The sequence below is a fragment of the Pseudoalteromonas fenneropenaei genome (genome assembly GCF_042643375.1).
Taxonomy (GTDB): domain Bacteria; phylum Pseudomonadota; class Gammaproteobacteria; order Enterobacterales; family Alteromonadaceae; genus Pseudoalteromonas; species Pseudoalteromonas fenneropenaei.
On record NZ_JBHRSD010000001.1, the window covers coordinates 1 to 115,343 of the forward strand.

The 115,343-nt window shown below is 45.3% G+C and carries 96 protein-coding genes (1 of these 96 running past the window's edge); 56 read left to right on the plus strand and 40 right to left on the minus strand.

Translation table 11 applies throughout. From position 1 onward, the window contains the following. Nucleotides 1–267 precede the first annotated feature (267 nt). Nucleotides 268–1,899, plus strand: a complete 1,632-nt coding sequence (locus ACFOEE_RS00005) for a response regulator (RefSeq protein WP_377119572.1) — start codon at nt 268–270, stop codon at nt 1,897–1,899. Between the two features lie 3 nt (nt 1,900–1,902). Here the strand turns inward: ACFOEE_RS00005 and msrB are convergent, their stop codons facing one another. From msrB to ACFOEE_RS00035, 6 genes are all read right to left on the minus strand, one after another. Further along, nucleotides 1,903–2,352 carry a peptide-methionine (R)-S-oxide reductase MsrB gene (msrB, locus tag ACFOEE_RS00010; RefSeq protein ID WP_377119575.1) on the minus strand — a complete coding sequence of 150 codons (450 nt, stop codon included), beginning with the start codon at nt 2,350–2,352 and terminating at the stop codon, nt 1,903–1,905. A gap of 20 nt (nt 2,353–2,372) precedes the next feature. Then, entirely contained in the window at nt 2,373–2,864 is a 492-nt protein-coding gene (locus ACFOEE_RS00015; RefSeq protein ID WP_377119578.1) for a DUF2919 domain-containing protein, read from the minus strand. Nucleotides 2,865–2,952: 88 nt separating this feature from the next. Further along, nucleotides 2,953–4,971 carry an NAD-dependent DNA ligase LigA gene (gene ligA, locus ACFOEE_RS00020; RefSeq protein ID WP_377119581.1) on the minus strand — a complete coding sequence of 673 codons (2,019 nt, stop codon included), beginning with the start codon at nt 4,969–4,971 and terminating at the stop codon, nt 2,953–2,955. An 87-nt stretch (nt 4,972–5,058) separates the two neighbouring features. Then, nucleotides 5,059–5,763: a cell division protein ZipA gene (gene zipA, locus ACFOEE_RS00025; protein ID WP_377119584.1), complete on the minus strand. Its 705-nt coding sequence runs from the start codon at nt 5,761–5,763 to the stop codon at nt 5,059–5,061. A gap of 26 nt (nt 5,764–5,789) precedes the next feature. Continuing rightward, entirely contained in the window at nt 5,790–9,182 is a 3,393-nt protein-coding gene (locus tag ACFOEE_RS00030; RefSeq protein WP_377119586.1) for an AAA family ATPase, read from the minus strand. Between the two features lie 48 nt (nt 9,183–9,230). Continuing rightward, nucleotides 9,231–9,962 carry a TrmH family RNA methyltransferase gene (locus ACFOEE_RS00035; protein ID WP_377119589.1) on the minus strand — a complete coding sequence of 244 codons (732 nt, stop codon included), beginning with the start codon at nt 9,960–9,962 and terminating at the stop codon, nt 9,231–9,233. A gap of 134 nt (nt 9,963–10,096) precedes the next feature. Between ACFOEE_RS00035 and ACFOEE_RS00040 the strand changes: the two genes are divergently transcribed. From ACFOEE_RS00040 to ACFOEE_RS00050, 3 genes are all read left to right on the plus strand, one after another. Next, nucleotides 10,097–11,143: a YjgN family protein gene (locus tag ACFOEE_RS00040; protein WP_377119592.1), complete on the plus strand. Its 1,047-nt coding sequence runs from the start codon at nt 10,097–10,099 to the stop codon at nt 11,141–11,143. Nucleotides 11,144–11,148: 5 nt separating this feature from the next. After that, nucleotides 11,149–12,207 (plus strand): M48 family metallopeptidase, encoded by a 1,059-nt coding sequence (locus tag ACFOEE_RS00045; RefSeq protein WP_377119595.1) that lies wholly within the window; start codon nt 11,149–11,151, stop codon nt 12,205–12,207. A gap of 111 nt (nt 12,208–12,318) precedes the next feature. Next, nucleotides 12,319–12,618, plus strand: a complete 300-nt coding sequence (locus ACFOEE_RS00050) for a hypothetical protein (RefSeq protein WP_377119597.1) — start codon at nt 12,319–12,321, stop codon at nt 12,616–12,618. Nucleotides 12,619–12,671: 53 nt separating this feature from the next. Here ACFOEE_RS00050 and ACFOEE_RS00055 read toward each other — a convergent pair whose 3' ends face one another. From ACFOEE_RS00055 to ACFOEE_RS00065, 3 genes are all read right to left on the minus strand, one after another. Beyond that, complete coding sequence (locus tag ACFOEE_RS00055) at nt 12,672–13,094, minus strand: hypothetical protein (RefSeq protein ID WP_377119600.1); 423 nt, start codon at nt 13,092–13,094, stop codon at nt 12,672–12,674. Beyond that, the gene (locus tag ACFOEE_RS00060) at nt 13,088–16,213 is read right to left on the minus strand and encodes a tandem-95 repeat protein (RefSeq protein WP_377119603.1); all 3,126 of its coding nucleotides are present in this window, start codon (nt 16,211–16,213) and stop codon (nt 13,088–13,090) included. Before ACFOEE_RS00060 ends, ACFOEE_RS00055 begins: the two co-directional genes overlap by 7 nt. A gap of 192 nt (nt 16,214–16,405) precedes the next feature. Beyond that, a complete protein-coding gene (locus tag ACFOEE_RS00065; RefSeq protein WP_377119605.1) occupies nt 16,406–17,419 on the minus strand; it encodes a hypothetical protein in 1,014 nt (337 codons plus the stop codon). A 275-nt stretch (nt 17,420–17,694) separates the two neighbouring features. Between ACFOEE_RS00065 and ACFOEE_RS00070 the strand changes: the two genes are divergently transcribed. Further along, complete coding sequence (locus ACFOEE_RS00070) at nt 17,695–18,105, plus strand: hypothetical protein (protein ID WP_377119608.1); 411 nt, start codon at nt 17,695–17,697, stop codon at nt 18,103–18,105. A gap of 91 nt (nt 18,106–18,196) precedes the next feature. Here the strand turns inward: ACFOEE_RS00070 and ACFOEE_RS00075 are convergent, their stop codons facing one another. After that, nucleotides 18,197–19,195 carry an AraC family transcriptional regulator gene (locus ACFOEE_RS00075; RefSeq protein ID WP_377119611.1) on the minus strand — a complete coding sequence of 333 codons (999 nt, stop codon included), beginning with the start codon at nt 19,193–19,195 and terminating at the stop codon, nt 18,197–18,199. 109 nt (nt 19,196–19,304) lie between these two features. Here ACFOEE_RS00075 and ACFOEE_RS00080 point away from each other — a divergent pair, with 109 nt between their 5' ends. Then, nucleotides 19,305–19,730 (plus strand): SRPBCC family protein, encoded by a 426-nt coding sequence (locus tag ACFOEE_RS00080; RefSeq protein WP_377119613.1) that lies wholly within the window; start codon nt 19,305–19,307, stop codon nt 19,728–19,730. Continuing rightward, nucleotides 19,717–20,535, plus strand: a complete 819-nt coding sequence (locus tag ACFOEE_RS00085; protein ID WP_377119616.1) for a sterol desaturase family protein — start codon at nt 19,717–19,719, stop codon at nt 20,533–20,535. The genes ACFOEE_RS00080 and ACFOEE_RS00085 overlap by 14 nt, the downstream gene beginning before the upstream one ends. Here the strand turns inward: ACFOEE_RS00085 and ACFOEE_RS00090 are convergent. Then, nucleotides 20,516–22,300 carry a sensor domain-containing diguanylate cyclase gene (locus tag ACFOEE_RS00090; RefSeq protein WP_377119619.1) on the minus strand — a complete coding sequence of 595 codons (1,785 nt, stop codon included), beginning with the start codon at nt 22,298–22,300 and terminating at the stop codon, nt 20,516–20,518. The two genes, ACFOEE_RS00085 and ACFOEE_RS00090, sit on opposite strands and share 20 nt — an antisense overlap. 239 nt (nt 22,301–22,539) lie before the next feature. On the opposite strand from ACFOEE_RS00090, the gene ACFOEE_RS00095 reads away from it, so the two are divergent. The 3 genes from ACFOEE_RS00095 to ACFOEE_RS20495 all read left to right on the plus strand — a co-directional run bounded on the left by ACFOEE_RS00095 (nt 22,540) and on the right by ACFOEE_RS20495 (nt 27,539). Continuing rightward, a complete protein-coding gene (locus tag ACFOEE_RS00095) occupies nt 22,540–24,279 on the plus strand; it encodes a hypothetical protein (RefSeq protein WP_377119622.1) in 1,740 nt (579 codons plus the stop codon). Between the two features lie 234 nt (nt 24,280–24,513). Then, nucleotides 24,514–25,047, plus strand: a complete 534-nt coding sequence (locus ACFOEE_RS00100; protein ID WP_377119624.1) for a SixA phosphatase family protein — start codon at nt 24,514–24,516, stop codon at nt 25,045–25,047. Between the two features lie 329 nt (nt 25,048–25,376). Next, a complete protein-coding gene (locus ACFOEE_RS20495) occupies nt 25,377–27,539 on the plus strand; it encodes a S9 family peptidase (RefSeq protein WP_449301145.1) in 2,163 nt (720 codons plus the stop codon). A gap of 46 nt (nt 27,540–27,585) precedes the next feature. On the opposite strand, the gene ACFOEE_RS00120 is transcribed toward ACFOEE_RS20495, so the two are convergent. The 4 genes from ACFOEE_RS00120 to ACFOEE_RS00135 all read right to left on the minus strand — a co-directional run bounded on the left by ACFOEE_RS00120 (nt 27,586) and on the right by ACFOEE_RS00135 (nt 32,780). Beyond that, nucleotides 27,586–28,497 (minus strand): DUF2785 domain-containing protein, encoded by a 912-nt coding sequence (locus tag ACFOEE_RS00120; protein ID WP_377119627.1) that lies wholly within the window; start codon nt 28,495–28,497, stop codon nt 27,586–27,588. A 36-nt stretch (nt 28,498–28,533) separates the two neighbouring features. Continuing rightward, nucleotides 28,534–29,535, minus strand: coding sequence for a phytanoyl-CoA dioxygenase family protein (locus ACFOEE_RS00125; protein ID WP_377119630.1), 1,002 nt, complete (start codon nt 29,533–29,535; stop codon nt 28,534–28,536). Between the two features lie 91 nt (nt 29,536–29,626). Continuing rightward, nucleotides 29,627–31,678: a S9 family peptidase gene (locus ACFOEE_RS00130; protein ID WP_377119634.1), complete on the minus strand. Its 2,052-nt coding sequence runs from the start codon at nt 31,676–31,678 to the stop codon at nt 29,627–29,629. A gap of 196 nt (nt 31,679–31,874) precedes the next feature. After that, nucleotides 31,875–32,780 carry a LysR family transcriptional regulator gene (locus tag ACFOEE_RS00135; protein WP_377119637.1) on the minus strand — a complete coding sequence of 302 codons (906 nt, stop codon included), beginning with the start codon at nt 32,778–32,780 and terminating at the stop codon, nt 31,875–31,877. A 101-nt stretch (nt 32,781–32,881) separates the two neighbouring features. Here ACFOEE_RS00135 and ACFOEE_RS00140 point away from each other — a divergent pair, with 101 nt between their 5' ends. Then, complete coding sequence (locus ACFOEE_RS00140; protein WP_377119640.1) at nt 32,882–33,748, plus strand: SDR family oxidoreductase; 867 nt, start codon at nt 32,882–32,884, stop codon at nt 33,746–33,748. 185 nt (nt 33,749–33,933) lie between these two features. Next, complete coding sequence (locus ACFOEE_RS00145; RefSeq protein WP_377119643.1) at nt 33,934–34,407, plus strand: peroxiredoxin; 474 nt, start codon at nt 33,934–33,936, stop codon at nt 34,405–34,407. A 63-nt stretch (nt 34,408–34,470) separates the two neighbouring features. Here ACFOEE_RS00145 and ACFOEE_RS00150 read toward each other — a convergent pair whose 3' ends face one another. Beyond that, nucleotides 34,471–35,523 (minus strand): M28 family peptidase, encoded by a 1,053-nt coding sequence (locus ACFOEE_RS00150; protein WP_377119645.1) that lies wholly within the window; start codon nt 35,521–35,523, stop codon nt 34,471–34,473. 279 nt (nt 35,524–35,802) lie between these two features. Here ACFOEE_RS00150 and ACFOEE_RS00155 point away from each other — a divergent pair, with 279 nt between their 5' ends. The 3 genes from ACFOEE_RS00155 to zapE all read left to right on the plus strand — a co-directional run bounded on the left by ACFOEE_RS00155 (nt 35,803) and on the right by zapE (nt 39,023). Continuing rightward, nucleotides 35,803–37,110 (plus strand): NAD(P)/FAD-dependent oxidoreductase, encoded by a 1,308-nt coding sequence (locus ACFOEE_RS00155; protein ID WP_377119648.1) that lies wholly within the window; start codon nt 35,803–35,805, stop codon nt 37,108–37,110. 202 nt (nt 37,111–37,312) lie between these two features. After that, the gene (locus ACFOEE_RS00160; RefSeq protein WP_377119651.1) at nt 37,313–37,801 is read left to right on the plus strand and encodes a hypothetical protein; all 489 of its coding nucleotides are present in this window, start codon (nt 37,313–37,315) and stop codon (nt 37,799–37,801) included. Nucleotides 37,802–37,928: 127 nt separating this feature from the next. After that, nucleotides 37,929–39,023: a cell division protein ZapE gene (gene zapE / locus ACFOEE_RS00165; protein ID WP_377119654.1), complete on the plus strand. Its 1,095-nt coding sequence runs from the start codon at nt 37,929–37,931 to the stop codon at nt 39,021–39,023. Nucleotides 39,024–39,050: 27 nt separating this feature from the next. Here the strand turns inward: zapE and ACFOEE_RS00170 are convergent, their stop codons facing one another. From ACFOEE_RS00170 to ACFOEE_RS00185, 4 genes are all read right to left on the minus strand, one after another. Beyond that, nucleotides 39,051–39,521 carry a hypothetical protein gene (locus ACFOEE_RS00170; protein WP_377119657.1) on the minus strand — a complete coding sequence of 157 codons (471 nt, stop codon included), beginning with the start codon at nt 39,519–39,521 and terminating at the stop codon, nt 39,051–39,053. A 136-nt stretch (nt 39,522–39,657) separates the two neighbouring features. Further along, nucleotides 39,658–40,641: a hypothetical protein gene (locus tag ACFOEE_RS00175; RefSeq protein ID WP_377119660.1), complete on the minus strand. Its 984-nt coding sequence runs from the start codon at nt 40,639–40,641 to the stop codon at nt 39,658–39,660. 131 nt (nt 40,642–40,772) lie between these two features. Further along, a complete protein-coding gene (locus tag ACFOEE_RS00180; protein ID WP_377119663.1) occupies nt 40,773–43,919 on the minus strand; it encodes a M1 family aminopeptidase in 3,147 nt (1,048 codons plus the stop codon). Continuing rightward, on the minus strand, nt 43,906–44,769 hold the full coding sequence (locus ACFOEE_RS00185; RefSeq protein ID WP_377119666.1) for an ABC transporter ATP-binding protein: 864 nt from the start codon (nt 44,767–44,769) through the stop codon (nt 43,906–43,908). Before ACFOEE_RS00185 ends, ACFOEE_RS00180 begins: the two co-directional genes overlap by 14 nt. 224 nt (nt 44,770–44,993) lie before the next feature. Between ACFOEE_RS00185 and ACFOEE_RS00190 the strand changes: the two genes are divergently transcribed. Further along, nucleotides 44,994–46,499 (plus strand): sensor histidine kinase, encoded by a 1,506-nt coding sequence (locus ACFOEE_RS00190; RefSeq protein ID WP_377119669.1) that lies wholly within the window; start codon nt 44,994–44,996, stop codon nt 46,497–46,499. After that, nucleotides 46,499–47,197, plus strand: coding sequence for a LytR/AlgR family response regulator transcription factor (locus tag ACFOEE_RS00195; RefSeq protein WP_377119672.1), 699 nt, complete (start codon nt 46,499–46,501; stop codon nt 47,195–47,197). Before ACFOEE_RS00190 ends, ACFOEE_RS00195 begins: the two co-directional genes overlap by 1 nt. Nucleotides 47,198–47,225: 28 nt before the next feature. Here ACFOEE_RS00195 and ACFOEE_RS00200 read toward each other — a convergent pair whose 3' ends face one another. Then, a complete protein-coding gene (locus ACFOEE_RS00200) occupies nt 47,226–47,612 on the minus strand; it encodes an MmcQ/YjbR family DNA-binding protein (protein ID WP_377119675.1) in 387 nt (128 codons plus the stop codon). A gap of 122 nt (nt 47,613–47,734) precedes the next feature. Between ACFOEE_RS00200 and ACFOEE_RS00205 the strand changes: the two genes are divergently transcribed. The 3 genes from ACFOEE_RS00205 (at nt 47,735) to ACFOEE_RS00215 (ending at nt 51,305) form a co-directional block, all read left to right on the plus strand. Next, nucleotides 47,735–48,580, plus strand: coding sequence for a phytanoyl-CoA dioxygenase family protein (locus ACFOEE_RS00205; RefSeq protein ID WP_377119677.1), 846 nt, complete (start codon nt 47,735–47,737; stop codon nt 48,578–48,580). Nucleotides 48,581–48,739: 159 nt separating this feature from the next. Then, nucleotides 48,740–48,931, plus strand: a complete 192-nt coding sequence (locus ACFOEE_RS00210) for a hypothetical protein (RefSeq protein WP_377119680.1) — start codon at nt 48,740–48,742, stop codon at nt 48,929–48,931. A gap of 127 nt (nt 48,932–49,058) precedes the next feature. Then, complete coding sequence (locus ACFOEE_RS00215) at nt 49,059–51,305, plus strand: tetratricopeptide repeat protein (RefSeq protein WP_377119683.1); 2,247 nt, start codon at nt 49,059–49,061, stop codon at nt 51,303–51,305. 24 nt (nt 51,306–51,329) lie between these two features. On the opposite strand, the gene ACFOEE_RS00220 is transcribed toward ACFOEE_RS00215, so the two are convergent. Next, a complete protein-coding gene (locus ACFOEE_RS00220; protein ID WP_377119685.1) occupies nt 51,330–52,118 on the minus strand; it encodes a polysaccharide deacetylase family protein in 789 nt (262 codons plus the stop codon). Between the two features lie 170 nt (nt 52,119–52,288). Here ACFOEE_RS00220 and ACFOEE_RS00225 point away from each other — a divergent pair, with 170 nt between their 5' ends. The 10 genes from ACFOEE_RS00225 (at nt 52,289) to ACFOEE_RS00270 (ending at nt 60,375) form a co-directional block, all read left to right on the plus strand. Beyond that, nucleotides 52,289–52,651 (plus strand): nuclear transport factor 2 family protein, encoded by a 363-nt coding sequence (locus tag ACFOEE_RS00225; RefSeq protein WP_377119688.1) that lies wholly within the window; start codon nt 52,289–52,291, stop codon nt 52,649–52,651. 81 nt (nt 52,652–52,732) lie between these two features. Continuing rightward, nucleotides 52,733–53,788, plus strand: coding sequence for an NAD(P)H-dependent flavin oxidoreductase (locus tag ACFOEE_RS00230; protein WP_377120118.1), 1,056 nt, complete (start codon nt 52,733–52,735; stop codon nt 53,786–53,788). 238 nt (nt 53,789–54,026) lie between these two features. Further along, nucleotides 54,027–56,537, plus strand: a complete 2,511-nt coding sequence (locus ACFOEE_RS00235) for an intermembrane phospholipid transport protein YdbH family protein (RefSeq protein WP_377119691.1) — start codon at nt 54,027–54,029, stop codon at nt 56,535–56,537. Further along, nucleotides 56,534–56,716 carry a YnbE family lipoprotein gene (locus ACFOEE_RS00240; RefSeq protein ID WP_377119694.1) on the plus strand — a complete coding sequence of 61 codons (183 nt, stop codon included), beginning with the start codon at nt 56,534–56,536 and terminating at the stop codon, nt 56,714–56,716. Before ACFOEE_RS00235 ends, ACFOEE_RS00240 begins: the two co-directional genes overlap by 4 nt. 13 nt (nt 56,717–56,729) lie before the next feature. After that, nucleotides 56,730–57,068 (plus strand): YdbL family protein, encoded by a 339-nt coding sequence (locus ACFOEE_RS00245; protein ID WP_377119697.1) that lies wholly within the window; start codon nt 56,730–56,732, stop codon nt 57,066–57,068. A 529-nt stretch (nt 57,069–57,597) separates the two neighbouring features. Further along, entirely contained in the window at nt 57,598–57,939 is a 342-nt protein-coding gene (locus ACFOEE_RS00250; RefSeq protein ID WP_377119699.1) for a PadR family transcriptional regulator, read from the plus strand. A gap of 3 nt (nt 57,940–57,942) precedes the next feature. Next, complete coding sequence (locus ACFOEE_RS00255; protein ID WP_377119702.1) at nt 57,943–58,881, plus strand: HAAS signaling domain-containing protein; 939 nt, start codon at nt 57,943–57,945, stop codon at nt 58,879–58,881. 384 nt (nt 58,882–59,265) lie between these two features. Further along, the gene (locus tag ACFOEE_RS00260) at nt 59,266–59,826 is read left to right on the plus strand and encodes a hypothetical protein (RefSeq protein WP_377119704.1); all 561 of its coding nucleotides are present in this window, start codon (nt 59,266–59,268) and stop codon (nt 59,824–59,826) included. A gap of 9 nt (nt 59,827–59,835) precedes the next feature. Then, entirely contained in the window at nt 59,836–59,958 is a 123-nt protein-coding gene (locus ACFOEE_RS00265) for a hypothetical protein (RefSeq protein WP_377119707.1), read from the plus strand. A gap of 48 nt (nt 59,959–60,006) precedes the next feature. Beyond that, nucleotides 60,007–60,375, plus strand: a complete 369-nt coding sequence (locus tag ACFOEE_RS00270) for a DUF4440 domain-containing protein (RefSeq protein WP_377119710.1) — start codon at nt 60,007–60,009, stop codon at nt 60,373–60,375. Between the two features lie 92 nt (nt 60,376–60,467). On the opposite strand, the gene ACFOEE_RS00275 is transcribed toward ACFOEE_RS00270, so the two are convergent. The 3 genes from ACFOEE_RS00275 to ACFOEE_RS00285 form a co-directional block, all read right to left on the minus strand. Then, entirely contained in the window at nt 60,468–60,851 is a 384-nt protein-coding gene (locus ACFOEE_RS00275; RefSeq protein WP_377119713.1) for a DUF1842 domain-containing protein, read from the minus strand. Nucleotides 60,852–61,022: 171 nt separating this feature from the next. Then, nucleotides 61,023–62,300: a serine hydrolase domain-containing protein gene (locus tag ACFOEE_RS00280; RefSeq protein ID WP_377119716.1), complete on the minus strand. Its 1,278-nt coding sequence runs from the start codon at nt 62,298–62,300 to the stop codon at nt 61,023–61,025. Nucleotides 62,301–62,387: 87 nt separating this feature from the next. Further along, the gene (locus tag ACFOEE_RS00285) at nt 62,388–63,428 is read right to left on the minus strand and encodes a helix-turn-helix transcriptional regulator (RefSeq protein ID WP_377119719.1); all 1,041 of its coding nucleotides are present in this window, start codon (nt 63,426–63,428) and stop codon (nt 62,388–62,390) included. Nucleotides 63,429–63,615: 187 nt separating this feature from the next. Here ACFOEE_RS00285 and ACFOEE_RS00290 point away from each other — a divergent pair, with 187 nt between their 5' ends. Both ACFOEE_RS00290 and ACFOEE_RS00295 read left to right on the plus strand, forming a co-directional pair. Next, nucleotides 63,616–65,439 (plus strand): flavin monoamine oxidase family protein, encoded by a 1,824-nt coding sequence (locus ACFOEE_RS00290; protein WP_377119722.1) that lies wholly within the window; start codon nt 63,616–63,618, stop codon nt 65,437–65,439. Beyond that, nucleotides 65,426–67,159, plus strand: coding sequence for an alpha-keto acid decarboxylase family protein (locus ACFOEE_RS00295; protein WP_377119725.1), 1,734 nt, complete (start codon nt 65,426–65,428; stop codon nt 67,157–67,159). Before ACFOEE_RS00290 ends, ACFOEE_RS00295 begins: the two co-directional genes overlap by 14 nt. A gap of 72 nt (nt 67,160–67,231) precedes the next feature. On the opposite strand, the gene astB is transcribed toward ACFOEE_RS00295, so the two are convergent. Further along, nucleotides 67,232–68,569, minus strand: coding sequence for an N-succinylarginine dihydrolase (astB, locus tag ACFOEE_RS00300; protein ID WP_377119728.1), 1,338 nt, complete (start codon nt 68,567–68,569; stop codon nt 67,232–67,234). Nucleotides 68,570–68,841: 272 nt separating this feature from the next. Between astB and dbpA the strand changes: the two genes are divergently transcribed. Both dbpA and ACFOEE_RS00310 read left to right on the plus strand, forming a co-directional pair. Beyond that, on the plus strand, nt 68,842–70,230 hold the full coding sequence (gene dbpA / locus ACFOEE_RS00305; RefSeq protein ID WP_377119731.1) for an ATP-dependent RNA helicase DbpA: 1,389 nt from the start codon (nt 68,842–68,844) through the stop codon (nt 70,228–70,230). Nucleotides 70,231–70,351: 121 nt separating this feature from the next. Next, nucleotides 70,352–71,620: an oligosaccharide flippase family protein gene (locus tag ACFOEE_RS00310; RefSeq protein ID WP_377119733.1), complete on the plus strand. Its 1,269-nt coding sequence runs from the start codon at nt 70,352–70,354 to the stop codon at nt 71,618–71,620. A gap of 60 nt (nt 71,621–71,680) precedes the next feature. Here the strand turns inward: ACFOEE_RS00310 and ACFOEE_RS00315 are convergent, their stop codons facing one another. Both ACFOEE_RS00315 and ACFOEE_RS00320 read right to left on the minus strand, forming a co-directional pair. Further along, on the minus strand, nt 71,681–72,052 hold the full coding sequence (locus tag ACFOEE_RS00315) for a glutathione S-transferase N-terminal domain-containing protein (protein ID WP_377119736.1): 372 nt from the start codon (nt 72,050–72,052) through the stop codon (nt 71,681–71,683). A 293-nt stretch (nt 72,053–72,345) separates the two neighbouring features. Next, on the minus strand, nt 72,346–73,668 hold the full coding sequence (locus ACFOEE_RS00320) for a trypsin-like serine protease (RefSeq protein ID WP_377119739.1): 1,323 nt from the start codon (nt 73,666–73,668) through the stop codon (nt 72,346–72,348). Between the two features lie 129 nt (nt 73,669–73,797). On the opposite strand from ACFOEE_RS00320, the gene ACFOEE_RS00325 reads away from it, so the two are divergent. Continuing rightward, complete coding sequence (locus tag ACFOEE_RS00325) at nt 73,798–74,412, plus strand: substrate binding domain-containing protein (RefSeq protein ID WP_377120120.1); 615 nt, start codon at nt 73,798–73,800, stop codon at nt 74,410–74,412. A 35-nt stretch (nt 74,413–74,447) separates the two neighbouring features. Here ACFOEE_RS00325 and ACFOEE_RS00330 read toward each other — a convergent pair whose 3' ends face one another. Further along, on the minus strand, nt 74,448–74,612 hold the full coding sequence (locus ACFOEE_RS00330; RefSeq protein ID WP_377119741.1) for a hypothetical protein: 165 nt from the start codon (nt 74,610–74,612) through the stop codon (nt 74,448–74,450). Nucleotides 74,613–74,891: 279 nt separating this feature from the next. On the opposite strand from ACFOEE_RS00330, the gene ACFOEE_RS00335 reads away from it, so the two are divergent. Then, entirely contained in the window at nt 74,892–75,068 is a 177-nt protein-coding gene (locus ACFOEE_RS00335) for a hypothetical protein (RefSeq protein WP_377119743.1), read from the plus strand. A gap of 42 nt (nt 75,069–75,110) precedes the next feature. Here ACFOEE_RS00335 and ACFOEE_RS00340 read toward each other — a convergent pair whose 3' ends face one another. Next, on the minus strand, nt 75,111–75,359 hold the full coding sequence (locus ACFOEE_RS00340; RefSeq protein WP_377119745.1) for a DUF3297 family protein: 249 nt from the start codon (nt 75,357–75,359) through the stop codon (nt 75,111–75,113). A 286-nt stretch (nt 75,360–75,645) separates the two neighbouring features. On the opposite strand from ACFOEE_RS00340, the gene ACFOEE_RS00345 reads away from it, so the two are divergent. Further along, nucleotides 75,646–75,858: a hypothetical protein gene (locus ACFOEE_RS00345; protein ID WP_377119748.1), complete on the plus strand. Its 213-nt coding sequence runs from the start codon at nt 75,646–75,648 to the stop codon at nt 75,856–75,858. 72 nt (nt 75,859–75,930) lie between these two features. Here the strand turns inward: ACFOEE_RS00345 and ACFOEE_RS00350 are convergent, their stop codons facing one another. Continuing rightward, entirely contained in the window at nt 75,931–76,311 is a 381-nt protein-coding gene (locus ACFOEE_RS00350; protein ID WP_377119751.1) for an MAPEG family protein, read from the minus strand. 205 nt (nt 76,312–76,516) lie between these two features. On the opposite strand from ACFOEE_RS00350, the gene ACFOEE_RS00355 reads away from it, so the two are divergent. Next, nucleotides 76,517–78,010, plus strand: a complete 1,494-nt coding sequence (locus ACFOEE_RS00355) for an MFS transporter (RefSeq protein WP_377119754.1) — start codon at nt 76,517–76,519, stop codon at nt 78,008–78,010. Nucleotides 78,011–78,054: 44 nt separating this feature from the next. Here ACFOEE_RS00355 and ACFOEE_RS00360 read toward each other — a convergent pair whose 3' ends face one another. Further along, on the minus strand, nt 78,055–79,089 hold the full coding sequence (locus ACFOEE_RS00360; protein ID WP_377119757.1) for a cytosolic protein: 1,035 nt from the start codon (nt 79,087–79,089) through the stop codon (nt 78,055–78,057). A gap of 349 nt (nt 79,090–79,438) precedes the next feature. Here ACFOEE_RS00360 and ACFOEE_RS00365 point away from each other — a divergent pair, with 349 nt between their 5' ends. Continuing rightward, nucleotides 79,439–80,008 (plus strand): HutD/Ves family protein, encoded by a 570-nt coding sequence (locus tag ACFOEE_RS00365; protein ID WP_377119760.1) that lies wholly within the window; start codon nt 79,439–79,441, stop codon nt 80,006–80,008. Nucleotides 80,009–80,069: 61 nt separating this feature from the next. Here ACFOEE_RS00365 and ACFOEE_RS00370 read toward each other — a convergent pair whose 3' ends face one another. Continuing rightward, nucleotides 80,070–81,926, minus strand: coding sequence for an amidohydrolase (locus ACFOEE_RS00370; protein WP_377119763.1), 1,857 nt, complete (start codon nt 81,924–81,926; stop codon nt 80,070–80,072). Between the two features lie 304 nt (nt 81,927–82,230). Here ACFOEE_RS00370 and ACFOEE_RS00375 point away from each other — a divergent pair, with 304 nt between their 5' ends. Together ACFOEE_RS00375 and ACFOEE_RS00380 are read left to right on the plus strand one after the other, a co-directional pair. Further along, complete coding sequence (locus tag ACFOEE_RS00375; protein ID WP_377119766.1) at nt 82,231–84,054, plus strand: DUF885 domain-containing protein; 1,824 nt, start codon at nt 82,231–82,233, stop codon at nt 84,052–84,054. 252 nt (nt 84,055–84,306) lie between these two features. Beyond that, nucleotides 84,307–85,689, plus strand: a complete 1,383-nt coding sequence (locus ACFOEE_RS00380; protein WP_377119768.1) for a hypothetical protein — start codon at nt 84,307–84,309, stop codon at nt 85,687–85,689. A gap of 58 nt (nt 85,690–85,747) precedes the next feature. Here ACFOEE_RS00380 and ACFOEE_RS00385 read toward each other — a convergent pair whose 3' ends face one another. Then, complete coding sequence (locus ACFOEE_RS00385; protein ID WP_377119771.1) at nt 85,748–86,455, minus strand: hypothetical protein; 708 nt, start codon at nt 86,453–86,455, stop codon at nt 85,748–85,750. Between the two features lie 334 nt (nt 86,456–86,789). Here ACFOEE_RS00385 and ACFOEE_RS00390 point away from each other — a divergent pair, with 334 nt between their 5' ends. After that, a complete protein-coding gene (locus tag ACFOEE_RS00390; protein ID WP_377119773.1) occupies nt 86,790–88,103 on the plus strand; it encodes a hypothetical protein in 1,314 nt (437 codons plus the stop codon). A 66-nt stretch (nt 88,104–88,169) separates the two neighbouring features. Here the strand turns inward: ACFOEE_RS00390 and ACFOEE_RS00395 are convergent, their stop codons facing one another. Continuing rightward, nucleotides 88,170–89,453 carry a hypothetical protein gene (locus ACFOEE_RS00395; RefSeq protein WP_377119776.1) on the minus strand — a complete coding sequence of 428 codons (1,284 nt, stop codon included), beginning with the start codon at nt 89,451–89,453 and terminating at the stop codon, nt 88,170–88,172. A gap of 553 nt (nt 89,454–90,006) precedes the next feature. Between ACFOEE_RS00395 and ACFOEE_RS00400 the strand changes: the two genes are divergently transcribed. From ACFOEE_RS00400 to ACFOEE_RS00425, 6 genes are all read left to right on the plus strand, one after another. Next, on the plus strand, nt 90,007–90,444 hold the full coding sequence (locus tag ACFOEE_RS00400) for a hypothetical protein (RefSeq protein WP_377119779.1): 438 nt from the start codon (nt 90,007–90,009) through the stop codon (nt 90,442–90,444). Nucleotides 90,445–90,649: 205 nt separating this feature from the next. Beyond that, nucleotides 90,650–91,345 carry a fimbrial biogenesis chaperone gene (locus ACFOEE_RS00405; RefSeq protein WP_377119781.1) on the plus strand — a complete coding sequence of 232 codons (696 nt, stop codon included), beginning with the start codon at nt 90,650–90,652 and terminating at the stop codon, nt 91,343–91,345. A gap of 110 nt (nt 91,346–91,455) precedes the next feature. Further along, nucleotides 91,456–93,807 carry a fimbria/pilus outer membrane usher protein gene (locus ACFOEE_RS00410; RefSeq protein WP_377119783.1) on the plus strand — a complete coding sequence of 784 codons (2,352 nt, stop codon included), beginning with the start codon at nt 91,456–91,458 and terminating at the stop codon, nt 93,805–93,807. Beyond that, a complete protein-coding gene (locus tag ACFOEE_RS00415) occupies nt 93,797–94,657 on the plus strand; it encodes a hypothetical protein (RefSeq protein WP_377119786.1) in 861 nt (286 codons plus the stop codon). Before ACFOEE_RS00410 ends, ACFOEE_RS00415 begins: the two co-directional genes overlap by 11 nt. Nucleotides 94,658–94,823: 166 nt before the next feature. Next, on the plus strand, nt 94,824–95,327 hold the full coding sequence (locus ACFOEE_RS00420; protein ID WP_377119789.1) for a hypothetical protein: 504 nt from the start codon (nt 94,824–94,826) through the stop codon (nt 95,325–95,327). A 325-nt stretch (nt 95,328–95,652) separates the two neighbouring features. Further along, a complete protein-coding gene (locus tag ACFOEE_RS00425; RefSeq protein ID WP_377119791.1) occupies nt 95,653–95,991 on the plus strand; it encodes a DMT family transporter in 339 nt (112 codons plus the stop codon). 80 nt (nt 95,992–96,071) lie between these two features. Here the strand turns inward: ACFOEE_RS00425 and ACFOEE_RS00430 are convergent, their stop codons facing one another. Next, a complete protein-coding gene (locus ACFOEE_RS00430) occupies nt 96,072–96,575 on the minus strand; it encodes a hypothetical protein (RefSeq protein ID WP_377119794.1) in 504 nt (167 codons plus the stop codon). A 509-nt stretch (nt 96,576–97,084) separates the two neighbouring features. On the opposite strand from ACFOEE_RS00430, the gene ACFOEE_RS00435 reads away from it, so the two are divergent. The 4 genes from ACFOEE_RS00435 to ACFOEE_RS00450 all read left to right on the plus strand — a co-directional run bounded on the left by ACFOEE_RS00435 (nt 97,085) and on the right by ACFOEE_RS00450 (nt 105,730). Further along, complete coding sequence (locus tag ACFOEE_RS00435) at nt 97,085–100,012, plus strand: TonB-dependent receptor domain-containing protein (RefSeq protein ID WP_377119797.1); 2,928 nt, start codon at nt 97,085–97,087, stop codon at nt 100,010–100,012. A 197-nt stretch (nt 100,013–100,209) separates the two neighbouring features. Next, on the plus strand, nt 100,210–104,352 hold the full coding sequence (locus tag ACFOEE_RS00440; RefSeq protein WP_377119800.1) for a hybrid sensor histidine kinase/response regulator: 4,143 nt from the start codon (nt 100,210–100,212) through the stop codon (nt 104,350–104,352). Nucleotides 104,353–104,564: 212 nt separating this feature from the next. Further along, a complete protein-coding gene (locus tag ACFOEE_RS00445) occupies nt 104,565–105,059 on the plus strand; it encodes a hypothetical protein (RefSeq protein WP_377119802.1) in 495 nt (164 codons plus the stop codon). A gap of 62 nt (nt 105,060–105,121) precedes the next feature. Beyond that, entirely contained in the window at nt 105,122–105,730 is a 609-nt protein-coding gene (locus tag ACFOEE_RS00450; RefSeq protein WP_377119804.1) for a superoxide dismutase, read from the plus strand. A gap of 74 nt (nt 105,731–105,804) precedes the next feature. Here the strand turns inward: ACFOEE_RS00450 and ACFOEE_RS00455 are convergent, their stop codons facing one another. Continuing rightward, nucleotides 105,805–106,536, minus strand: a complete 732-nt coding sequence (locus tag ACFOEE_RS00455) for a DUF2306 domain-containing protein (protein ID WP_377119805.1) — start codon at nt 106,534–106,536, stop codon at nt 105,805–105,807. A 171-nt stretch (nt 106,537–106,707) separates the two neighbouring features. Between ACFOEE_RS00455 and ACFOEE_RS00460 the strand changes: the two genes are divergently transcribed. Then, the gene (locus tag ACFOEE_RS00460; RefSeq protein WP_377119806.1) at nt 106,708–107,904 is read left to right on the plus strand and encodes a helix-turn-helix domain-containing protein; all 1,197 of its coding nucleotides are present in this window, start codon (nt 106,708–106,710) and stop codon (nt 107,902–107,904) included. Between the two features lie 155 nt (nt 107,905–108,059). Here ACFOEE_RS00460 and ACFOEE_RS00465 read toward each other — a convergent pair whose 3' ends face one another. Together ACFOEE_RS00465 and ACFOEE_RS00470 are read right to left on the minus strand one after the other, a co-directional pair. After that, nucleotides 108,060–108,803: a glycosyltransferase family 25 protein gene (locus ACFOEE_RS00465; protein WP_377119807.1), complete on the minus strand. Its 744-nt coding sequence runs from the start codon at nt 108,801–108,803 to the stop codon at nt 108,060–108,062. A 289-nt stretch (nt 108,804–109,092) separates the two neighbouring features. After that, a complete protein-coding gene (locus tag ACFOEE_RS00470; protein ID WP_377119809.1) occupies nt 109,093–112,326 on the minus strand; it encodes a S41 family peptidase in 3,234 nt (1,077 codons plus the stop codon). Nucleotides 112,327–112,556: 230 nt separating this feature from the next. Here ACFOEE_RS00470 and ACFOEE_RS00475 point away from each other — a divergent pair, with 230 nt between their 5' ends. The 3 genes from ACFOEE_RS00475 (at nt 112,557) to ACFOEE_RS00485 (ending at nt 114,739) form a co-directional block, all read left to right on the plus strand. Further along, a complete protein-coding gene (locus ACFOEE_RS00475; RefSeq protein ID WP_377119811.1) occupies nt 112,557–113,516 on the plus strand; it encodes a septation protein IspZ in 960 nt (319 codons plus the stop codon). A gap of 217 nt (nt 113,517–113,733) precedes the next feature. Next, nucleotides 113,734–114,078, plus strand: a complete 345-nt coding sequence (locus tag ACFOEE_RS00480) for a PadR family transcriptional regulator (RefSeq protein WP_377119813.1) — start codon at nt 113,734–113,736, stop codon at nt 114,076–114,078. Beyond that, entirely contained in the window at nt 114,071–114,739 is a 669-nt protein-coding gene (locus tag ACFOEE_RS00485; protein ID WP_377119815.1) for a hypothetical protein, read from the plus strand. The genes ACFOEE_RS00480 and ACFOEE_RS00485 overlap by 8 nt, the downstream gene beginning before the upstream one ends. Before the next feature lie 229 nt (nt 114,740–114,968). On the opposite strand, the gene ACFOEE_RS00490 is transcribed toward ACFOEE_RS00485, so the two are convergent. Further along, nucleotides 114,969–115,343, minus strand: partial view of a hypothetical protein gene (locus ACFOEE_RS00490; protein WP_377119817.1) — the end only. The gene runs 423 nt beyond the window's last position; 375 of the gene's 798 nt are visible here — the last part of the coding sequence; its start codon lies beyond the right edge, outside the window — the gene reads right to left on this strand; it ends in the stop codon at nt 114,969–114,971.

Below are 115,343 nucleotides of genomic sequence, written 5' to 3' on the forward strand. Positions count from 1 at the left end.
TGGGAGAGCATCGCCCTTACAAGGCGAGGGTCACTGGTTCAAGTCCAGTACAACCCACCATCTACTCTATTTAGCAAATCACTTCCAAACCCAAGTTCGTCATCACTTTAATCATCCAATTCAGATCTATCTTCTGCCCACACTTTAACCAACATTTATTTGCAGTTAGTGAATGACTAAACACCACATCATTAGCCGCCCTATTCCCAAATTAGCGGGAAACGACTAGACTGTTTGGTATTGTTTTTACGAAATAAAATGTGCGAGATGGCAATACCCAATCTGACCGACGCCAAGATCTTAATCGTTGAGGAACAGGCCCTCGCACTTAGCTATATGAAACAATCTCTTGAACGGTTAGATTTCAGCAATGTGCAATTTGCCGAAAGTGCACCGATAGCCAAAGAGATGTGCCAAGTTGAAGCTTTTGAACTCATTATTTGCTCATTCGATCTCAGCAAAAAGCAAGATGGCTACCAACTCTATGAAGAGCTAAAAAGTAAACGCTTGATCCGCAATGTGACTGGCTTTATTTTTATTTCCGCCGAAACCAGCGGTGCGCTCGTCCATAGCGTGCTTGAGCTACAGCCTGATGATTTTCTTGTTAAACCTTTTACTATTAATGACCTTAAATCACGCATTGAACGCGTCCTCAAACGTAAACGTGCATTAAAGAAAATTCTCACCTTTATTGATGACGGCAACGATTCAAAAGCGCTGAAGTTTATTGATGCTGAACTAGATAACAAGGATCACACTTATAGTGCCTTGTTGTTGCGCTTAAAAGGCGATGCGCTTTTGCGCCTTAAACGCCTCGAAGAAGCCAAACAGTTTTTTAAATCGGCTTTAGAATTACAAAAGTTCACTTGGGCAAAAATAGGGTTAGTTGAGGCACTTATCGCTAATAACGAACATGTGTTAGCTCACCGCATGTTGAAAACCTTGCTCGAACGTAGTGAAACGCGCTTAATCGCCCTTGATTTATTGGGTCGTCTAGAGATCCAACTCAATCAATTTGAACAAGCTCAAGATTTTTTAACTCAAGCAACACAAATGGCACCGCGTAATATTGAGCGACAAAAGTCGCTTAGTCGGGTAGCGCAAATTAATCATGATTACGAGCGCAGTTATTTGGCACAAAAAGACATTGCTAGTTATGCCAAAAACTCAATTCACGATAGCCCAGACATTTATCTCAACGCAGTTCGTGCTGGTATTGATTTCGCACTCAGTACCGATCAAACCGAGCAAATCGCGCGCATTACTCGCCAAACTCAGCAATATTTACAAGAGCTTAAGCATCAGTTTCCGCATGCCGAAAATCAGGCGCAAATCGATGTCCTCAATGCCCGATTATATTATTTGAAAGATGAAAATCAAAAAGCTCGGCGGCTGATGGAACAATTAGAAGACGAACCTCATATTCGTTCTATTGATGCTGCCCTTGATAAAGCCAAAGCGTTTCATGAGCTGGGGTTTCAACATAAAGCTCAAACTTTATTTAGCCAAATAATTAGCCATTGTGAACGCCATAAGCAACATGACGACCCAGTGATGATGCACTACTTGCAACAGCAACAAGCTGAGCGCAAAGACATCACTATGGGGCCTAGGGAGCTAAACAACCATGCGGTGAATCAATTTAACCGTGGCCAGATTGAAGTTGCGTTGGAAGCATTTACTCAGGCATTCCGTATAATGCCGAAAAACTCAGGTATAGCGCTCAATTTGCTGCAATGCTTGCTCGACAATAGCAGCAAGAAAGGTCAGACGTTTAACTCTAACCTTGCCGGACGCTGCGTAAAAACTTTACATGAAGCCCAATTAGAGCCTGAACAACTCGCGCGCTTCGAGCTGATTTTAGTGAAAATGAAAGAAATGGGTTTATCCGTCAATTAACTCTTATTCAAGCTCACGTTTATCAAGGGACAAAGCATTCACACAGTAGCGCAGACCACTGGGTTTCGGCCCATCTGGAAACACATGTCCTAAATGCGCATCACAGACATTACACACAATCTCTACTCGTTGCATGCCATAGGTATTATCCGCTTTGTAAGCGACCGCTTCAGCTGTGGCAGGCTGCGTAAATGAGGGCCAACCAGAACCACTATCAAACTTTTCACTGGCATCAAACAGTAGAGTTTCACAGCATGCGCATTGATATTGCCCCGGTGTAAACACCGTACAGCTTGATGAGCTAAACGGCCGCTCTGTGCCTTTATTACGAGTAATATGGAATACTTCGGGGCTTAATACACCACGCCATTCTTGTTCAGACTTTTCAACCCGGCGCTCTGGCGTGGGATTACCATTTTTCACAAAATTAAGAATTGAAGACCAAGTTAGCATACCGACCTCATTGACTAAAGTTATTGAGATTTTGACGAACCAGTAACTTCAGGATCTGGCCAATCGTTAAAGAAGTAACGCAGGTAGCGGCTTTTCACTAAATACAGCAGCACCCAGCTTACCAGCAGCATTTGCCCAGCAATATAACCAGAAAATTGATAATGACTTTGCTGCGCTTGCCAAATCAGCCAAGCCAAATCAACCACTGCACACAGGATCAAAGGCCAACGCATATTACGCCACAGCGGTGCCAATTTAGTTGATGCTGTTGGACGCCGAAGCGAGAACACCACAGCAGGAATTAATGCAATACTGGCAATGCCAAGGGCAATAAAAAAATGTTGCTTATGACTGTAAAACAGCGACATTAAGTCCAGCTCTGGTTGACGCGTGACCGCGGCTATCACCCACAGTATATAGGCACGTAGTAACACCACCAAAGTTAAGTTAAACCCTAACGGCGCTCGATACACCCCATATTTATCCCAGTACTCGGGTCCAAAATGTCGCATTACATCATCACTTTATAAATAACTCATGGTCAAATAAGTGCGCTAACAACTAGGCTAGTGCACTTTCATGACAGTGAGTCTGTCTGATTTACTCGTGCTCAGCGAAAAGTGCTATCAGTCCCGCTTCATCCAACACTGGCACGCCTAGTTCTGCTGCTTTGGTAAGTTTCGAACCAGCCTTCTCACCAGCAATGAGCGCATCGGTATTTTTTGATACACTGCCCGCCACTTTTGCACCAAGCGCCTGCAAGCGCGCTTTCGCATCGTCGCGGTTAAGCTGACTTAAGGTGCCGGTCAGTACATAAGTTAAACCGGCTAAAGGAGCTTCTGCCGCCGATTTTTCTGCTATAACGGGCCAGTGAATACCTTGTGCGAGCAACTCGTTCACAACCGCTTGATTGTGCGGCTCAGCGAAGAAGGCATGAATATGCTTTGCAACTACGATGCCCACATCGCTCACTTCTTGTAAGCTATCAATGGAGGCGGCGCTGATATTTTCAAGCGTGCGATAGTGATTCGCGATATTTTGCGCCGTCGCTTCGCCGACTTCACGAATACCTAACGCATATAAAAACTTGGCTAAGGTCGTGGTTTTAGCCGCTTCCAACGCTGCTACCAGATTTTGCGCTGACTTTGGCCCCATCCGCTCTAGCGATTCGAAATGACCTTGGCGCAGGCTAAATAGATCCGCCGGCGTTTTGATGAGTTCGCGGTCGACTAGTTGCTCGACAATCTTGTCACCTAAACCGTCCACATCGAGCGCTTTACGTGAGGCAAAATGCTTAATCGCCTCTTTACGTTGTGCTCGGCATACTAAACCGCCGGTACAACGCGCTACCGCCTCCCCTTCAATCTTTTCGACATGTGAATCACACACCGGACAAGTCGCAGGGAAAACAATCTCACGCGCATCCGACGGGCGACGCTCTAATATCACTTGGGTGATCTGCGGGATCACGTCCCCAGCGCGGCGAATGATCACCGTATCGCCAATTTTGACCCCTAATCGGTCAATTTCATCGCCGTTATGTAAGGTCGCATTAGAGACGGTTACCCCACCGACAAAGACAGGCTCTAAGCGCGCCACCGGCGTAATTGCCCCGGTACGGCCTACTTGGAACTCAACATCTAACAGCTGAGTTAATTCCTCTTGCGCGGGGAATTTAAATGCAATAGCCCAACGTGGCGCGCGCGCCACAAACCCTAACTGCTGCTGCTGCGCTTTACTGTTGACTTTGATCACCACGCCATCAATTTCATAAGGCAGTGCCGCACGACGCGCAAGAATGTCTTGATAGTATGCCAGTGCAGCTTGGCTATCATTGACCAGCTTGATCTCCGGGCATACCGGCAAACCATAATCTTTTAACTGCATCAGCTGCGCGTGATGAGTTTCAGCTAACGTCACACCTTCAACTAGACCGATTGAATAGGCATAAAAGCTCAGAGGACGTTTGGCGGTAATTTTCGGGTCTAATTGACGTAAACTGCCTGCAGCGGCATTCCTTGGGTTAGCAAAGGTTTTATCACCTTTGGCTTGCGCGTCTTGATTTAGCCGCGCAAATCCAGCTGAGTCCATAAACACTTCACCGCGCACTTCAAGTACCGCAGGCAAATTCTCGCCTCTTAAGCGCAGCGGAACATTACGAATAGTTTTGACATTCTCTGTAATGTTTTCACCTACTTGACCATCACCACGGGTGGCGGCTTGGACAAGTACACCGTCGCGATAAACAATAGACACCGCTAAACCATCAAGCTTAGGCTCACAGCAAAATGCCACGTCTTGGCTTACGAGCAAACGCTCTTTTAAACGACGGTTAAAAGCGGTAAATTCCGCATCATCAAAGGCATTATCCAGCGATAACATTGGGATGCTATGGGTGACTTGGTCAAACTTTGCCAATGCCATGCCACCCACTTTCTGGCTTGGTGAATCGACGCTTTGATATTCTGGATGGGCTGCTTCCAGCGCAGTTAATTCACGCATCACCCTATCATATTCAGCATCAGGTACTGTGGGATTATCCAATACATAGTATTGGTAGTTAAATTCTTCTAATTGCGCACGTAACGTGTGGATCTGCTGCAAAATAGACTCAGACATGGCGACCTCTAAATGATAAAAAAGCCACCCACCAATCACGGCAAAGCGGCTTTATTATTGGAGCGCGTGCTCCGTAAAAATACTGGCTTAAGCGGCGTATTCGCGCACTTTTTCCACATAAGTTCGAACAGTTGCTACCGACAATGGTTCGCGATTTGAATCAAGTACTTCAGCACCAAATTCTTCGGCAAGTTTTTTCGCAGCGCTGTGCAGCATGTTAAACGCAGCTAAGCTGTCACCTTCACAAGGTAAGGTCATAAATAAGCTAACGCCAGCGGTGCTAAACTGTTCCATGTTATCAATATCAAACGTGCCCGGATTAAACATGTTCACCAAGCGGAACATTACCGGGCCATTACCAGAAGGTTCAACATGGCGGTTGAAGAAACCTTCAGGTGCATATTTAAAGCCAAGACTTAACACACTTGGCAATAGCTTGGAGCCTGCCATGGTTAGCCCTTCTGGCATTTGGATGTGGAGAATAATAAAGTCTTGCGGCAACGCTGCGGCTTCATCCTGAGCGGCAACTTCGTCATGCTGCTCTGGCTCTTTGGTTACCTTTGCAACTGGCTCAACATCATCATTGGTGGTTAGTTTGATATCACCTAATTCAGGTTCCGCATCACGGTCAACATTTATCACTGGCTCTGCTGGTGATGAATTTAACTGCTCTTTGATACTCGGAGTTTGTGGACGCTCTTTACGACGAATAGACCATAAACCATGGATCAACAATCCGCCAATCACCAAAGCACTGATCACAATTAACGCCCATCTTAATTCTGTGGTCATTCCTCACCTTTTCTTGTTGCTTTTCTCTAAGTTTGTGCCATTTGCACAGCTTGATCAATATCTACCGCCACCATTCGCGACACACCGGGTTCCGCCATGGTCACACCAGTTAGGCGCCCCGCCATTTCCATGGCGACTTTGTTGTGGCTGATATAAATAAATTGCACCGATTGTGACATTTCTTCAACCAGTCGGCAAAACCGACCGACGTTTGCATCATCAAGCGGCGCATCAACTTCATCCAGCATACAAAACGGTGCTGGATTTAGCCTGAATATTGAAAACACTAATGATAATGCGGTCAGCGCTTTTTCTCCACCACTTAACAAATGAATTGTCGAGTTTTTCTTACCCGGAGGGCGCGCCATAATGGTTACACCGCTTTCTAGCATGTCATCTGAGGTTAATTCTAGGTACGCACTGCCGCCGCCAAATACTTTCGGGAATAGTTCGCTCAAATCTTGATTCACTTGATCAAAGGTTTGCTTAAAGCGGGCTTTAGTCTCACGGTCGATTTTCCGTATTGCCCCTTCTAGCATTTCTAAAGCTTGGGTTAAATCGTTTAATTGACCGTCTAAATACTGCTGACGAGTTTGTGCTTCACTAAATTCATCAATGGCCGCTAAGTTTACCGCGCCAAGTTCGTTCAAAGTTTTGCTGATAAAGCTCAGTCTAGACTGGTGTTTATTAGCATCTGCGGTATCAGGTAAAGTATCTAATACCGCTTTGAGGGTTTGCCCTAGCTCGTTAAGTGGCTCAAGCGCAGCTTGCGCTTTTAATAGTAAGCCTTGCTCATCTAGCTTCAGTACTTGTAGCTGCTCTTGCAGTTGTGTTTGCTGACTACTGGCGTTTTTAAGTAATGCCTGCTTGTCGCTTAAGGTATCGCGCGCACTTTGCTGCTGCTCAGTCAGTTTTTCAACTTGTGCTTGCTGCTCACTGTGCGCGGTTAATAACTCGGTAATCCGCAACTCTAATTCGAGCAAAGGCTCCTGACAGTCACTTTGCTCGTCGCGGTATTGCTCAATACGCGCTCCAGCACTTTGAATATCATCTTGCAAATGAGTCAATTTGGCTTGCGCGAGGGCAAGGTCGCTACGTACACGCTGCGCTTGTAAGTCTAGGTCATGGAGTTTTTGCTGATGCTGCTGAGCTTGCCGCACCGCGTCTTGCACCGCTCGCTCGGCCTGTTCGAGCGCTTGCTGTGTGACATCCGCCTGAACTTGACCTTGCGCCAACTCTTTGTGCTGGTTAGCAAGTTGCATTTCTAACGCTTCAAGCTGCTCGTTCTGTGCTTGTAGCTCAAGGTCTAAGTGTTGCTGTTGTTGTAACAGCACTTTACTACGCTCGATAAACTGCTGCTGCTGTTCCTGATACAGTCCAATGCGAGTCTTATTAGCGGCAATTTGCTGTGCTAAATCATGTACTTCAAGCCGATTTTCAGCAAGCTTGGCGTGCTCTGCTTGCAGCGCTTTTACAAGCTGTTGGATTTGTTGTGCTGCTGCTTGCTGCTCGGCTGCCAATTGCGGTAATTGCACGCTTATCTCCCGCAAGGTTTGATACTGACGTAACTTGCTGTCGCCTGCGGGCAAGCTTTGCGCAAAGTTTTCGCCGTATAAACAGCCTGCCTCGTCGATTGCCAACAACCAATTGCCACTTGGCTTGCTGTGTTTGTTTTGACCTTGTGGGCACCACTGAATGTGATTGAGAATCGCTGGGTATATCCCACTTTCGACCAAAGTAGCGACTGAACCTGGTTGAGCGACTGAGCTAAGCGCCCATACCGCATTGGCTGCCGCCTCAGCGCTTGGCATTAAGTCGGTAAACCCAAGTAGTGCGCGCTCAACGATAATTTCAAAACCTGGCACGACGCGCAATTCAGCTAAAAAGCTGCTTGCGCCATGTTCAGTTTGCTCCTCCAGCACAGTTTGCAAAGCTTGCTGCTTGGCACTTAGCTCTGTGATTTGTTGCTGTAGTCGCGTGTGTTGCTGTTCTTGTTGCTGTTTGCGCTGTTGCTGTTGCTCTATGTGCTGTTCAAGCTGTAAACCCTGCTGTTGGCTTTTCGCCATTTGCTGGGTGAGTAAACGTTGCTGTTGCTGAGCTGCAGCTAACATTTCGCTTGGGTCATCTGCCGCCATTTGCTGTTGCTGTAACACCAATTGTTCACGCTGCTGCGTTAAATGCTGCATAGTCAGCGTTAAGTGCTGCTTTGATGCTTGACCTTGTTGCACCGCCTCACGACTTTGCAACAGTGCTTGAGCGGCAAGTTTAGCTTGCTGCTGTACTGCACGTAATGACTCTTGCTGGGTGGCTTGATGCTGCATTAAATCATCGCGCTCAGCTTGCGCAATCGCAACATCTTCCAACACCAACTCAACTTGCATGGCAATATCATCGACATGTTCAGTTTGTACCGCCACTAATTCTTGTGCTTGAGCAAGTTCCCGTACTTGGCTGTCGATATTAATCTGCAAACTACGCAGTTTGTCGTTGAGATGCAGCTTTTGCTGCTCTGCTTTGGCTAATTCCATGTGGGTGCGATGCTGGGCTTGCTGCATCACAGTTAACGCATCGGCAAAATGACGTACTTCAGTTTCTAACGCACCAAGCACATCCTCGTGACCGCCATGAGCCGTTTTGAGAAAATCGAGCTCACCTTGCAAGGCGTTGATTTGTTCTGATTTAATGAGCTGCTGTTGATGTAAACTTTGCCATTTCAGCACCGCCAGCTGAGCTTTTAAGGTACGTTCTTCGGCTTTTAACTCACGATAAGTGGCCGCGTCTTTTGCTTGCACGGATAATCTGCTGAGTTGATTTTGCAGCTCTTGACGCACATCCAGTAACCGCTCCAAGTTGTCACGGGTACTTTTAATGCGGGTTTGGGTTTCTTTGCGGCGTTCTTTGTATTTTGACACTCCCGCAGCTTCTTCAAGGAACACCCGCAATTCTTGCGGCTTACTCTCAATTAGCCGCGAGATCATACCTTGTTCGATGATGGCGTAGCTGCGTGGCCCAAGACCAGTACCTAAAAAGATATCCGTAATATCCCGACGGCGGCATTTACTACCGTTGAGGTAATAAAGTGATTGCCCGTCACGCGTGACCACCCGCTTAATGGCAATGTGATTACGCTCAGCAAAAGTACCGGGCAACTGCCCTGAAGTATTATCAAAATGCAGCTCAACTGAGGCTTGCGAAACGGGTTTACGATGGGTTGAACCATTAAAAATAACGTCGGTCATGGCGTCGCCACGCAGATTTTTAGCTGAACTTTCGCCCAGCACCCAGCGCACCGCGTCAATGACATTGGACTTGCCACAGCCATTTGGGCCGACCACACAAGTCATTTGATCTGGGAACGGGATTTTGGTCGGCTCTACGAACGACTTAAATCCCGCCAGTTTGATGCTACTTAACCGCATGTTGTTATTTTAATTAGGTTGAGCATGAATAAATCAATGCTGCTTACCTTAACCGTGCCGCTTAATATTGTCTACTATGATACCCGTGGCCATCGCCACATTGAGCGATTCAGCGCCGCCAAAGGCAGGAATGGTGATTTTATGAGAAATGTACTTTCCAATTTCACTGCTGATACCATGCGACTCGCTGCCCATCACCAACACGCCTTGAGTACCAAACGCAACTTGGTGGACGTTTTCTCCCCCCAAGTAAGCGCCATAAATTGGCCCATTATAATGCGCTAAAAACGTATTAAGGTTAGTACGAATCGCCGCTACCCGCACAAAAGAACCCATAGTCGCACTTATCACTTTAGGATTAAATGGATCAGCGCATTGTTCACCTAGTACCACTTGCTTAAAGCCGTACCAATCGGCAACACGGATGATAGTTCCCAAATTACCCGGATCAGACACGCCGTCTAAGGCTAATACCCAACCCCGTTTGTCGATGGCAGGCTCTGCTGGTAATGCCACAATGGCAATGGCAGCGTTATTACTGACCAAAGTGCTAGCCTTACTTAAACTTTCTTCATCACAAGGGATCACATTAACCTGACGCAATTGCGCTTGATGTGTAGTAATGAACTGAGGCGTTGCAAATAATTCAACTATCTCAATGCCCGCTGCGAGTAACTCAAGGACATTTTTTTCACCTTGCACTAAATACTGGCCAAACTCTTTGCGAAACTTTTTCTGACCTAGTGCACGAATATGTTTTAGTTGATTTTTTGACGCCATGAACACCTCACAATGTAATCTTGAGAGTATACCTTTTTCTCAGATAGAAGCGAAATAATCCAACCTTTTGGATTGTTGCAAAAATCAGCCAAATTGATTAGATTAGTTCGGCAGTTAATTAGGGACAACTTCACATGGAACCACATTTTCCACAACACGTCACTTCTTCACGTGTTGTACCGGTAAAATTCACTGGCGATGCCGCCACTTATTTTCGTCTTTGGATAGTCAATATCTTCCTGACTATTATAACTTTGGGGGTTTATTCTGCTTGGGCAACCGTGCGTAATAAACGCTACTTCTATGGCAATACCAGTATTGAAGGCCACCGTTTTGAATATTTGGCCACGCCATTACAAATTTTAAAAGGACGGGCTTTAGCGGTCGGCTTTTTTGCCATTTACCTGTTAAGCGCACATTTTATGCCATTGCTCGGCGCCGTTTTCGCGTTGGCTTTGGTGGTGCTGACCCCTTGGATGGTAAACCAAGGCCTGAGTTTTAATATGCGCATGACGCGCTACCGCAATGTACATTTTTCGTTTCGCGGTAACTATAGCGAAGCGTTTATCAATTTTGTGGTATTGCCGTTTGTCAGTCTGTTCACTCTGTATTTGCTCTTACCTTATGTAATCAAACGCATTGATAGCTATATCCATAACAATATTCAGTATGGTAACCGTGCATTTAATGTTGAGCTGTCGGGCGGTGAATATTATAAAACCGTGTTGCTGTGTTTCTTAGTCTGTATTGCGTTGCTACTTGCCATCGGCGTGGTGGGGTTTGCCGCCTTTGGTAACTTACAAAACTCAGGTTTTATGCTGCCAGTATTTCTCTTTGCTTTCAATTTTGCATTTGTTTCTTTTATTGCAGGGTTATATCAAGGCCGTATTCGTAATCATATTTTTAACCATGCACAAATCGACAATGTTGGCTATCTTGGCTCTCGCATCGAACCTTTGGATTATGCACTGCTGTTACTCACCAACGCCTTAGCTATTGTGTTTACTTGTGGTTTGGCCTACCCGTGGGCCAAAGTCAGAAAAGCACACTTTTTAGCGGAGCATAGTTGCTTAGAACTTGTTGGCGACTTAAATCACATCGTAGATATTGAACAACAGCAGCAAAGTGCGTTTGCCGACGAAGCAGCGAACCTCTTTGATGTTGATGTGTCGCTTGGTTAAGCACGATGGAAACACTCTCAGGTAAACGCTATCGCGCGGGTCAAAGCCACGTAGAAACGGTACAGCTCACTTACACCAAGCATGGCGTGAGTTTTACCCCAGATGAAAACTATGCTTGGGCGCAGTTAAAGTTTGACGCAGTTATTACCGGCTTACCTGCCGCAATAACCTTACCTGGGGGCGATCGCTTTGAGCCTGATGATGCGCACTTTCGCTGGCCGAGCCAAGCATCAGCAACAGGTTTCGCAACGCGTTTCGAAACCTGTGTAGCCAAACTTGAAAACCACCCTTTCGCAGCCATTTTTGCGGTACTGGCAGTGCCGGCATTAATTTGGCTGTTAGTCACTGTGCTTATCCCAAAAGTAGCGCTACATAGCGCTAAAGTGATGCCAGATGCGGTAATTACTGAGATGGGTGAACAAGCTCATCACTTTTTAACCTTGGCGATGCTGAGCGACAGCGAAATCAAGCTTGAACAACAATCACAGCTCAATACGCTTTGGCAGTCCACTCTAGCTAAATTACAGCAATCCCCGAACGGATTGCATCCGGCTCGGCAATATCGCTTGTATTTTTACGCCTCATCAACCTTAGGAGCCAACGCTTTGGCTCTGCCCAACGGCGATGTGATAGTCACAGATGACCTTGTAAACAAACTCGCATCCCAGCCAGATGCCTTAACCGCAATTTTATTGCATGAAATTGGCCATGTTGAGCAATTCCACAGTGCGCGAATGGCGGCACAATCGGCGCTTGCGTCACTGACTTTTGCGTTGTTGTTTGGCGATTTAGAGAGTGTCGCTGAATTGGTAATTGGCACCGGCAGTGTCTATGTGCAGCAACAATTTTCGCAGCAAATGGAGTGGGAAGCAGACAGGTACGCGCTTAGCCGTTTGTATCAACTTGGTTTATCTGGCGAAGCTCTCGCAAATGCGCTTAGCACCATTACTCAAAGCTCAGAACTCAGTACGACGGAAAATTCATCGGTCTGGCAAAACTACTTGTCGACACATCCAAGCACAACAGATAGGATAATCGTAGCACGTCAGTATCGTGGCGAATAACTCAATAATTATTTGCTGTTTTTGCTGAGCGTGACGATATCCCCGCATTACTTGGTGTAGCTGATAGGCTACCAGTAGTAAGGGTAAAGTTAGTTGTTTATAGAGGGCATCATGAGCGCCGAGTGGCATATCGTTTTAGTCAATCTAATCATTTTGTGTTTGGCCTACGGACTAATTTACCCGCGTTTTGCTGGCAATGACATGCGTAAAATCAGCTACCAAGACGTGCTTGCCTCTGTGGTGTCGTTAACGGTTATCGGCTCAGTGTATTTTGGCAGTGACGTCACATTGAGTTTCTTTGGTCTAAGTTTAAACTGGTTTTGGTTTACCTTGTTGACCTATGCGCTTATCGAGATCCCATGCTTTCTATGGTATCACCGCCAATACGGAGTTAAATTCCCAAAAGATTAAGCTTCATTTACTGAAGAGATAGCCAGTGCAGTGACACACCGGCTAGTTTTGGCTTACTGACAAAACGGCAGTAATAGCGCGTTATATTGCTTGGCATAGGCGATAGCACGTTGTTGCCACTCACGCTGCTGTTTATCTTTGAGCACGTCACTGGTGCCTTGCATATAACGTACATTGCATTTTGCAATTAAGCTGTCTTTTTGCTCCAGCGGCACCCCCGGCACCATCGCGCCTCTGCCCGCTACTGCCAACAAGCGAAAATCCTGTTTAGCTATCGCCTGCGCCACATCTTTCGCTGCATCGGCATTAACCACCCACGCCAGCTCTCCCGGAGAGCTCAAACTGATTGGTGCTTGCGGGTTTTCCACTTGTTCATTCCTCTGTGGTTCGTCATTTGCTTGGGTCACTGATTGCGTATCACTACATGCACTCAGCACGCCAAGCATACTGAGTACAGTTAAAGACAATTTTAGCATGCAAGCCTCCTTACCTGGCGGTAAACGCCCATCATTGCCAAGAGCAATAAACTCATCCATCCGATACTTCCACCACTACTACTGCTGTTATTGCTTGGCTCAGCGACGGTAATTGTCAATTGTGCCATCGCAGTTGCACCACTTGGGTCGCTAACCGTATAGGTGAGACTTTCACTACCAACAAAATTCGCTGCTGGCGCATAACTGATACCGCTAGAGGTGATGGTCGCTGTGCCTTGGCCACTATAATTAATTGCGCTAATGGTTAATGCATCTCCATCCACATCTGTATCGTTGGCAAGTACATTAATATTTACTGCGCCACTGCCTTTAGTCACTTGTGCGCTGTCATTGTTCGCAAGCGGTGCATCATTGACCGCAGTAACATTCACCACCAAGTTCACTGCGCTACTTTGCGCACTGCCGTCACTCACTGCAACAGAGACGTTTAAGCTCCCATTGAAATTGCTGGCAGGCGTAACACTCAAACCGCTGGCGGTATAGTTTTGCGCAGGTAAAATCACTAGTGATAAGTCACTTGCAGCATTGTCAACATCCGTAACTTGTAAATCACTCAGCGACAAAGTGAGCGCATTATCTTCGGCAACAGTCAGGCTCTTTTGTGCCGTGATCACTGGGGCATCATTCACCGCTCGCACCGTTACAGGCAAATTAAAAGGTGTGCTATCACTGTTACCGTCACTGACAACGATGCGCACCGTTAACACCCCAAAAAAGTTTGCAGTGGGCACAACTTGGTTATTTTCCACCGTATAATTGGTACCCGACAAAATTCTTACAGACAAGGCACTAGCTGGTGAGTCAACATCAGTTATCGTAAGTCCAGATTGCGCCACCGTAAAACGTGTATCCTCGTCAACCACAACACTGCTTGCGGCAGTGATCACTGGTGCGTCATTGACTGCAGTCACTGTGATTGTGAGGTTAAAGGTATTGCTATCAAATTTGCCATCATTCACCTTTACAGGCACTGACAAAGTGCCGTTGAAGTTGGCAGCAGGGATTATTTTGTCGCCGGAAACACTATAGTTGCTGCCGCTTCCCAAACTCAAAGTAAATACCCCAGGGTAGTCACTATCAGCATCTGAAACTTGTAAATCACTGAGTTTGATTTGCACTGCGATATCTTCTGGCGTGCTTAAACTGGTTTGACCAACAATCTGCGGCGGCAGTAAATTTGGTTTGCCTTGCACCGTAAAGTTACCATTATTTACGGCGAAAAAAATGTTGTCGCTACAGCGCACTTGAACCCGCGCCTGATTGGTTTGCAGCCCGGGCACAGCAACGGATTCATTGCCATCATTAGGCGTTGCTGCTTTTAATACCGTATTAAAAGTGTTGCCGCCATCATTGGAGAGCAAAATATCCACATTGCTACAATTGATTGGCGAATTGTTACTGCCGGCAGGGTTCCAAGTCACGCTCGGCGTGCTATTCTCATCCCACAGTGCACCACTCTCGGGAGCTGTTACCGCAAACGGCCCAGCACTTGCGATAACGTTAACCTGCATGGTGTCTGAGGCTATATTACCTTTACCATCACGGCCCACCAGTCGAAACGTCAAGCTTCTAGTGGTGGTAGGATAAGCTTCACCTGTCACTAGACTACCGCTCAACACACTCGCTAAACGGGGCAAATAGCGCACCGCTTCATTACTTGGTTGCCAAGCACGAAAGATAGGTCGACTGCCGTCATCCACCATGGTCGCTTTACTATTGGAGGCAGTGCCTAAGTCGAACTGTTCCCACGAATAGCTGAGCACGTCGTTCTCAGCATCAGTAGCGCTACCTGTGAGTTTAAACGCTGTGTTGGCAGGAATGGTGTAGTCGCTCCCTGCATTCACCACAGGTGCAGTGTTATTGAGAGCCGTTGTGGTGCCGCATATTGCAGTGTTGGCAATAAAGTTACGCATCTGTTCAAGTGAATGTGCGTGAAAAAACGCATCGGAATTGGCCTGTAGGTTCTCGTTTCCACAAATCCCTGCATAGGCCATTATGGTTGAACCGCTGCCTGGTTCATAAGCATCATTTGCAGAGCGCGTAGAGCAAGCGCCGGCAGTGCCATTAAAGCTATGTTGCCCCGCAAACTGATGGCCGATTTCATGGGCAACGTAATCTATTACGAATGGATCGGCAGTTGGGCTTGATGAGCCTGTCATACCACCCCATTTATAGTTGTTGTCACACACTACGCCAAGATACGCCACCCCACCGCCGCCAGTGTTGAATACATGGCCGATATCATAATTAGCCGTACCAATATTGTTCTCCATAACGCTTTGATTGGTATCTAAATCATCGTCAGTATTGGCATATGGGTCTGTCGCTGCATCGGTAAAAATCACCGCATCGTTATTGGCAACTAACTGTAGCTGGACAGATAAATCGCGTTGGTATACTTCATTAATGCGGTTGATGGCAGTCACAATGGCAGCTTGCGCCAATTCCTTAGTACCACCATGAAATGCGGTATATTCACCAGCCGCAGCAACCGCAATACGATAAGTTTTCAGCGTCTCTCCTGCACGCGCTTGGCGAAACTGAGTATCACCAAAGTCTGCAGCTCCGATGCGAGCTACCGCCTGTTCTTGACGCAGCAGCTGCGTATTGATGGCGTCTTCACGGAAATAACTAATGTGCGTATTGGCATCAAGTCGACTATACGGGTCAATATAAGCGCGTTTGCCTTGATAAATAAAACTACCGTGAAAACCCTGTGGGGTAATATCGAAGCGACCATTGTTCTCGGGATTATTTAATTGGTAGCCACTAAATGTGCGAAAAACGGGGAATTTTGCTGCCAACTCAGGGGCATAAACTGGTGAGTGAGTTAATCTAAAAGGTGCCAATGAGCCGTCTGGCATTGGCAGTTCAAGGTCAAAAGTCGTTTGCCCTGATTGCAATAGGAGATCACTCAACTGAGCGGCGGAGGTTCGATTGAGATAATAATGCTGCGCAGCGATATTCTGCTCTGCGATGCCCCCTGCAGGTTTGGCAACTACAGGTGTCCACCAAAGATTATTTGCTGCGACATTGAAAGCAGCCATTGAGCTGAGGCCAACTAAGCCCCAAGTCGCACGTAAAAACAATCGAAACATACCGTATCCGTTATTAATTTAGTGTAAACATTGATATTAAGCGCAAGTATAGAGGAGAATTCTCACACACCCTAATTCAGGAACGCATAAATTCCACTGCAGGCGGGGTTTTATACCCCGCAAGATTCAAGGTTACCAATTTGTCATCTCAACCTTAGCAGAGATACGACAGATTTCACGTACCTTCTATCTTTACTGCGAGAGGCAATAAAAGTTGTAGACTGGACTCAGTTGGGTCGACGTCATTTTACTTTTCGCGATGTCTTTGGATTGTAGCGCCGTGTTGACGGGCATATTTTGCGAAGTTTCACTTGCCGTTTGCTGCGTTGCATTCAGTAGCTGGCCATAAAGGTGCATTTCATCTTGCAAACCAAATGACATTAAACGTTGCGCTTGGGAAAGGAAGAATCGTGCTTTTTCTAGCTCTTCGGAGGAAGGGTGAGTTTGATAATTATTGATGGCGACCATTAATTGCAAATGCAGCAAGTATTCGTGATTATTTTTTACTACATCCATAATATATTGGCGAATGGTGTTGTGATAGCGCCAAAATGCATCCGTATTAGCGCTAACAATATAAACATGCAGCAGATTTAGACCCGCTCGTGCTGCACCAACATTATCTTTATTTATGCTGTGTGCACGGAATACTTTGAGATAGAGGGTTTCAGCTTGCGCAAAGTCACCTTGTAGTTGAGCGTCTTTAGCCACTTTATGCCACAATCGCGTGCGTTGGCGCCCTTCAATCGGTAAGTTGTCCATCTGCGTCAACAATAATTGGGCTTTTTCCCGTTGTGCTGAGGCAAGATAAGTAGAATGCAAATTGAGTAATATTCGCACTTGCTCGTTACTGTCTTGGGCTTTTGCAGCTAACGTTGCTGCACACTGATAGCTGGCTGCCGCAAAATCAAACTGCTGTCGATTGCGATATAAGATACCCAAATTGTTCAATAATTTATGCTCACTGCTACGGATATAAGCTTGCCATTTTGGCAATCTTAATTGTTCCGCTACTTGCTCAAAGTTCGCTAAATTACCTGTGACAGCAGCGGCTCTGATAACCCAAGTCATAGCATGGAAGGCTCCAGAAGAAGCTGGCAGTGATTGAATATGTGGCCACTGAGCAATAATCTGCTGAGGCTCCTTAGTAAATTGCTGACGCAATTTGGCTAAGTCGATATTGGCCCAACTTTGCAAGCTCAACAAACAGCAAAATGATCCTGCGATGAGTTTTAAACTAGCGAATCTCACAACACATCTACAACTCTTAATTTCTCTAGAGCCTTGTATCAAATTCAGGTAGAAGGTGCAATTATCAACGACGAATGGATGAATTAAAATTAATTTTTTAAGCATATATATGCAGTTTAATTTACCCAAGTTTCAGCATCAGCAGCTCACTTATATGCATGATTAGTAATCCAGTCCAATTTTAAGCTAGACTAAACACACCTAACCATTCGCAATTACGTTCTGCTGTTATGACTGATAAACCTTTTAGTGACGAAGCGTTCTCACAGCGGTTTTCCTATAGCATCTCTCTAGGTGTCAATCCGATGTGTCTCAAAGTCGTTGCCAAAGGTTTTGGCAAACCTGATGATGTTTTAGCTATGTATGAAGATATTCGTCAGCATATTAAACAAGATAACCTGAGCAATTTGCTGTTAGATGTTAAGTCCCTGACTTTGTCTTATAGTGGCAGCGACGTTGTGCGCGTATTACACGCCTTAGAAACCACATTACGCGTTTTAAACGTGGCTAGAATAGTGGATTTGTCTGACTATAAAAGCGACCTTATTGAGTTATTTGCGTCGGATCACAATATCAGCCTTAAAAGTTTTATTAGCGAACAAGATGCTCTGGCATGGCTACGAGCACAAAGCCAAGTTTAACTTGCGAAATACTGCGCCAAAAAACAACCCATACTCTATTTAAGTGGTTTATAGCATAAACACCTAAGTCGTCCGGTTGATGAACATAACGCTATTTTTTAGCATAGGCTTTTGGCGTACAGCCAAACCAACGTCGAAACGCCTTATTAAAGGCCGCTTGCTCAGCAAAGCCTAAATGCCAAGCTAACTCTGCAAGCGGTAATGTGCCTAACAGCAATGTTGCACGCCGCTGCTGCTCAGCTTGCAGTAGCACCGCAAAACTCGACTGCTCTGCATTCAATTTACGTTGTAAATGTCGAGTGGAGATCCCAAGAGATGCTGCCAAAATAGGTAATTTACAATGCCTCAGATCCAATTGTTGTTGTAAGGTTTGCCGTACTAATTCGGCAAAGCTAGGAGTCAGTTGTAATTGCCCTCGCTGCGTCTCATTGAGCTGCTTAAGCGCTTGATAAAGCACTGGATTATTGCTGTTAAAGGGGAGGTGTAAATAATCATTTGGAAACAAGATGCGGTTTGCAGGTTGGCTCCCTTGCACTTCACAACCAAACCAAGCCGTTAAAGTGCTGATTTCATCAGAATTGAGTGGAAAACTGAATTCAATCCGCGTGGGTGCAAATACCAGCTGATGAAGCCTTCTTGCTGTGGCAACCCAAGCTGTCATATTACGCAAAATGAGCTGTTTATCGTCTTCATTCAACGCACTATTATGCGCACTTTGCACAAGTTGCCAACCAACCCAAGCATATTTTTCTGCTTCGACGAATTCAGCTTTACCAATATCCGCCACCAGGACGTCATAAGCCAGCAGCGCTTTAATGGCGTCTTTTAAATTCGCGCAGGCATCCACTAAATACCCTAACGCACCATAATCGGCGAGCTGAATATGTTGACCAAGGTAAAAGCCAAATAATGGTTCATCCAACTCTGTTACTGCAAAATCGAGCAAAGCGCGGTATACATTAAGTGGCACTCGCTGAGCCTTATCAGGCAAAGTATATTCAATTTGTGCTAAAGCATAATCAGACTGACAACCTCGCGTGGCTAAATAGTACAATACACTCTGAAAATAGGCATAAGACGTTGAACTCATCGTGCAACTCCTTGCATGGCGCAAAATGACAAAAATTCGGCGTAACAGTGCAAGACTGCCAGATATTTTCACAATAAGCTAGTTTCAACCGCCCTCTTTGGAATTCAACATGATTGAGATAGCTTGCAGCCAATATGTTGCAACCAACCCCAGTAATCTGCTTAGTACCTTACTCGATCATGATAACTTGTCGCGATTTTTCCGTGCTCAGATCAGCACCCATCGCACTGCAACACAGCATCTAACAGGTGGTGTTGGTTGTGTTCGCGAAGTACGCCATTTTCCATTTCGTTTTTTTGAACTTATCGAAAAAGCCGACCTCGACGGTATTCGCTATCGCATTTTAGGCCAAGTTCCGTTAAGGGATCATCGCGGCGAAATCACTTTTCAGCCCCATGGCTTGGGCACCTATATTGCGTACCGCATATCAGGCACTGCACCTTGGTGGCTGCCTAGTGGCATATTGCGCAGCGCCATTAGCCGCGAAATCCAGCGTGCACTAAAAAATTTGGCTGCTTATTATGCCCAGCGCTGAATTGATCTTATTGGCATTAAGCCCAGTTTTTTTGTGCTGTATTGTATTAGAGTTTTGCTTAGCTCGACGTTTTTATCGTTACCAAGATAGCGCCACCAATACTGCTTTGGCCTTACTGCATCAAGCCGCTGATGGGCTTGCTCTGCTCCTGTTAATGCCCTACTTCAGTTTGCTGCATCAATCCGCTTGGTTCGTCATACCATTTAATGGCTGGACGCTATGCTTGGCGTTTATATTGCAGGATTTCTTATACTATTGGTTTCATCGCGCATCGCATCGTATTCACTGGTTTTGGGCCGCGCATGCGGTGCACCACAGCTCAAAATGGATGAACTTAACGACGGCTTTTCGACAAAGTGTGATGTACCCCGTTGCTGGCATGTGGCTGTTTTGGACACCTATGATGCTTTTGGGCTATCCACCACAGCTGGTATTTACTGTGGTGGCGTTGAATTTGGCATTTCAATTTTTTGTCCATACTCAAACAGTGAAGCGCTTGGGTTGGCTAGAGCACATTTTCAATACCCCCAGCCATCATCGCGTGCATCATGGCAAAAATCCGTGCTATTTAGATAAAAACTTTGCTGGGGTGCTGATTATCTGGGACAAACTGTTTGGCACCTTTCAACATGAACTTGCCGATACTCCTGTTGAATTTGGTATTGTTGGCAAAGCCCCGAGTAATAATCCGCTGGCATGTAATTTTTCACCTTGGTATTGGCTGTTCAAGCAATACCGCGCTGCCAGTGGCTATAAAGCTAAACTCAACGTTTTGTTTGGGCCACCTAACCATGAGCCAGAGTAATATCAGCGTCTTGCTCAGCGGTTGAATATGCTCCATCAAATAGGCAAACACGGTTACGCCCCGCTTGTTTTGCAAGATACAACGCTTTGTCAGCACGAAGAATTAAATCTTGTAGCGCTTCGCCGCTTTGCCATTGGGCAACACCAATACTCACCGTAAACCGCATATTTTTTTGAAAAGTCACGGCAACAATTTGTTCCGCTGTCAGTTTACGTAATCGCTCCGCGATGATTGTCGCGTGCTCACTATCACAATCTGGTAGCATGACAATAAATTCCTCACCACCGTAGCGCACTATCATATCCGTCAACTTGAGTTCTTTGCGCAGTAACTCAACAAATAGACGCAGCACCTTGTCACCCGTAATATGGCTGTAGTTATCGTTAATTGTTTTAAATTTGTCTAAATCTAATAACAATAAACTCAGTGGTGATTTCTGTTTTTTCGCCTGTTGTAATAGCGTTGGCGCTTCACTTTCAAAATAGTGGCGGTTGTAAGCTCGAGTTAACTGATCGGTTTGCGCTTGACGTTTTAACTCCTCTTGCGCTATACGCATCCGCTCTAGTAATTTAATGCGATGCGAGAGAATAAACGCCAACATTAGCGCTTCAAGTAGAATGCCAAGACCCACACTGTGACTGGTAAAGTAGTTGTAAGGTAACAGTCCCTTGTAATAGAGCACAGCTACCGCATTACACGCAAAAAACGCTAAGTGACCAACTAAGAACAGTTTCGCAAATGGATTACCTTTACCTAATAACGACACTGCAACCCATAGGGTAATAATAATAGTCATCGCAGCAAGACTGCTCGCAAAGTGTAGCGCACCCACAACATCGAACAAACCGTAAACAAAGTCGCCCGCTAACAACATCAATACCACCAATAAAGCGCGATGTTCTTTTGGGTGGCTGTTACGCGTCGCAAAAATACTCATCATAAACAGCACTAAAAACATCGGCATGGCAATTAATGTCAGATGGAGCATCATGACTTTTTGCCCATACCACTTTAGCTGATCGGCCAGTAAGCCATAAGACAGCGCTATCCACACCGCCCCAGAGATCAAGTACAAAGAATAAAAAATATTTTCTATTCGATAAGACGAAATATAGAGGAAAATGTTGTACAACATCAGCGCCAATAACATGCCGACCAGCAAGGCTACATCGCTACGACTGCCAACCAGAGCTTGTTTTGAACTTTCAGCATCGTACAGTTTTAAGCTAAACCATTGATGTGAGTAAGACTCGGTTTTGATGTATAAATCTAGCTGCGCACCTTTAGGTAATACAACGGGAAACACAGCAGCTGCGCCGTATAATAACGCTGAAGAAGGTGATACATCAAAATCTAACACTTTCTCTGCAATGAGGTTGCCGGCTCTAAAAACGTACAGACTGACTGCTCGATTATGGTACGCAGCAGGATGATGCAGATATAACACCCGCTCTTCACTGGCGACGCTCATTAGTCGCACCCGGCTCCAAGTTACCTTAGCTTGGGTGCCAAGCGAAATACTATTACTGGCAGAGATAAAGTCTTGTTGTAGGACGTCGTTGACAGCCATATTCTGTGACGTATCGACAAAGTAATCCATGGCAAAATGCTCAAAACTCACTTGTGAGTCGCTGATATACAGCATTTGCACTCGCTCAGCCGCTTTGACTTGCCATCCCAGCAACATAAAAAAACAAAGCCATAACGCTGCATACACTCGTAAATTCTGTTTAAGCGACGTTTGTTGCCATCCACTTTGTACCATGCTCACCTTTGCACCATCACGCGTTACCACCCGCTGAGTTTAGCAATAATCAGTGACTTCCCGCGCTTACACGCGCTTACAGCAGGTACAGCCCTGCGTTGCTGGCGCAGCATTATCACTATCGCAAATAGAGATACAATCATTAAGTGCGATGTATATTTTTTGTAATGCGATGTAATTGAGTTTTTAACAAACTCAACTAAGCTTGCGTAGTTCCCGCAAACAAGGAGTTATTTGCCATGCAAAACTATCAATTACCCGTTGCACTGTTGCTTGCCAGCAGTGCTTTTATATCTGACGCATTAGCGGCAGGTCCAAGTGGCATCGATTATTCGATGTATTTTAACGCCGATGTCCGCGATGCAGAATATTGCCAACTTACCTATAGCAAAAAGCGCTACGACTACGGTCAAGACGTCACCAACCCAGCTATGACATGTCCGGATGCTTTCTCTTGGCAATTGTTTACTGAAGTTGTGCATGATCGTTTTTGGTCAAATTGGGCGCAAGAAACGCAAAACTGGCCCGTACAGCCATACCCACTCTGTACTGCAGATCAATCACCCGCGACTGCGTCTTGTTGTATGCCAGGTAGTAATGACAATGATAAAGATCACTGCCCTGTGTTCCCCGGTGACAAATACAGCAAATTACTCAAGTTACTAGACGGCGCCAATGACAGCAAAGCGGCAACCTTATTAAGCTCTAACCCTGAGCTCATCTTAAAAGGTCGGCCATCTATTCTTGAACACGGCAAAAACTTAAAGCGTGTAGTGCACGATACCAAATCGCAGCAATGTAGCGCCGCGCAAATCGCCTCTTTGATCCCAGAAAACTACGAGAGCAAAGGTCGCATCATGCGCCAAACCAACAATGAGATCACGGTGCGTAACCGCCCGTTCCATTACTATTTGTTCCGCAACGACTTATACAATGCCAACGGGGTATTAGAGGTATTTAAAGATAATGCCGCTAATCAACTTGCGAATGCACCATTCCATCAAAGCAACGAATCAGCAAAGCGAAATGCTGATGCTGGAAAACAGCAGCTTACCACTATCGACTTGCCGCCTGCAGCTATCATGATTAAGAGTAACTGGATTTATCAAGGTTTGGCTGAGCAGCTAGGCATGCTGGGAGACAACAATCAATACATCACCAAAACACTGACTACCCCAGTTTGCGTCGCTAAAGATAAAAATGATGAAACTTGCGACCAAACTAAGCACCCTGAAAACTATTGTGATTTAACGGGTCCCCATTACTTACTCGCGTTTCATATTTCATCTAAAGATGTACCACAGTGGGTATGGACGACATTTGAACATGTTGATAACCCCGGTCGCTGTGACTTTACTGGCTGTAACGATGCGTTTGGATACAAAAGTCCAGAAACCGCACCCGGTAAAAACGCCGCTGACAACTACTTAAAGCCGCGTCAACATAGCGACCAGTTAAGCTCACCAAGCACAGTATATAACCGTGACACTGTGTATCCAAAAGAGCAAATCCGTCCGGAGCTGGCTACATTATTTAAAGCGCGTGGTATTGCTACAGGCCTAAGTACCAGCCGCGTAGAGCCAGATCCAGAAGATAAAGCCTGGTTAAACTATCGATTAAAAGGCTCACAAGTTAACTTTGTTGACCACACTGGGCGCAGTACCTTGTTGGGTAACTCCATTACCGAAGCGGGCTTTATGCAACAATCAAGCTGCATTAGCTGCCACTCGCGCGCGGGTGTCCATCTACAAGCATCAGTTCGTGACGGCAAGGCCACTGAATCGGCAGAGTTCTTGCGTTTAAGTGTGTTTGAGCGCCAACTCAGTGACTTTGGCTATCAGCAAAGCGTCCACAACACACCTAAACCAGAATGGTTTTACAATAACGATGACCAATCGACTTTAGATGTATTACAGACCGACTTCATTTGGGGTTTTTTATTCGCACGCCCCTTATGCACAGACGGCAACTGTAAATAGCAAGCGATTTATCGCAGCGGGCTTATGCCCGCTCGCGATAACCCACTTTCCTAGCCTGCTCATTTTTGTGTAAAAATTAGTGACTTCGCTCTCGCTTATTTACCCTAAGCACTCTACACTCAGCCTAATAGTTCTCAACTCTAGACAAGCAACAGCAGCACTTCTTAAGTGCATTTAAATCTACAGTTAACAAGTTAAAATTCAAGGAAATCTCGCCATAAGAGGACGGAGTATATGACTGAGAGTAACAGCAAAATTATTTTATTAATGCGCCATGCTAAAGCTGAAGAGTTACAGCCCGAACAGCTTGATGAAGCCCGCGAGTTAACCAAAGCGGGTGAACAACAGGCTAAGCGTGTTGCGGATTTTTTGAGTGGACAAAACCTTGTGCCAGCACAAGTATTAAGTAGCCCATACCCTAGAGCGCAGCAAAGCGCTGAGCTGGTATTAAAGCAATTGCAAAAATCAGCCAAGGTAGCAAAACAACTCGCGGTGCAACAGGAAGCAGCCCTTGCCTTAAACGCACCAGTGAAGCAATTTCAGGACTTACTTAGCGCACAATGGCCGTCGTTAGCTGGCGTGTCTTTATGGGTGAGCCATGAGCCGAATATTTCACGCTATTTATCGCGCTTATTAGCAAGCAAAAGCACAGTATATGACATTAAAAAAGCTTCTGTGACCGCGCTACAAATCACCAAAGCAGAAGACAGTGAGCAACTGATGGTGAAATTACTATTCACTCTACCACCCAAACTTATGCCAAAGTAACGCATCAACCGCGCTGTTCAGCGCGGTTTGAAATTATTCCCCCCTACTCGCTACAATAAATTCCCCCACCACACAAGCGGCTATTTCGTTAACCTTAGCGCATGGACTGACTATTAGTGGCAGAGTTATCGGCAAGCACACCTTCACTGTGGAAATGAAGGCAATCCTAGGTACATACTCGGAACCCATAACATGTTCATTTACCATAGGACTACTCCCTCACGATTGTGATGCTGCTTGACACACCATTTACAATTAATAACGTATTTATTTTGCTCCCTGCTTAGGATTCGATACTATCGCAAAAGACCTCAAACAAGGGATTTAATATGAAGAAAATAATAACGATAGGACTCAGCTTAGTTTCTGTTGCAATTTTATCAGCTTGTGTCGCACAACATTCAACGGACGTAACTTCGCCCAATAGTCAAAAACAAGCGGCTATGGTGGCACCAAAGGCGACAAAAATACCCCATACCATGACCATACACGGTGATACCCGAGTCGATAACTATTACTGGTTAAGAGACGACAGCCGCAGTGACAGCAAAGTATTAGATTACCTTAGTGCCGAAAATAATTACTTGGCACAAACTTTAGGTCACACTGAGCCGTTGCAAGCCACTTTGTTTGATGAGCTTAAAGGACGAATAGTTAAAGACGACACCTCGGTGCCTGTGCGCAAAGGCAACTATTACTATTATCGAGAGGTGTCGGGTGATAATGAATACCCCGTGTTCCTGCGCTCCAGCGATGCCGCGGGACACAATAAACAGGTACTATTAGACGTTAACGACCTTGCCAAAGGTCATAGTTATTACCAAGTGGGTGGCTTTTGTGCAAGCCCTAACGACAAACTCCTTGCTTATTCCGAAGATACCCTGAGCCGACGTCTTTACACCATCAAAGTCAAAGACTTAGCTACTGGTGAGTTGCTACCAGACACCATCACCCAAGCGCAGGGTAATATCGTGTGGGGCAATAGCAACAAGGTGTTTTACTACGTTAAAAAAGATCCACAAACCTTGTTGGGATACCAAGTCTATCGTCATGTACTAGGGACATCACAAGCCGAAGATCAACTGATCTTTGAAGAACAAGACACCTCTTTCTATACCTATATTTATAAAAGTAAAGATAGTGACGTGATTTATGTCGTTCATGATGCAACCGAAACGTCAGCAGTATCGCTAATTGATGCAAATGATGACAATGCCAAATTAAAGCCATTCTTAGCGCGAGAAACTGGGCTCGAATACAGTGTGGCAAAACGTGGTGATGAATACTATGTGCTCACCAACTGGCAGGCTAAAAACTTTCGCTTAATGAAAGTGCACCAAAACCAATTGGGCAATAAACAGCTTTGGCAACCTGTAATAGCAGCTAATGATGCAGTCAAACTGGAAAATATAGAGCTATTTGATCAGCATTTGGTTTACCAACAACGGGAAAATGGCTTAACTAAGCTCACCATTCGCGACTTAAACAACCATAAAGAGATCCCGCTGCAATTTAACGATACCGCCTTTATGGCCTATTTATCGGGTAATGAAATGCTCGATAACGATGAAGTACGCTTGGTTTACACCAGTATGACTACACCTATGAGTACTTTGGCATTTTCACTCAAAAGTGGTCAACGAACTGTGCTTAAACAAACTGAAGTACCAGGCTATGACCCAAGCTTGTATCAATCTGAGCGAATTTTCATTACCGCACGAGATGGAGTGAAAGTGCCCGTCAGTCTGGTCTATCGTAAAGATCTATTTAAGCAAGATGGTACTAACCCGCTTTATCAATATGGCTATGGCTCTTATGGTGCAACGATAGATCCAAGCTTTCGCAGTGCCGCATTAAGTTTGCTTGACCGCGGTTTTGTGTACGCCATAGCCCATGTTCGGGGCTCACAAATGCTTGGTCGGCCTTGGTATGAAGACGGCAAAAAGTTCAAGAAACAGAATACCTTCAATGATTTCATTGATGTTACTCAAGCCTTAGTTGCAAAGCGTTACGCAGCTAAAGATAAAGTGTTTGCGGTTGGCGGTAGCGCCGGTGGCCTTCTCATGGGTGCTGTTATCAACCAAGCACCTGAATTGTATAAAGGTGTTGCAGCTCATGTGCCATTTGTAGATGTGGTGACAACCATGTTAGATAGCAGCTTACCACTTACCACCAATGAGTATGATGAATGGGGCAATCCGAATGACAAAGCCTACTATGAGTATATGAAGAGTTACTCACCGTACGACCAAGTCAAGGCGCAAGCATACCCGAATTTGTTAGTCACGACGGGCTTGCATGATTCGCAAGTGCAATATTTTGAACCAGCCAAGTGGGTTGCCAAACTGCGTGAATACAAAACTGACAATAACAAGTTACTCTTTAAAACGGATATGAAAGCCGGTCATGGTGGCGCTTCTGGGCGCTACTCCAAACTTCACGATACCGCCTTGGAGTACGCGTTTTTCTTAGATTTATTAGCAGATAAATAAGCGAATACCGTCACAAAACCCAGCATCCGCTGGGTTTTTGCTTTTGTTAAGGTAAAGCTTTAATTAGCTGTTGCAACTCAGGCAGCAAAGCTTGCAACTGTTCATGTTGATTTTGACTCACCATCACGTACAACACGTTAAAGAACGCGGTGGTATTATGGATTTTGGCAAGCCCTAACTCACTTTGATACATCTCCTGCCAAGTGGCAAAAGGTGCTGGCGAAGCGAGTAATTTTAGTTGTTCAACCAATGCCGCTCGCGCAATTTTGCCGCGCAGGTAAAAATACACGAGCGGTAAAGCCAATCTTTTTGGCTCACCAAAATGATAAGCATGCTCAGTAGGCGACACTTGCGACAATAGCGCAGTGACTAGAGTCGCGGCTTGAGCTTCGCTGATTTCCGGGTTCAATGCCAGCTGTAAAGCAATATCAGCAGTATGCGCGACTAAATGCCGCCACCCTTCACGCGCGTTAAAACCGCGATAATCGTCAATACTGCGCATCAAATTAGCTGTAGCATCAACTACCTGCTGGCGTTCATCAGAGCTCAAATAAGGTGTAATACGGTCAACTCGTACCACCTCAGCTAAAATCAAAGCCGAAAACGCCGTCAGAAACTTGTCTTCGTCCAAAGCGGCATTTTTTAAATTTGTCATCAGCGCATTAAGCAACTGCCTAGTTGCAGCTTCATCCAGCTGCTTGCCACGTAACCAATGCTGATAAGCTTCATAAACCACGCCATCGCGAATATGCGGATTGGGATGGCCGATACAAGTTAATAACTGCTGCGCAGTTTGTGCAATCGTTGCAGGTGGCGTAGGGATAAACTGCTGAGTTTTTAAGGCACTTAACTCGGCGTCACTAAAGTACTCACTGCATTGTGCAGCAGGTTCCACCGCTACTGCAAAAACCTTGATACTTATTAAACCGACCAGTCCCACCAAATACCGTCTTTTCATTACTCCAACCTCTTGTTATTTTCATTAAGTTAGGGCTTAAATACGCACCGGTAAATAATTAATATACTGCACCATGCGCGGTTGTGAAGTGGTATTCGGACGGCTGCCATGTGGTAACCATTGGTGCCAAATAATTAAATCGCCCGCATTGGCGGCAATCGCTTTGGCGCCCAGCGCATGTAAATCTTGCTGTTGGGGGTCCGCTGCTGGCGGTAACTCTGCCAGCCAAGTTGGCAAATGATGCTGAAAGCCCGGCACTAAGGTGAAGGCGCCCTGCTCAGCGGCGGTGTCGGTTAGGTATAAAATGCCTTGGGTGCCAAATTGCAGCGGCTTATTAAAATTAATGTCCCAATGCAGATCCGGTCCGCTAAACTCAAAGCCTTGTCGCTCTGGTGGATTAAACCCGCCTCTATCCGCACTGACCCTTAAATCAGCAGTTTGCCATAATTGCGCGAACGCTTTATGAATACGAGCTGCGTGACGATTAGCAGCAAAAGCCGGATGTTGGATGAGTTCAACCATAATGCCACTGCGATTATGGAGTGAATACCATGTATCGGGTTGCTCTGGCTCCGCCTTGAGATATTGCCAAAGTGCTTGCTCGGCCTCTTTTGCCGCGGCGAGCGACACCGCATTTTTAACAATCACATAGCCATGTTCCTGCCAATGCGCCAGATCTTCTTGCGATAACACATCTGGTATCTGTTCAATTTCATGCAACCACGCCTTCAGCTCCCCTGAATATGGCTTTTGCTGATAAATCGCCTGCAAGCGGGCTAAGGTATGCGCGCAAGGCTGACCGACTTTGGTAACCATCCAATGTTCCAGCTCACTGAAACTTGGCCGCTCGGCATACACAAAATTGAGCACTTGATGTAACCCCACGCCGAGTAAATCAAACAACATGCGGTCTAATTCGTGCTCATCTTCACGCGATGCTGCACTTTGTGGCGCAGCCACACTGCTGTACCAAAAACGTTTTAAATGGGGAATGCCCAGAGGGCTGAGCTCAAGAGAACTGGGTAGCTGCGCGTGCATGCCTAATATCCTTGTATCTGTAATGGCATATTACTGCATATTGGCATTATAACTACAAGCAGGCCAGTACCTTAGCACTGGCCCCTGCTGTTTAGTTTTTATGATAGCGTTTTAACCACGCCAGGGTATGCTCAATTTTCGAGATCATCCGTGACGGCCGCGCCGCAATACCATGTGGCGCACCGGGCACTCGCACTAACACAGTGTCGACCTTACGCAGTTTTAATGCTTGGTAAAACTGCTCTGATTCTGACATTGGCGTACGGCGGTCTTCCTCACCTGTCATGATCATGGCTGGCGTAGTGACGTTGCCCACTAGCGATAACGGTGAACGCTGCCAGTAATGCTCTAAGTGCTCCCATGGCATGCCAGGGAACTGATTACGAATTTGCCCTAAGTAACTGTCTGCAGTGAGCACTTTACTCACCCAGTTGATCACAGGTTTGGTGATGACGGCCGCGTTAAATCTGTCGGTTAGGCCAATAGCGTAAGCCGTGGCAATCCCACCCGCTGAGCCTCCCGCGATAAAGAGATTTTGTTCGTCGATAAAGCCTTTTTTAAGCAGCGCATTAATAGCTGAATTATGGTCAGCAAAATCCTCTTTTGAGCTATATTTGCCATCGAGTAACAACGAGAATTTTTCACCGTAACCAGTCGAACCTCGGTAATTTACATACACCACCACATAACCTTCGGTCGCATAGCGCTGTAGTTCGGCCGCAAAATGTGGGCCGTAGGCAAGGTATGGACCACCATGGATCTCTAATAACAATGGGTATTTTTTATTGGCCTCAAAATCAGGTGGGGTGATGTACCAACCTTGGATTGCTTGGCCGTCAAATTCCGATTGGAAGTTCAGCTCATGCACTTCACCGAGCTTTTTGTGCGCCAGCAAATCTTCATTCACTTGGGTCAACGTGCTGCGCTTGCCTTTGTGCCATAAGCCCAAGTCTGCTGGGCGCTGACTAGAACCCTGAGTATAAGCGAGAGTGCCATTGCTAGATGCACTGAAATCGCCACTGGTATAAGGGCGCCCAAGCGACGTACCAGATACATCGTCAACCAAGTTGCTAACTTTCCCTTGCGCAGATAGTTTGGCGAGCTTACGCTTGCCAAAATCATCATATTGCAACACATATTCGCCCTTGCCAATCATGGCGTAGCTTTCCACTGAACGGTCAAAATCAGGCGTGAGTATAGTCACCGCTTGATCTTTTAAGTTCAGTTTTGCCAAGCGCGCAGTCACATACGGCAGCGGCGGATTGTCGCGCGCAATAAAACTCAGCGCATCACCACTGGCAGCAAATTGCGGTGCGGATTCACGCCCCGGCAATGAGGTTAATTGCTTAAGCTCGCCTGTGTGCAGTTGTACTTCATAGAGATCAGCCTCTGTGGTTTGATATTCCCAATCCGCGCTGAGATCCGCAGAAAACACCACGCCTTTACCGTCAGGTCGCCACGCCAGTGGGCCATTATGTTGAAAATCCCCAGTTGTTAACTGCCTAGGCGTACCACCTGTCGCTGGCAGCACAAAAACATGACGAAATGCCGGTTCTAACAGCCCCGCGCCATCCGCTTGATACTTAGCTTTGTCGATAATTTTGACTGGCTCTGACCATTTCGCACCAGCGGGTTTCACTGGTAATTTAACCGACTTGGCAAAATCCGACTTACCTTGCGGCACATTCATGGTAAAAGCCAATTGTTCACCATCTGGCGACCATACCAAATTGCTCACCGCTTTAGATAACTGTGTCAGCACTGCTTGTTTATCTTCCGCCAACCAATAGACATGGAGCTGACGACTGCCACTCATATTACTGGTGAACGCAATACGGCGGCTATCTGGCGACCATACCGCTTGACTATAGCTATGCTCATCGGCAAACAGCGGATAATGGCTTTGCTTTTCCAAATCGTAAAGCCACAGGCTAGTTTTGGTCGCATCTTTCATGATGTCGAAACCACTACGCACATAAACGATTTTCTTGCCATCTGGGCTGATCTGCGGCGAATTTACATACTCAAGTTGGAAAATGTCTTCAGCAACAAAACGGCTACTGCTAGGCGCTGCATGTGCGCTAAAAACTGGCACGCTGCTTAACAAGCCCGCAGTGGCGAGCAATAAAGTGGTTATTTTCATTATCAGGCTACTTTATGGTCGAAAACCTCATCCTAAGCGGCAATGGTTTTGGCCTCAACCACCTTGAGACCAAAACCAGAATTTCACTGATAGAATGAGTTCACCCCAGTTCAGAAACAACACCACTGACCGATGCAGTATTAGCCTGATTGGCAATGGTTACTACCGCACGTTTAGTCATTAAGCGCTTAGCAATTTAACCGTTTTGATTAAAAATGGCGTGATTGAGCAAAAAATCAATCACCGCGCGAGTGCGTTTGGCCACATGCTTACGTGACGGGTAAACCAGTGAAAACACCAAAGGCTCGCTCGCTAGTGACGGCATAATACGGCGCAATTGCCCACTGCGGATCTCTTTAGCCACCGTTGACGGAAACAAAGACGCAACGCCCAACCCAGCAATGGCCATATGCTGCAACAGAAGCGGCGAGTCACAGAGGTGAAAATGCTGCGGTTGCACTGTCACTTGCTGCGCGCCTTGATAATAGCTTTGTAACCCAGTCGCCGACTGCTGGCGCAAACATACCCACGGCAAGCTTTCTAAGCTTTTGATATCGAAGGGCTCGCCATATCGGCCTAAAAAAGCAGGGCTGGCAAACAAAGCAAAACTGTCTTGATGCAATGGTCTTGCGACCAACGCGGCATCTTTTGGGAAGCCGACTCTTATCCCTAAGTCCAACTGCTGTTCAATTAAGTCTAAAGGATTGTCGTCAATCACAAGATCTAATGTCACTTGGCGAAAGCGCTGGCTTAGCTCAGGTAACAGTGGTAACAAAAAGCGATGCGCGACATCATGAGTCATAGTGATCCTGACCTTGCCGCTGGGTTCGGGCTCAGCCAGGCTATGGTTAATGTCGTTGAGGATAAGCTCAAGCTGCTGCGCTTTGTCAAATACCGTTTGCCCTTCTTGAGTTAATCTTAGTTGTCGCGTACTGCGTTGCAACAACCGCACATTAAGCTGATGTTCTAGCAGCGATACTTGCTCACTGATCCGCGAGCGGCTGCTGCCAAGTTGCTGCGCTGCTGCTGCAAAACTCCCCGTTTCAACCACTTTGGCAAATATAGCCAAGAGCTTTAACGAATTAGCATTTATTGTTATCAATATCCGAACTCTCTATTACAAATTAGTCGGCTTATGGTTACTTAAGCTTAGCGGCATAATGCCTGTCATCGCAACATTGAATTACCTTTGAGGAGCACAACATGATTGCAATTACCGGCGCCAATGGCCAACTCGGACGTTTAGTCATTAAAGCCTTATTAGACCGTACCCCAGCAAACACGCTTATCGCCATAGTGCGCGATAAAAACACCGTTGCCGATTTAGCGGCCTTAGGCGTGACAGTGCGTGAAGCTGACTATGACCAACCACAAAGCTACGTAGCAGCATTAGCAGGAGTGGAAAAACTGCTATTGATCTCCAGCAATGCCATTGGTCGTCGCGTACCGCAGCACCAAGCTGTGATTAACGCAGCCAAGCAACAAGGGGTACGTTTACTTGCCTATACCAGTATTTTGCATGCTGATAGCTCACCGCTCCAGTTGGCATCGGAGCACAAAGCTACCGAAGCGCTGATTGTGCAATCAGGTGTGCCGTATGTGCTGCTCAGAAATGGTTGGTACAACGAAAATTACACCGCAGGGGTGAGCAATGTAATCGCCCATGGTGCTCTACTTGGCGTGGCTGACCAAGGTGAGCTATTCACCGCGGCGCGCTATGACTACGCAGAAGCCGCAGCGGTGGTGTTAACTACAGCGCAACACGACAATCAAGTTTATGAATTAGCTGGCGACTTTGGCTTTAGCCTAAGCGAATTTGCCGCCCTCATTGCCACAGCCAGTAAGCAAGCGATTGCAACTCAGTTTATGAGTGAGGCGCAGTATACTGACTTTTTAACCCAAGTTGGCTTACCGTACGATTTTGCTGCGCTATTGGCCGATGCTGAGCAACAGGCAAAAAGTGGTTGGTTAGCAGAGCGCTCAGGTACGCTTAGTCGTTTACTTGGTCGCCCCACTACGCCTATTACAGTGAGTATCGACAATGCGTTAAGCGCCTCACCCGCAGCATAATTTTCAGCAACCTAATAGGCAGTCGCTCAGTTTGAGCGACTGCCTACGCACTCACAGCATAAAAATCTACGCCCTTCTGGTTAATCTCATTTCTTAATTCCTTGAGTTCGTATTACACTTTTCGCAGTCAAGCAATGCGCTGCCCAACTATGCGCGTCGTGTATCCAACAAACGAGGATAAAACCATGATCCAACAAGGACAAACCCTGCCAGCTGCAACTTTGAGCCAACTCACCAAAGACGGTATGGTTCAGCACCCAACCGCTGAGCTTTTTGCTGGTAAAAAAGCCGTAGTATTTGCGGTACCAGGTGCTTTTACACCAACCTGCTCTGAAGCCCATTTACCAGGTTATGTGGTATTGGCAGATCAACTCAAAGCCAAAGGCGTCGATTTTATTGCTTGTGTGTCTGTCAATGATGCGTTTGTGATGAAAGCCTGGGGCGAAGCACAAAACGCCAGTGAATTGATGATGTTAGCAGATGGCGATGGCAGCTTTACCAAAGCACTAGGCTTAGAAATGGATACGGCCGGCTTTGGTGGTGTGCGCTCACAACGTTACGCTATGGTAGTTGATAATGGAGTGGTGACAACATTGAATGTTGAAGCACCAAAGAGTTTTGAAGTCAGTAAAGCCGAAGTGATTTTGGCAGCGCTATAAGCCAAACACCTTAAGCAAAATGGCGGTGTTTTAAACCGCCATTTCATCTCAGTATCCGCCTTTCTATTGCAACAACGCCACATCCAAGGTCTCAATAAAACTTAGCACGGTCTCACTGACTTGGTGATAAAACGCAACGTCTACTTTATCTGCGGTATCGCGAGGTGAATGGTAATCTTCATGATCCGCCACCCCAAAATAAATAAACGGCACGCCATGCTGATTAAACGCGCCATGATCTGAGCTTAAACTCCAGTCTTCAGTGCGCCCTGCCACATACCAAGGGCGATCATGCGCCAGCAACAATTTCGCCTGACTGACTTTTTGTATTTCAGCTAACACAGGTTTCAGCCAAGGTTGCTGATAAGTGCCCACCGCATATAACAACTTGTTGGTATCGCGGCTTAACATATCAACATTGACGTTAAACGCGAGCTGCTTTGGGTCTAAAAACGATTCTCTAAACAGCGCATAAGCCCCTTGTAAACCGCGCTCTTCGGCATCTAGCGCGACAAACAACAGCGGATGGCGCAGTGGCTGCTGCTGGAAATAGCGCGCCAATGCCAACATAGTAGCAACCCCAGATGCATTATCATCAGCACCATGGAATATCTTACCGTCTTTGCTACCTAAATGGTCATAATGAGCTGTGATCACAATCGGGTTAAGCCCGGCTTGGGTGCCGGGGAGCATACCCAAGACATTCGCGGCGCCCTCAATGCCTGCAATTTTGACATTGCGACCGCGTAGTAGCCGCGACCAATTGTTGTGCTCAGGTACGCTAAATGGTTGTAAATAGCCATCACTTCCTGCTGGAACTAAACCAATGGCTTGAAACTGCTCCGCTATCCATTGCCGTGCGGCAAGCCCACCTTGCGTGCCAATACCGCGCCCTTCGCGCTCACTGGCGGCAAGCCAAGTAACATCCGCCATCATGCGTTCAATATCCAAGCGCTGTAACGCTGTACTCGAAACCTCTGTTGGCGTAATAGCTTTGATGCGTGCGGCCTCACGCTCGGTTAAATAACTCATGGTGGTTTGAAAAGTGACATAAGCAATCACGGATATCACGGCAACCGTCAATATGCGGCGTTGCCAACTGCGAGGTTTAAACATTTGCTTCTCTTTATTCTGCACCCAAAATACGGGCAATTTTGGCACTTTAACCAAGCCAGCTACAGGACTCAAGGTTTTACAGCCAAATCAGCAACATTAGGCGATAAACTCAAGTCAGTTTTCACTGTCACTGCTCAGTAAACAGGCGTATCATAGTGGTTGGGCCTGTTGCCCAAAAGTTAGCCCAAGTCAAAGCAGGTTATAACGAACTAGGTATAGACCTTAACCTCACCTAGTCTGCTGTATCTAGCTCTTTATAACTTCTTAAAGGGCATAACTATGGAACAACCTCTTCCTAATATCGTGATTGTTGGCGGCGGCGCAGGCGGCCTAGAACTTGCGACCAAGTTAGGACATAAACTGGGGAAATCACGACGCGCAAATATCACCTTAATTGACAAAAACCGCACCCATATCTGGAAACCTTTGCTACATGAAGTTGCAACGGGTTCACTAGACACCAGTATCGACGGCGTTGCTTACTCAGCCCATGCCGCTAAGCACGGTTTTCAATTTATTTTAGGTGAGTTTACTGCTCTCGATACCGACACCAATACCCTTACGCTGAAAGCCCAGCGCGGCGACCACGACAAAATCATCTTGCCTGAACGGCATATCCGTTTCGATACCTTAGTGCTGGCGATTGGCAGTATCAGCAACGATTTCAATACTCCCGGTGTTGCTCAGCATTGTTTCTTCCTTGACACTCAACAACAAGCCGAGCGCTTTCAAAACGCCCTGCTCAATAGTTTTACCCGCTTACATCAGGCCGACCCAAACGGTGAAAATCATCTTAATATTGCGATTGTCGGTGGCGGTGCGACAGGCGTGGAGCTCAGCGCTGAGCTAATACACGTCGCTAAGCTTTTGAAATTGTACGGGATGGCAGCGATTACCAATGCCAAGTTCAACATTCAGCTGATTGAAGCCGGCCCGCGCATTTTACCCGCCTTACCTGAGCGCATTGCGAACTCCGCACGTCGCGAGTTACAACGTCTAGGCATTGCCGTGATGGAAGATACACGCATTACCGAGGCCACCAGCGATGGCTTTGTCACCCACACCGGACAAGTCTTACAGGCCGATTTAATGCTTTGGGCGGCGGGGGTAAAAGTAGCGGATTTTATTGCTAAACTTGGTTGCTTTGAGCTAACTCGCAATAACCAAATTAAGGTCGATAACACCTTAAAAGCGTTTGGTCAGCATAATATTTACGTGCTGGGCGATGCCGCTGCCTGTGAACAAGCGGATGGTAAATTTGTGCCGCCAAGAGCGCAAGCTGCGCACCAAATGGCCAGTAACCTGGCGAAAAATATCTTGGCCACCATGGCAGGCAAACCGCAAAAGCCGTTTGTCTACCACGACCACGGCTCACTGGTGAATTTGGCGCGCTATAGTGCAGTAGGTAGTTTAATGGGCAATTTGACCAATAACACCATGTTTATTGAAGGGAAAATGGCGCGTTTGATGTATGTATCACTTTATCGCATGCACCAAAATGCCATTCACGGCCCCTTTAAAACGGTCGCTTTATGGCTGGCAGAAAAACTGCTACGTATCGTAAGACCCAAAATGAAACTGCACTAATACGCCTTTACTTAACTTACTGGAGCCTCAACCAAGACTAAACATGGTCGCTGAGGTTCCGTTCGCATTTGTGCTGTTGCTGATTGCAAACGATATTTAATCAGCCACATGTATAAACGCTTCAAAAAATTTCCGTCTAATCCCAACCTTTTGCTCACTGCTCGCGACTAATCCATTAAATCCACCTTACGGAAGCGTCACCATGAACAGCAAATTCTTTATCTCGAGTATGGCAGCCCTTAGCTTAGGATTGGCCTCAACCACATTTGCCAACACCGTGAACAATACTGAATATGTTTTAGTTGCGTACAAAAATTGCCAACCAGTTCTGACTCAAGCTCTAAACCAAGAACAGATGTTAGCCCATTTAGCGCTCCAAGATGCAGAAACCGAGTTCACTCAGCGCTCAGCTCCGCTAAAGAAACTTGAACTCATTACTAAGCAGTTTGAATCGAGAATAAAACAAGCTGAACAAGACCAAAACTATGCTGAACTTGGTCGACTTGGCCAACAAATGGAGCGCGAATTTCAACAGCTTGAAGTTGAGTTACAACAAGTTGAACGCCAAGGTCATGAATTAGAGCGCCGTGCACATCGTTTAGAGCGCGCCATTGAGCCAAGTCTGGCTGGCATCAAACATGACAACATACAAATCATACCAGCTGGGCAAACACCAAGTATGTGTTCCTAATTACCAATTCCCCACCACACTCCCTGATTTACGCGGCTTGCCGCGTTTTTTCTTTGCTAATTTGGCCTCATAGAAGATGTTTTAGTATCATAGTACGCAATTCTCCTCTGCCGACCGCACAAACTGAATGCTTGAACAATTCCAAACACTGATTGAGAGCCAACAGCTCACTGAAGACCCAGCACAACTTCAAGCATTGACGGTATTACATCAGCTCGCAGTGAAGCTGTGTGCTAACCCCAATTTAACCGCGCAAGGCGTTTACTTGTATGGGCCAGTAGGACGTGGCAAAACCATGTTAATGGATATGTTTTACCAGCAATTAACGGGTAAAGTCGCTGTGCAACGTATGCACTTTCATCATTTTATGGCGCAAGTGCAGCGGGATTTAAATCGTATCCAAGGTACGGTAAATCCTATGCAGCATCTCGCCGCTGAGTGGGCACAGCGCTGCAAAGTATTATGTTTTGACGAATTTTTTGTCACCGATATTGGTGATGCGATGATCATGGCGACCCTCTTTGGCAGCCTATTTGAGCAAGGGGTTATCTTAGTGACCACTTCTAATTCCCATCCTGAAACACTTTATGCCAATGGTTTACAAAGAGCACGGTTTTTACCAACCATTGCGCTCTTGCAACAGCACTGCCAAGTGGTCAATGTCGCGGGGGAAACAGATCATAGATTTGCCCATGGGGTACATTACACACACTTTTTCCATGCCAATAAACTAGGCTTTCTGCAGCATTTCAGTACTGCAGCGGCACAACATGAGCCCCATCAAATCATTTTATGCCAACGCCAAGTGGCCACGCTAGGTAGTAATGAGTTTGGTTTAATGTTTGATTTTATGGCACTTTGCTCTGCACCCAGAGCAACTGCGGACTATATGGCATTGGCCGATAACTATTCGGCGGTATACATAGCCGATGTGCCACAAATGGGCGCTTTGGCCACCTCTCAGTTTGTTACCCAAGGCGTTGAGGATGGTTACCAAAGAGCGCATGACGCCACCGAAAATCGCAGCTTAGACGACGAGGCGCGGCGCTTTATCGCCTTAGTGGATGAATTTTACGACCGCGGCCGTTTAGTCATACTTCACAGCGCATACCCCTTAGCAGAACTTTATGTAGGTGAGCGTCTTGCGTTTGCTTTTGAGCGCACTAAAAGCCGCCTAGTGGAAATGCAAACTTGGCGGCTACCTGCTAAAGCGGCTAATTGAGTCGCTGTGAAAAGTTTTAGTTTGTCACTAAAGCTGCAAAGTGCTCACCATCTGCGCCGATTGGCCGATGATACGACTAGACTTAGCACCGGTTCTTTGATGAATAACCACCATATATTCAATAGGGTATTTGAGATTAGTGAAATTTGTTTGAGGGATTCTTACTTGCTTATCTAAAGGCATCGGCCAACTTATCGCCACATGCCCTGCAGCTTGCTCTAACTTGCATGGTATTATTTTACCTGGATAACTTGTGGTTGTCGTACCATCTATATTGGCAAACTGTACAGTACAGTGATATAAGTTTTGGTCCGCGTGAAAACCTTCTATTTGGTAATCAAAAGCAACGTCTAAAACATGCTTTTTGTATTTCGCATTATGCTCTTCATTGACAACGACATTATTTAATAACGCATTACTTTGCGCAAACGATGCATAGTCGGTCGTTTTACAACCTGCTAAAACGACGACTGACATAAACAAAGATATTCTTTTCATTGATTCTTTCCCTAAAGTTGCGTTTACAAGATGCAGCTAGGGAACATTTTCGGGACTAATTGACTTTTGGTCAAGTATCACTTTGCCTTTAGATTTTTATAATTAAAAACAAAGTGATAGAAAATCACGCTAAACGCTAATTACCGTCCTGTCCAGCCCAACTCCAGCTCGGGTAAAGCGTACCGTTTACCACCGCGTTGTTACCGGTAAAGATTGAAAGTGGCTTATCAAAGGTTTGCCAGTTATCAGCACTCGAATGCTCAAGCTCAAACACCACGTTGCCATAGATTTCATAAGGGCCGGTGATTTTAGAATTGCGATACGCCGCAAACAAAGTTTGCCCACCCATCATCAAATGCCCGACGGTACTTTGCTGGTTGATATCTACCGCGCCTTTGCTCCAAATCATCAGCAAATCAACTTGAGTTTGATTATCTGCTAGAAAGTAACCATTGCCCGACACTTCCACGCTATTAAATTCGCTGGCGGCCACTGAACGACTAAAGGAGGTATCAAGCACATTCAAACTTATCGCACTGTTGCCTGCCCCAAACTCCACCACTGAGCTGCCCGCAACTTGGACTTTGCTGCCTTCTTGTTGGCTAATATAGGCAGTACTATTGTCTTTAATCAAAAATGGGTAAAACACCGCGCCATCAATACCTTTGCCATTAGTCGTCAGCCGTGAAAGGGTAACGCTGCTATTATTCGTGGCAGTGAGTGCAGGCGTGCCTTCTGGCACCTCAATTTTGAGGTTTTTCAGCGTTACTTTGGCGTGATTTACCTCAACCGCACTTGCGCTGCCCTCAGCCATTTTAATACTACCTGGCAAATCGCGGTCCCCTTGTAGGGTAATGCCGTCGGTGGAAAGCTGAATTGGCCCACTACATTCACCTGCAATCGTAATTTCGACTTCATGATGGAACCATGCACTTTGTGTCAACAAATGCTGCAGCGCTTGTGGGACACGCTGACAATTGAGCTTAAAACGCTGTGGCAGTAGCGAAGCAGAGGCACTTTCTAACTGTGCCGATTCAAACTGCACCGGGTATGTATGAGCAGACACGGCTGCAGTGGCCAGCAAACAGCTGGCTGCGAGTAACTGGTTGTGAATTTTCATGGTAGTTTCCTTGACTGAGATTCATCCTTGCCAATTCTGCGACGACTTAAAACACCGAATGACAACGCTGGTACTTTTACATTTTTGTAACAGTCATTGTCTTACGGTGCAATTGAAATAACCTAATGATGTTATTCTTCAGTGGTATTTTCTAATAACGACAAATCAGTTCCCAACAACAATGTGTCGATAAGTGGTCGCTGCGGTGCAGGCGCTGCCGCCAGCAATGCACGCACAAAGTCCATCGCACTGGCTGGCGTATTAGGATAAGCATGTTGCGACCACAGTTGTTGTAACGCTCTCACTATCACTTCATCGCCAAGCGCTCTTCGCAGCAACGCAAATACTAAAGTCGCACGAGAGTACAAATCATGGTTTTCAGTTGCATCGACTAGCGCCACCGTACTTTGCAACTGGGTACGCTGCGCTTGCCAAAAACGCTGATATTCATACTCAACCAGTGCTTGCATAGCTTGTTTACCTTGCTGTTGTTCGATTATCACTAACTCGACATACTTAGCCATCGATTCTATGAGAAATGCGCTATCGCCCACCACGCCGCTACCAAGATCATGGCCAAACCATTGATGCGCGGTTTCGTGTACGGTACGGCGATAACGCTGATCAAAGCCAGCTGTTGGTGTCATAAAAGCACGAAAAGTCGCTTTATTGGTTAATAACATGACTTGCGGTAGCGCATAACCAGTTGCACCGAGATCAGGCATTTGGATGATATTCAGCCGTTTACCACGGTAAGGCGCAATATGGCGATGAAACCAAGCTAAGGTGTCGTTCACCGCAGCCATTAACAGCGTGTCGGTTGCAGGTGAAGAGTCAGCGTACAGCGCAATATCGACGCCTTGTACATGGTGTAGTTTGGCCTTTTGCCGCACCGAAAACCAAGCTGGGATGCCACGTATGGCCTGCTGAGTTTCATAACGAAAGAATGCCCGCCCTTGCTGCTGCCAGTGGCGTTTTAACTCACCTTGAGCCACTGCGACCTGATCCAGCTCAGTTGAGACAGTCGTATTAAATTGGATAAATGGATACACACCGTCTGTTTGCTGATCTTTAAAGCGCTCGGACGGCAAGCCCTTGGGCAAAGCGGTAAGCCCTTGCTCTGCTCGCAAGTCGGCATCGTGTAACTGGTATTCTGGTTGATAACCGACCACGGGCAAAAGCGGCACACTACGTAGATAACTAAACATTGGCGTGACCATATGATGCGAGCGGATGGGCCATAAATTCGGTTGTTGGTATGCTATGCTCACTTGCAAGCTAAGCTGCTCGCCTGGCTGTATTGGATTTTTTAAACGCAATACATGGTGCTGCAGAGAAGGATAATAAGTATCTGATACTACCCCGCTTAGCTGATACTTAGCGGCGCTAGGTTGCGCAAACTGACCGACTAATAACTCTGCTATTGCCACGTCACTACGGTTCAGTAAATGGTATTGCAAGGTCAATTCCGCTCGCTGTGCTTGCGGGTAAAACGCCACATCCGCATCCACTTGCACTAAACTCGGTTGAGGTTTCGTAGCCCAAGCTTTAAATTGTCGTTCATACTCAGCTTGCCAATCGGCTCGTAGTGTCGAATTAGTGAGTGGGTGCTGTGCTTTTAGCGCCTCATGGAGTTGAAAACCGTAACTGACGGTCAACAGTATCAGCATCATACTGAGCCATTTATATTTTGCTTCTTTAGTAGTACGATACGTAGTACCGCGATGGCTAAGCCACAGCGCCATCAGTAAAGCAGCAGCGGCCACTAGCAACCAAAAGCCCATATAAGGCCAGTACACTCCTTGGCTTGCAGTAAACCCCCAAAAAGTGTCAGGCGCTTGCAATGGGGCGGCGGCAATATTCCACAAGGTATGGGTTAAATTAAAATAGCTGGTCACTGGGGTAAACTTCACCACCAGTAGCACAACAACCAATAACGTAGCAAGATAAACGTGGCGAAATATCTGCATAATCGCAGTAAAGATCACCGCAATCACCAGCAGCGGCAAACCACTATAAAAAAGCTGTACAGCGTAATGTCGTACTGAAATAACACTATGGTTTAACCACTCTAGGATGACGCTGATCAGTGCGCACAAAACCAGTAGCAGCAACACCATCACCCACAACACTGCTACTTGCGGGAATATCAGCTGGCGATTGTGCAGTGGACAAACTGCTTGTAACTCGGCCATACCTTGGCGCTGGGCCAAGCCTCGTAATTGCCAGCTCCACAGCGCAATCAACAACACGCCAGCCACTGGCACAAAATCAAACATCACACGGTTTAACGTATCAATGCTGGTCGCATCCACCCTCATCATGGCTTCGACATACGCCATCCCCGATAATTCTTCATTGGCGATAAAGACTAGCCACAGTAACAACAATACAACAGTGAGGCGCTGTAACAGCAACTGTTTCAAGCCTAAGGTAAACAAGGCCCGCCAAGGTGTAGCCTGCTGATAAGAATACGCTTTGCTGTGCAAAGGAGGCTTAGCTTGAGGCTGTTTCAACCGCTCTTTTGAGCAATGGCTACGAGTTGCCAGACGCAGTAAAACCACTGTAAGTAGTAGCTCAACCCCGCGGCTAAACCATAAATATGGCAAGTTAAACCACATCTTGCTCTTAAGCTGCGCAACGACAGCGGTAAAGCCATACGGGTCACCCCATAACATAAGCTGGTATAAATTCTCATTGACGATTTTGCTGCCTGCCAGCACCGGCGAACCAGTCATCCCAGCTAACATTAAATAGCCCACTAAAAACCCACCACACACCACGTAAATCAGGCTTTGGTTGGTGGTTTTTTGGCATAGCCACAGCATCAAGGCGCTCAAGAGCAATACCACAGGCAAAACTAACCAAATATAGAACTGCATCAGCATGTTGAGCCAGTGCCAAGCGAAGGCCTCTTGACTGCTGGCGCGCCACAACAGCACCAGCATACCTAACAGCAGCACGACAGCGGTGGCACTCACCAGTGCCAAAAACCGCGCCCACAAACGCTTTCGCAGCGGCGTCGCTGTCACTGCGACCAGTTCCTGCATGTGATGATCGCTATCTCGTAACATGAGAATGACGGCGAAAACGGCCGTAAGCATGGGCAAACTCAACATCACTAACGTCATTGCGATTAAAAACAGTTGCGGCAATGGCTCGACTTGCCCCACGTAAAGACCACTTGATAACGACACGGCAAAGCCCATTTCTAACACCATCGCTAGCCAAAATAGCTTCTGTCGGATAATCAAACGCCATTCATTACATATCAACATCTGTGCCTCCATGTTGTAAGGCAAGAAAATATCTGTCCTGTAAGGTTGGCTTAACGGCAGTCGCAGTGGGTGGTGGGGTGTCGGCAAATAAGCGATAACAAGGCTGACCAAAGTGGTAACTTTTATTCAGCACCACGGCCGCTGATGGCTGCGGTTTCTCCGTGCTTTGCCAAATTTTGTTATGTAGTGGTGCCAATAACGCGGGCATCGCATCACTGGCAACCACTTTGCCACTGAGCAGCAGTGCCGCGTGATGGCATAAATGTTCGACGTCTTCGACAATATGGGTCGACAGTAACACCAGTTTTTGCGCGCTCACAGTCACTAACAGGTCATGCAAGCGTTCCCGCTCTTCTGGGTCTAACCCTGCGGTAGGTTCATCCAAGATCAGCAGTTGTGGGTCTCCCAGCAGCGCTTGTGCGATACCAAAGCGTTGCCGCATCCCGCCGGAAAAATTCGCTACCTGCCGATGCGCCACAGCGGTTAAATTGGTCAACGCCAATAACTCAGGTATTTGCGTTTTGCACGCGGCGCGCGACAATCCTTTCAAAATGGCAATATGCTCTAAAAGCGCGATACAACTCATATTGCGATAGACACCAAACGACTGCGGCAAATAACCGAGTACTCGGCGTAGTTTGTCGGGTTCCGCTAAGACATCAATGTGCTGAAATTGAATGCTGCCACTGCTGGGCGTCTGCAACGCCGCAAGGGTACGCATTAAGGTCGATTTGCCTGCACCGTTGGGGCCAAGCAAACCTATCATGCCAGAGGGCAAAGTGAGGTCGACTCCTTGCAGGGCAAAGGTGCCATCGCTATAACGTTTGGTGAGATTTTGTATTGTTAGCATAGTCAAAGTGCCAATTGAGTTGAGGTCGTTCCAGACTAACGAGAGCACCCATTTGTGACCACCGAATAATGACTAACCTTTTGAACTACATGATGAAAGGTCAAAAACGCTAGATTCTCCAATACACCGACTTTGGTCATCGAAATCCGCCTGTTTGTCATTTTTTCTCCCCATCGGGACAAAGAGCAGTTAGCATAGTACTGAAGACTCCCAAGGATTATGAAATGCCCCTGCAAGCACGGCAATCTAAGTACACTGCCTCAACTCAATCGTGTTTCATTGCACTGCTACCGTTAACTGCGGTGATGTTGCTAGAAGCCCACGCGCTATTTTGGGGCAATAGGGTGCTGACCTTTAGCGCTTATTGGCCTTTGATGCTTCAGTTTGCATTTGAAGTTGCGCCATTTTTTGTGGCGCATTGTCTTGCCGTACGCCACTCCAATGTAACTGGCAAACTCTACTGGCTGAGCGGATTTGTGCTCTACCCGCTGTTACATCAGCTGTTGTCTCTGTACTGGCAAGCTTGGCCGTTGTTAACGATGCAAACCTCAGTTTTAGCGCTTGCCGCCAGCATCGCTTGGTTTGGCACCAACCGTTTAGCGCATCCTCAGAATGGACGAGTTGGCCTGATTTTAAGGCGTTTATTTTCTTTAAATTCGGCGCTCTTGGTATTGGCACTTGGTTGGGCATTTGCCATGGCGGGGATCATGAACAGTGTTGATAACCCGATGCAAAATCAACCCATCAAACCTGTGATTGAATTGGACCGAGTGCTCAGCCAGTTTGGCACTTTCTGCGTGTATTTAGGGCAATTTCTGCTCATGGCGCTGATGCTGCTCGCCACTTACGCCCTAAACCGCTATGTGTTGATCCGTAAAATCTTAGCCAAGCATGGCATGCTGGCATTTTGTGCCGCGTTTATCATCAGTTTGGCACTACTTACCCCGCTATTTGCCACTGTTATGATCCATTTACCACTGAACGCTGCGAGTGATGCGCCTTATTCAACCTTGTTACCCTCACAAAATCGAGTCATTTTTGCCCCTGCCAACTATCACTTTATGTTTTTGTTATTGCTATTAAGTACCCCGATCATTTTGGCATTTGAACGCCAACACTCCGACACTCGCTTAGCGCAAATTGCCGAGCAGCAAAGCCAGACTGAGTTAAAACTACTGCAACAACAGCTTAATCCGCACTTTCTATTTAATACTTTAAATAATCTTTATGCCTTAACTTTAACCCAATCACCGCAAGCCCCGACCGTGATTGAGCGTTTGGCCAGTTTATTGCGCTACACAGTGTATGAAGGGCAACAGCCAAGGGTGTTATTCAGTAAAGAAATGACCTATATGCAAGATTACCTCGCGCTCCAGCAGATCCGCTGCGGAACACGTTGTGAAGTACAAAGCCAATGGCCAGAAGCATCCCACTATGATTGGCAAATTGCCCCGTTGCTACTTGTGAATATCGTTGAAAATGCCTTTAAACATGGCATTGAGGCCAATCCAAATCCCGGCACTATCAAAATTCACTGTCAAATTGAGGATAACCGCCTGGTCTTTTACTGTGAAAATCCATTTTTGCTAGATTCGCAATCGACTACACCAGGCGTTGGGCTTGAGAATTTGCAACGTCGCTTGGCGCTACTGTATCCCAACAAGCACCATTTTAGCAGTGTCGCAGAAGGGTCAACATGGCGGGCTGAATTGACTTTGGAGTTAAGCTGATGCTTACGGTACTTATCGTCGATGACGAACCCCTCGCCCATCAGGTATTATTGCACCATTTGCGTAGCCATACCGATATTGAGGTGATCGGTCAATGTTACAACGCTACCCAAGCACTGGCCATTTTGGTCAAACAGCGCGTTGATTTATTGCTGTTGGACATCAATATGCCAGCACTCAGCGGCTTAGATATGCTGAGTGTGATGGCCAATCGACCTCAAGTGATTATTGTCAGTGCACATCAAGAGCATGCACTAAAAGGCTTTGAATTAGATGTGTGTGATTACTTACTAAAACCAGTGAGCGCAGCGCGGCTAGCCACTGCTTTAGATAAAGTGCGTAGTCGGCTTGCCTTGCAACAATCACCGATACCCATTTTGGCGACGAGCGAATCCCCCTCCATTGTCGTCAAAGTAGACCGAGAAAAACGCAAAATAAACCTTGCCGATATCACCTTACTCGAAGCCTATGGCAACTATGTCAAACTCTGGCAAGGTGAACAGATGACGCTCGTCAGTAGCACCCTAAAACTGTTGCTCGCGCAGTTACCCTCACCGCCCTTTTTGCAAATACACAAATCCTTTGTGGTCAATCAGCAGCATCTGGTCGCTTTAGACAATGACACCGCGACCCTGAGTGATGGCAAAGTTGTACGTATTGGCAAGGCCTTTAAAACCCAAGCAAAAACACTGCTCTAAGATTTTGATTTACGCTTCAGAAATAGTCTTAAGATGCGCTCAATTTTAATAACAGTGAAGTTTGTTCGCGCTTCGGCATTTTCTGCACCACCAACAAAAAGGAGTTGTCGATCATGCGCTGAATTTCTCCCGCTGGCACACTACCATCCAACACCACCGTATTCCACAACCGTTTATCCATGTGATAACCGGGTCGAATTGCGGGGAAGAGATCCCGCAGCATAAAGGCTTCGTCTGGGTCGCATTTGAGGTTTAACCACCAAAACACCGCTTCACCCGCAGGATATTTGCCTCGCGCCAAAGTCGCAAACATTTTCCCTTTCACTTTGTAAACATCCACACCTTCGCCAAAAGGCTGACCAACACTTGCTTCTGGTTTATTAAGCAAATAATCATGTACTTGTTGCGCGTCCATTTCCTTTCCTTAAATTAATTCTGACTAAGAACTACATTGATCTGCATGCGTCTTACCAAGGCTTGTTTTTCAAACTTAATTCCTTTATAGCTAACCGCACTCGCAAAATAATTGAGCACACGATGCTGTCACCTGAACAATTGGCGTTTTTTCGCCTGCAGGGTTATTTACACCTCCCCAACTATGTTAGCGCAACTGATTTAGCCGAGCTTCAACAGCAAGTCGCGACATTCTCAGCCTCTTTGTCGGCGGAATTTGTCTCACAGCAACAACAATATCTTGCTGGGCAATGGTGCCAAGGTACTTTTCAATTGTTTCGTGCCAATCAGCTTAGCACTTTTATACCAGCCGCTTGCATCGCTCTGGGTGAAGCAAAATTTAACGCTATGATAAGCACATTGCTCGAAGACGAAGCCGTTGCTATGTATGACTCTTTGCTAGTCAAAAGCTGCCTCGCGAGTGAAATTATCTGGCATCGCGACATGTGGCATTCAATCGATACCCGCATTATTACTGTTGGTATTTATCTTGATGACGCCCATGCAGGTCAAGGCGCGCTGCGCGTAGTACCTGGCACTCACTTGATGCCAGATGAGCTTTGCCAGCTCGAGCAGCAAGTCAAACAAGGCACTTTATCTCCCGTAGATGTAGCAGCAAAAGCCGGTGACGTCATTATTCATGATGTCAACTTACTCCATTGCTCTACACCTCATATCGGCTTGACGCCACGACGCACCATTTACAGTGAGTTTCGCGCCGCGCGCGATGTAGAGCAAAACCCCCGTTACCCTGCGCAATGGCTTAAATTGCGTAAAGCCCATCAGCAATTACTGCAGCAGCGCTATACTGCACCAAACGATATCGCGCTATTTCAGCAGCAACAACAGTTAAACCAGCAACTTATGCAAATTCATGTGCAAATTGAAGCGGGTCACTATTGTTTTCACCCCCCTCAGGTAAAACGTTGATGCTTGTAGGTTTGCTCATACACTAAACGAGAAATGCGGTTAAAGCTGCCATAAAAACTCACAGCATGGCACATCGCTTTTCCATTTGAAGTTTTTGTTAATTTGATGTTTAAATGAAATCTCCATCAATAACGGTGGCAATAAATACTTAAGGAAAAGATGATGAAATTAAAATTTACTAAAAAACCCATTAAAAACCTTAGCAGTAACACTCTGCTGGTAGCACACCAAACCGCAGATGTAGTTGGCGGCACGTTACCACCAACTCGCGAGCGGACAGAAATTGTGTTTGGTTGTGCAACCCAAAGTGATTGTTTTACCAATAGACAAGTACGCTGCTTACCGGAATAGCCCGCAAAAAATCACCGCGGGTTGGTGCGCCAACTCGCTATAGCCAACCTATTTTGTCGTTTTACAGCAACCGTCTTGGAGAGTAAGATTATTCACCTCTATTCGCGTTTTGCTAGCTACCAAGACCATGTTAAGCCTCTTCAACCACCAAAAAATAGCCCATTGTCGCGCATGGTTCAAAGCATTTCCCTTTTTATTACTTGTGCTTGCTTTGCCAATTCGACTTAACGCCATGACGTTAGCAGAAGCTGAGCAGCGCTATGAGCAAGCCCAAGCGCTGAGATTTACCGACGCCCAACAAGCGATTGAGCTATTTCGCGATATTTTGGCTGAAACGGACGGCGATGAATTTATACCGCTGCGACTTACCAGCTTAGAATCTTTGGCTTTTATTTTGATTGACCGCAACCAATACGATAGCGCTGCGGAGTATGTCAGTAAGCTTGAGACACTGGCCATTGCCCACAGCAACGAGCATTATAAAGTCATGGCGCCATTGATTGCTGGTTATGTTTACGACCGTCAGGCGCAATACCAACAAGCGGAAGCTGAGTACCGCAAAGCGCTCGCGATTGCGTTGCAAACCACCCAATTTGAGTTAGTTGGCAAAGCCTATATTCAGATTTCTGCTGTGTTGCGGCGTCAAGACAACTACGTACAAGCACTGGATGTGGCAAGACAATCGGTTAGTGCTTTAGACAACTATCAAAACACTAAGCCTTATGTCGATGCGCTCACAAACTTAGGCATTCTGCAGTCTACTTTAGGTGATTATAGTGCGGCCTTAAATACCCTAACCACCAGTTATGAAATCAGTGAACAGCTTAAACTGGGTATTGGCATTTCTGACGCACTCTATGAGATTGGTGTGGTTTACCAAAAAATGGGCAATTACCATGACGCGCTCAAACACTTTTCCATGGCACATGAGCTTGACCAGCAATATGGCGAGCAAGTCGACTTCGCCAACAGTGCAATGAAAATAGCCAATGTCGCCTATCTCATCGATGATTATTCGCAATCCGCCGAGTACGCAGAAAAAGCGTACGGATTATATCGTGCTATCGATAATAAAGTGGGACTTGCCAATAGCTACGCTATCAAAGGGCTGTTAGCGGCCAAACAAGGGGATTTTTTAAACGCGATTGCGCTTTCTGAGCAGAGCCTTGCTATCGCAGCAGAATTTGAGCTTGATTCAGTGTTAGTAACATCACAAATGCGGCGTATGGATATCGCCCTGATGGCGCAAGATTACCCTTCCGCAATGCAATTTGGCGAAGCTGCCTTAGCAGGGGCAAATCGTTTAGGTGACCAAGAAGACCAAGCAAAAATATTGGCTAAATTAGCAGGTGCTTATCAAGCCGAGCAGCAATATCAACCAGCCTATGAGGCTTATGTTAAAGCCACAGAAATTCGCGACAACCTAGGGGTTAGGCAACAGAATATGACCTTAGCGGCGCTACAAAGTAAAGCTGAGTTTATGCGCAAACAAACTGAAATCGATAAACTCAATTTAGACAAAGCCCTCAAAGAAGCCAAACTACGCGAAAACGAATGGCAACTTAAAGCATGGTGGTTTGGCAGTGCTGCGGCCATCTTACTGGTGGCGTTATTTGTCTATCGCTTAAGACAAAAGCGTAAAATTGCCGCCGAGCGCGCGCAGCTGTTGCAAGATGTGGTTGACCGTAAAAATCGCTTGCTGGCCGATGTATCACATGAGATCCGCACACCTCTCACCGCTTTATATCTGCAAATCGAAGCGTTGCAACATAACATCAGTCAGGATGTCGATGCGTCATATGAAGTGATCAACCGCAAACTGGCGGATATCAATCGGTTAATAACCGATATTCATCAACTCGCTTTAGCAGACACCGCAAGCCTAGTGCTCAATTTACACGACTATAACTTTAGTGAAGTAATTAAGTTATGGGAGCGCGAATATCAGCAATTTGCTCACAACAAAGGCTATGAGTGGCAAGCTAAGATTGAGCTACCAGAGCAAGTTACGGTAATTTGGGACATTGACCGCATTAAACAAGTGCTGACCAATCTGGTGGCAAACAGTACATTTTACACTGACTTACCTGGCACTATCGCGCTGTATGTCGGGCTTGAACACGACAATGTTATCATCACCTTAGATGATTCTGCCCCCGGCGTTAAGGATGAGCAGCTTGAAGAAATCTTTGAGCGGCTGTTTCGGGTAGAAGCGTCACGTAGCCGCCAAACTGGTGGCTCAGGGTTGGGGCTCGCCATTTGTAAAAGCCTTATTGCGGCCCACCAAGGTTCCATAACCGCCCATCATAGTTCATTAGGTGGGCTGCAAATGCGGATAAGCTTACCTTTGGCGGCCAAACGTTTGCTTTCATGAGCAATTTTTGGGGGTTATTCCCCTTTAGTGCGCCTTAGCCATACTTGCTAGTACTTCAACCACGGGCGCAACCCAAATTGAATCTTGGCGGCGTGCCAATTCCGCCAACAGCGCTTGATGCACTTCTAGCTCAGTATTAAGTGGATGGTCGCCGCCCACACCATGGAACATAAAAATGGCGTAACTGCCCTTAGCACTATCGAGCAAAGGGCCGATTTGGGCAATTTGCAAATTGGTGGCATCAAACAATTTCAGCATATACGGATCAGTTTGCTTTGGTAGATTAACCCCACTCTCAACACCACGCGCACCAATAAAATACTGTGGGAGTAAAGGTAAAAAAGACGTCTCTCCCGCTTTTAAGTCGCCACAAGGAAACGCAAAAGTGCGCTGAGTACGACCATCTAATGCTGCTAAAGTGGTGTTGGCCACTTGTAACTCTTGTTGATAGCGAGCCACACTCCAAGTCGATAAATCATGTTCAGCTCTGACCCATTCACGACCTGGGAGTTTACCGTTACAAGGATGAAACAAGGTGTGATTACCCAGTTCATGGCCCGCCACAGCCAGCTTGCGCCAATCCTCTAAACGCTGATAAAAATGCGCAGAATTAATCACCACATAAAAAGTGGCTAAAAAACCATAGTGCTGTAATTGTGGTGCCACCGTATCTAGGTGACTACCCAAGGCATCATCATAAGTCAGCGATACCGCTGATGCTTTACCCTGCCAAACTGCGGTTGGCTCATTTGCCAGTAGCTTAAAGCTTGCGGCCAAAACCAGCATTAACAGCAAAAATCCTTGTTTTCTCATCGTTATTCCCATTAAAAATAGCGTGTATTGTAACCACCTCAGGTCATCAAACACGATAAAATCACATCTTAGCAGAATACACAAATACGCTGTGTTACGACGCAAAAAATGTCAGCCATAGCAGCTATCGGTTAGTATGAACAACCACAACACAATCGCAGAACCAAAATATGACGCAACAAGAACTCGCCACCATCGCACTTATTGATAAGCAACTTGCGGCCTATAACGCCAGAGATATAGAGGCGTTTGCCGCGACTTATCATGACGAGGTGGAGATCAGCAGCTTTTCTGGTGGCTTACTCTATCGCGGCAAAGCCAAACTGATTGAACACTATGGCGCAAAATTCGCTTCACTGACCTACCTCCACGCCACCTCATTACAGCGTATGGTGAGTGGCAATTACTTAGTTGACCATGAATTAGCGCAGTCGTCTGAGTTACCAAGTTTAACCGTCACGCGCAGCATCAAAATCATTGCCGCTTATGAAGTCGAAGCGGGTTTGATCCGTCGTGTCACCTTTATGCGCTAATTTTAGCTGCACTAATAACGCATTTAAGGCGGTGAAAACTTCCCCTCTTGCGACTTAAGGGTTAAGCTTAGACAAACACCTCTGACCAGTAAGCTAACAATAATGAAAACGCGTATTACTGAACTGTTTGCAATCGAAAAACCGATCATTTTACCCGGCATGAGCTGGATCTCAGTACCTGAATTAGTCGCGGCAGTCTCCAATGCCGGTGGGCTCGGTATTCTGGCTACGGGCCCACTAAGCCAAGCACAAACTCAAGCCGCTATCGCGAAGATCCGCACACTGACCGACAAACCTTTTGGTGTTGGTATTACCTTAATGATGCCGGGTGCCAAAGAGAATGCCAAAGTGGCGCTTGAGGCCAAAGTGCCAGTGATTAACTTTTCGCTGGGTAAAGGCGATTGGATTGTTGCTGCAGCCAAGCAATACGGTGGTAAAGTCATCGCTACTGTGGTGACAGAAAAACACGCCTTAGCGGCTGAAAAGTCTGGGGTGGATGCATTATTAGTGACAGGTCACGAAGCAGCCGCTCATGGCGGTGAAGTCACCAGTTTATGTTTGGTACCAAACATTGTCGATATTGTCTCTATTCCTGTCATTGCCGCTGGTGGTTTTGCTGATAGCCGTGGATTACTGGCTGCCCTCGCACTGGGCGCCGAAGGCGTGGCCATGGGTTCGCGTTTTGCCACCAGCTTAGAAAGCCCGGTACATCAAAATGTGAAAAACGCGGTGGTTGAGAAACGTGTCGCAGATACCATCTACTCGAAGAATTTTGATGGCTTGTATGCGCGGGTGATGAAAACCCCAATGGCAGAAAAAGTCACCAAAAAGCCGATGAACTTTTTTATGGCCGTGGTTAAATCCTTTAAAGCCGCCAAGCTGGTGGATATGCCGCTATGGAAATTAATACTCGGCTTAGTCGCGCAATTTAAACAAATTAAAATGCTGACGTTATTTGGTGCCGCCACCGAAAAACTGGAAGCGGCAACCATTCACGGTGACTTAGAGCACGGCGTGCAGTTTATTGGCCAATCACAAGGTTTGATCCATTCGGTCGAATCAGTACAAACCTTAATGGATACTATGGTCAATGAAGCTCAAGCACTCAATAAGGCACTCGCCGAGAAAATGCAATAACCACTCAATACTGCGGCTGCAAGTAAGCAGCGGATACAATTTCTTACTTGCAACCCCGTATTAGCTTCGCTACCGTTATACTCCATCATCAGGGTGGTAATAGTGACCTAAACTACTTGGAGTTGCAGATAAAGGGCTAGTAAGCTCATCCCCCTCAGCATTTATCTGCTAAGTAATTGGGTAAGCGAAACACCACTGCAACTTCAAAAGGAATGGGTATAGTCGTGAAGGAAAAGGCATGCGTTGGTTAAAATGGACAGTGGGTTTTGCTGTAGTGACTTTGCTGTTACTCACCACGCTATTTTACTTTCGCCACACTATAGTGACCCGCATTGCCAATCATTATCTCAACCCTTATCAAGTCTCACTCAGCTGCTTATCCGTAGACATCGACAAGCACCTCAACGTTATGCTGAATACGCTGTGTTTTAACCATCCAGCGGCATCCGGCACATTGCAGCAGGTCAATATAGATTGGCAACTCGTGTCTTGGTCTTGGTTGAACGAGCCAGAAATAGCCATTCAATCTATTAACGCTGATGATTTAACCTTACAAGCTGCAAGTGAACTGTTGCAAAACCACAGTGATGCACCGCCGGTGTCACCACTGACCACATTGCACAGCAGCCTTGCCTTACTCGCCCGCTTTCCCATACCTGTACCGGTTAACATTCGCCATTTTGCCGTAGCGGCTGATACGCAACACTACTTAGGAAAACTAGCGCTCAGCCAACAATCGCTGGCAGCAACATTGTGGTCGACTACCACGCCAAACCATGCTGTAAATGAGCAAAAGCCGCTGCTGAGCATCAGCATCTCGCGCCAATTGGATAGCTTAAGCGGCCATATTGAGACTGATTTACAAGCGCTGCAACAGGCCTTTTTGCCAACCCCTTTGCCACTTGCGGCAAACTGGCAATTGCTGGCTTTAAAAGGCGGGCTCAAGCTTGATTTTAGCTGGCAAGCCAATCAACTCTCAGCCAAGCTGAACGTGGCTGAAGGCGAGACATGGCTACAAAACCCACCACTTGCCCAAACGCAGGTGACATTCAGCCCCACTTGGCAACTCGATATTGATGAGCAGCAAATTCACCTTGAGCTTGGTACGCAAACCCAGTTCGTGGTCAGTTTTGATGACCAAATGTTACTGAGCTATTTGCAGCAATGGCATCTGCCGCCTGAGCTGGTCACGCTACTGCAAACCAATCCATTACATGGTGTTACTGTGTCCCCCGCAGGCGAAGCCAAGTTAGATTTAACCAAACAAGTGTTTAGCTTACAAAACCTTGCTATCCAAAGCCTTGCGGTACATAACCCTAGTGGTAAGCCAAGCATGCAACTTATGCTCAGCCAAGTGCATAGTGAATATGCTGCAGCTAAGCTTAAAACCCAGTTTTCGGCAAAAACGCAGCTCAATGCGCACAGCCTACATACCGCCTTGCAAACACCCGTGGCGGTTGAGCTTACAGGCGCGGCAGAGGTCGCAGGGCCGCTTTGGCAGCTCGAGTTACAAGCGCCAAGTACAGTCTCTGTGCCAAGCTTTACCCCCACTAACGATATGCCTTTGCAGCTAGGTGCTGTGCAATTACACGCCAGCGGCAATATTAAACAAAGCGCTAAAGCACTGGCGCTAAACCTACAATTACAAGGTGATTTGGCGAGTTTTACCCTACCCAAAAAACTCCAACTTGAGCAGCTCCAAGCACAAGCGAAAATCTCAGGAAACCTTGCCAAACTGACTGTAGTTGGCAACCTCAAAGCCTCCAAAACCACTTTGGCGCAATTTGACTTAAGTGGCACCCCCAATCAGTTCGACTATCGCCTTAATGGCGATGCCTTGGCGGTAAAAACCTTACTGGGCTTTAATCGCGACCCCAACCTTAAACTCAAGTTACATGCCGGATTATTGGATTATGCTATCAGCGGAAAACGCTTTGCTTGGCAATATCCCCTTGCCCATCAAGCCGATGTCAGCCTCACCTTGAGCGGTATTGATGGCAAAGTGGCGGATTTCGGTTGGCAAGATCTTAACTATCAACAACACTTTAATTATTCCGACGGCAATTTAATCAGTTCCCAAGGTATTAATAACCTAAGTGTTGCGACACTTATTCCAGATATGGGGGTGCAGACGCTTCGCGCTTCCAGCAATCTCAGTTGGATTCAGTCGGCATTAAAGTTTGATTTGCAACAGTTAACGGCAGAGGCCTTTGGTGGCCGAGTTAAAGTGCCCGCGCTAAGCTGGCCAATTGTGGAGGCGCAAACCATGCGACTCGAATTAGATCAAATTGACCTTGAGCCGTTATTGGCGTTAGACAAGTCTAAAGGCATTGTGGTAACTGGCAAAATTTCCGGTAAGTTGCCCGTTACAGTCGCGCTGGCAAAAAATGGCAAACCTCAGTTCAGTATTCAGCAAGGCCGATTATTTAATGTCAGCGAAGGGATTATCCGCGTTAAAGATAATCCCGCTGTTGCGAACTTAAAACAGCAACAAAGTAACTTAAAATTGGCCTTTGAAGCGTTAGAAAATCTCAACTACCACAGCCTAACTGCCGGTGTCAGTATGGCCAACAATGGCGATATGGTGCTGGCCACTGCGATTCAGGGTCATAATCCTGATATCGACAACGACGTCAATTTTAATCTTAATCTCAGTTACGATTTACCCGGCTTGTTGCAATCATTAATGATAGCCAATGATTTAGAACACAGCCTGACCAACAAGTTAAAACCCAAGGAGCCAAAATGAAAACCCCCATCACTGCAATACTGGTGCTGGGTTTATTGAGCGGCTGTACCCACCGAATTGAAGTTGCTGCTAAAGAACCCATAACCATCAATATGAACTTAAAAATTGATCATGAGATCCGCGTCAAAGTCGACAAAGAACTCGATGACTTATTTACTAAAGATGAAAGCTTGTTCTAAGGAGTAGCCCACTATGTTTAATCTTACATTGCCCAAAAAATTAAGTGTGTTGCTGGCCAGTCTGATATTTTGTGCCAATGCCTTTGCCCTCACCTTACAAGATGCCAAAGACCAAGGGTTAGTCGGCGAAATGCGTAATGGTTATCTTGGCGTAGTCGTTGCAGGTGCGGCGGCACAGCAAATTGCTGATGAAGTGAATGAAAAGCGTCGTATGCACTATGAAGATATTGCCACCCGCAACAACCTCACTTTAGAGCAAGTGGCCGCCCGCGCTGGGGTAAAAAACCTCGAACGAACCGAAGCGGGTCATTATATTGAAAATGCCAACGGCCAGTTTATTAAAAAGCCCTAACGTTTGAACGTCTAGCCAGTTACTTGTAACACTGGCTAGGCGGCTTAACCTCATGGCAGTCCATAGTTATATCTCAGCGTCTGCGTGCTGCGCATGCACATACTTTATCTCTCCTCCATCGCAGCCTTTATTAACAGTTGAGTCAACCCCTCAGCCGCTCATCCCCCCTAATTTCAGATAAAAAAATTAACCTAACGCCTGCCCAAAGCATAAACTAACCAATTGAATTAATAGAATTATAACTAGATAACCTAAGATGGATTTACGCACTAATTCCAACCACAGCAAATCAAGCCAACACAGCCAACGTAAGAACTAGCCGCAAGTAAGGTATTTGCTATCCGAAACTCAGATTACATAAGCATCTGTCCGTCAGCCAAACCAGTATCGGACAATTTTTCATCATTTTTATTGCAAAATTACTGTGCCACGCATAGTATAGAATACTATGCAATACACAGTGTATGGCACACAGTAATTTTCTGCAGTTCAAAACCTATGGCTTTGAACTGCAACGGAGCACAACACTATGAGTCAGGCGCAACTCGACAAATTGCGATTGGAATTAAGACGCGGGGTATTGGTATTGGCGGTACTTGCTTCTCTACGTGAGCCGCACTATGGCTACTCCCTGCGTAAACAACTAGCCGATGGCGGTATTGATATAGATGAAGGCACACTCTATCCCTTAGTCCGCCGCCTTGCTGAACAAGGCCTGCTCGATAGCGAATGGCGCCAAGGCGAAGGTCGGGAACGTCGTTACTATCAATTATCAACTGTTGGCGTGACGGTGCTGCGTCAACTAAGTGAAGAATGGCAACAGCTCAACAATGCCGTTACCCCCTTAATTCAACCCAATGTGGAAGAGTAAATTATGGAACTGGTAAAACGTTATGTCGCTGCGGTGCAGCGCGAATTGCCTGAAGATAAACGGCAAGAAATAGGCCGTGAGCTCGAGGCAAATATTTTAGATAAGCTCGACGCATTAGCCGAACAAGGTGAAGTTGGTGAGCAGCAAATTTCGGATGTGCTCGTCGCTTTAGGTCACCCAAGTGCCGTTGCAAAACAATTCGTACCACCAAAGCCGTTCATCAGCAGCGACTACCTTGAAGCTTATCAATATACTTTGTATATGGTATTGGGCGTACTATTTGTACTGCAAGTATTTGGCACCACAACGCACTGGTTCAATAGTGAAATGGGCCCAATCCGCTATGTATTGAGTCTGTTAACTGGCTTTTTGGACGAGGCGTGTTTTGCGTTTACTTCTGTCACGCTCGCTTACGCGCTTATCTCGCATCAGCAGCCACAAAAACAACAGCAAGCACGCAGTTGGTCACCTATGCAGCTCCCCTCGCTTGCTAGCACTTGGCAACATATTAAACTACAAGATATTTTTACCGATTTAGCAACCTATACGTTTGTCCTCGTGGTTATCTGGTATCCAGAGTTTGTTACTCAAGAGCAGCTGGCAACGGTCTATATTCGCCTCTCAGATCAAGCACAAACCCTTCTCTTGTGGTGCTCGCCACTGTTTATTGCTGGGATCATGCTGAATTTATGGCAACTACAAGCCAGATACTGGCAGACGCGTATGCAGCTGTGTAATCTTGTTATTAACTCAGGTCTGGTGGTGGCATTACTTTATTTAGCCGCCAATGGCCCCCTGCTTTATATCAACACCGAGGCATGGCCACATGTAATGGGCTGGGAGCAACTACAAAATTCTGCACGTTGGAGCAGCTTAGTGATTGCCTGCTTCCCTGCGTATGAAATTGTAAGAGATATACGACGATTGTGGTTAAAATCCTAACTCAATCAAGGCTGATACCAACTTAACGCTGAGTCGCGCGGAATTCAGAGGAGACTGGGAAAAGTGTTGGTCACTTTATAACAATAACCATCAGCCGCCACGAATCAACGAACTGCGTCACACCTGAGTGTGTGGCGCATAATTCTTCAATATGCTCATTTCACCAACAAGCATAGTTCTGTAACGATCATAGTTTTGACTTACCAGTAGTAACTTTCTCATCTTGAATTAAATATCCACTACTCACCGAACAAATATATTTGTTGCCACAAAAGGAAATTAATGAATAATAAACACATGAAAAAAATAAAAAACACCAGACACTTTAAATTAACAAACTATCAGTGTTCGGCAAATTCGCTTTTACTCAGGATATAACTCAATATGAAAGCCAACCCTAATGTTGAACATGCCTTGGAGGCTATTGAGGCTCATATTTTCAATGAGCAAGTGCTCGAATGGTTCACATGGCATGTAGAAAAGCAATTTGATCACAGATTAACTGAGTCACAACTTAGCGTTGTTATAGAAGGATTTAAGGATTATTTTGCTTTTATTATTCTATCCCCAGCAAAAGTCGCCATCCCAAGTAAATTAGTAGACGAACTATGGCATGCGTTTATTCTTCATACTGCCGAATACCAAAAGCTTGCTGAAAAAATGGGGATGTTTATTCACCATTATCCAATCATGGTTAAACGCATTATGGGGCAAAACACCACATTGGAGGGCATAGAGTACAATGAACACTATCAAAGTATTATTCGTGCATACTGTTTAGCTTGTCAGGCGTCTGATTTAGATCCTTTAACCACTGACGAAGTGCCCTTTTTATTCCGAATCGACAGTATATTACCAAATGAACACGCCTCATTATTTGACATCAAATTTTTTCAATCGGTTATCCCAAAATTGGGAAGCCACCATTTCATTTTAGAAGAGTAAGGAAAACCAATGGAATATTTTAAGAAACGTATAGAAAGCAACAACGCAGCACATAAAAATGTAACTATTACTTTAAGCGAACCACGCAAGTTTTTTGATGTGTGCTTAGGTGGCGGCTGGCCAATTCGTTAAGGAGCAGGATGTGCAAGCTGAGACTCAGCTCTGCACTTCATTTTCGCTATGCAAGCCGATTTTATAAAACTAGAACAGCAGCTCCATTTGCCTGACAACCGCAGCAATCGCACGGTAATGGACAAGTTAATCCACACAGACTTCGTGGAAATTGGGCTGTCCGGTCACGCTGGCGACAAACAAGGTTTGTTGGCTGGTCTTGAACAGGAATCATTGCAGGGGCTGCAAATTAAATGTAGCCACTATGAAGTGAGACAAATATCCACTGAGTGCTATTTGGTTCGATATTTCAGCTATCTTGAAAACGACTTGGGTGAGCAAGATTGTCATGCTTCCCGAAGCTCAATTTGGCGCTTAAATGAGTATAATCAATGGCAATTGACTGCCCACTTTGCGTCTAAAGTTGAACCATATTAGCGTAGTGAAATTGTCCCCCAAGGCATGAACATTTATCCCGTCAGAATAAAGTGAAGTAGCTACACTTCACTTTATTATTCATAACGAGCCGTTTAATCGTTAAGACTAACAACACATTGATAGGTGTTGTCACCCACAGAAAAACTGCCCTTACCACTCCAATCATTGTCGACAGCAAAACTGGCAGTAAAGGGAGCAAGATAGCTACCAATAGCCGGTGGCGGAAATGACACAACAGCCTGTCCTGTGACCGCACCGACTTTGGTCACACCATTGAGTCCAGTAGCGTGCATATGACCAGACGCGCTGGACGTGAATGTGGGGGCATGTTGCGTTCCCTCCTGAATAGAGCCATTTGCTCTGCCATTTAGCGTATCTGACACGGGATCGACCGCAAGTTGTAGTTCCATAGAACCGCCGCCAACAAAACCAGAATTAAATTGCAGTTTAACTAGATATAAGCTTGCCTGAGACATTTTAACTTTCCTTATACATATGCTGAAACTACCTAACGCACGTCCTATAAAATGGGTTGCGTCATGGCATCAAAAACCGTTGGCAAATGTGTTGACCATGCAAAATTACCAACACAACCAGATTAGAAGGACGCACAAAAATAAGCTATTACACAGTATTACAGCGGTTACTCAGCAGTAACTGTCATTGTCTTGACAGCTGCCTCGCAGCCTGAACTGTTGCAGCACAAATAAACTAACTAACTCTTTACACACCGCGGAAAAATCACTGAACTTATCCGTTTTCGTATTGATGTTAACAGCCATAGACAAATGATATTGCGGCACCACCAATAAGAAACCCTGTGCACCACGCGACACTCCGCCATGATGATAATAGCGTATGTCACCTATCGGATTTGCCAAACTTAAGCTACCTTGGCGCCACCCAAGTGCATAGTTTTGTGGGTTCACTTCGCCGTTATTGAGGGTTTGCGGAGTCCAGAATTGCTCACGTAACTCATTACCAATAAATTCTTCACGCATAAAACCTTGGCCGAACATCGCCAAATCTTTTGAAGTTGATACCCAACCACCGCCCGCTAAACGCTGGCTTAAATCAACCGCCCGCCATGTTCTGACCTGTTCCTGTTGCGTCGGGCTTTGCCAATAGAAAGTCACCAACTTGCTGGCCTGTTGCTCTTCCACTGTATGGTGCAACTGTAATGGCGTAAACACTTCATTCACCATCCAATTTTGGTAACGCATGTCTGCACGCTGCGCAATCACATCGCTTATTACCACAGTGCCTAGCGAGGAATATTCAAACTGACTGCCGGGTGGGAACAACAACTGGCTCTCATCAAACAGCTTTAGCGCATCGCCCACTTCCGCATAATGTTTATCAAGCCGCATAAACTCGAGTAAACCCAATAGCTCAGTATTTTTATTGTAATGCGGCATACCTGACATATGAGAAGCTAATTGTCGCAGGGTAATAGGACGCCAAGTTGGGTTAGGTAAAGAGGCGTACACCTCACCAAGCGAGGTATCTAAGGTGACTTTTCCTGCTTGAATTAACCTTGCTAACCCTGCTGCGGTGACTGCTTTGGAGGTGCTGCCAATTCGCAGTTGGCTGTCGGTACGCATCGGCTGTTTGGTTTCAATGTCGGCCCAACCAGCACTCGCAGCCCACACCAATTGGTCGTTAATGGCAACCGCCGCCGTTATCCCCGGCGCATAGATATGTTTACTGTGCGCGGCCAATAAATCGCTTGCTTGCTGCGCAACCGATTGATAATCAATGTCAAACACTTCAGATTGCTGCGGTCGCTCAGCAGGGATTAATACCTGCCCCCAAGGGTACATAGGCGCTTTATTTTGATAAGCATAAAAGTCATAGAAGGGCTTGAGATACCAGCCCAGCAATGCCAGTAGAGCAATCAATAAAGTGATAATTTTATATTTCATAACGACTATCCGTACAATTTAGTTAGTCGTTATGTTTATGAAAATTATCCCTTTAGTCTGCGCAAAAATAAAAAAAGCTGCGCATTTTTAAAATTGCTCACGATATTCTGACGGTGTCATGCCCATTTGTTGTTTAAAGGCACGATTAAACGCCGCAATCGAGCCATAACCCATGTCTAAGGCCATAGTCAGAATTGGTAAATGTGCTTTAGCTGGATCTTGCAATTGTTGGCAAATCGCAGGGATACGGTAGCTATTAAGAAAATGCGAAAAGTTACTAAAACCCAGCTGCTGATTAATAAGCTGGCGCAGCTGATGCTCAGGTATGTGCAGCGCATCTGCCAGCACCGCAATAGATAAATTGGACTGGCGATAAAACTGCTCGTCCATCAATTGCAAAACAGCTGTTAATCTTGGGTCGGCTTGTGCTGTGGTCTGAGTATGTTGCTGCACTGCTGGCGCCTTGACAAGCTCACGCTGTGGCTGGCTTTTGCGCCACACTTGCCATCCAGTCAAGGTCACTAAACCTAAAATCGTGCCACTGTTAAGCAGACTAAACAGTGCATCATCTTTAACAAATTTAAATGCCAGCTCTATAAAGGTGAGCATCGCCATATAAACTCCGCTGCCAATGACTAACAGCAAACGAAACTTACGCCGCCGGTCGTCTAAATCGTCTTGAAAGCCGAGCACACAGCGGAACACCACAAATAATAATAAAACAAAACTGAGCCAGTGATTTAGGTCGTGCAATAAACCAGAACCTTGGTTCACTAAAAACAGCCATAACATCACTAAGCTCCAGCCCCCTAACAGCCAAGCAAAGCCACGATTGAGTCGCGAGATAGGCTTACCTAGGCTGAGCTGCGACTGCGCAAACAGCCAAATAGCTATCGCGGTTAAGTCGGTAAATAGCAGTAATAATTGCCGTAACCAACCATAATGTTCATCTTCGATGGGGGCGGTTAAAAGTAAATAACTTGCTATACAAAGAATAAACAGCGCCGCACTAAAGCGCTTTGCTAAAGTACCGTGCGACACCGTCCAAAGTAACACTAAACCGAGCTGACCAACCGCCGCAAAACGAAAGAATAAATCAAATATTTCAATACCGTTAAGCGCAATCATAGTCCGTCCGAGGCAAGTAAATTGCTCGTGACTTTACTAAATATTGCGGTACTAAACAATCTTGATACATTCGCAAGTAAGCAACGTTAACACCCCGCGCTGTTAAAATTATGTAATTACATGTAATGGCTTTCCCGCTTCATTTCTACTAACTTGAAATGCAAATCGACAAAAGGAAGCATTTGCAATGACGTTAGAACTTGATATTGCCATCGTTGGTGGCGGCGTTTCTGGCACTTACAGCGCGTGGCGTTTACAACAACAATACGGTCTTGACCAAAAAATTGCCTTATTTGAATACAGCGACCGCATCGGCGGACGACTGTTCAGTAAAAAACTCCCCGGTTTGCCGAATGTGGTCGCTGAACTTGGTGGCATGCGATATATCCCGTCTGATCACTTAATGGTCAAAACCTTAGTGGACGAACTTGGACTTGCAACCAAAAACTTCCCGATGGGCTCTGACTTACCGCTCTACCCCAATAGCCAAGATCCGGCTCTAAAAGACAAACTCGCGGGCAGTGAAAACAATTTGTTTTACTTGCGCGGTCACTATTTCCGTTATCGTGATTTTGCTGAGTGTCCCGACAAAATCCCTTATAACTTGCATGAATCCGAGCGCGGCTATGGCCCAGAAGACTTGCAAGTCAAAGTAATGAACCTAATTTGCCCTGGCTTTGCCGACATGACCTTGCAACAACAAATGCAGGTGAAAGTGTTTGGTCAGGAAATTTGGAAGTACGGGTTTTGGAACCTGTTAGAGCGTGTATTGAGTAACGAAGCTTATTTATTTATGAAAGAAGCTGGCGGTTACGATGCAAACGTCGCCAATGCCAATGCGGTGACTCAGTTACCAGCCACTGAATACAGTGATGATACGGTATTTTTGACCTTAAAAGATGGCTTTCAAGCATTACCTCTCAAGCTTTGTGCTGATTTCCTTGCTTTGCCTGGCTGTTTACCAACGGACAAGCGTCTACATAAAAACAAACGCTTAGCTAAAATCAACATTCATCCAAAACACCCCCACCGTTACGAGTTGATTTTTAAATCCACCACCACGGATTGTCATGGTAATACCTGTGATTGCAGCGCCGATGAAACCATAGTAAAAGCCAAGCAACTGATCTTAGCTATGCCAAGACGTTCTTTAGAGTTGATTGAGTCAAGTTTCTTTGCCGACCCTTGGCTACAAAAGAACATCCCTTCTGTGCTTATCCAAAAAGCCATTAAAATGTTTATGGCTTATGAGCAACCTTGGTGGCGCAGTCTAGGTTTAGTAGCTGGCCGCTCGGTAACGGATTTACCTATTCGCCAAACCTATTATATGGGTACAGAATGCGACCAAGAAGATGGCCAACCCAACACCAACTCGTTATTGATGGCCTCTTACAACGACATTGGCACCATTCCCTATTGGAAAGGCTTAGAATATGGCGCGCCTTACCTTGGCTATCCACCTGCATATGGCTGTGAAGGTGTTCCAGCACAAGACATAGTGCCAAAAAGTCAGTTCCAGATCACCGCCGCGATGGTGGAGTCGGCACATCGCCAAATTGAAGCGCTACACAACCAAAAAGAACTGCCAATGCCGTATTCTGCGGTATATCAACAGTGGAGCGATGACCCGTTTGGTGGCGGCTGGCATGAATGGAAGGCCAATTATCGTTTAGATGAAATTATGTGTCGTATGCGCCATCCGGTTGCCGACGAGCAAATTTTTATCGTTGGTGAAGCCTATTCTTACGAGCAAGGTTGGGTCGAGGGCGCACTCAATACCGCAGAATCCACACTGGCTGAATTCTTTAAGCTACCAACACCTGCTTGGCTAAAGTCCGACCCAGCTTACCCGCAGTGGCTGAAATCGCATTTCAACTATCTGCCTGCCGATTGCGCCACCCTTTGCCACGGTCAAGCCCCTCATTCAACGGTACAACCGCAAGCAAATGCGGAGGTATTAAATGAGGTGACTGAGTTTGCTTATGAAGGGATCAACCATGAATATCAATAAATTTACAGTGGCCGATTACCTCTTAACGCGCCTCAAAGAGCTCGGCCTAAATAAGGTATTCCAAGTACCGGGCGATTATGTGCAGGAATTTATGGCCGCTTTAGATAATTTTTGTGACATTGAAGCGGTGGGTGATGTCACCGAACTAGGTGCGGGTTACGCCGCCGATGGATATGCGCGCTACAAAGGGATTGGTGCGGTCTCAGTGCAATATGGCGTTGGCACGTTTAGTGTCCTAAACGCCATTGCTGGGGCTTATGTAGAGCGTAACCCAGTGGTGGTGATCTCCGCCAGCCCTTCACTTGAAAACCGCGTGACCATAGCGGAAACTGGTGCGCTGTTTCACCATAGTACAGGTAATTATCAAGCGGATAAAACCGTTTTTGAGTCCGTCACTGTGGCAAGCGAAATCCTCACCGATGCCGCGTTAGCGCCCGCTATTATTGATAGAGCGTTACAATTGGCGATGGCGGAAAAGCGCCCTATTTATCTTGAGGCTTGGCAAAACGTGTGGGGAGCCGACTGCCCACGACCAGATGAGCGATTGCCGAAGTTAGTCACGCCACCGAATAAAGATCAACAGAAAGAGCTCGTTGCAAGCGTGATAAATAGTTTAAAGCAAGCTAAACAACCTATCCTAATGTTAGGGATTGAGCTGGCACGCCTTGGACTTGCCGAGGAAGTTGCAGAGCTGCTGCGCTGCCTGAATATTCCTTACACCACCACGACCTTAGCCAAATCTGTGCTGAGTGAAACCGATGGCATAGGTAAAACAGCCTTTATCGGCACCTATGCGGGTGAGGCATCAAGGCAGGAAGTGTTTGATTATGTTAAAAAATGCGATGCCATCATTGCCTTAGGGGCGATATTTACCGATGACTATTTGACTATGCTGACAACTCAAGCCGATGCTATCACTCGGGTCAATATGGGCAGCGCGGTAGTGGGTAAAAACACCAGCTATTTACAAATCAGCTTGGGCAATTTTATCCGTGAGTTAACCGTTTACTTTAAGGCTAACCCACTGCCTGTTTGTCACACGAATCAGCCAAGTTACCTTGATAGCTCGGCAACTTGCCCTACAGACCACCAACCAGCCAGTTATCAAAGCTTCTTTGCCTATTATCAACATGCCTTAAATCACGACCCAATCGTGCAAGACTACAACCTTATTCTGGGCGAAAGCTCGTCGCTGTATATGGCGGCAAGATTAGTTGGGGTTAAACAAGATCACTTTGTTAGTGACGCAGCTTGGGGTTCACTAGGACATGAAACGGGATGCGCATTGGGCGTTTCGCTGGCAAACCCGCGGCGCAGCATAGTGATAGCGGGTGATGGCGGTTTTATGATGATGTGCCAAACCTTATCCACCTTACAGCGCCACAACCTCAATACCGTGGTATTTGTAATGAGTAATGCTGTGTATGCCATTGAGCAGTCGTTTGTCGACATTTGCGCTTTTACACCAAATGGGCAGTTTGCGCCGTTTGATAATTTACCGACTTGGCACTATGACAAACTCGCAGGCGCGTTTGGTGTAAAACACCTCACGATTGCCACTAATGCTGATATTCATCGGGTGTTTCAACATATCGCCGAAGATAGTAAATCCAGTTATTTAGTCGAAGTGAAAATAGACAAGCATGATTTAGCACCTGCGATTAAAGACTTAGCAGAAGCAATCACGCATAAGCGACTTGATGAATGCCCTTGCCAATAAGCTTAAAGTTGTAACACCTTGCTGTGAAAATTAAGCGCAGGCGCACTGTGTTGTGCGCCCGTGCTTACTCCCCTAAACCTGTTGAAACGGATAAACCGAACCCAGCGCCAATATTTGGCTGAGCTCATCTAAGGCCGTTTGGCTTTCTTGCAATAAACTCGGGTCGGCTAAGTCGGCTTCTGACAAGCGGTCGCGATAATGACGTGTTACCCAAGCCACCAACTGCTGATATAAGCTTGCATCCAACATACAGCGCGGGTTAACTGCGGCAAGTTCTTGATCCGACATCACCACCCGCAAGCGTAAACAGGCAGGCCCCCCGCCGTTTTGCATACTTTGTTTTAAATCTAAATAAATCACCTCATTGATAGGATTGCTAGCTTTACAGAGCGCAGATAGATACTGCTCAACACCATCGACAATTTGGCATTCGCTCGGCGCAATGATTGCCATACCACCACTGGGTAAACTCACCAATTGGCTGTTAAATAAGTAACTTTTTACCGCATCTGCAATCGACACGGCAGCGCTTGCGACTTCAATTAAATGCAGTGGTCGCGCACCTTGGTAGTGGGCACGAATTTGTTCAATCACTTGTGGCTGCTGATAGAACGCTTGCTCATGAAACAAAAACACATTTTCATTGCCAATGGCAATCACATCGTTATGGAACACCCCTTGGTCAATCACCGCTGGGTTTTGCTGGATAAACAAGGTTTGAGCAGGCGCTAAACCATGACTACGAGCGATTGCCTCACTGGCTTGGCGCGTTTGCCTTGCTGGGAAACATGTCGGCTTCACCGCACTGTTAACATCTTCACCATACACAAAAAGCGCTAATCCCGCGTGTCCATAGCTATCTGCTAAGCGGGTGTAATTTGCCGCCCCCTCATCGCCAAATACCGGATGTTGTGGCAAAGGTGGATGATGCACAAAATAATCCTCGTGATTAAATACCGCGGCTAAAATTTTTGCCGTGGTTTTGGCTTCTATGGCACGGTGGAGCTTGTTGGTTAAATTGGCCGGCGTAATATGCAACTTACCATCTTGGGTATCACAACTGGGCGATACCGTTGCGGCATTGGCGGCCCACATGGAGGACGCCGAATAACACGCTTTTAACCATTGCGGTGCGGTTTTCACGGCGTGATTGATCACTTGCGTATCGCTGCCGCTAAATCCCAATGCCCGTAAAGTTGCTAAATCTGGTCGGGCATTAGGCGCCAACACGCCTTGCGGCAAACCGAGTTGCGCCAGCTGCCACATTTTTTCTAAGCCCTGCAACGCAGCTTGCTTGGGATTAGCCACTTTATTGGCATTGGTTTGAGACGCTACGTTGCCAAATGACAAACCCGCATAGTTATGGGTTGGCCCTACCAAACCATCAAAGTTCACTTCGCAAAAACTCATCCTGCCCCCTTTTGGTGCACCAGCAGCTGGCCGTTGCACAATTGTGGTTAACTTTTTACTTTATGCTCTGCATACGAACAAATAAAAGTTAATTAAAAACAAAAAGATATAAATTTATCCGACGCATACTTAAGGTATTCTGATAATAAATAACTCAAGTCCTATGCCAATCTGATTCACCGGCAAAGTTAAACCACAAGGCGCGCTCCCCAAGCATCCACAAGCCATGTTATAATCAACTTTTGCTTTTATTGAATTAGACGAGAACCGTTTTGTCAGAGCTGCTATTTTCCAACACCGCGCTTGCGCCTGCCCTTATTGATAACCTAGAGTCGTTGGGTTATCACACCATGACCGACATTCAAGCCCAAACCTTACCTTTGATTTTGGCGGGTAAAGATGTCATCGGCCAAGGTAAAACCGGCTCAGGGAAAACCGCCGCTTTTGCATTAGGGTTACTGCATAATCTCAATGTCAGCCGTTTTCGTGTCCAAGCCTTAGTGGTGTGCCCGACTCGTGAACTTGCCGACCAAGTAGCGGTTGAGATCCGCAAACTGGCGCGTACCATTCATAACATCAAGGTACTAACTTTGTGTGGTGGCGCACCTATGGGGCCGCAAATTGGCTCGTTGGAACACGGCGCGCATATAATTGTTGGTACACCAGGACGGATTGAAGAGCATCTGCAAAAAGGTCGTTTGAATTTAGACGAAGTAAACACCTTTGTGCTTGATGAAGCCGACCGCATGCTCGAAATGGGCTTTGAAGAGCCACTACAATATATTATTGACCACTGTCCTCGCGATCGTCAGAACTTGCTGTTTAGCGCCACTTTCCCGCCAAAAATTGAGCAACTAGCTCAGCATGTGATGCACAATCCAGAAAAAATCACGGTAACCGCAACCCATGATGACAGCACCATTGAGCAATACTTTTATGAAGTAGAAAGCAATGACGTGCGCTTGGACGCAGTACACAAATTATTACTTAAGTTTCAACCGACTTCTGCGGTGGTATTTTGTAACACCAAAGCTGAGTGCCAAGATGTTTGTGATGAATTGGCCAAAGCAGGCTTTGACGTTGCCGCACTACACGGTGATTTAGAACAAAAAGACCGTGATCGCACCTTAATTCGCTTTGCCAACCAAAGCTTAACCGTATTGTTAGCCACCGATGTCGCCGCCCGTGGTATCGACGTCGACCATGTTGATATGGTGATCAACTACCACATCGCCCACGACCCAGAAGTGCATGTTCATCGTATTGGCCGTACCGGCCGTGCGGGGAAAAAAGGTATTGCATGCTCACTGATGAGCTACAAAGAGTCACACAAAGTAAACGCGCTGGAAGACTACCTCGAAACCACCATTGAGACCTCAGACTTGCCGGGCGATGAAGTGCTTAGTAACCGTATTACTCGCGCACCTATGGTGACGTTACAAATTGACGGCGGCAAAAAAGCCAAACTTCGCCCTGGCGATATTTTAGGTGCCCTTACCGCAACACAAGCGCTAAAAGGTGACCAAATCGGCAAAATTAAAGTGACTGCCATCGCCTCGTATGTGGCGATTGAGCGTAAAGCGGTGAATCTTGCCATTCAAACTATCAGCGAAGGCAAAATGAAAGGCCGCAGTTTCCGCGTCCGTAAAGTCACTAACTAAACTTATACTCACTTTGCCTTACCAACTTGTATGGTAAGGCAACATCCCACCTTACTTATTGATAATAAAATGTTAACATCAACTATCTTAAGCGCGTTTTGTGATGGATAGTAACAATAACATGACCACTTCACATGCACAGTACCTAAGCCATGGTGCCCTGTTTTTAGTGATTTCAATCGTACTTGGCTACGGGGCAGATTACGCTTTTAACCTCACTTTAAGCCAACACCTGAGCGTGGCTGCCTATGGTGATTATAAAGTTGCCTACAGCTTTACCACGTTGGCTTCCGTGCTGGTGTTGCTCGGCGGCGACAGATTGGCACCACGAATTTTAGCCCGACCTATTTCTGAGCAGCAAACCCAAACCGTGATGGCGTACTTAGTGTTTTATTTAAAATATGCCGCGATGATATCCTGCTTGGTCATAGCCCTAACGTGGGGAGCAAGTTTTCTCTATGTGGTATCGTTTGATAAAGCTGACCACCACGCTTTGGCGATTATGGTGATTGCCGTACCACTTATTGCGGTTGGCGCCATTTTGAGTCGCGTGCTGCAAAGTGCTAAACAACTCGCCGCTGCTAATTTACCGTGGCGTTTGGCTCTACCGCTTGGCAAAACCTTGTTGGTACTCGCCGCAGCACAGTTTGTTGTCACCCTCAGCCTGATCCATGTGATAGCCATAGGCATTTTGGTGGTGAGTGTGATTGTGCTGTGGCAACTGTTTTATCTTAACAAGCACCATTTATTGGCACGTTATGCGCCCTCGAAAACGCTAGATAACAAACAACTGCTACAGCTTTCCATTCCGATGATGTTGGCGATGTTAGTCACAATGCTTCTAAACCAGGCCGATATTTTTATGCTGGAGCTCATTTCTCATGAGCATCATGTTGGTCACTTTGGTGCTGCAAATACTTTGGCGCACCTTATCCCCGTGACTCAAGTCACCATCGCCAGTTTATTTATGCCCTTGATTGGCCACTATTTTGATAAGCAACCAGAGGAAGCCAAAGCACTCTTTCACAAAGCCCAGCGCGTCACCGTACTTTGCATTGTGACGGTGGTCATTGCTTTAATGCTCTTTGCTAAACCTCTGTTGACACTCTTTGGCACAGAGTATCAACATGCCGAATCAGCCCTGCTATGGCTTATTGCTGGTTATGGTATTTGGGCCTTAGTAGCGCCGAGCGTCACTTGGCAACAATATCAGGGCAAAGGCCAACAAATTGTGTGGATAGGGCTTCTTGCCATTGTCGTCGATATTGGCGCCAACTTAGTGCTAATTCCACGTTATGACGTGGCTGGTGCCGCCATGGCCACAGCGCTGGCATTAAGCATTGCCGCTATCGCGGTAGTGCTTTTAAACCGCAGCAACACCAGCCAATAACAGCAAAAGCCAACACTGTATTGGCTTTTTAGATGCTCTAAAGCTGCGCTAAAATCGCCCTTAGGCGGCTTTCTCGACCACTTCTTGCTCGAGAAAACGAATAATATCGTTTGATTCGTACAACCAAGTTACTTGGTCGCCTTGTTCAATACGCAAACAAGGCACTTTTACTTTTCCACCTTGCTCTAGCAATGCTTGGCGGTGCATCCCTTCAGCTTTAGCATCACGCAATTCAATCTTTAGATTATTACGTTTGATGGCACGGCGCACTTTGACGCAAAACGGACAAGCATGAAACTGATAAAGGCTCAAACTGGCGGTTTTCGTGTCAATCTGCGCTTGTAATTTTGCGTCGCGTTTTACGCCGCGTGGGGTAGTGATAAAATCAAAAAACAGAATAATGCGGCCCAATAGCCAACGTACCAATTTCATAACGCCTCCGGTAATTTGCCCCGCATGATACTGAAATTGACCGCGTAGATAAAGCCAACCGAGGAGTGATCACCCAAGTGAGTAAACACTTTGCGACCAATTACCAGATTACTCTTCCCTGAGTGGTACTTAGCAGCACCAACAAACCGACATTATTTAGTGTTCTTTTCGACATTTTTGTCAGCGATTGGCAGTGGCTTCGCTGTCAAAAGCCGCTTTAATACTGGCCATATCCTTAAGATTAAACCGTAAAAGGGGCAACAAGCCCCTTCCCTGTGTCTAAGTGCTGATAATTAGTTACAGCTTGAGTCTACACCCACTTCTAACCACACACTGGCCGTGCCCGGACGTTCGCCTTGCGTCCACCACTTGGCTTCATACACTTTACCATTGTAGGTTACGCGATCTGGCTTTTGATAGATGCTGTTCTCGTTCCAAGAGCCGGCACAGGCGGGCTTGTCGATTGCCTGCGCTGTAACAGTTGCCGAGTGCTGGGTGGTGCTGGCAGCTTCAGTAAAGGCAAAACTCACGCCCGCCGTTCCTGCTTGCTGTGCGGTAAATTCTACATTTACACTACAGCTTTGGTTAACACTTAAGGCGCGATTACTACAAGTATCAGCAGTAACTACCAAACCACTTGCCACACCTGACGCAGAAACCACGACGGCATTAAGATTAGCGGCTTTAGTACCTGAATTACGTAAATCAAAACGGTGACTAACCACACTATAAAGCGCGAAATCAGCTAAAGTTTGCGTAGGTTTATAAGTTAAGCTTGCACTACCACCACCCAGTTTGATGCTGTCTATCCAACCTCGTAGTGCCGCCACATCGGCATAGACACCATATTTTGCGGGCCGCGCACAACCTACGCCCCAACTTACTGCACCAAGTTGTACGATTTGACCACCACTTCTAACAACAATCGGGCCACCACTGTCACCGCTGCACGAGTCTTTTTCACCAACCGCATAGCCTGCACAGAAAGCAACGTCGCCAACATTGGCATAGCTGCCACCGGATTGCTGACAAACCGCATCCGACACCAGAGGTACATCAACCTCGTGCAACACCGAAGGACGACTACCGCCTTCGCTTAAGCGGCCAAGACCCGCCACGGTAAGCAAATCTCCGTTGCGCGCATATTGGCTCAAAGAACCTGAGGCGATTTGTACCGCTTGCCCTTGGCGCGGCAGACGCTCTAACTTAAGTAACGCTATATCATGGTTTAAGGTGCTGCTATTGTATTGTGGATGAACGTATTTTTGTGCAACGCGAATCCGGTCGCCATCATTACCATTAAGAACAAAACCCGCTACTTTAACATCGATAAACTGTGCGGCCTTGGCGTTAACACAGTGTGCCGCAGTCAGTACAAAGCCGTCACCAATATAGCTACCACCGCAAAACGCAGTAGTGCCATTGGAGTTTAAAATTTGTGTGTAGAATGGCCATTCCGCGGTGTTGGCTGGTGCACCACCAACGATTTGCGGCGTCACTTCACCACCTAGCCCATGATCCTGTAACTCTACCTTTTGGGCAGCAACGCCCATACTGACAACGGCCCCCGATAGGGCAACCGCAACACTTGTCGCTAGCATATTGAATTTTCTCATAACCTTTTCCATGTTGTTTTAAAAGGAGTGGCGATTATGGGTACTCAAGACAAACAAATGCAAACATTTTGTAAATGAAATGTTTTCAAGTTATTTATTAAATTATCTATAGACATAAAGACACATAACATAAACCGTGCAGTACAGCCTTATTTACGAGCAACTTTACTCCTAACAACGATTTGCAGACTTATACGCACCTTACTAGAGATAAGCCTAGATATACATTTAGGTGATGAAGACGTTGATTTAGTCGAACAAGGGTTTGATTTGGGTTTTCGGGCCGCAAGCAGACCTTTTGATTCCGCTTATATCGGTCGTCCACTGCGCAAATTTAATTACCATATTTGTGCAGCCCCCAGCTATTTAGCCAAGTACCCAGCAATTACTCAAGCTCGTGACTTACTCGCCCACAACTGTTTTGAGTACAGTTATTTCAAAGGTAAAAACGTCTGGCCTTTGGCTGATGGCGTCAAACTTCAAGGAAACTTAAAAGTTAACAATGTGCTGTTTATGCTAGATATAGTTAAAGCTGGTCATGGTATTGGCTTTTTACCCGAATTTACTTGTCGCGAAGCGCTCGCTAAAGGTGAAGTAATAGAGGTATTAGCCGAGGTTGCTAAGCCCCATTTGACCTTATACGCCTTGTATCCCGCACGCCAATTTGTACCACCAAAAGTGCTGCAATGTATTACGTTTTTAGAGCATTGGTTTACACGGCAAAATACTGTACAAAGCCATTGAATAGCCATGTAAAAATACATGGCTATAGGTGAAAATTAAGCTTGTAGCATAGGTTCCACTGGACACGCACGACAGCTAATACCTGCTTGCCCTGTCATATCGGTAGGAATACCACCCGCTATTTGAGGAGTGAGTTTATTCGCCAACACGGCTTGGTGCGATAGTGACTTTAAGTTGTTTTTCTTGAGTTTTAGTTGCATCACGGTTTCCTTGTTTATTGTTTAAACCAAACCCAGTGTTTCAAAATAAGTAACACTTTTCAACACCTTTCACTTACCAATCATCAACAAGCAAGTAAAAAGGTTATACAATACAAAGCATTACAACAGTATCGTACAACGACAAAAATTGAAATAAAAAACAAACAATTGACACAATAAAAACAAACGAATACATTTAATTAACCAAAGGGAGGCGTCTGATTTCTTTTGGCTTGTCTAATGACTAACTTATAACAATGATAATTAAGGAAAATAAAGATGAATTTGCAACTAAATAAAAAGAAGATTAAAAGCCTAAGCAAAGATACTACATTAGTTCCTGCTAAGTTGACGCCAAATGTGGTGGGCGGTGGTGTAGGTGCGAGTGCGGCTATTACCTGTAACCCTATGTACTGTAATGTTGGCAGCTATGCCAAAGCGTGTGACCAAGTTTAATCAACATGATTACTGCGCAGCTGCGCAGTAATCACCTAGCGTTTAACGATAAAACGCTTCTACTTTACCTTTACTTTTGATAAGTAACGGCTGACCGCGGCGATCTAGTGCTTTAGGCGAGGCAATTTTGATCCAGCCTTCACTGATGCAGTATTCTTCAACATTGAATAATTCTTTGCCATTCAAACGAATCCCAATTTCATATTGAAGAATTTCTTCAATATAGTGTGGGCTGCGTGGGTTAATAGATAAGTGGTCTGGTAATTCTGGTTTTGCGGTAGAGTCAGTCATAGTTATCATCTGAAATTAAAAATACTCTGATATTGTAGGGAATAGTATGGCAGCGCTCAAGTGGTGTAATTTTTGCTGGCAATAATTTCTTTAGAAAAACGACATTTAGCCTAATCCGCTACAACGACGACGTGATACCCATCGGCTTTCATAAAACTTTAGCTTATCTTCATAATCCAATGTTTTTATTGATATAAATTAAGTATTCACGGCAAAAAACTGCTAAAATAGGCACTAATGTGAGACGGAAATGCTTACATTAATCAACTTTATTACGGAGAATACGATGAAATCATTAAAAGTGACTTTGATTGCTGCAATCCTAGCAATCACCACCACCCCAATTGCTTCTGCAGCCCCTGCTGCTTGGTATGTTTACGCTAGTAAGCTTAATGGCCAAAAAATCTGTGCTCAGTTTAGTCCAGGCTCTGGTTGGTACAAATACAGCAATACAGCTTACAAAACCTTAGGTGAGTGCAACTACTACGGTCGCGGTTAAGCCGTCCTCTTGAAGCGTGAAATTGGGTTAATGACCCAATTTCATTGCTGTTGTCGGTTTAAACGCTAGTTGTTATGTTAGCGCCGCAATCAGCAGTAATATGCTGCTCACTAGCAAAGCAGTAAAGGTTAGCCCCATCCCAACTTGGCGAAATATCAAAGGCTCAGGTTGGCGCGCAATTCCAAGCGCGTGTAGCACTCGGCCAATTAATAAGCTTAACCCTAAGCCATGCGCTATCAGGGGGTTTTGATATGTAGTTTCAACCATATAGAGCAATAGCAACGCCAGTGGCACGTATTCAGTAAAGTTGCCTTGTGCACGAATGGCGCGTTGCAGCAACACGTGATTATTGTCCCCCAGCGCAACTTGACTACGCTTACGATTGAACACTACCTGTAAACTTAACCCCACCAGCATTACACCAAACAACCCGGCATAAATATAAGTCACCATGTCACGCATTCTCCTTAAGTTAAAAACCAAAAATGTGTCGTTTAATCAAACGTCAGCATAAACACTTTATGGTGTTACAGCCAATATCATCCACATTGAATGTACCAATAGCCAGTAAATACACCATACATCGCGGTCAAGTTGCTTGGAAAAATGCCTTACATCCTCTAGTATGTGATTGTATTCGCAGATTATTAGCAATTAGATGAAATCATTCCCATCGCTTTATTTTACCAACCTGTTTCTGATCGGTGGTACCGGCTTACTGACCACTTATCTCGCCCTTTATTTGGGACAACATGGCGTATCTACCTTTTGGATAGGCCTTCTCACCTCATGCTATTATTTAGGCCTACTACTGGGCTCTAAGCTCGGTTATCAACTGATAAAATCCGTTGGTCATATTCGTACCTTTGCTGCCAGCACCGCAGCGGTTACCGCGTGCGTCGCAGCGCATGGCGTCAGTGACAATATTTATTTATGGCTGGCACTACGTTTTGTGGTTGGTCTTGGCATGATGTGTAACTACATGGTGTTAGAAAGCTGGCTGAATGAACAAGCGGCACCAGAGTCGCGTGGGCGAGTGTTTTCATTTTATATGATCACTTCCTATCTTGGGTTAGTCATGGGTCAATTTGCGCTCTCACAATTTCCTGAGCTTGGCTATGCACCGCTATTTTTGGTATGTATGGCACTGGCGCTTGGTATTATTCCCATTTCAATCACTCGTCGCATCCACCCTAAACCTTTACGTCCGATTCAGGTAAGTCTCTTTGGTTACTTTAAGAAAGTGCCGCAATCTTTAACTGCGGTGCTATTTGCTGGGATCATTAACGGTAGCTTTTACGGCTTAGCACCGACCTTTGCCAGTTTGTCGGGCTTTAATGCCACAGAGATTGCGATTTATATGTCGGCAACTATTTTTGCCGGCTTGCTCGCTCAGTGGCCAATGGGGATATTATCCGACAAAATCCGCCGCAGTATTTTAATTCGCAGTAACGCCGTCGCCATTGGCGTAATTAGTATAGCCTTGTTTTTACTACCATCAGTGCAATGGCTTGCGTATTCCCTAACATTCGCATTTGGTCTATTCGCGTTTACTTTGTATCCGCTTTCTTCAGCTTTGGCTAACTCACGTGTTGAAGATGAAGACCGTGTTGGCGTGTCCTCAGCATTGCTAGTGGCATTTGGTGCGGGCGCGACGATTGGCTCTGCGGTGAACGCGCAAGTGATGGCCTACTTTGGTCATCAAGCCCTTTACGCATCAATTGCGCTACTGACAGTGGTGATGTTTATGCTGCTGAGCGCCATTAACTCTAAACAAAAGGCCGAGAAGCCAGCACCGAGCGACTATGTGATGGGGACGTCGGATGTCACTAATTCTCCTCTTGCCGCCACTATGGATCCGCGGATTGAAGAAACCACTGCCCATGAGCAACTGTTGGTGGTTGATGAGATTAAACCGCAACATGGCACGGTTCACGATGAGGACGACGAACTTGCCGATGATCTGGAAGATGACAATTTAGAAGATAATGATAGGGAAGATAATGGTTTAGAAGACGAGAGTTTTGGCGCTGGACGACAAAACCAAAGTTACGTTGCAGATGAACCAACTCATCAACTCGATATCAGTCAGCAGAAACAAACGACAACTGAATCTGCTGCATCAGAAAAGCCGACTCCCAAATCAAGTTAAGGTTAGCAGGTCGTGCAACCGCACGACCTGTCAAACCCTACCGCTTACTTGTTCAGTTGTTTTAACGTATGTTCCACCAGCGGATCGTCCGGCGCCAGTTGCTGCGCCACTTCGAGTAACTGAATCGCATCTTGCGGATTTTCCTCTTGATGCTTAAGTGCTATATCAATCAGCGGTTGAATATCAATTTGTGCTTGATGTTCTTGCACATGGGCTTCTTTCTCATCCAGCAAAATCTGATGCGCCTTACTCAGTAACCCCAAACGATGTGAAGAGCTACGATTGGCTTTATTCAAGCGCTTGTAATAATCCTCTTTAAAACGCAAGGTTTTGGTTTGCTGACGGAATTGGAACAGATCTAGCTGCTGATGGAGCATAAAGTCCACTGCGACTTGCTTATAAAAACCAAATTTATTGAGATAAGTAGCGTGGGTGCCGTGCCCCATACCAAACACCCGTAAATGGGTTAACTGCTGGTAGCGCCTAGCATGTTTACGGTCAATGCGATTAGTTGGGTCGTAAATGATATAACCTTTCGCCTTGCCTAAATCTAGGTCGTGATAATCCCCTTGCCAATCAAACTTCTGTGCAATGTCAGTACTCGACCTATCATCCCAAGGGGCTAAGGCTTTATTTTTAGTGCTCACTGGGTGGAACAATAAAACTTGGTCTAATTTCAATAAATTGGCAAACGCCCCTACCGCAAAACCGCCACGACTTAGTCCATAGCCGAGTCGACTGTTAAATGGCGCAAGCAGAGTGGCGAGTTGTTCGAGGAAAAAGATCAGGTTACGGCTACGAAACCAATTACTCACGCCTAAGTGCTGAAAGGCGATAATATTAACGTTTTGCTTATTGGCGAGGCGATAGCCCCAAGGCGCGAAATCAGGGTGGAGATCTTGTTCTTGGACGTTAGTACCAGCGGGAGAAAAGGTAAACAGCAGAGGTTTGTTGAGGTCTACGAAGTTGTACCTGACAAACACATCATCAAGTAAATCATCGCCTGAGATTGGCAACCTACGTTGTTGCTCTTCACGGGAATACGTTAACCACTCATCTAACCAATACAGTAACTTCATTCATCCTCCGACTGAACCAAGTAGACTATGGTAGCAAATTCGAGCTAGTGAGGGAAATTTGATTTCCCTTTGCGCAAAAGCAGCATAAATAATCCAGTTATAATCGACTTTGTGAGAGCGAATATTGTCTTATATGACCCCATGTTATACCTGTATTATGTGGAGTAAAGGTAGACAGTAAATAAGCGGCACTCGATTCAAGATACCCGATGTAATCGAGGTAAAGAAACGCGGCCAATACCGCCGAAACTTAAGTAAGAAGGGTATAGCGACTTTAGCTTAGATTAAAACCCGATTACACTATCCCCTGTTCTAGCCACTGTAATAACTGCGAAAAGGTAAACTTGTAATGCTTCTTACCATCACGACTCCCGAACAATTTAAACAAGTGCCTTGGAAAAACGGCAAAGGTGTAACGGCAGAACTTGCAATAAACGAAGGCGCTGATATGTCGAATTTCGCTTGGCGTATCAGCAAAGCCTGTGTTGTCGAAGACGGACCGTTTTCATTTTTCCCAGGTTATACACGACATTTAGTGTTGTTAGAAGGAGCAGGTATTGATCTCATCATTGGTGATCAATCACTGACTTTAAACAAGCCACTAGATATAGCCGTATTTGATGGTGCGCAGTCTACTTCCGGCCGTTTACATCAAGGCGCAATCACAGATTTTAATGTGATTTTTAATCCTTTACTGTGCAACATGGAAACTCGCTCTTTTACTCAAGACAGTCAATTTACCTTAACGCCTCCCAACGAATACTTTATCTACGCAGCGCACACGGCAATAAGTGTCCACTCTGACGAAGGGCTTTCGCAAACGCAAACAATTGCGGCTGGTTGTTTAGTGCATGTCAGTGAATTGCATCACGCAGCAACTGTGCATGGCGAATGCTTGATAGTGATTCGTAAATATTGAAAGTAGTAACGTAGCGTAAACACCAACCAATACTAGTGTTTACGCAATGAGTTTAACGATATCAGCTGTGGTATCTGAGCTTACCTGCAACCCAAGTTTGTAATACTGGAATATCACGGATCAAGTTGCTTTCAACTGCCACAGGGTCTTTTGCAAGAATAACAAAATCAGCGAGTTTACCCGGCTCTAAGCTGCCTACCCATTGATCAATATGACATTGCCAAGCTGCGTCATAAGTAATTGCCCGCAGTGCTTGTTCTTTAGTCAGTACTTCGCGCTCATTCAGGACAGCTTGAGTTGGTGACTGCTCCATCACCCTTGTTACCGCTTGCTCCATCATACGTAATGGGCCAAGTGGCGTAACGGATAAGTCGCTATGCAAAGTAATACGTGCACCTAGTTCAAGCATAGTTTGGCAACGGTCAAGCAGCTGTGCCTTTTCTTTAAAAATGACTTCATCAAAGGCATAGCCCCAATAACCGACATGACCAATTAAAAAGCTAGGTGAAAGTCCTAATTTTGTCATACGCTTCGCATTATCATCAGTTAGCAATGAGCAATGCTCAATTCGGTGACGTTTGTCTAAACCACTTTGTCCATTCAAAGCCGTTTCATAAACGTTGATGGTGTAATTGACGGCCTGATCGCCATTTGCGTGAATAAGTAAAGGCCAGCCCTTATCGATTACCGCACTCACAGTAGTTTGAAAATCCGGTTTAGTTGGATCAGTATGAGGCGCGTCACCATAACTAAAATTCAAAATGCCGAAGTTGTCTTGAGGATTGCAGACATATTCGTCAAGTTGAAATCCAGTCAAGCCTTGATTAGAGCCATCTGATACTAATTTCACCGCAGCCTGAAATACTGTGCTTAAATCCTCTTCTTGCAACGGCGTATAAGCACTTAGCCCGTTTTTGTCATTATTCACCTGTTCTGCACTTTCAAATACTCTGGCATAACCAACCCGGACATTATGCGGGTTATAAGTACGATACGCTTTCAACATATCCACCATACTTGGCTGCATACCCGCTTCAAACATAGTGGTTACGCCACGTTGACTGGCAGTAGTGAAAATTTCACGAATGTTACTTTCAAGATGAGTAACAACTTCAAGCTTTTGAAATTCAGGAATTGCCTTTATTCCCCATCCCATCTGTGTCGCTTCCTGTAGCGCGCCTTGGTGAATAATTTCATTTACCTTGTCGTCACTTAGCTCATTAGCGGCTTTGATAAGCGCGAGCGCTTTGCTATTAATGTAAGCGGTATGCAGCGAAGCTGAAATTAAAAACACTGGGGTATCAGGTCTTGCGGCATCTAAGGTAGCAATGTCGATTTGGCACAATTGTGACGCCCCATCACTGTCTACAAAAGGCATTAAAGCGGGATCAACCCCCACACCTAAAATCCACCCGTTATTCACTGGCTTTTTGCTGCCACTCAATATCTTATTAATATAGTCAATTGAGTAGCCACTCATTAAGTTTTGACCATGAAATGGGCTTAAATCCAACCAGCTCATCGTCATTGCAGTAGGCACAATATGCACATGAGGCTCAATCAAACCCGGCAATAGTGTCTGCCCATTCTCCAAAGTAACCAACTCATAGTTAGCGCAACCTTGCGCAATCATCGCTTGCTTTACCGCAGCTAAGGCACCGACTGCAACGACCTTGCCTTTTGCTATACCTAAGGCCTCTACAGGGTCGCATTGCCCATTAATCATAGGCCTGATACAACCACCAGTATAAATCGCGGTTGTTGCTGGCATTAAATGCTCCAGATTTTGCGCTCTTGGCAAAGTTGCCTTTAACTGTCTAAGAAACGCTTCAACTCCGTCATTATTTTTGAAAACATCCCAATACGGGTTATGGCATGCACATTGTGCACAACCTTGACAATGATGTTGATGTGCCATGGATCCGCTCCTTCTAAACGTGTTTTTCACATAGGTTATATTGTTAAGACTTAGGGCGTGTTCATTGTGGTCTCAAAATCCGCAAAGCGGTATTACACAGAATTACAGGAGCGAAAAGTGCAACGGACAAAAGCTCGCATGGTTAATGCCGATAAAACGTAATTTAACGGTTGAAGTATTTGTATATTTAGCCTTTCTAGGCTTACTTTTAGCGTACCACCTAACTATTTTTTACAATTCAGCATTAGGTTTGCTACATTCAAAAAGTTACATTTGTAAATTATTTAACAAAACGAGAACTAAAATGAATCGAATCGTCAAATGGCTAGGCGGCACAGTGGGTGCCGCAGCTGTGCTAGGAAGCAGCTTTGCCGCCCATGAGTGGTATGCAGATAAACCTTTCTACTTTAACAACTTACTAAACCGAGAAATGGTCAAAATTGCCTTTGAAAGTCCAGAAATGTTGACTTCATTGGGATTTTTGGAATCCATCGGGATTAAGGGTCACAACGCGCAACTGGATGATGCCAGCTTGGAAAGCGGCCAAGCATTATTTGCAAAAGCCAAGCACTTACACCAAAACATCGAGCGTTACAATGATGAGCAACTCAGCAAAGACGAATTGCTGTCAAAACGTATTACTTTGTATTTACTCAATTATCTATTAGAAAATGAGCCCTATCAGTATCACGATTACCCAGTCAACCAATTGTTTGGCGCACAAAATAGCTACCCCAGCTTTATGCAAGGTCAACATCAAATTAATGATAAGGAAGACGCAGAAAATTACCTCAGTCGTTTGAGTTTGGTTGACGAAAAATTTGCACAAATTCTTGAAGGGCTACAACTTCGTGAGCAAAAAGGTATTATTCCGCCACGCTTTGTGATTGAGCGGGTGTTGGAAGAAATGAATAATTTCATTTCTCAACCAGTTACCGACAATATTCTTTATACCTCGTTACAAGAAAAACTCGCAAAACTCGACGCGCTACCAAACAGCGATAAAACCGCTTTGTTGGCAGCAGCAGAAGCCAAAATCAACGACGACGTCAAACGTGCTTATCAATCTTTTATTGATTACTTCACCGCGCTGCAAGCTAAAGCAGGCACCGACGATGGTTATTGGCGCTTACCTGACGGAGAGAAAGTCTATGCCAATGCCCTCAAATTCTTTACCACCACAGACATGGGCGCTGAAGAAATTCATCAAATGGGGCTTTCAGAAGTAGAGCGTATTCAAAGCCAAATGTTGAACATTCTCGCCGCGCAAGGGTATGACGTTAGTCTAGGTTTTAAAGCTGCGATGGATCAACTAGTGGCCGACTCAAGCCACTACTACGAAGACAGCAGCGCAGGCCGCGCGGCAATCCTCAAAGACTATCAAAGCATCTTAGATGAAATCGACCAAGGCATGGATGCAGCATTTCGCATTCGTCCAAAAGCGGGAATGGAAGTCGTCAGGATCCCTGAATTTAAAGAAAAAACCGCCCCCGGTGCCTACTATGAGCAGCCAGCACTAGATGGCTCTCGCCCCGGCCGTTTCTTTGCCAATCTCTATGATATAAAAGCAACCCCTAAATACAGCATGCGTACTTTGGCTTACCACGAAGGTATTCCCGGCCATCATTTCCAGATTGCGCTGGCAATGGAGCTTGAAGGCATGCCATTTATCCGCCGCATGTCACCCTTTACGGCTTACACTGAAGGCTGGGCCTTATACGCTGAGCGCCTTGCGTGGGAAATGGGCTATCAACAACAACCACTTGACGATTTAGGCCGTTTGCAAGCCGAGTTATTCCGAGCAGTACGTCTGGTGGTCGATACCGGTATTCACGCCAAGCGTTGGAGCCGCGAAGAAGCGATTGAATATATGGCTGCCAATACAGGTATGGCGTTAAGTGACGTCACCGCGGAAATTGAACGTTACATTGTTATGCCAGGGCAAGCAACAGCGTATAAAGTTGGCATGATGAAAATCTTAAGCTTACGTGAAAAAGCCAAAGCAGCGCTTGGTGATAAATTTGATCTCAAAGACTTCCACGATGTAGTGCTAAAAAATGGCGCTGTACCGCTGGCGATTTTGGAGGAATTAGTCGATGAATATATCGAGTTAAAACAACAAGCTTAGTGACAACAATGGGTGGGGCTGAACTAGCCCTACCTTCGCGTCGGCAACTGCGCGTTATTAAACAACTAAGTGCACCTTTCAGCATGCTTTTCTTAACTTTTCACTAAGTTCGCGATTTTTAAGCTCGCGCATACTTCTCACTGACATCCCGAAAAACCTTTTGTTAAATATTTTTTCACAAAAAAGTGTATTTTATATACAATGGCTATGGAGTAATTCCACTCATAAAAAATGTAATCTATAAGGATATTTATGAAAAAGAACTTTTCGACACTAGCACTTTCCCTCTGCATTACTTCACCCCTAGTTTTTGCCAAACAAGCGATCGACCCTCTAAGCTATTTAGAGCAAGCTGCGCAACCTGCATTATTCCAAAAGATCTTAAATACTACACCGGTGTCAATTCAACAATCAGTACGGGCTGACAAGATGCTGAACAAAAGTAGTCATGGAACGCCTGTGACCACCAGCGCAATTACCCCTGTTTGTCCAACACTTGCCGTTAACACTGTTTATCCTCTGGGTGGCAGCCAAACGGGTGACGTCTTGTGCTACCATTTTGCTGTTACTCAAAATAGTAAAACGTCTGCATTTTTGGTTGGCCAATCGGCTGCGACCAACGTGAATTTAACGATTATCCGCCATAATCCAGACGACACCTTCACTGCTTTAGCTGCTTCTGCAAATGGCGCTAATCAAGATGAATTGGCGGTTGCACTCACCGAACCAGGTGATTATTACTGGTATATGGAAGTCATTAGTTCTGACGCAGCAGACTTCAGTTTTGGTGCCATTGTTTCAACTCAACTCGACGCTTATGAATTTAATGACGATGTAGCCCACGTAACTATTTTGCCAGATAAGCAAAACACCATTTCCGCGAATATAGATAATATCTTCGACTTCGATTATTACGTTTTTCAATCGGTTCGAGGACAGGATTTACTGCTTGAGTTACAAGATAAAAATAATAGCGATGAATTTGTCTTGGAAGTTTACAACGGTGGCAGTTGGATAACTATTCCAGCCAATAGCAGGCAACCTATTAAACAGTTACAACCAAATCAAAATGTCTTAGTACGTGTTAGTGGCAACCCAAATTTGGCGGCCAACCCTGCCAATTATTACGGTTTAACCTTCGGCTCTATCGTAGCGTCGTTTTCTGCTAATTTAGTCTCAGGTGAATCTGGCGTTGAGCGTATCCCTTACTCAGCCTTTAGTAACCCGTATCTAACGACTCAAGCATACAAAAAGCTGACGTGGCGGGTCACATTACAGGATTCTACAGGCCAACCGGTTGCTGGAGCCAAAGCGAAGTTTCGTTTAATTCGTGATTTTGAAAACATTGCTGACATGCAGCATCCATATGAAGACTTTGATGTACTCTCAAATAATATCGGTGTTGCCTCTGGCACTATCGACCTTGGTTCATGTTTTTCTGATCTTACCGTTGAGCATACTTCTTACAGTCTCGGCTACAGAAATGTTTGGCGCTCTGACTTTCGCGTTGGTGCTTGGCGTTTGGAGTTAGATACTTATCCGGGTCAAGAACTAGGCATTGGTGGTGATTCTGTTCCATTTGTATATTTGGGACATATTTGCGATCAGGACTTAGTTTCAAGCACAAAGCAATAATTCGTCTGGCACGTTTAGAGGGGCCATAATCGCCCCTCTTCCATCCACCACATTCCTATCAGGCACCCCGTTTAATTTGCTGATAAATAGTGTCAGACAAGGTGAATTGATTTAATTTTCCACCACCGACTGCTGGAACGCCATTCTCATGCTTGCTGGCGTCAAACAAAGCTTTAAAATCAATTATCTCTGCAAAATTTTGTTGGTTAACATCATATTTTCCCCAACCTTGGCTATTACCGTTGGCGTCTCGTAACAAGCTGGTCCCTTGCAGATAAGTGTCTTTAAAACTTTGCGCTAAACTCACTAACTCTTCATTTTCGTTAAGCTTGGTTTCAAGCAATTGTTTTTGCTCATCGGTTAAATCGCCACGTACGGTTAAGCGGCCGTCCTCAGCAACTGAAAACCCCCAAGCCTTATCTGCCAATTCAGGTGATATCTGAGTAATTTCTTTTTCCACTTGTTCATACGCACTGAACATTTTTTCAGCTGTTCTAGGCAACACTACAGCTTGTAATAGACCCGTTGCTTTAGCTGTTCTATCGGACATTTCTTGAAAGGTTTCGTTCTTTTGAATTGTGCCAAGCACAACAGGTCGGTTGTACACTGAGTCTTGTGCCAAATTGGCTGTCGGGTGGTAAACGTCACTTGCCAAACTCGTCTGAGTTAATTCAACTTGCTCCTTTTGAGCAGCAACGTTTACTGAGTTTGCAGCTCTGCTACTGGTCTGTGGCACAGCCGCAACTTGAGGATTCACTTTCATCATACTTTCCTTAATTGATTTATGTCACCAACGTTAGGCACACACCTTTTCCGACTGACAATGGGACCTGCGGAACGTGCCTGTAAACTTATCGACCAAACAGCCATAAGTTTTACATTTTTTACGTCAATTTAATTTTAGCACTATTTCCCTAGTTCTTTTTAGCACCAACCTGTTTTTGTTTACTCTGGTACAGCCCTCACTGACCTTCTATATCATATTGACGATAACTCACACCACACTACATTTACATTAAATCACAAAAAAGGAACAAATAGATGTATAGATTATAAGTAACTTGATAATATTAATAGGATTTATACACAATGGACCTGATATGAAACAACTCAGCTATTTGCCAACGATTGCGGCTTTTACCCTTACCCTCGCAGCTTGTGGAGGCGGTTCATCGAACAGCACGACACCAGACATTACTCAACCTGAAACTATCGAAGAAAAGTCAATTTCTCTGACAACTTATACTCACACACTATGTGATGAACAACCTTATCAAGCAGATATTGTATTTCATGACGGTGCTGGTAAACCAATTAAAATAACCAAAACCAATACCGATGGTACTTTTAGCTCTGTTATTCCGAAAGACGCAAAACATCTTTCCATTCTTGGAGTTGCACAAGAAAATGAGATTGATACGCCAATGCGGAAAATTTCTACTGAGCTAAATATCGAACAAGGTGGTGAATTAGGTAGATATTATTTCGCACGTCCAACGACTAGCTCATGCTCATGTCAAGAGCTTCAGCTGAATGTCTCTGAGCTTACCTATCTTAATGAAGGCTATGTCTTGAACTTTGAGAACAGTAGAGTAATTCCTAATAGTTCATCGCTTGCTCGGATCTGTACATCCGCTAATACCCTCTATTTTTCCGTTACCTCCCCTGATAAAAGCGAAGTGAAAGCTGCCGAACTGACTATTGCAGACAATACTCAGTTTCTCTCTTTGACTAATGAAGACTTCAAACATCCCGGCATTGCCATTGAAGATCAATACAGTCCAACTGCAGACAAGCTTATGTTGCTTGGCTTTAAAGATGGTACATCAACAAAACAGCTGCCTACGCAGGTTAAAAATGTTACCTCGCAAACCCCATTTTATATCTTCCCAAGTTTGACAGAATACAATTTCCAATACCAAAGAGCTTACGCTGAAAGCCATTTCGACAACATCTCTATTTATGTAACACATTCAGCACGCAGTCGTATTAACGCTAATGGTGACTACGAGCTTACTGCATTACCACAATCTAATACGCAATTGGGTCGTGAATTATTAGATTTTTCACAAAATATAAACAGTAATTACGACTTCAGCTTAGTAGATAATCGCTATTCTGAAGTTAGAATGAATTTTGATTTCACTCGCAATGGACAAGCGGAATTCAGCTGGTCTATTTTTGGCGGGATTAAGGCGAGCGTTCCAGATTTGTCATTTGGTAGCGTATTTCCAGAACCTTCTGATGACATCGAATTACGTCGATTGGCATTAAATCTATCCGGTTACGAAGGTGCACCAAGGGATTTTAACGCTTATAGAGCATTTTTAAACAAAAGACATTCTGATAAGTTCCTTAAACACCCTGAATACGCTAAGTATGTCTATACATCTATTACTGCAACCGTTGACTAACCACTAAAAACAGCAAAAGCGCTGTGGTGCTTTTGCTGATTTTATTTCTTACCTTAACTACCCGACTTATGGTGTATTAACGCAAATTTCGTAGTACCACAAATCAGCATAGGGGTGTGAAACTTGAGCTCCGAAAGTAAACACATTCCCCTGAGTATCAGTGACTGAACCTGTCCCAATTGGCACTTCACCTTTATTCTCACCATTCCACATAAATCTGTCCGTACCATAGCTAGTGTTATGGTAAACAAAGGTTTGACCAGAGAATCCAGCATCATTACGACCTTGATTGTCACCATAGAAAGCACATTGCGGGGTCATTTTTGGATCTGGTACAAAGCTAAAGTTACTAAAGCTAGCATAGTAGTTTGAGGATTGTGTCGTACCCCAAATAACAAACTGGAACACATCCCCAGCATTGACGTTGATCCCTTGTGCGACGCCAGAAGCACTGCCCGCTGTAGAAAGATCATAATTCACGCCGTTGATCACATAACGGATCACATCACCATATTGGCCAGCTGAATTTACCACCATATTCCAATTAAAATTAATTACGCCTTTTTGCGCGACGGTAATAGCCGCAGTGACCCCGCCGCCACCGTAATTAACCGATGCCAACAAACTTGCATTGTCCATATTGGTCGCAGCAACGCCGGATATACTCCAATTAGCTGGGGCAAATGCACCAGTAAAACCAAACACCGCATCGGCGTTATAAGTTCCGCATTTATAGTGATAACGTATGGTGTTGCTGGTTGGCCTTTCAAGTCGCGCATAGCTCAATACTGCATTACTTGGACAACTCACATTTTGTCTATCAAGATACACCGCATTACCGCCACCATCTTCATCTGCAGGCGTAAAATAGTCTTTAATATTAACAAGTTGCTTATCACCACATTGGTAATGGTAGCGCATAGTGGTGCTGCTCGGACGCTCTAAGTGCAGATATTGCAACGCCTTCCCCTCACAATTGACGGTATGGCGGTCAAGATAAATCACATTACCGCCGCCGTCATCATTGTCCGGTGTATACACATCACTACTAACTGTATTCGGCATTTGCGTACAGCCATACTGATAGGCTATTTGTGTCGAGGTAGGTCGATATAAATGCAGCGCATTTAACGCATCATTACCACAATCAACATGATGCCGGTCGAGAAATAGTGTATTGCCTTGACCATCATCATCGGCTTGCGTAGTCAGCTGATAGCTTGCAGCAACAGCAAACTGAGACATAGACGCGAGCAAAACCATGGTAGAGGCAAAAATTTTTTTGGATTTAATTGGACTCCCCAGACGATTGTCTTGAGGGTGGTTCAGGGCTGCAATAGGTGCTTTCATTTTATTTCCTTAATGTTAATATTGCAAAATAATATTTACACAAGGTTAATTTTTTACACATTACACGCCATTACACCTGAACTGTAACAAAGCCACCCTCTGCTCACATTCTCAGTAGCGCCTTGATGCTTTTGCTCTAGTGCGATTAGTTGGTTGAAATGGGGACATCACACCATCATTTTAGATACTTTCCCAATAAGCTCATTAATGTCTAAACAAAGACTATTTTTTACCTATAACTCTACTAGTAACACGAAATTCCGATACGCATTCTTGGTAAAAAACTTTAGCGCACACACAACAGAAGCAGATTGCGACACCCATTACCTTAATTTTCGACCCTTGTTAGCTGTTGGCGACGAATAAGATCCGCGAAAAGCTGTTAGCGTTGTAACTTAGGTTGCGGCATCAAGATTTGCTTAAACATCACCACACCTTGCTCCTATGGGCAATTCAACGGCTTGTTTTGACTATTGAATCCCCCCAAAACAAGCCTTGAATCAGTAGGCAAACTTAGCTTTAATATCACCACTTACAGCTCAAAGCTAACCTTATGCGCGCCTGCCATTGCTTATTGTTTATACTTCTTTCCAGTCACGCCAATGCGGAAACCATTAAACCCTTTACCTCTGATGGCTGCAGTGTATTTCCCGATGGTACATTGCAACATAAAGAGCTATGGCTTAGCTGCTGTACTGCCCATGATTACGCTTATTGGCAAGGTGGTACCTATGACGAAAGACTCAAGGCCGATGAAGATTTACAAGCCTGTGTCGCCAAAGTGGGCCAACCTGAAATTGCAAACTTAATGCTAGCGGGCGTGCGCGTGGGTGGTAGCCCTTATTTTCCAACTTCATTTCGCTGGGGTTATGGTTGGTCTTACCCACGCTTTTATCAAGCACTCACTGAACAGGAAAAAATGCAGATCAATGCTCTTAAATCAAAAATCACCCCACCCCAATTAACTGATGGCATAGCGCAAAAGCCCTAGCGTTAACTTAGTTCGACACCATAAAGTTAAAATGAGCGTGGGTTTGCTTGTCAGTTGTCTAGAGTGTGATGATAATCCGACATTTAGAGTGGTTCAGTTCCCATTTTTTCCAATTTCTGCATAATTCACGCTTGTATTAACCAATAGTACAGGTATCGTATAGCCAATTTTTATTTTCTTTGCTCGGTTAGAAGTCGGATTTCGGATGCGTACACTGCTGTTAGTCTTATTTTGTTTATCAAGCTCTGTGATGGGCTATCAAGTTCAACCTATGATTGTCGACCTTGCAGCGCAAGGTAAAAAGTCGCTAGTAACTTACCGCTTGCAAAATCCCAGTGATAGTACGCTCCCAATTGAAGTAGAAGTGTTTAAACGCACTTTCGACGAAAATCAAAAAGAACTGCTGGTACGCGCCGAAGATGATTTTATGGTCTTGCCACCGCAAATCGAAGTTCCCGCTAACGGCTATCAAGTATTTCGCGCCAAATACTTGGGCTCTCCAGAACTTAAGCAAACCGAATCCTATCGCATCGTTTTTAAACAGTTACCGCTCCCCAATCAAGAAGAGCAATCAGGCGTAAAAATGGTGTTTAATTTCGCTACTTTGGTTTTTGTCAGTCCCGATGGAATTCAAGCTCAGCAAAAAAATGCCTTACAGTGTGAAAAACTCGACGACTGTAAATTAACTATCCGTAATGAAGGCAACCGTGTACTTGACCTCGCCCAGTTTGAATATCACCTTCATGAAGGTGCCACAGTTATCAATTGGACACAGTTTCAATCTGTTACTGCTGGCCGCTTTATTATGCCAGGACACCATATGACGATTGATTTAAAATCGTTATTAGTCGACAAGCCCACCACCAGCGCGGTATTAATTAATCTGCAAGCAAAACAGTAATACCACCCATGTTCAAAATGGACTTTGCGTGTCTGCGTTCGGCCTGGCGACCAGTATTTATTACATTGCTCGTTGTCAAGGCCATACCGGCACAGGCTGCAATTTATTATATGGACTTTCCGGTGCGGATAAATGTTGCCGAGGTAGGGCAAGTTGCTGCAGCCGTGGAAGGATTTGAACTGCATTCTATTGCCGCTGACGAATTTAAACACAATTTACAGTCTGTACTCAGTGATGAGGTGCTTACTTGGTTAACTAACCAAGGGGAGCGTGCTATTACACCAATTGAATTTGCCGCGCATGGCATAAATTTAGTGATGCAGGCACAAGATTTAACCATTGAAATGTCATTAAGCGAAGCGGCAATGGCAACCGACCGCTTGTCCTATGGTAGAACAAAAGACTTTGAACTCCCCACAGGTGAAGCGAGTTGGGCACTGCTTAATAACTTCAATCTTAACCATGAGCGTAGCGCCAACAATACCCAGCACTATTCCCAGTTTGAATGGTTGATCAATGCCAACATGGGCGGTGGCGACGGACTCAACATGCAAAGTGCACTATTCTGGGAAAACGGCTCAGAGCAAGACAACCATTTTTATCGTGGCGATGTTACCTTGTTTTACGACCGACCAGAGCAGCCATTGCGATTCTCGTTTGGCGATACACAGTTAAATAGTACTGGGCACTTGTCCGGTGTGCAGCTGGGTGGCTTTGCCATTGAGAAAGCATACGCGCGACTACAACCACAGCGCCGCGTGTCGCCAAGCAATAGCCAACAATTTGTGTTGCCTCGCCCCGCAACGTTAGAGATTTTTATTAACGATTTTTTACTGTCGAGAATTCGCCTACAAGCTGGCCGCTATGATTTAAACGACTTGCCCCTCACCTCTGGCGTCAACAATATCCATATTGTCGCGACATATGCTAATGGCGAAACGCAAGAATTCCATTTTACTAGCCATTACAATTCGCGTTTGCTGGCACAAGGTCTGAGTGACTACGCCTTGGCAATTGGTTATGTATCATCACTTGATAACGGCAATTATCATTATGACGATGAGCTATTAGTGTCGGGTAGTTACGAATACGGCCTCACCGACTCACTCACCATAGGTATAAATGGAGCAGCACATCCCTTTGGCCATGTGGTTGGTGCCATTACTACAATGAATAGCCCAATCGGCAACGTCTCACTACGTTATTCACAAAGTAAAATCGCCGAAACTACAGGTTCGGCGTACGCTATCGAAACCGAGCACAGTGTTTTTGGCAATGGTAACTTTGGCTCACCCAACTTACGCTTTGGCTATGAGCGAAAAATAGATTTCACCAATACCCCTTGGCAACCGTTAATTGCACTGAGTAATAACCAACGTGCTTACATGGATTATAGCTATATCATTAATTCTCATTTTGATTTTAACCTCAACGCGTCGCGCCTTATCAATAACGAACACAGCGTCACCAAAAATCTGGCGGCGGAGTTTAACTTTCGTTACCAAGGTATCCGCCTGCGGTTTGGCTATAACCACAGTGAGAGTGACGACTTGCGGCTAATATCAGACCACCAATTTATTCTTAATTTCTCTTGGAATGGATTTAACCGCAAGACCAACACCCGCACCAGAAGCGAGTATGACAACCGCAGCAAAGTAGCGAGCGCCAGTTTTGAAAAAACCAATAACAACTTTGTTGATGATTATGGTTACGAACTACGTGCGGAAAAAGGCAGTGACTATCGCCAAGAGCAATTGAAGGCCAGTTACACTGGCGCGTTTTTTAGAACTGACTTCAATGCCAATAATTACTCGCATCACCAACAAAGTGCGCAAAGCAGTGCAAGCATTAACTTATCTACCAGTATTGGCATCGCTGACGGTTATGTTGGTATGGGTGCAAATACCACTACCCCCTTTGCCGTGATCACTAAACATAAAACCCTAAAGCACAACAAGGTGCTCGTGAATGTAGACCGTTTTGGTAGAGCGCAAACTATGCCAAGTGAACGGATTGGCGCACTCACTAACTTAGGCTCAGGTTACACCTATACGCAATTTAATGTCGATGTACCCGATGCCCCGCTTGGCTACGATTGGGGTCCTGGCACTTATTTGCTGGCAGGCGGCGCAACTACCGGCCATCATATACAAATCGGCTCTGATTTATCATTTACCTTAATCGGCGCTGTTGTCGACGACAAAGGCATACCATTTGCAATGAAACGTGGAAGAGTTATTAAATTGACAGGCAGCGACGCCAAAGCGCTAAGTTGGCCATTTTTCACCAACCGCACGGGGCGCTTTGTGCTGGAAGGGATCAGTGCGGGTGACTATAGGATTGAATTAGATGATTATAGAGGTACGTTTAGCGTTCAAGACAGCGAGGAAAGATTTGTGAAAATAGGCACTGTGACACTTGCGCCAGTAACGCACTCAAGGGCTCAAGCACATGACCAATAACCTCTATCTGCTTATCTTATGCAGCTGTGTTATTTTTGCATCTAATGTGCTGGCCAAACCATGCTCTGGTAATTTATTGGTCACGTCAAACCCTTCGGAAATTAAGGTCGAAAATAGCAACCGAGTCTCCGTCTACCTACCATTAAAAATACAACTACCGGATAATTTGGTTGATTGCGCCGATGAGGTCTGGGTGGAAGACGTAAACTATTACTCGCTAGTCTTTTTTGGCCCCACTGAAGACAAATACGCTAAGTTGCTCGACGCACAGTTCAATACTTTATCAGCTCAGAACGGCATTTTTAGCATGCCAATACAAAATCGCACCACCCAGTTATGGGTCAGGTTAAGACATTACAGCCTTTTCCCAACCGGCAACTATACTGGTAGCCTCAAAGTGTCGGTGATCCGGAAAAAGAAAATCATTGAAGAGCAGTATTTAGATTTAACCTACTACTCAGAACCACAAATCGCGATTTCATTAGATAATTCTAGTCAAAGCCGTGTTTCTGGCAGTAATGGCCTATATCACATTGATTTAGGTGAGCTGAAAAGCAACATGCGTTTCTATTGGGGCATCAATATTCTCAGCAATAGCTCATACGATATCGTCTTAGACTCAGAATATAATGGCTTACGCCACGAAATTGACACAAAAACCTTACTTGACTACACCATAGGTTTTGACAACGCCAAAATTTCGTCGTCGGACCGACTTATGCGCAGCTATAACTTCAACCCAGGTGTCAGAAGTAAGTGGTATGGCTTTGAATTTATCCTTGGTAATACCGAATTAATGCCCGCTGGCAACTATCAGGATAATTTATCACTCACCGTATACCCAAGGTAACCTTATGATAAAAATAAAGAATAACTAATAAATAAAAAATACCAGATAAAAACCACGGAGAGAATTAGAACTTTGGCACACCCTTTGCTTTGTTCTTGGTACAGGTAATCATACCTAACTTATAAAACAAATAAATACCAAGCTGTACTTTATTCAGGGGAAAGCCATGAACACATTACTAAAAACTCTATTTGTTGCTACTGCATTCACTTCATTAACTGCGGCTGCTAACGTTTCTACTAGCTCTGGTACAGAAGCTAAATTCTCATTCGAAGGCACTATTGACCCAATGTGTAAAACCAGCAGTGGCACTTCAAACAGCGTGACTGGCCTTATACTGGATGCGTCTCAACAAGTTCAAGATATTGGTACGTTGGATGTATGGTGTAACACAGGTGAAAACGCGATTACCGAATACACCTCGTTAAACGGCGGTTACTTGGTTGCTGACAATGCGACCAACAGCAAAATTGCTTACACCCTAAACATTGGCGACACTTCAGGTATCAACCTACAAACAGGTTCTTACACCCACACTGCAACAGCTGCGGGTACTGGCAACTCAGGTGAGACATCAGCAACAGCATTAAAAATTAAGCCACTTTCAAATGGTTTAGACGATGCAGGTACATACTCAGACACTATCACTGTGACTGTTAGCCCTAACTAATTGTTTTTTAGGCAATGCAGTTTATGGCTTAACCTCATTGCCGTTTTAACCCCCAGCAAACGCTAATCACTCGAAATGGTTAGCGTTATTGCTTTCTACCGATTTTGACTACTCTATTTAACCCATCATTGCGGCAAATTTTTTAAATGCGATCCACGCCCATGCAAGCTTCACTTGTCCGTGATTGTAATAGTCTAAGCGAATTATCAAATTCACATTGAGATCGCAAATTGCTTTTGCTATTGTCTAGCGCGAAGTAAGGACGACCTTACCGCTCAACCTCACAGGGGACGGCCCCAACCAAGTTTTAATTTTGGAGGCCGACATGTCTAGTTATATCTATCTTATTTCTGCATCAATTTTTGAAGTACTTTGGGTGCTGTTTCTTGGCAAATCCGCTGGGTTTTCACGTCTTTACCCCGCTCTTACAGCACTGATTTGTATGGCTATGAGCCTTGTGTGCTTAGCACAAGCAACTCGCACACTGAGCGTTGCGTTCGCCTATGCTATGTGGGTTGGGTTGGGGATCTTAGGCACTGCGCTGGTACAACATTTTTTCCAAAACCAGCCTTTAAAACCATTAAGTTGGGTTTGCTTACTGCTTATCACGATTGGTATTGCAGGATTGCAACTCTGTCAGTCAAGCACTGTCGACGCAGGTTAATACTTAGGCATTAAACAAAGTGCCATGATCCGTTTTACTTTGAACCTAGCGATTTAGAATAACAACGTAATGCCGCTAAATCAGTTTGCGCTTACGGTTACTGTGATGGTATCGGAATACGTACCGGCTGCATTAAGGCCATTGGCCAATGGCGTTATTTTTAGCGAAGTGGCTTTGGTATCGCCGGTATTGCCGGTACCAGCCACAGTTGCCTGCAAATGTTTATAAATGCCATTTTGCAAGTCTACTCCTGTGGTATCACCGATGTCCAAGGTATAAGCCATCTTGCTACCTTGGGCATTGTTAGCGACTAAAAAACCACCATTGAGTGAGCTGTATTCGGTTGTAGCATTTTCACCTGTGTTACACCACACCTCTAACGTACCGATTTCTTGCGCTTGCTGTGAAGTGTCGAGCGTAAGCCCTGCAATACTATTAATACCACTACTGGTTTTACACGCAGGCTCAACCGCGCCTTCAAATGAAAACTTGGCTTGCGCCGTTGTTGCATCCGTCACATTCGACACAACAGGCATTGCAGTGACAACAGCAACAAGCAGTAGTGATTTAAGTATTGAGTGCATAGCGTCCCCTCCCTCACTAAAAGTACAGCAGGTAATCCGTAGTTTGCAACTTCGATGAGACAAACATCATATAGTAGCCAACTACAATGGCCCAAACGTTGAGTGTAAAGGACGCAACATACACGAATAAACCGTAAAAAATTTGCAACAATGTAAATAATATCAAAACCTGAAAGAGCACCTTTTAAAATCCAGCAAAACAAAAAACCTTTTTTTTACACCTAAGTACACAAAACCAGCAGAAGAAACTAATCCCATAACATTAAGCCAGCTCATGTATAAAAATATTTACACCGCATGTATCTATACTGTAAACAAAACACACATGAAAAGCATAACATGCTGATATAAAAAAACTAATGTTAATCCCTTTGATTGCAACCATTGCAATTTTATGAAAAATAATGATTCAACTTTTATGTTCTCACCTATTTATTTTGGGTACAATTTGCGTAACCTACTGGCCGGCCATAAGGGCAAAATCAAAAATAACTATTTAGGGAATAATCATGATCCAATCTAAGATTGCAAGAGCCGTGCACCTAGCGGTGTCAATCACGACTGTAGCATCCGTTAGCTTCGTTGCACATGCACAAGATCAATCACAGAAGGATGAGGCAAAGTTTGAGCGAGTTGAAGTCACTGGTTCACGTATTGCTCGCCATGAATTTGCGCAACCAGCGCCAATCCTGACATTAACAGGCGAACAAATCGAACAAGCAGGTATTCCTGACTTAGCTTCTGTTCTTGCTGAGCTACCAGCCATTGGTGCAACTGCAACTATTCGTGCGAATTCAAACGATAACGGCGCTGCAGGTGTTAGTAACGTCGACTTACGCCGCCTTGGCGAAGCAAGAACACTGGTTCTTGTTAATGGCAAACGTCATGTAGCAGGCTCTGCAGGCAGTTCATCTGTAGACTTATCAACTATTCCTAGTGCATTAATTGAACGAGTAGACGTTATTACAGGTGGCGCATCTGCTATTTATGGTTCTGATGCAGTATCAGGCGTTGTAAACGTTATCCTGAAAAAAGACTTTGAAGGTCTTGAATTTAAAGCAAGTTATTCAAATTCCACAGAAGGTGTTGGTAATTCAAACAAAACGTTTAGTTTACTTACCGGCGCATCAACTTCAGATGGAAAAGGAAACGTCACTTTATTCGTATCACAAGATACGATTGATGAAGTGATGGCTCGCGACATGCCGAATTTTAACACAGATGGCTTAGTACCTAATCCAGCAAACACTGGCGAAAATGACGGTATTGTCGACCGTATCTGGGTAAAAAATGTTACTTCTGAACGCATTAGTCCAAACAGTGTATTATTAGCTGGACCTTACAACTACACATTCAGCAATAATGGTGTTGGCGAATTGATGCCAAACCGTGATCTGACACAAGGCTTTGCATTTGGCTCATTCCCAGATGGTTGTAAATACTGCTTTAACCCTGACGATTATGAAAACTATTTACCACAACGTGAAAAAGTAACCGTTGCGAGTACTTTTAACTATGAAATCTCTGACGAAGTTAATCTTTACGGTGATGTGAAGTATGTACGTTCAGATATTATGCAACAATTTCAACCAAGCTTCAGATTTAATGAGAACCGGGTAGTCATCGCTGACAACCCATTTATACCGCAAGCAACAAAAGAATTCTTTGCCGACAAAGGAATTGAGAGTGCATTCGTCAACAAATTCTTTGATGAAATCGGTAATCGTAGCGCTGACAACAAACGTGAGACGTTTAGAATCGTTGCTGGTGCTAAAGGTACTTTTGAATTAAGCCAAACAGCTATTGATTACGATGTTTATTACTCAAATGGCAGAACCGAAAATAGCCGTCTAACGCTAAATGACCTTATCGTTGGCAACTATGCTGCAGCGCTTGATGCAGTGGTAGACCCAGCTACAGGTAAAGCAGCCTGTAGAGCGAATGTGCCGTCAGCACAACCTGAAGGATACAAAAATCCGGCCACAGTAGACCGCGAGTCTTGCGTACCTTACAACCCATTTGGTTACGGGCTTGCATCGCAAGAAGCAATGGATTGGGTAACCGCAGATGTGCAACGTGACGATACTATTAAGCAACGTTACATCGGTGGTTCACTATCGCTTGACTCAGGTGAATTCTTCGAATTACCTGGTGGCGCGGTTGGATTCGCTTTTGGTTACGAGAAACGTTGGGAATCGTCAGAAACTATTACGGACGAGCTAACTCGTTCTGGCGCTATGGCAAACGCCGCAACGCCAAATACTTATGGTGAATACGACGTTTCTGAATTTTTCGTAGAAACTAGCCTCCCACTACTTGCTGATACTTTCTTGGCACATGAACTAAATCTAGATGCGGCATATCGTAAAGCAGATTACTCGCATGCTGGCGAAGTGGACTCTTGGAAAGTTGGTTTTATGTGGACGCCAGTTGAAGGTTATAGCCTACGTGGTACTTATGGCGAAGCCGTACGTGCACCCAATATTGCAGAAGCATTCGATCCGCGCTCTCCAGGCTTTGGTCGTGTGGACGATCCATGTAGTGTAGACAGAGTAAACGATGAACCAACTCGTGCGGCAAACTGTGCGGCGTTAGGCATTCCTGCTAACTTTAAACCGGACGATGCAGCTTCAAAACGTGTAATTAGTGGCGGTAACCCAAATCTATCTGTTGAGTCGTCTGAATCATTGACACTTGGCTTAGTTATGACGCCAATTGAAAACTTAACCTTCAGCATTGATTACTATGATATTGAAATTGTTGATGCAATCAAAAGTTTAACAGCGCAAACTGTGGCGAATAACTGCGTCGATGGACCAGTTCTTGACCCAGTATTCTGTGGACAAGTAACACGCGATCCGTCAACTTTAGCCATAACCACGGTTGAATCTGGTGAGTTAAATACTGCGAAATTAGAGCTTAAAGGTATCGACTTCGACATGAAGTATACGCTTGACCTTGCTAATTTTGACCTACCTGGCCTTGCTCGTTTTGGTCTTTTTGTCAGCCATACTATTGAGTTGAACAAATATGAATTCCAAAATCGCCCTGAAGTAGTTACGCGTGAACATGGCGAGCTTGGTGACCCAGAATTACAAGCAAACTTCAATGTAACTTATCGTTTAGATGATATTGCGGTCTCTTGGGGTACCCGTTTCATTGACCGTTCTGCGATGATTGACTTAGAGGACACATATACTGCAGATGGCGTAAAACGCGGTGATATTGAAGAAGACCGTGAATTCCCTTATATCGGCAGTTTTGTTACGCACGATTTGTCGGCTAAATACTATTTCGACAAGGCAACTTTAGAAATCGGTTTTAGAAACATTTTTGATAAGCAATTACCAGATTTTGTGACTGGCCGAGGTGAAGATTCAGCATTGTATGATCCTTGGGGACGTCGTGCATTTGCTAACTTGACTTATCGCTTCTAATCATAATTCGATTAACCCAAGGGCAAGTTGTTTAAACAACTTGCCCTTTTCAAATCAAACCAAACAATAAACTTTTCCAATCTCAACATCTTCATCATTGACATAGGTACACTTTATAACCGTGACAAAACCTAAAAAATGATGCTTTAATGTATAAAACACTGTTTTATCCCTCGGCGCCAAATAAGACTTCTCTTATGGATAAATCGTATTCCCCTGTCCGTCTCATTGTATTTTTATTAGCTGCTTTACCCGCCCTGTGTTTTGGGCAGTATCCGCGGTTTGCGAACGAATATTCGGTAAAGCGTCTCACCGCCGAAGATGGCTTTGTGTCCTCAGAGATTTACTCCATCATCCAAGACCAACAAGGCTTGTTGTGGTTTGGCACCGCAGAAAACGGCGTGATGCGCTATGACGGCCGCAAAGTAACCTTATTTGAGTTTGATAGTAATAATGGCCTCTCACACAATGATGCTGGCAACTTGATGTTGGACCGCTATGGTAATGTCTGGATCGGAACCTGGGGAGGAGGAGCGAATCGCTATGAACCACAAACTGGGAGGTTTGAACATTTTTTACATGACCTCAACCGCTCTGACTCGCTCTCTGCCAATCGTATCCAATCTTTATATCACGATGAAGACGGAACAATCTGGCTAGGTTCTTATGACAAAGGCTTGAATCGCTATTTAGGTGACGGGAAATTCGCCTATCTGCAAAAAGGTGACGCGGGCTCTGGACTATCACACAATCGTATTTGGGATATTACATCGAAAGGCCCGCACCAATTATGGATAGCAACCAGTTACGGGCTGAACCTTTACGATAAAACCACCAATACCGTTTCCTACTTTTATCCAGATCCAAATAACCCAACCCCTACCGGGGCAAACGAGATTCGCCATATCCTCATCACTTCGGACGGTCAAACGTTAGTAGGAACGCAACAAGGCCCTTTCGTATTTCAACCATCCTCAGGCTCTTTTATCGAATTGGGCTTGCAAGACGACGAGCACTTAGGCCAAGTCAACTCCATGATAGAGGACCAAGATGGCAATATTTGGTTTGTTACCAGCAAAGGGGTGTTTCGTCTCACCAGCGCTAATCAGCAAATTGAACAACTCGATTTACCGCATTCCAGCGGCTTTCGTATTATTTTTGAAGATCAAGCACGTACTATTTGGATCACCAATGAAGTCCACGGCATTTATAAACTGGTCCCCAATCGCAAGTTTAAGTCCATTAATCATCCTGCTTTAAGCGCGCCCAATGGCATTACAGCTGATGAAAATGGCGACTTGCTGATTGCAACTTCATCTTCTAGTCTGTTTCGCTTTCACGTTGCAACTCAAACCTTAGAAAGTCTCTCTACCGCTATTTTTACCGCCACAAATGGGTTTAATGAAAATCGCTTACTCGAACAGCCAGTGCTGTATCTTGATAACAATCAAATACTTTGGGTTGCGCAAGATGAAGGTATCGCGCGCTTTGACTTAAATACACAACAAGCTGAGCTGTTAACTTACCCAAAAACGGATCCTGCCCATAAACAGTTTCGCGAAATTCGTGCGCTTAGCACAGACAGGCTGGGAAACTTGTGGATTGGCACATATAAAAACGGCATTTATCTTTACGATACCAAAACCAAAACATTCAGCCAGTTGGACAGTAGTGCTGGCCTATCTCACCCCGAAGTCTTGAAGATATTTCGCGATAACAAGCAGAACATCTGGGTTGGGACTGGTGATGGCGTTAACCTTTGGCAAGAGGACAAGCGCACTTTTCAGGTCTTCAAAAATAATAAAAACCAAGCTGACAGTTTGCTCGGCAGCATAGTTCAAGACATTTACCAATCTCAAGATGGCAACATCTGGGTAGCAACTCAAAAGGGTTTGAATCTCTATCTTCCTGAAACACAAAGCTTCAAACATTTCACTACCGCTAATGGCTTGCCAACTACGTTAGTGCGCGCAATTGTAGATGACCAAGCCGGTAACTTGTGGTTAACCACCAATAAGGGCGTTTCCAAACTATCTTTGAGCCGTAAAGAAGTGAAAAATTTTGACAACCAAAATGGTCTCTTGGGGCTTAATTACTACCCAAGCAGCTTAGTTAAAGGCAAAGACAACCTCCTTTTTACCAGCAGCCAACGCGGTGTTGAATATTTCAGTGCTTTGCCAACTGAGACTAAACACCATGAGCCTAACCTAGTGTTAACTGGGTTTCATAAAATGGGCCATCCATTTAAGTTAGATAAACCTTATTCATATGTAACTGATATTTATCTATCCCATCTTGATTATATTTTTTCGCTGGAATTTGCAGTACTGGAGTTTATTGCCCCGCATGAAAATCAATACGCCTACAAATTAGAAGGCTACGACGATAACTGGATTGATATAGGTAACCGCAATACCGCAACCTTTACCAACCTAGATGCCGGTGACTATACCTTTTTAGTCAAAGCCACCAAGAGCAATGGGCAATGGGGTGAAAACGTGTTGGCGATTAAGTTACATGTCGCCCCATCGCTTTGGAAAACTTGGTGGGCCTATAGCCTCTATGTGATTTTGTGCAGTGCTTTAGTTATTACCATCATTTATGTTCGAACTCGAATACACAAAGCAGAAGTTATCCGCCAGAAGCAATTTGTGCAACAGCTTGAACAACAAGTTTCGGAAAAAACGGCGTCGCTAACTGCACAAGCAAAAGAGCTGGCTGACGCTTTGCAAAAAGCAGAAGCAGCCACCCAGCTGAAATCTGAATTCCTCGCCAATATGAGCCATGAGATAAGGACACCAATGAACGGAGTGCTCGGCATGTTAGGCTTATTAAAATCAAGTCAACTGACTCCAGAGCAAACCAATGCCGTTAATATCGCGAGTGCCAGCGCGACCTCACTGCTTACGCTGATTAATGATATTCTCGACCTCTCCAAGATTGAAGCCGATAAACTAGAACTCGAATATATTGATTTTGACTTGAAAGGCCTGATTGAAGAACTTGCCGTTGCCATGGCACTCCCAGCGCAACAAAAAGGGGTTGAGGTGATTGTTGACCTCGTTGATATCAAGCCCAGTCAAGTGAAGTCAGATCCAACCCGGATCAGGCAAATTATCACTAATATTTTGAGTAATGCCATCAAGTTCACCAATCAAGGCGAAATCATTATCACCGCGCAGCTGGCCGCAGCCCAGCAAGCGAATTGTTACCAGTTTACTTGCACTATTGCTGATACCGGGATAGGTATTCCAGCAGAGGAAATCGAGCATTTATTTCAAGCATTTAGACAAGTGGACGCCTCAACCACACGTAAATACGGTGGGACGGGGCTTGGCTTGAGTATCACTAAACGACTCTGTCACTTACTACAGGGTGACATTAAGGTCACCAGTGAGCTTAGGGTGGGGAGTCGCTTTGAGATTACCTGTCTTGTTGAAAAAAGCGCAACTGCCGATGATACCGGACTTGAGCTTGGACATTTAAATTTGCATGTATTGGTGGTTGATGCAAATAGCGCATGCCGCGCCGCAATCCACAAACAATTACAGCGCTTTGGTGTTAAGGTATCTGAAGCTGCCGACTGTAACATGGCAATGAGTCTCTTTCATGCCGTACAATCATCAAGCACTGAGCAAGTCGACATCATTTTATTTAATAAAATCCAAGCTGATCTAAGAGAAGAAAACTGGCCTTGCCAATTGGTAAAGAATTGCAGTCCCTCACCCAAACTTGTCATGATGACACCTTTGGCCGAACAAGGTGAGGCACAAGCCCTGATGAACATGAGCATAGATAGCTACTTCTCAAAACCTGTTACAACGGCAAAATTGCTGCAAAGCTTAGCTTTGGCTAGAGATGAGCTGTCACCTTACCTAAGCGATAAGCATGACCCGCATGCTAGCACAGTAAATCACCTTACTACCGGCACCCCTAGCTGGGCCAAAACAGCCCGGGTGCTGTTGGTCGAGGACAACAAAATCAATCAGTTGGTAGCTCTTAGGGTGTTAAATACGATAGGTTTAAGCACAGAGGTGGCAGAAACTGGCTTACAAGCCATTGAAAAATTACAACTCGCCGAATATGCCATCGTGCTGATGGATTGCCAAATGCCGGAAATGGATGGCTATGAAGCCACCAAACAGATAAGACTCGGTGCAGCAGGCACAAGCAATATTGCAATCCCAATTATCGCTATGACCGCCAATGCGATGCAGGGTGATAAGCAAAAATGTCTTGATACGGGAATGAATGATTACATCACCAAACCCATTGAACCAGAAAAAGTACAGCAAAAACTCGCGCAATGGCTAACTAAAATAAACCCCGCCTTAGCGTAGTCTTAACTTTAATCTTATAGCTTTCATCACAAGTTAAACACCTCTCTTAGTCCGCTTCTGATGGGCCTCGTACTAAGTTACCTGATGAGTTAACAAGTGCAGCACTCACCCACTGCAACGCATTACTTGGCTTACTGCATATAAAATGCTTGCACTTACCACAAATAGTAATGATAATGATTTTCATTAAGTAAATAACCAAATTTATAAATATGAGTGCGCAACACGAGCAAATAAAGGCAGCTATGTACGCTTGGCAGCAAGAGATCATGGCAGGCAACTTGGCTTTTGAACATGGCCGTTTCCAAACCGCAAACCAACGCTATGAGTCCAGTTTAGCGTGGTTATTGCAGGCTCAAACAGAGATTTTTGGCGACAACAATCCGCCAGTGGCTTGGATAGCTGACCAATATATTCCAGCGCTCGTTGTATCCTATTTAAATATCGTGGATTGCACTATTGCACAGCACGACGCTGAGAGTGCATGTGAGAGCTTGATAGAGGCACATCTGCAACTTCATGGCTGTGCATTTGCTCTTGCTGCCAAGCAAACACAACCTGAAAATTACTGCTTATGTGAGCACATTTCACAACTTAAACAACAAACCTATTCATTTGCCAAGCGTTACGCTCATCGCCCAGAACTTATCGCCAAACTCAATCATGCGATGCAAGTCGAACCTCTGGCTGACCAATTAATTCATTAATAACCTCGATGCTTTACAGCAATCGCTGTTGGCATACAAGGTTACACACAAGGAGCACAGCTATGGCATTTGCACTACCGCAATTAAACTACAGTTACGACGCACTAGAGCCGCATATAGACGCGAAAACCATGGAGATCCATTACACCTTACACCATCAAACCTACGTCAATAAGGCGAACGAAGCCTTGGCTAACACTCAGTATAAAGACGCCTCCGCCGAGTGGTTGTTAGCCAACATCAACACTCTGCCAGCGGCATTACAAGGCGCGGTGCGCGACCATGTCGGTGGTCATCATAACCATAGTTTGTTCTGGACTGTGATGTCAGCTCAAGGTGGGCACTTAACATCTGGGCCGCTTGCCGATGCCTTACAAACTACTTTTGGTTCCTTCGATGCGTTTCAAGCCTTGTTTGTTAAAGCCGCCCTGACTCGCTTTGGCAGCGGTTGGGCTTGGCTAGTGGTCGACAGCCAAGGTAAGCTAAGTGTGACCAGCTCAGCTAACCAAGACAGCCCTCTGATGCAAAACCTAACGCCAATCCTTGGCTTAGATGTGTGGGAGCACGCTTACTACTTGCAATATCAAAACCGCCGTCCTGAATATATCAATGCCTTTTTCAATGTCATTGCTTGGCAGGAGGTTGAACGCCGCTACTTAGCCGCACGGTAAACCGCAACTAAATAGTCAAAAGCTGCGCCAACTTTGCTTGGCGTAAAACGTCCAATATGTCGCTGTAGCGTTTTTTACAGCGTCTCAGCAGTCACTCGCCGCGCTGTTGTCTGCATTGGCGATTGCTGCGCTCGAACTTGAATGCGTGTTGCAAGCACAGTCGCAATTAGGATATTTACAGCCATTGCAATAAAGCGTCCGTATTCCAGTATCACAGGTGTGATTACGGCCAATGTGGTTTCTGTTCCAGCAAAGGCTAAATACACCAGTACTTCTAAGATGACACGCGAAACTTCAACTAACGAAAAGGCCACGGCGTAAGTCACCCAAACTTGATGCGCCAATAGGTTCTTTTTCATCGCACAGATCACCGCGCGTGCAAAACAACCACAAATTAAAAAAGCGAGTAACACCAAAGCCACATAAGGTGCACCAAATTTATCGGCAGAAACCACGTGATATAACCAAACCCCCGCCAGCGCCATAGTACATCCAGATAGCGCGGCCACCCTGCCCATAAATTTATGTGCATAGCTGTATTTGGTTCTTAAGCGCCGAGAAAATTGCAGCGGAATGGTTAAGAAGAAAATAATACCAGCCCCACCATGCAGTAATATTGCTGCCGGCTTGGCAAAATAAGTGGGGTTAATAGCTGTATTTGCTGCGCTGGTTTCAAATAGTACCGCATACAAAATTGTAGCGCCTGGCACAGCGGGAATAGCAAGTAACAAGAATAACAGGCAGATGACTTTCCACTGTTCTTTTCCTGACGAAGTGAGATGCACTTTATGGTTATAAAGGTTCATGATATTGTCCTTGATGCGTTTTGGCTTTAACTGCGGCTATGATGGCAAAGCTGTGCAAGGATGTCGTTCGCGCCTATTGATTAGAACCAATATTTGCCCGTGAATGATTAGGGCAGATTGCGTTAAAAGAGCTAAACTGATAAAAATAAAAGAGAAAATGGGACATTAAGTTTGAATTTTACTGCCTTAGAATTTGCCTTAAATATCGCCACTATCAGTATTTTGCTCTTTAGCGGAACTTTACTTATTCAACGAACCCAGCAAAATCAGAGCTATTTCCCGCTTGCACTCTGCCTATTTTCGATAGCTGTTGTAGTCAGCCAACCCACCATTAAAGAGTTGCTCCCAGCAATCCAGATCACCTTATTATTTTTATCTTTGCCAGCCCTTTTACTTATCGCACCGAGTTTTTGGCTCTATGTAAAAGGCCTTACGCAACAAACACCATGGCAATTCAATCGTGCTGAACGGCGTCATTTTATCCCCGCTTTAGCAGGGTTAGTGGTGGCAATAACGGCCAATTTTATCCCCAAAGACATCCAAATCAGTTTACTTACCACCGGCGATGAGCGCATTTTGCAAGACGTCTCGGCTTGGCTTAAATATCTCACTTACACTTTACTTATCGCGACATTTGGCTTAGTGCTGGGCTGGGTGGCGCAATCGGCCTACTATCTTTATAAAATGACCCGTCGGCTGCTGCGTTACCGAGCACAGCTCGAACACATTTTTGCCAGTACCGAGCAAAAAGAGCTACGTTGGCTTAACTTGTTGCTGCTCTTGATAGCGCTAGTTTGGGGTGGTGCTGCGTTAAATTTGGTATTGGACAACTTATTCTGGACAAGTCAATTTTACGGGCCTTATTCAAGTACCGCATTGCTTGCTATGGTAGCGTTTGTAGCGAATTGGGGATTACGGCAAAAGCCCGGTTTCGAAGATATCTACGATGCAACTGATGCACTCCCCGCTACAGATAACTTGGCACCACAAACGACGATAAAGTACCAACGTTCGGCACTTACCGCAGATTTAGCCACTCGCATTGCCCTGAAAATTACCGACGCCATGACAGTAGATAAACTCTATTTAGACTCCGCCTTGTCATTGCCTAAACTTGCGCAACATATCAAAGTGTCGCCCAATTATATTTCGCAAACCATCAACGAAACCCTCACCAGTAATTTTTTTGACTTAGTCAATCAACATCGCATTGAGGCAGCAAAAACGCTATTAACCAGCGGCGATAGCACAGTATTAGAAATTGCCATGCAAGTTGGCTATAACTCAAAATCCGCCTTTTATAGCGCGTTCAAAAAGCACACCGGTGTCACGCCAAGTGAGTTTAAAAAGGCACATGATTTGCCCTAGTTTAGCCTGATAGATGCATCCTACCCAGAATCCGCATGGACCTTGGCAGGACTATATATAACCTAAGCTTTTTTGCCACTAGACAGGAGTAAACTCAATAACTCAGTTAAGCCTTTGGTAACGTGCAAATCGCAGTATTTTTCCAAGTGGTGACACTATGAACGAATAACCTCTTCTAACGACGCTGATTTCTTTTTGCGTTCGAAATACATATGAGCCCGATACCTTAAATTTTTCCAAAAGGTACTGCCGTGAGAATGTTTCCCTGCATTTATGGCTGAAATGTCACTTTGAAAGCTTCTATCTTCGGCAACTGGATAAGGTTGTATACCCATTAACTGTAGCTGGAGCTCACTGTGAAATTGCATATCGACATCAACAGGCCGAAAGAATGGTTTACGCGCTAGTAATTTTTTCGCCCCACATAGACTAACCGCGTACCCTTGGCAGCCATTAGGCACTTTCAAATAATTCCCTAGTGTCAACTTATTGCTAAGTGTTTTAGTATCTATAAATGGATTCGCTCTATCGTCAGAAAGCTTTATCAAATCCCAATGTTGTAACCTAGCTAATTGCTCAAGCACCTCGTTTAAATGAGGCTCAATGGTTAAATCATCTTCGAGCACGATGCAAAAAGGTATTTGCTCATCGACTACCTTTTGCCAAATACGATAATGACTAATATAACAGCCGATTTCCCCTAGTGTTTGAGGACGGTGATGATGCTTGGCGTTGCGCGCTCTATCGTACCACTGCTCTAACTCTTGCTCCGTGAGCAGCTTGCCAACTGTCGCAGGAAAACGTTGCCCCTCAAGACCAATTTCTTGCAATCGAGCTTGGGTTGTCGCCCAACGCTCAATACTTGACTCCATGTTAATCACAAAAATTGGGCAGATCATTGGTATTATTTCCTATACTTGCGTTGTGCTTGAAGCACTGGATACACTAAATTGGTGGAGTGCACTCTACCAGCATATTCTTAAATGTGAAAACGGCTCTCACGCTGAATTAAGGTCGGCCCCCTACGGCAAAGAGGGCAGCAACCGCATGGCGCTCTTTAAATTCACACAATGCTTGATACCAGCCATTCCGCCTGCAAAATAACAAATGAGTCCCTATATGTTCAACAAGTAACAGCAAAAAAGGGACTCGAAAGTCCCTTTTTACTCAACTCTAGCAATAGTATGATTAGTCTCTAAAGTTACTCGGTGCGGCAGGTACAGTAAGCGCCTTTTTCGGGTTGGCTTTTACCTCTTTCAGCAACTCTTTTACGGCACGTTCAATGGAAGGATCTTTGCCTGCATAAATGAGCTCTGGGCGGTCAATCACTTCAATATCTGGTGTCACCCCTTCGTTTTCGATGATCCAGTTGCCGTCATTATCCAGAATACGGAAAGTTGCAGCTATCACTTGTCCGCCATCCACCAGCGATGGATTACCAGAAATACCTATTAAGCCACCCCAAGTGCGCGTACCAATCAGCTTACCTAGCCCTGCTTGGCGGAAGTAGTAAGGCAATGCGTCCCCACCTGAGCTTGAGTAACCGTTGATCAGCATAGCTTTTGGACCATCGTGCGCAAATGCTGGCGTCTTTGTTGGCTCAACACCACGACGCTTCCAATAATTCAATGGCTTGCGCGCCAACCACGAGATTAAATGCTCAGGAATAAAACCGCCACCATTGTATCTATCATCAATGATCATCGCATCTTTGTTCGTTTGTGGCATAAAGTTCTTAAATAGTGCGCGGTTACCCTCATAATGGGTATTCGGTAAATGTACATAGCCAATTTTGCCATTCGATAGCTCATGCACGTACTGCGCGCGGCTATTCACCCAATCGAGATAACGTAAACCTTGTTCACTCGCCACTGGTTTCACGGTGACTTGCCAGGCGCCGTCTAAGCTTGGCTTATCTGACAACAGCAGTTCAACCGACTCGCCTTGGGTATTTTCGAGCAGCTCATAAAAGTTACTGACTTGATTAACCGCTTGGCCATTCACCGACACAATGTAGTTACCTACTGCTGCATTGATACCAGTTTGCCCAAGTGGCGAGCGGAAGTCTTCGTGCCAATCTTCACCTTGGTAAATCTTACTGATTTGCACAAAACCTGAGCTGTGGCTTTGAATTTCCGCGCCCAGCAAACCATGCTTTTTACGCTCAGCTTTTGGCGCATCACCGGATTGCACATAAATGTGGCCAGCGTTAATTTCACCAGCGATTTCACTCAGCACATAATCTAAATCGGTGCGATGTGCTACGGCATCCGCCATAGGTTGGTAACGCGCACGAATGGCATCCCAGTCCTGACCATGATGGTTTTCGTCGTAGAACCAATCGCGTAATGTCCGCCAACCTTCAACGTATATTTGCTGCCATTCGGTTTTTGGGTCAATTTTTAAAGTCATCTTCGATAAGTCTAGCGCATTGGCCTTCACATCCTGCTTGGCTTGGGGCTTTATCACCCCAAGCGTTTTACCGGAGCGCGCAAGAATGTGTTTGCCGTTACTGGATACCTTGTATTGGCTGATCCCTTCAGCCACGGTTTCAACTTTGCCAGTTGGCTTATTCGAGATGAGTTTTAACGCCCCTTCAGATAACGTCAGCACCCCTTCGTCGACTGCGCTAAGCGCGCGATAATTTCCAGCAGGTGCATTAGTTGCAACCACACGCTGCATAAAATCGCTGATCTCAAACTGATTGTTCGGCGCCTTTTTGTCATCGGCTTTTTTATCTTCCGCCTTTTTATCTTCAATGATGCCCGCTTCATCCGAACTTAATGCATTGATTGGCTTAACTTGTTTGTTCACCGCTGCGGCGTAAATGCGCGTGGCGTTATTGAACATATAGTCAAACTCATAAGCGCTAAATGTAAGGTTAAAATCACGCTCAGAGCTGAAATAGAGATACTCACCATTTGGAGAGAATGTCGGGTTGTTTTCTGAGGTCATGTCGTCAGTTAAACGTGTGACTTGCTTTGACTCAATATTGTAGTGAAACAGCGATGAATAGCGGTTTTCGTTGTTCTTCACGTAAATTATATCAGTCGAATTGGGCGACCAAGTATATTGCGTTAAACCACTTTCATCATACTTTGCCACATCAATTTTGGTTTGCTTGCCAGAAGCGACATCCAACAGCCACAAGGTATGGTTTTTATCTGCAAACAGTAACTTACTGTTGTCCGGTGACCATTTCGGGGTAAAACGCCAAATCGTGCCATTGCTGGTTAATTGCTTAACTTGGTTTTGGTTGGCGCGGTCTTTTAAGTAAATTTCGTACTCGCCGGTAGCATCGCTCATATAGGCAATATAGCGACCGTTTGGTGACCAACTGGCTTCTATTTCACGTGCTTTTGGAGTGTAACTGAGGTTACGCGTCGGGCCTTGGCTTACTGGCACAGTGAAAAGCTCCCCACGTGCCGTAAACACAGCTCGTTTACCGTCATGGGAAATATCCATTGAATCGATAAAATCGCTTACATTTTTGCTGTACGCTAAGGTGTGCTCGCGTACGCCCTCAATATTAATGGTCAACTTTTCGCTGGTTTTGCTTTTGTCGTCAAAACGATAGAGATAACCGCCATTTTCATAGACGATAGCGTCAGGTCCTGCTGAAGGCCACAACACATCAAACTCAGTATGTGAGGTCATCTTGAGTGGCTTTTTCCCCTCGCGATATTGATACAAATTCAGGGTGTATTCTCTATCCGACACAAAATAAATGCTGTCGTTGACCCAATTCGGTTGCTGATCTGTAGCTCGGTCAGTAGTAAGCTGCTTAGAGGTGTTTTTTTCTAAATCGTACACCCACACATCTTGGGCGCGGCCACCGCGAGAGCGTTTCCAAGTTCTAAATTCTCTATCAATGGGAGTGTAAACATACTGCTTACCATCCGGTGATAGCATCCCACCACCGGTTTCAGGGATTGCCATGGGCTGCTCCAGACCACCGTCGGCAGGCACCATATACGGGCGCCCCATACGTTCACCATAGGGCGTACGATTAGCTCGAAACACAATATGTTTACCATCTGGCGTCCAATCCATCACTCGGTAGTCATAGCCACCGCGTGGTGGCATCGGGCCAACATCGTTGTAATAGGTGAGTTGTTTTAAACCCGAGCCATCACGGTTAATCACATAAATTTGCCGACTACCATTGTACTCAGCAGCAAAGGCGATGCGGTTACCGTCAGGCGAAAATTTAGGAAAGGTCTCAAAACCTTCATGATGGGTTAAACGCTCACTCTTACCGGTCTTGGTATTCGCCACGTAAATATCACCGGCATAGACAAAAGTCACATAGTCTTTATGGATATCGGGAAAACGTAAAATGCGAGTGTCCTGCGTTTGAAACGCCGAAGCCAGCGGAGCTGCAATTGCTGCCACGGCCAAAACAAGATGTTTTATTTTCATTGTGCGCTCATGTCGTGCTTTAAATTTGATGATACATAATAACATCTGCCCCTGATTTAAAAGCTTTTTGAGACAAGAAGTTGTGACAAAATGTTACGGCAGTTACCTCAGCTGCTTGAGTTGGGCATAGACCTTCTTAAGGTGCTTTCATGTCTTACCACACATTGAAAACGCCCTCGTTAAAACCTAATATAGGAACGCACTTTAATTCAATAGCAGCAGTAAAAACGATGCGTATATGGACTTATGAACGACCTTTTAACTATAAAGGCGAGGAGTATAAAGTAAAATTCAGTTATTCCTTGCACGGCTACACCTCTCAACTATTTTGCAACGGAAACTTGCTTGATGAATATCAACAGTCGTTGAAAAACCAACTTAAAATTATTGAACATACCTTTCAACCTGCTAATCAGACTGAGCCCGTCACCGTCTCGGTGGGTTACTACAGTTGGTGGAATGTCGGTATAGAGGTGACAGAAAACAACCAGCTTATTTACGCCAGTCACCCACAAGAAGACATACGTTTCGCGGTTAATCGCTTGCAAAAACTCTTGCCTGATGCCCTCAGCGAGAAAGCTCAGCAAAAGCAGCAGCAACAAAGCCAACAGTGGCAAAAAAACAAGTACTCATTGTTTGCTGACATCTTACTTGGCATCGCATTTTTTATTGTCGCAAAAGTAACGGGCGATCTCACCATAGCCGCATTAAGTGGCGTGGTGTTAGGTTTAGCGCTTGTAGTACTGCAGCGGTTTGTAAAAGTCGACTTGCTCGGTGGCTTGGCCGTGTTTGGCACTATCATGCTACTGATATCCGGTATATTTTCTCTACTTTTCCAAAGTGAATACTTAGTGCAATTGAAAGGCACAATTTTGGGCATAATCAGCGCTTCAATATTTTTAAGTGACGGTATATTCAGACAAGGCCGTTATTTCGGGCCTCGCTTTACTCGCTACCTCAGTGCCCCCGTTGCGCATCAATATTTTGTCATCGGTATGGGGCTGATTGGCGTGTGGATGGCAGGCGCAAATTACCTTGCTGCGACCTACCTAAGCGAAGACGCTTGGCTCACTTATGATACCTTTTTTGATATGCCAATCTCTTTGCTCTTGTTTTTTATCTTACTCTGGAAAGCCGGAAAGAAAGTTACCGATAGCCCCAATGAACTCTCTGATAACGTCAGCAGATAAGTCTTTGTCTTAGTTTAAGTAGCAGAGCGCCACTACGCAGTATCTCAGCGTAGTGGCACAATCAATATGCCCATCAGTAAATTACACCTGTTTTTTTACCCTTGTTTTGCCACATCTTTACCCACCACTTAATACTCTACAATGTAGATAAATATATTTGCACAATTATGCGACTTGAATTACATTGAATTTAATTACTCTACAATGTAGGTTAAATATGACAGAGAAAGAGAAGTATCTTGGCGAGTTTGAGCAAATGATCTTGCTGGCGATTTTACGCCTAAAGCACGAAGCCTATGGCGCTACTATTCGTCAATTGCTGGCAGAATCCATCCGTCGAGATGTCACCATTGGCGCACTTTACACCACGCTTGAACGGCTAGAAAAAAAAGGTTTGTTGGCAAGCGCCTTAGGGGAAGCCACTGCTGAGCGCGGTGGTCGTGCCAAGAAATATTTTACCGTTACCGCAGACGGTATGCGCTCATTGCAACGCTCTAAAGAAGCCTTAACCCAGCTTTGGCAAGGGCTTTCTATTGCGGCACAAGGAGAATGCCTTGGCTAGATTTACACCGCCGCCGCCACTGCTGGAACGCTTTTTACGTTGGTCATTACCACCAGAGTTAAAAGAACTCGTGCTTGGTGACCTCGCAGAGGAATACCAAACCCGACATCACAACAATAGTGCGAGTGCTAAGCAATGGTATATCCAGCAAGCCCTTCGTACAGTTAATCACTATATTTGGCATACTAAACGAGGAATGCTCATGTTTATTTTAAGCTTATTAGTTTTTGCTGCGGTGTCTGCAATGGCATTCTTGTTCGGCTCCGATGGCGATTTACTTACCTTTATTGATGGTCCATCACTCCTGTTGATATTTCCACCAGCGCTGGCTTTTGCTATCGGCGCCACCTCTATTCAAGATATGAAAAATGCCTTCGCGGTGGTGTTTAACGATGAACTTAAACTCTCTAGCGTAGAGCTAAAAACCGCGCAGCAGTTTTATCGTGTTATGGGCAACAGTTCGTTATTGATGGCGCTATTTACCACCTTTATCGGCGCAGTGGCGATTTCAGTGAATCTTGAAAACTTCGCCACTGAATTTGGTCCAGCATTCGGCGTGTGCATTTTAGTGTTGATGTATAGCTTTGGCTTGAAAACACTGTGTTATGTCGCTGAGCAAAAAATTCAATACCGGATTAATTTGATAAGCGAAATAGTATAAAGATATAAAGCAGGTTTACCAATCTATGTTGCTCAACCCTTATTCGTAAGAGTTGAAACTCTGACTTATAGCTTAAGCCGGGCATTGATAAAAAAACCAAGCTGAATTAATGATAAACGGGCTTAAATCAAGCCCGCTCACATCATATGGCAAAGAAACCGAGTTAACTTCAAATTGCAACTTTACTTTTAACTAGCTAAAAAATACTAAAAACCCTAAAAAACAAAACCTATTCCAAATTATAGTTTAAATTACTTTCACATAAGCGATGTACTATATCAACCTGCTGCTCATTCGAAGTAACAAACTTAGCCTCACCTATACCTTTTATCATCAATATGATAGCTTCTCTGTAGTCGGCCAAAGCTTTGTCTACGGAATTGCCAAAAACATATGCGTCTTCTAGCTCCTGATGAGAGTCCAACCAGATAGCTAGATCAAAAGTTATATTTTTGAAATAGTGGGATATTAAACAGTAGGATAGAAGCTGCGCCTTTTTTTCACCATCTTCCACATTATCAATCCCTGCCAGATAATCGTCAATATGACTTGTTTCATGAAAAACAGACTGCATATGTGAAATAAGACTGACATCAAGAGTAGA

Excerpts from the sequence above, each read along its gene's own strand:
- ACFOEE_RS00005 (WP_377119572.1), top strand. The coding sequence starts at position 268 with ATGGCAATACCCAATCTGACCGACGCCAAGATCTTAATCGTTGAGGAA.
- msrB (WP_377119575.1), bottom strand. The coding sequence starts at position 2,352 with ATGCTAACTTGGTCTTCAATTCTTAATTTTGTGAAAAATGGTAATCCC.
- ACFOEE_RS00015 (WP_377119578.1), bottom strand. The coding sequence starts at position 2,864 with ATGCGACATTTTGGACCCGAGTACTGGGATAAATATGGGGTGTATCGA.
- ligA (WP_377119581.1), bottom strand. The coding sequence starts at position 4,971 with ATGTCTGAGTCTATTTTGCAGCAGATCCACACGTTACGTGCGCAATTA.
- zipA (WP_377119584.1), bottom strand. The coding sequence starts at position 5,763 with ATGACCACAGAATTAAGATGGGCGTTAATTGTGATCAGTGCTTTGGTG.
- ACFOEE_RS00030 (WP_377119586.1), bottom strand. The coding sequence starts at position 9,182 with ATGCGGTTAAGTAGCATCAAACTGGCGGGATTTAAGTCGTTCGTAGAG.
- ACFOEE_RS00035 (WP_377119589.1), bottom strand. The coding sequence starts at position 9,962 with ATGGCGTCAAAAAATCAACTAAAACATATTCGTGCACTAGGTCAGAAA.
- ACFOEE_RS00040 (WP_377119592.1), top strand. The coding sequence starts at position 10,097 with ATGGAACCACATTTTCCACAACACGTCACTTCTTCACGTGTTGTACCG.
- ACFOEE_RS00045 (WP_377119595.1), top strand. The coding sequence starts at position 11,149 with ATGGAAACACTCTCAGGTAAACGCTATCGCGCGGGTCAAAGCCACGTA.
- ACFOEE_RS00050 (WP_377119597.1), top strand. The coding sequence starts at position 12,319 with ATGAGCGCCGAGTGGCATATCGTTTTAGTCAATCTAATCATTTTGTGT.
- ACFOEE_RS00055 (WP_377119600.1), bottom strand. The coding sequence starts at position 13,094 with ATGCTAAAATTGTCTTTAACTGTACTCAGTATGCTTGGCGTGCTGAGT.
- ACFOEE_RS00060 (WP_377119603.1), bottom strand. The coding sequence starts at position 16,213 with ATGTTTCGATTGTTTTTACGTGCGACTTGGGGCTTAGTTGGCCTCAGC.
- ACFOEE_RS00070 (WP_377119608.1), top strand. The coding sequence starts at position 17,695 with ATGACTGATAAACCTTTTAGTGACGAAGCGTTCTCACAGCGGTTTTCC.
- ACFOEE_RS00075 (WP_377119611.1), bottom strand. The coding sequence starts at position 19,195 with ATGAGTTCAACGTCTTATGCCTATTTTCAGAGTGTATTGTACTATTTA.
- ACFOEE_RS00080 (WP_377119613.1), top strand. The coding sequence starts at position 19,305 with ATGATTGAGATAGCTTGCAGCCAATATGTTGCAACCAACCCCAGTAAT.
- ACFOEE_RS00085 (WP_377119616.1), top strand. The coding sequence starts at position 19,717 with ATGCCCAGCGCTGAATTGATCTTATTGGCATTAAGCCCAGTTTTTTTG.
- ACFOEE_RS00090 (WP_377119619.1), bottom strand. The coding sequence starts at position 22,300 with ATGGTACAAAGTGGATGGCAACAAACGTCGCTTAAACAGAATTTACGA.
- ACFOEE_RS00095 (WP_377119622.1), top strand. The coding sequence starts at position 22,540 with ATGCAAAACTATCAATTACCCGTTGCACTGTTGCTTGCCAGCAGTGCT.
- ACFOEE_RS00100 (WP_377119624.1), top strand. The coding sequence starts at position 24,514 with ATGACTGAGAGTAACAGCAAAATTATTTTATTAATGCGCCATGCTAAA.
- ACFOEE_RS20495 (WP_449301145.1), top strand. The coding sequence starts at position 25,377 with ATGAAGAAAATAATAACGATAGGACTCAGCTTAGTTTCTGTTGCAATT.
- ACFOEE_RS00120 (WP_377119627.1), bottom strand. The coding sequence starts at position 28,497 with ATGAAAAGACGGTATTTGGTGGGACTGGTCGGTTTAATAAGTATCAAG.
- ACFOEE_RS00125 (WP_377119630.1), bottom strand. The coding sequence starts at position 29,535 with ATGCACGCGCAGCTACCCAGTTCTCTTGAGCTCAGCCCTCTGGGCATT.
- ACFOEE_RS00130 (WP_377119634.1), bottom strand. The coding sequence starts at position 31,678 with ATGAAAATAACCACTTTATTGCTCGCCACTGCGGGCTTGTTAAGCAGC.
- ACFOEE_RS00140 (WP_377119640.1), top strand. The coding sequence starts at position 32,882 with ATGATTGCAATTACCGGCGCCAATGGCCAACTCGGACGTTTAGTCATT.
- ACFOEE_RS00145 (WP_377119643.1), top strand. The coding sequence starts at position 33,934 with ATGATCCAACAAGGACAAACCCTGCCAGCTGCAACTTTGAGCCAACTC.
- ACFOEE_RS00150 (WP_377119645.1), bottom strand. The coding sequence starts at position 35,523 with ATGTTTAAACCTCGCAGTTGGCAACGCCGCATATTGACGGTTGCCGTG.
- ACFOEE_RS00155 (WP_377119648.1), top strand. The coding sequence starts at position 35,803 with ATGGAACAACCTCTTCCTAATATCGTGATTGTTGGCGGCGGCGCAGGC.
- ACFOEE_RS00160 (WP_377119651.1), top strand. The coding sequence starts at position 37,313 with ATGAACAGCAAATTCTTTATCTCGAGTATGGCAGCCCTTAGCTTAGGA.
- zapE (WP_377119654.1), top strand. The coding sequence starts at position 37,929 with ATGCTTGAACAATTCCAAACACTGATTGAGAGCCAACAGCTCACTGAA.
- ACFOEE_RS00170 (WP_377119657.1), bottom strand. The coding sequence starts at position 39,521 with ATGAAAAGAATATCTTTGTTTATGTCAGTCGTCGTTTTAGCAGGTTGT.
- ACFOEE_RS00175 (WP_377119660.1), bottom strand. The coding sequence starts at position 40,641 with ATGAAAATTCACAACCAGTTACTCGCAGCCAGCTGTTTGCTGGCCACT.
- ACFOEE_RS00180 (WP_377119663.1), bottom strand. The coding sequence starts at position 43,919 with ATGTTGATATGTAATGAATGGCGTTTGATTATCCGACAGAAGCTATTT.
- ACFOEE_RS00185 (WP_377119666.1), bottom strand. The coding sequence starts at position 44,769 with ATGCTAACAATACAAAATCTCACCAAACGTTATAGCGATGGCACCTTT.
- ACFOEE_RS00190 (WP_377119669.1), top strand. The coding sequence starts at position 44,994 with ATGCCCCTGCAAGCACGGCAATCTAAGTACACTGCCTCAACTCAATCG.
- ACFOEE_RS00195 (WP_377119672.1), top strand. The coding sequence starts at position 46,499 with ATGCTTACGGTACTTATCGTCGATGACGAACCCCTCGCCCATCAGGTA.
- ACFOEE_RS00200 (WP_377119675.1), bottom strand. The coding sequence starts at position 47,612 with ATGGACGCGCAACAAGTACATGATTATTTGCTTAATAAACCAGAAGCA.
- ACFOEE_RS00205 (WP_377119677.1), top strand. The coding sequence starts at position 47,735 with ATGCTGTCACCTGAACAATTGGCGTTTTTTCGCCTGCAGGGTTATTTA.
- ACFOEE_RS00210 (WP_377119680.1), top strand. The coding sequence starts at position 48,740 with ATGATGAAATTAAAATTTACTAAAAAACCCATTAAAAACCTTAGCAGT.
- ACFOEE_RS00215 (WP_377119683.1), top strand. The coding sequence starts at position 49,059 with ATGTTAAGCCTCTTCAACCACCAAAAAATAGCCCATTGTCGCGCATGG.
- ACFOEE_RS00220 (WP_377119685.1), bottom strand. The coding sequence starts at position 52,118 with ATGAGAAAACAAGGATTTTTGCTGTTAATGCTGGTTTTGGCCGCAAGC.
- ACFOEE_RS00225 (WP_377119688.1), top strand. The coding sequence starts at position 52,289 with ATGACGCAACAAGAACTCGCCACCATCGCACTTATTGATAAGCAACTT.
- ACFOEE_RS00235 (WP_377119691.1), top strand. The coding sequence starts at position 54,027 with ATGCGTTGGTTAAAATGGACAGTGGGTTTTGCTGTAGTGACTTTGCTG.
- ACFOEE_RS00240 (WP_377119694.1), top strand. The coding sequence starts at position 56,534 with ATGAAAACCCCCATCACTGCAATACTGGTGCTGGGTTTATTGAGCGGC.
- ACFOEE_RS00245 (WP_377119697.1), top strand. The coding sequence starts at position 56,730 with ATGTTTAATCTTACATTGCCCAAAAAATTAAGTGTGTTGCTGGCCAGT.
- ACFOEE_RS00250 (WP_377119699.1), top strand. The coding sequence starts at position 57,598 with ATGAGTCAGGCGCAACTCGACAAATTGCGATTGGAATTAAGACGCGGG.
- ACFOEE_RS00255 (WP_377119702.1), top strand. The coding sequence starts at position 57,943 with ATGGAACTGGTAAAACGTTATGTCGCTGCGGTGCAGCGCGAATTGCCT.
- ACFOEE_RS00260 (WP_377119704.1), top strand. The coding sequence starts at position 59,266 with ATGAAAGCCAACCCTAATGTTGAACATGCCTTGGAGGCTATTGAGGCT.
- ACFOEE_RS00265 (WP_377119707.1), top strand. The coding sequence starts at position 59,836 with ATGGAATATTTTAAGAAACGTATAGAAAGCAACAACGCAGCACATAAA.
- ACFOEE_RS00270 (WP_377119710.1), top strand. The coding sequence starts at position 60,007 with ATGCAAGCCGATTTTATAAAACTAGAACAGCAGCTCCATTTGCCTGAC.
- ACFOEE_RS00275 (WP_377119713.1), bottom strand. The coding sequence starts at position 60,851 with ATGTCTCAGGCAAGCTTATATCTAGTTAAACTGCAATTTAATTCTGGT.
- ACFOEE_RS00280 (WP_377119716.1), bottom strand. The coding sequence starts at position 62,300 with ATGAAATATAAAATTATCACTTTATTGATTGCTCTACTGGCATTGCTG.
- ACFOEE_RS00285 (WP_377119719.1), bottom strand. The coding sequence starts at position 63,428 with ATGATTGCGCTTAACGGTATTGAAATATTTGATTTATTCTTTCGTTTT.
- ACFOEE_RS00290 (WP_377119722.1), top strand. The coding sequence starts at position 63,616 with ATGACGTTAGAACTTGATATTGCCATCGTTGGTGGCGGCGTTTCTGGC.
- ACFOEE_RS00295 (WP_377119725.1), top strand. The coding sequence starts at position 65,426 with ATGAATATCAATAAATTTACAGTGGCCGATTACCTCTTAACGCGCCTC.
- astB (WP_377119728.1), bottom strand. The coding sequence starts at position 68,569 with ATGAGTTTTTGCGAAGTGAACTTTGATGGTTTGGTAGGGCCAACCCAT.
- ACFOEE_RS00310 (WP_377119733.1), top strand. The coding sequence starts at position 70,352 with ATGACCACTTCACATGCACAGTACCTAAGCCATGGTGCCCTGTTTTTA.
- ACFOEE_RS00315 (WP_377119736.1), bottom strand. The coding sequence starts at position 72,052 with ATGAAATTGGTACGTTGGCTATTGGGCCGCATTATTCTGTTTTTTGAT.
- ACFOEE_RS00320 (WP_377119739.1), bottom strand. The coding sequence starts at position 73,668 with ATGAGAAAATTCAATATGCTAGCGACAAGTGTTGCGGTTGCCCTATCG.
- ACFOEE_RS00330 (WP_377119741.1), bottom strand. The coding sequence starts at position 74,612 with ATGCAACTAAAACTCAAGAAAAACAACTTAAAGTCACTATCGCACCAA.
- ACFOEE_RS00335 (WP_377119743.1), top strand. The coding sequence starts at position 74,892 with ATGAATTTGCAACTAAATAAAAAGAAGATTAAAAGCCTAAGCAAAGAT.
- ACFOEE_RS00340 (WP_377119745.1), bottom strand. The coding sequence starts at position 75,359 with ATGACTGACTCTACCGCAAAACCAGAATTACCAGACCACTTATCTATT.
- ACFOEE_RS00345 (WP_377119748.1), top strand. The coding sequence starts at position 75,646 with ATGAAATCATTAAAAGTGACTTTGATTGCTGCAATCCTAGCAATCACC.
- ACFOEE_RS00350 (WP_377119751.1), bottom strand. The coding sequence starts at position 76,311 with ATGGTGACTTATATTTATGCCGGGTTGTTTGGTGTAATGCTGGTGGGG.
- ACFOEE_RS00355 (WP_377119754.1), top strand. The coding sequence starts at position 76,517 with ATGAAATCATTCCCATCGCTTTATTTTACCAACCTGTTTCTGATCGGT.
- ACFOEE_RS00360 (WP_377119757.1), bottom strand. The coding sequence starts at position 79,089 with ATGAAGTTACTGTATTGGTTAGATGAGTGGTTAACGTATTCCCGTGAA.
- ACFOEE_RS00365 (WP_377119760.1), top strand. The coding sequence starts at position 79,439 with ATGCTTCTTACCATCACGACTCCCGAACAATTTAAACAAGTGCCTTGG.
- ACFOEE_RS00370 (WP_377119763.1), bottom strand. The coding sequence starts at position 81,926 with ATGGCACATCAACATCATTGTCAAGGTTGTGCACAATGTGCATGCCAT.
- ACFOEE_RS00375 (WP_377119766.1), top strand. The coding sequence starts at position 82,231 with ATGAATCGAATCGTCAAATGGCTAGGCGGCACAGTGGGTGCCGCAGCT.
- ACFOEE_RS00380 (WP_377119768.1), top strand. The coding sequence starts at position 84,307 with ATGAAAAAGAACTTTTCGACACTAGCACTTTCCCTCTGCATTACTTCA.
- ACFOEE_RS00385 (WP_377119771.1), bottom strand. The coding sequence starts at position 86,455 with ATGATGAAAGTGAATCCTCAAGTTGCGGCTGTGCCACAGACCAGTAGC.
- ACFOEE_RS00390 (WP_377119773.1), top strand. The coding sequence starts at position 86,790 with ATGAAACAACTCAGCTATTTGCCAACGATTGCGGCTTTTACCCTTACC.
- ACFOEE_RS00395 (WP_377119776.1), bottom strand. The coding sequence starts at position 89,453 with ATGAAAGCACCTATTGCAGCCCTGAACCACCCTCAAGACAATCGTCTG.
- ACFOEE_RS00400 (WP_377119779.1), top strand. The coding sequence starts at position 90,007 with ATGCGCGCCTGCCATTGCTTATTGTTTATACTTCTTTCCAGTCACGCC.
- ACFOEE_RS00405 (WP_377119781.1), top strand. The coding sequence starts at position 90,650 with ATGCGTACACTGCTGTTAGTCTTATTTTGTTTATCAAGCTCTGTGATG.
- ACFOEE_RS00410 (WP_377119783.1), top strand. The coding sequence starts at position 91,456 with ATGGACTTTCCGGTGCGGATAAATGTTGCCGAGGTAGGGCAAGTTGCT.
- ACFOEE_RS00415 (WP_377119786.1), top strand. The coding sequence starts at position 93,797 with ATGACCAATAACCTCTATCTGCTTATCTTATGCAGCTGTGTTATTTTT.
- ACFOEE_RS00420 (WP_377119789.1), top strand. The coding sequence starts at position 94,824 with ATGAACACATTACTAAAAACTCTATTTGTTGCTACTGCATTCACTTCA.
- ACFOEE_RS00425 (WP_377119791.1), top strand. The coding sequence starts at position 95,653 with ATGTCTAGTTATATCTATCTTATTTCTGCATCAATTTTTGAAGTACTT.
- ACFOEE_RS00430 (WP_377119794.1), bottom strand. The coding sequence starts at position 96,575 with ATGCACTCAATACTTAAATCACTACTGCTTGTTGCTGTTGTCACTGCA.
- ACFOEE_RS00435 (WP_377119797.1), top strand. The coding sequence starts at position 97,085 with ATGATCCAATCTAAGATTGCAAGAGCCGTGCACCTAGCGGTGTCAATC.
- ACFOEE_RS00440 (WP_377119800.1), top strand. The coding sequence starts at position 100,210 with ATGGATAAATCGTATTCCCCTGTCCGTCTCATTGTATTTTTATTAGCT.
- ACFOEE_RS00445 (WP_377119802.1), top strand. The coding sequence starts at position 104,565 with ATGAGTGCGCAACACGAGCAAATAAAGGCAGCTATGTACGCTTGGCAG.
- ACFOEE_RS00450 (WP_377119804.1), top strand. The coding sequence starts at position 105,122 with ATGGCATTTGCACTACCGCAATTAAACTACAGTTACGACGCACTAGAG.
- ACFOEE_RS00455 (WP_377119805.1), bottom strand. The coding sequence starts at position 106,536 with ATGAACCTTTATAACCATAAAGTGCATCTCACTTCGTCAGGAAAAGAA.
- ACFOEE_RS00465 (WP_377119807.1), bottom strand. The coding sequence starts at position 108,803 with ATGATCTGCCCAATTTTTGTGATTAACATGGAGTCAAGTATTGAGCGT.
- ACFOEE_RS00470 (WP_377119809.1), bottom strand. The coding sequence starts at position 112,326 with ATGAAAATAAAACATCTTGTTTTGGCCGTGGCAGCAATTGCAGCTCCG.
- ACFOEE_RS00475 (WP_377119811.1), top strand. The coding sequence starts at position 112,557 with ATGCGTATATGGACTTATGAACGACCTTTTAACTATAAAGGCGAGGAG.
- ACFOEE_RS00480 (WP_377119813.1), top strand. The coding sequence starts at position 113,734 with ATGACAGAGAAAGAGAAGTATCTTGGCGAGTTTGAGCAAATGATCTTG.